Source organism: Leucobacter sp. VD1 (assembly GCF_037150695.1).
In the GTDB taxonomy this organism is placed as follows: domain Bacteria; phylum Actinomycetota; class Actinomycetes; order Actinomycetales; family Microbacteriaceae; genus Leucobacter.
This window is the reverse complement of sequence record NZ_JBBCPO010000003.1, coordinates 284,545-399,887: the sequence shown is the minus strand read 5'-3', so window position 1 is coordinate 399,887 and position 115,343 is coordinate 284,545. Positions and strand designations below refer to the sequence as shown.

Here is a 115,343-nt window from a genome sequence, read left to right as displayed (position 1 = left end):
TATCAGGCACGATCGCGTCGAGCAGTCCGCGCGTGGGGGTGCCGCCGGGAAAGGCATCCATCGACCAGCCCGCTCCGATGATCCATTCCCGCTCGGGGTTGGCTTCGGCATAGGCCTTGATCGCGGCGAGCGCAGCTTCAGCGTCGGCGCAGCCCGAGAGATCACAGCCGAGCAGCTCGGTGCCGGCGATCACGGGGTGGGCGTGAGCATCCTGAAATCCGGGCAGCAGCAGCCGACCGTCGAGGTCGATGCGCTGGGCTGCCCGGGGAGCGAGCCGGGCAATCTCCTCGGGGTCGCAGCTGAGGATCCGCCCGCCCCCGATCGCGAGACCCGCCAACCGCGGCCCGTCTTCGAGTCCAGTGTAGATCCACCCGTTCTCAAAGACCGCGTCAACACCCGGCACCGCTGCGTGACTCATGCTTGCGTTGTTCCGGTCATTGCGGATCGTGCGCCAGGCAGACCGCCCCGCCAGCCGAGCGCCGAGACGAGCCGCGATCCGAGCACCCCGTGCAGCAGCACGCTGCCGAGCACCGTGACCACCGTGACGTACAGCACGGTGTTCGCGGGGTCGTCGTCAAGATCGTTGAAGGCAAGTAGCCCGAACATGATTGTTGAGGTGCCCCGCGGTCCCAGCACCCCGAGCGTTACGCGCTCTCGTAGCCCGGTGCGGCTTCCGAGCAGGGCGATGAGCGCCGGCACGCCCCGCAGCAGTGTGAGCGCGAGCAGGCCGTACAGCACCGCGGCCCAGTCGAGCGGAGCGAGGAACACCAGCGCTGCCGCCGCACCGAACACGAACCACATGACCAGTGAGGAGAGCACCCCGATCTCGTCGAGCAACGAAACCTCCTCGCGCATCACCTCGTCGCCCGAGGGCTCACGCCTGACACGAGTGCTCTTGTAGGCGATACCCGCGAGAAACGCCGCCAAGAAGCCGTTGCCGTGCAGCGCGATGGCCCCGCCGTAGACGATGAACGGCAGCAGCGCCGTTCCCAGCCTGATGCCGTGCGTCGACGTCCAGCCGCGCGCCATCGCCGCACGCGCGAGCAGGCCTGCGAGCAACCCGGTGCCGACACCCACGAGCACCGCGAAGCCGATCTCGGGGATCGCGTGCCCCACGACATCGAGCAGCGACTGCTCCTGCGAGGGTGCCGAGGCGGCGAGCAGCGCCACAGCGAACAGCGGCGAACGGATCGCATCGGCGTACCCGCTCTCGACGGTGAGGCTGTGACGCAGACGCTGCGGAATGCGGGAATCGCGCAGCAGCTCCCCCGCCGGTGCAAAGTCGACGGGCATCACCACGAGCGCGACGATCACCACCACCAGCAGCGGCGATCCGCCCAGAAGCGGGATCCCGCACAGCACCGCGAGCACCAGCGACAGCGGGAGCGCGATTCCCAGCAAACGGGCGACAATCCCCCGCTCCCCTGCGAGGAAGCCGCCCCGCACCTCGGTGGCATCGACGAACAGGATCACGGCGAGAATCAGCTCGACTGTGCGCTCAGCGAGATCCGTGTTGAGCCCGGCGATCAACTCGCCAGAAACCACGAACCCAGCGACGAGGCCGCACGCGACCATGGAAACAGGGCCGGAAATCTGCCAGCGCCGCAGCCGAGAGCTCAGCATCGACCAGATCAGGATCGCAAGCATTGCAGCGATGATGAGGCCGGTCATGAGCCAACTCTAGAGGATGCTGTGGGCCGCAACGGCGAACGATCCCGGGGCCGCACGGAGACGCGGAAATCGCGGATCACCGGCCGCGCTCCTCCAGATACTCGTCCACGTAGCGTCGCACCAGTGCGCGCAGCTCGGGATCGTCGAAGCGCGCAGTTGTGAGCCCCGACACAGGCGCCGCACGATCTGGAGTCGCCGCCTCGCGATCCCTCCACGCTTTCCGCTGCACCAGCGCCGCGATAATCACGATCGCGGCCGCGGTGAGCGCGAGAATCAGGATGCCGAGCTGCACAGGGCTGTCGAGCCAGCTCTGCGCAATCGCTTCGATCGCCCAACTGGACGCAGCTGCGAGGCCAGCGACGAATGTTGCGATGTAGATGAGTCGCAGCAGCCGCTCATGGTGAAGATAGCGGTATCCGAGCGAAAGGAAGCCGAGCACGACGAGCGCCACCAGCATGATGTACGCGGCGGTGTTCAGATCGTTGAGCAGGCCGGATGCTGTGCGCTGCGACTGCTCGGAGTCGAGGCCAGAGGAAATATCGCACTCGACGTAGTAGGCGTCGTCAGGCCAGAAAGTGACGAGTACACCCAGCAGGAATGTGACCGCAGTGCCGACCCATATGGCGCGCCTCAGCCACACGTGCTGCGCCGCCAGTGACGCGATGAGGAACACATCGGCGATGAACACCCGCCAAGTGAGCGAGAACGCCTGCGACTCCGCCAGGCCGAACAGCACGATGAACGCCATCGCTACTCCGGAGGCCGCGAGCACGCCGACGAGTACCCAGAATCCCAGCCTGCGGCGTGAGCCACGCGCAGCTGCGACTGCCGTAGTCGTATCGGTCACTTCGCTCATATCGCTTCGCCCTCCGCGACGCGCAGGCGGCGCCGTCTGCAGCGAGCCTATCCAGTGCCAGAACCACCTGTGGGGCGTTTGGGTGTTTCCACCCAAACGCCCCACATCATGGCTGCATATCGTGCCCCCGGAGGGATTCGAACCCCCGACCTACGGTACCGGAAACCGGCGCTCTATCCCCTGAGCTACGGAGGCGAGCACTGGCAGCCGCGACTAGCCTAGCGCACTTCGCAGGGTCGCCAGCGCCACGGCCTCAGGCGAGCGACAGGAAGAGCTTCTCGAGTTCGTCCGGCTGCGGCGAGCCATCGGCGTCGGGGTTCAGCAGGCACTCCTTGAGCGACGAGGAGATCACCAGGAACCCGGCACGGTCGAGGGCTTTCGACACCGCGGCCAGCTGCTGCACCACGTCTCGGCAGTGCGCGTCGCCCTCGACGGCGTCGATCACAGCGGCGAGCTGCCCCTGCGCACGCTTGAGCCTGTTCACAACCTTTCGCTTGGCCTCGGGGTCGTGACCGAATACAGCACCCGTATCACTGTCCGCATCGTTCATTTCGGAACCTCCTTCTGGGAATCGAACTCGACAACCATGATACCCCAGGGGGTATATTTACCGACACGGATACCACCGGGGATATGTTGCGAATCGAGAGTAACCCCATGTGCCGCCCCACCCAATGCCGCGTATGCACCAAACCAACTTGAGCCGACTGCGGCCAGCACGTCGCCGCAGTGAGGGCTTCGGTGCCCAGAAACGACTGATGCGGCGGCACGCACACCGCGGCCGAAACTACCGCCACCTCCTGCTGCTGAGCGGCTCGCGCGTCGAAGCCGAGATCATGCGCGACCACCCCGTGCGCGTCGGCATCGACGCTGTGCGCGGCAGCGTCACCGCGAGTGCGCCGCGCCGCGCAGGGCAGGGCACGACGTCGTCGAATTCAACGGGGGTTCCCTCGGCTGGACGGCGATCCCGGGCAACGAACCCGTCATCGTGGAATAGCGGATCGCGACGGCAGCCTCCACAATAGAAGCTGCGATCCGCGACCGCGGAACCTGGACCGAAGGAGAACCGCCATGTGCCAGCGAGTGAGCTGCCAGAACTGCGAAAAGCCGAGCTGGGTGGGCTGCGGCGAACACGTCGAAGAAGCCCTGGCTGGTGTGCCCGCCGCCGAGCGGTGCAGCTGCCCTCGCTAACCACCGGCCTCCGCACTTCACGCACCGATCGACGTTGGTGTACCTCGATTCCCTGATTCGAGGTGCACCAACGTCGATCGGTGCTGTTGCGTGAGCGCTGACGTGGGGAGACTCGGGGTGGCAGGCGCGGCGCGCGGGGTGGCAGGCGCGGCGCGCGGGCACTCGGGTGCCTGGCGCTCTAGCGGTCGGCACGCTCGTCGCGCTCGGCACGCGGCGCACGGGGCGGGCCCTGGTGCTCTAGCGGTCGTCGAGCGCCTGGCCGCGCCGGTCTACCAGACCCCATGCGGCACCCGCCGCGACGAAGAAGAACACCGCGAACACCGCGAACGTCAGGCCCGCTCCCCCGACAACGAGCATCAGGGGCACAACGAGCGGCGCGACGATGGAAGCGATCCGCCCCACTCCGGCCGCCCAACCCGCGCCGGTGGCGCGCAGTGAGGTCGGATAGATCTCCGGGGTCACCGCGTAGAGCGCACCCCACGCCCCCAGGTTGAAGAACGACAGTGCCATACCTGAGGCAATAATCGCCGCCTCGGCGTGCACCGTGCCGAACACCACCGCTGAACCCGCAGAGCCGAGCAAGAACACCGACAGCGTGAGCCGCCGCCCCCACACCTCAATGAGCCAGGCCGCCACCGCATAGCCCGGCAGCTGAGCGAGCGTGATGATGAGGGTGAAACCGAAGGAGCGCACGAGATCGAAGCCGGCATCGACGAGAATGCTGGGGATCCAGATGAACGCGCCGTAGTAGGCGAAATTGACGCAGAACCAGACCAGCCAGATCGATGCCGTGCGCAGACGGAACTCGGGCGACCAGAGCGCCGCGACCCGCGACCGCGCCGCGACATTCGCCCCCGACAGCCCGCTGCCTGCGACGTCTGGCGCAGCACCGGCACCCACCGCAGGCACCGGTGATGTGCGGGAAGCCCCTGCGGATGCCTCGAACTGCGCGACGATCCGCTCAGCTTCTGCGGTGCACCCCCGGCCGGCGAGCCAGCGCGGAGACTCGGGCAGCCCCCAGCGCACCACGAGGGCGTACACAGCGGGGATCGCACCCAGCGCGAAAGCCCAGCGCCAGCCGTTCTCTGAGGCGGGCACCACGAAGTAGCCGATAAGCGCCGCAGCGGTCCACCCCACCGCCCAAAAGGCTTCGAGAATCACGATGAGTCGCCCACGGATACGGGCGGGTGCGAACTCGCTCACATAGGTCGAGGCGACGGGCAGCTCAGCCCCGAGCCCCAGGCCCACGAAGAAACGCAGCACGAGCAGCATCGCGATGCCGCCGACAAGCGCGCTGGCCCCCGTCGCCACACCGTAGACCAGCAACGTGATCGCGAACACCTGACGGCGGCCCAGACGGTCGGCGAGCAGGCCGCCGAGGCTCGCGCCGATCGCCATGCCAAGAAAGCCCACCGAGGCGATGAGGCCACTCTCTCCTTTCGAGATGCCCCACTGCTGCACCAGCGCGGCAATGATGAAGGAGATGAGGCCGACGTCCATTGCGTCGAGCGCCCACCCCAGCCCCGAGCCCGTCAGCACGCGCCCGTGCTTGCGGGTGAAGGGCAGTGCGTCGAGGCGCTGCGAGAGGGAGGGGCCGGATTCGCTCATGATTCACATGTTAGAGGCGACCCCCGACATTCACGCGCGCCGGTAGCTGAGATCGCGGATCTCGCGACCCTTCTCGGCGCCCTTCTGCTCGAAGGCGGTGAGCACGCGCCCGTCAAAGCGATCCGCCCACTCCCCCGTGAAGTTGCGCGTAAAGCCCGGGGCCGCGTCGAGCACCTCACGCATCTGCTCGGCGTAGTCCTCCCAGTCGGTTGCGAGGCGCAGCACGCCGCCAGGTTGCAGCGCGCGGTGCGCGATGCGCGCGAAGTCGTCGCTCACGAGGCGGCGCTTCTTGTGGCGCTCCTTCTTCCAGGGGTCGGGGAAGAACACCCAGATCTCCGACACCGAGCCCTCGGGGAGGTATTTCTCGAGCAGTTCGGGGGCGTTGACCTCGGCGAGGCGCAGATTGTCGAGCTCGGCGAGCTCGGCGCGGATCATGGTGCGCGCGAGCCCGGCGCGGAACACCTCGACCGCGAGGAAGTCGGTGTCGGGCCGCGTCTCGGCAGCGTGCAGAATCGCGTGCCCCTGGCCCGATCCGACCTCGACAACCAGCGGCGCGATCCGCCCGAAAATCTGCTGCGGATCCCCTGTCGCTCCGTCTGCGACGCTCGTGGCGGCGGCCCCGTGCGGAATATCGAGCACGTACTTCGCACGGTGCTCCTCCCAGGCCCGCACCTGCGAAGGGGTCATGCGACCGCTACGGCGCACGAAGGAGACGGGCTTATCGCGGAAGGTCGAGGGGTCAAAGCTCTTGTGTGGCAGGGGCTGCTGGTCAGTCACCCATCTACGGTAGCCCACTGCAGGCGGTCGCGGCGTGGCCCTCTGATGTGACACGAGGCGGGAGAGCGCCGCGCTCCGTCGGTGCGGAATTGGAAAAAGGGGCAGGAGTGAGAGAGCAGCACCCCGGCGGTACCATGGAGGCACACGTCGACGCGGAGGGAACGCACCATGTCCAGAAGGCTGCTCCTGGTAAACGGCCCGAACCTCAACCTGCTCGGCACGCGCGAGCCCGAGATCTACGGCGCGGACACCCTCGCAGACGTCGAGGCGCTCGTCGAGCGCACCGCCGCGGCCTTCGGCCTTGAGGTACGCGCGGTGCAGTCGAACCACGAGGGCGCGCTCATCGACGCGATCCACGCCGCACGCGAGGAGTGCGCTGCGATCATCATCAACCCCGCCGCCTTCACCCACACCTCGGTGGCGATCCGCGACGCGCTCTCGGGCGTCGGGCTGCCGATCGCGGAGGTGCACATCTCGAATGTGCACGCGCGCGAGGAGTTCCGCCACCGCTCCTTCGTGTCGGATATCGCGAGCTGCGTGATCGTCGGGTGCGGCGTGCAGGGATACGAGTTCGCGGTGCGCCGTCTCGCGGTGCTCCTCTCCGACTAGGCCGTACCGGGACGAGCCGGAAGGGGCACCTGCTGTGGTCGTCGCCGGCGTAGGGGATCTCGCGCCGCTCGAACGCGGATGCGGCGGCTCAGAAGGCGGCGTTCCTCCCGCGGTGCTCGGGATGCTCGAGATGCCATGAGTACAGGTCTCCCGGCCAGCTCGACGGCGGAGCCTTCTCCGGGCAGGCGGACGCCTGCCCGACGACGGCGTCCGCGAGCACGACTTCGATGTCCAGCCGTGGCGCGGTGAGCTCCAGCTCAGCCCGGATCGCGGCGGAGTCCGCGAGCACGTCGTCGCCGAAGTCCATGAGCACGCCGAGCCGGATCGCCCGGGTGAGGCCGCCTCGTGCTTCGGCGATATGCGGGGAAGTGTGGAGCGCGATCGCGTCCCACACTTCCTGCGCGGCGTCGCCCTGCACACCGTGCGTGCCGAGAAATCGCACCGCCTCCCGGGCCCCGACGACCTCGAATCGTTCGGGAGTCTCGGCCCCGGCGACGGTCCCGAAGTCGTGGAACAGGCTCGCAACCCAGAGGAGGTCGGGGTCGATCCGGAGCTGTTCGAACTCGGAGATGCGTGTCGCGAGCTCAGCGACGCGCACGGAATGGTGGAGCACGGGCTCCGTGAGATGCGCGGAGACGTGGGCGGCGGCGCTCTCGACGAGGCTCGAACGCGGAAGGGACACGGTGGGCTCCTGTCTCAACACGGATGACGGCACAACTGCGCTCGCCTGACCATACGAAAGACCGGGATGCTCCGGCAAGCCACGACCCGCCGTCAGCTGATCCGCCCCTTCCCGCTCTTCTGGGAATTGAGTCGGCCCGCAAGTATAGACCCGGCCCGGAATGCGCGCGAACCGTCGGCAGACTCGGTACGAATAGGCCGACTCGAAGCGGGGCGGGGCGGGGCGGGGCAGCCCCTACGGCGCCGTCACGAACACGTCGAAGAGCTGCGGGTTGTGGGCGTGCACGAGCACGGCAAACACCACCGCGTCGAAGAGCAGGTGCACGGTCACGACATAGGCAAGCGAGTGCGTGCGCAGGAAGATGATGCCCTGCACGAGCGCGAACGGGATCGTGAGCAGCGGGCCCCAGGCACGATAGCCGAGTTCCCACAGAAACGACACGAAGACGATCGCCTGCAGCACGTTCGCGAGCCAGGGAGGGAAGTGCCGCAGCAGCACCGCGAACACGGTGCAGATGAAAAACAGCTCATCCCAGATGCCGACGGCGCCGACGCCGACGAAGAGGCGGGCGATGAGGTCGCCGTCATCGACGGCGGGCCAGTTGCGGTACACGCCGGAGCCGATGAAATACCAGGGCAGGATGAGCCACCCCAGCACGAGCACCGCCGCAAGCCACGACCAGTGCAGTCGCCCCCAGCGCTGGCCCGCCCGCCACGGGAAGGCAACGGCGCGGTCGCGGTACCCCCAGCGCGAGACGGCGTAGGGCACGGCGACGGCACCGCCCAGGGCGAGGGTGAACTTCAGCATCGACCAGTTGTCGAGTTCGGCGGCGAGCGGAATGGTGCGCACGATGAGCAGGCCGATCGCGATGAGGGAAAGGTCGCGCAGCAGGCTGGGCATGCGGGGGGCGGATGCGGCTCGATCGGCGGCTGATCGCGCTCCCGCGGTGGCGGATCCCGCAGCTGCGCCGGGCTCAGCGCTCCGGGGGCGGCTCGACACCGCCCAAGCGGTGAGCATGCCGCCCGCGAGCAGCGCGATGCCGAGCAGCGGCAGCTCGGCGACGAAAAATGCCGGTGCGGCGAGCACGGTGAGCAGGGCTGCGATCACCGCTCCCGGCTGCAGCTGCGATCCCGCTGTGGTGCTCGGCATGCCTCTCAGGCTAGCGCCTGGCGGCGCTCGTCGCGGACCGAAAGTTCTCGGTACGCACCGATCAGGAATGAAGAAGTGCAATGTCGGAGGCCCGCGCTACGCTTTCCCCATGACCGAGGAACGCACCACCGCACACCCTGCTGACAGCCATGACCGCATCAGGGTGCAGGGTGCTCGCGAGCACAATTTGAAGAACGTGAGCGTCGAGCTGCCCAAGCGCCGGCTCACGGTCTTCACAGGGGTTTCGGGCTCGGGCAAGAGTTCGCTCGTGTTCAGCACCATCGCCGCTGAGTCGCAGCGCCTCATCAACGAGACCTACAGCGCCTTCGTGCAGGGCTTCATGCCTTCGCAATCGCGCCCAGACGTCGATGTGCTCGAGGGGCTGACCACGGCGATCATCGTCGATCAGGAGCGCATGGGCGCCAATCCGCGCTCGACCGTGGGCACCGCCACCGATGTGAATGCGATGCTGCGCATCGTGTTCTCGCGGCTCGGCCAACCGCGCATCGGTTCACCCAACGCGTTCTCTTTCAACGTGGCTTCGGTGAGCGGCGCCGGTGCAGTCACGCTCGAGAAGGGCGGCAAGACGGTGAAGGAGCGCCGCAGTTTCGAGATTCTGGGTGGCATGTGCGCCGTCTGCGAGGGTCGCGGCTCGGTGAGCGACTTCGCCCTCGACGAACTTTACGATGCTGACAAGTCCCTCTCGGAGGGGGCGTTGAAGGTGCCCGGCTACAGCATGGACAGCTGGTGGGGGCGGCTGTTCGCCGATCTCTTCGACATGGACAAGCCGATCCGCGACTTCACACCCGCCGAGCTCGACGACCTCCTTCGTAAAGAACCCACAAAGATCAAGGTCGAGGGCGTCAACCTCACCTATGAGGGGCTCATCCCTCGCATTCAGAAGTCGATGCTCTCCAAAGATCGCGAGGCGATGCAGCCCCATATCCGGGCGTTCGTGGATCGCGCGATCGTGTTCCACGCCTGCCCCGGCTGCGACGGCACCCGCCTCAACGAGACCGCCCGTTCCTCGAAGATCCATGGCTGTTCGATCGCCGATGTGTGCGCGATGCAGATTTCAGACCTTGCCGAGTGGGTGCGCGGCATCGACGATCCCGGCATGGCACCGCTCATCGCGAAACTCTGCGAAACTCTCGACTCCTTCGTGCAGATCGGTCTCGGCTACCTGAGTCTCGATCGCCCCACGGGCACCCTCTCCGGCGGCGAGTCGCAGCGCACGAAGATGATCCGCCACCTCGGCTCCCCCATCACCGACGCCACCTACGTCTTCGACGAGCCCTCCATCGGCCTGCACCCGCACGACATCCAGCGCATGAACCAGCTGCTGCTGAAGCTGCGCGACAAGGGCAACACGGTGCTCGTCGTCGAGCACAAGCCCGAAATGATCGCGATTGCAGACCACGTGGTCGATCTCGGGCCCCGGGCCGGCGCCGACGGCGGCGAGATCTGCTTCGAGGGCACCGTCGATGCGCTGCGCGCCTCTGGCACGCTCACCGGCCAGCACCTCGACGACCGCGCTCGTCTGAAAGACGCGGTGCGCAGCTCATCAGGAGCGATCGAGGTGCGAGGGGCGGATCGCCACAACCTGCAGGGGGTCGACGTTGACGTGCCGCTCGGCGTGCTGTGCGCGATCACCGGCGTGGCCGGCTCAGGCAAGAGCTCGCTCGTCCACGGCTACGTGTCGAATCGTGACGGTGTTGTGGCGGTCGACCAGGGCGCGATCAAGGGCTCGCGCCGCTCGAACCCTGCCACCTACACGGGCCTTCTCGATCCCGTGCGCACCGCGTTCGCGAAGGCGAACGGCGTGAAGCCGGCACTCTTCAGCGCGAACTCAGAGGGTGCCTGCCCCGAGTGCAAGGGGGCGGGCATCATCTACACCGACCTCGGCATGATGGCGACAATGGAGAGCGTGTGCCAGGTGTGTGACGGCAAACGCTATGACGCCGAGGTGCTGCAGTACACATTCGGCGGCAAGAACATCGCCGAGGTGCTCGATCTGTCGATGGCTGAGGCACTGGAGTTCTTCTCGGCACCGGAATCGAAGATTCCGAAGGCGGTGAAGATTCTCAGCAGGCTCGTCGATGTCGGCATCGGCTACATCAAGCTGGGCCAGGCACTCTCGACGCTGTCCGGCGGCGAACGGCAACGCCTCAAGCTCGCCATCCACATGCTCGAAGACGCCGAGGTCTACGTGCTCGATGAGCCCACCACGGGACTGCACCTCGCCGATGTCGAGCAGCTGCTGGGCTTGCTCGACAGGCTCGTCGACGCGGGCAAGAGCGTGATCGTGATCGAGCACCATCAGGCGGTCATGGCCCACGCCGACTGGATCATCGATATCGGGCCGGGGGCCGGGCAGCAGGGCGGCACTATCGTGTTCGAGGGCTCGCCGCGGGATCTCGTCGAGTCGCGTGCGACACTGACCGGCGAGCACCTTGCCGAGTACGTGGGTGCCGTGACCTGAGTCGCGGCGCCCCGGCACCGCACTGCAGCTTCGGCCCGCACCACCCGCGTTTAGCGCTCCGCAGGTTCCCGGCGGGTGGCCTTGTCGCGGTACATCTCGCGGTCGGCTCTCGCGATCACCAGCCCCAGCTTCTCCTCGGGCCGCCACTCGACCAAACCCCATGACCAGGGGTGGGTGCTCTGCTTGTTGAGTCGCTCCATGACCTTGCGCCCGGTGGTCTCATCGGTTTCTGGCAGCACCACCACGAACTCGTCACCGCCGAGCCGGGCGATGATGTCGCTCTCGCGCAACTGCGACTTCCACTGCATCGCGAGATCGCGCAGCACATGGTCGCCGGCGCTGTGCCCCTTCGTGTCATTGACCTGCTTGAAACGATCGAGGTCGATCATCGCCACGCTCACGGGGTGCTCAAAGCGGGTGGCGCGCGCTCGCTCGACGTAAGCGCGATCGATGAGCCCCTGCCGGTTCAGCAGACCGGTGAGGCCGTCGCGGTGCGTCTCAAGCTTGAAGCGCTTCTGGGCGTAGATGCCGGCTTCCAGGCAGAGCCACACGAAGATGAGGATCTTGAGCAGGTTGCGCCCGCCGTAGAAGACGTCGGCTCCGACATGACCGATCACCGCTGCGGAGAGCACCGCCACGAGCACAACGGCTTCGATGATTCTCGCCGCGAGCGGCTTCAGAAAAATGCCGAGGTAGAGCGCAAGCACCGGCATCTGAATGACGGAACCGACAGTGTTGTCTGGTGAGCGCAGCACCGTGAAGTCGAGCACCATCAGCACGCCGTTAGCGGCGACGATCACGGCTGCCGGCCACAGGCCGAAACGGTCGCCCAGCAGCAGAAAGCCGATCGCGCCAATCACGGAGAGGACCATCACCACGATCGTGAGGGGCACGCCGAGTCGGGGGCCGCCATCCAGCAGCATGTCAGCCAGCAGCAGCACAGCGAAGACTCCGCACAGCGTCGCGGTTGCGACGGAGTACATCGTGGCACGCTCGCGGACGTTCGCCAGTACACCCGCCCCGCTGCTCATCTGCGATTCCCCTATCTTCCACACACCTGTGTAGCATCTCTATCCTACGGTGCAAAAGACGCTTATCGCTGGGCTATGAAAGGCCTGGGATCTGGCTGGGAACAGGGAATCTTCCGATTCGGCGAGTCGACGACGCTGACTACTCGAGCTCCGCTGCCCCGGCTGCGGCCAAGCGGCGGCGCACCTCATCGATGGGGATCTCGTGCCCGATCCGCCCCTCCGGCCCGCGGCGCGTCGTAGCGCGCAACACCGAATTGATCAGTGCCTCCTCAACCGCGAGCATAGTGGCGTGAAACAGGGGCGAGAGATCTTCGTCGCGCGGCGGCGCGACCGGCTCCGCAGTCGAGAACGCGATCGCGTAGTCACCGCTGCCCTGATCAAAGTCGGCACCCACTCCGCGCATCGCGTAGACCGCGCGACGCGCGACGCGTGCAAGCTGGCGAGACTCAAGCGGCGCGTCGGTTGCAACAACGATCATGCAAGAATTGCCGATCGTCTCGGCCGAGGGCTCGGGCAACATCTCGGCCGCTGGCATCGGTACTCCCGCGATCCGCAGCATGCCAGTGAAATTGCTCTGCACGATCGCACCGACCGTGTACGGAGTCTCGCCGATCGCGGCGAGACGCGACGCAGTGCCGATGCCACCCTTGTAGCCGAGCGCGGTGGTGCCCGTGCCTGCGCCCACACACCCCTCGGCGACGGGGCCACTAGAAGCCGAAGCGAGTGCCTCGGCAACCTGCTCAGGCCCCACAGGGCGGTCGCGGATCGCCGAAAGCGCGCCGTCGTTCGTTTCGCCGACAACAGGATTGATCGTGGTCGTCTGCTCGTGACCCGGCTGCGTGAGCAGCTGTGCCACCAGTGCATCGGCGACCCGGAACGCCGACAGCGTGCTCGTCAGTAGGATCGGAGTCTCAATCGCGCCGAGCTCCTGCAGCTGCGTCGCACCCACGATCTTGCCGTAGCCATTGCCCACCGCCAGCGCGGCCGGCAGCGAACGCCGCTCGGGGGTGAGCTGCTCCGGCACAATCGCGGTGACGCCCGTGTTGTAACGCTCGTCCGAGATCGTCGCATGCCCCACCCGCACGCCTGCCACGTCGGTGATCGCATTGATCGGGCCTCGGGCATATTTGCCCGACCCGATCCCCAGCTCATCCAGCCGAGGCCTCTCCTGCGCCGTTATGCGCTCCATCGTTCGATCTCCTCATTTTGTTTGCTGCTCGAGTGGGTCAGAGCCCACTGCACTGCCGCCTGCGCCAGCACCTCGGTCGAGTCGACTACAGGGACCGCAAGACCCTCCGCAGCGGCGAGCGCGACCGGAATCTCAGTGCACCCCGCAATCACCACGCCAGCGCCACGCTCGGCAAGCTCGGCAACCGCTGCGCACAGCGTTTGCGCCGCGGCAGCGCTGACAGGGTCGCCCTTCACCTGGCGGATCGCCTCCATCACCCGAGCCTGCTGAGCAGCATCGGGCACGAGCAGCGGTTCATCACGCTGAGCGAAAGCTTCCTCGTACAGCCGTGCCCGGATCGTGCCATCGGTGGCGAGCAACCCAGCCCGTCCCCCGGGCTCCAACATCTCCCACACCCGATTCCGCGTCTCGAGCACCATGTCGAGCACCGGAATACCCACCGCTGCCCTGATCTCCGGGAGAAAGGCGTGGGCGGTGTTGCACGGCACCGCGATGACATCGGCTCCGGAGCGCTCCAGCATCCGCGCACCAGCCGCAAGCTGCGGGCCGGGGTGAGGCCCGCTCGCAAGAAGGGCCCCGGTGCGATCAGGAATCGAAGGATCCGACCAGATCAGCGTGCGGGGGTGATCCTGGTCGCGCTGCGCGGGTGTGGCCTGCACGATCTTCGCGTAGAAGTCGGCGGTCGCCGCCGGCCCCATCCCGCCCAGCACCCCGATCACCGCGCGGTCGCCCCCGCGGATCGCGCTCACCGGACCCGATCCAGGAAGCCCCGGATCCGCTGCGAGTCGCTGCCGGAAAGCACGCTCTCCGGGGTGCCATGCTCAAGCACCTTGCCCTCATCGAAGAAGCTGAGCGTGTCACCCACCTCCCGCGCGAAGCCGATCTCGTGCGTCACCACGATCATCGTCATACCGCCATCCGCGAGCTGACGCATTGTCTCCAGCACCTCATCGACAAGCTCGGGGTCAAGGGCGCTCGTCGGCTCATCGAAGAGAATCAATTCCGGGTCCATCGCCAACGCCCGCGCAATAGCGACGCGCTGCTGCTGCCCGCCCGAAAGCTGGTGCGGCTTCTTACGCATGTGATCCGCGAGCCCCACACCAGCGAGCTCCTGTTCGGCGCGGGCGTGCGCTTCTGCCTTCGACATGCGCTTCACGTGGATCAGGCTCGCCGCGACGTTTTCGATCGCGTCGTAGTGGCCGTACAGGTTGAAGCGTTGAAAGACCATGCCGATCCGCGACCTGAACTTCGCAAGCTGCGCGTCAGACCACTCGTGATACTTCCCACCGCGCAACTCATAGCCCACCTGCTCGCCCTGCACCACCAGGCTGCCGGCGTCGATGGTCTCAAGCGCGTTGATCGTGCGGAGGAACGTCGATTTGCCCGAGCCAGAGGGGCCGATGATGCAGCTCACCTCACCCGCACGCACGGTGAAGTCGACTCCCCGCAGCACCTCGTTTGGTCCGAAAGACTTGCGCACTCCGCGCGCGTCCACCAACAGTTCGCTCATCGCGCCGCCTCCTTCTCAGCCTTCTTGCTCTTGGGCAGGGTGATCGCTCCCGTCGCAGCACGGATCAGCTGCTGGCTGAAGCCCGGGCCGCGCACCAGGCGCACCCGGTCTTCGCCGAAGCGCTTTTCGAGCAGCGACTGCAGATAGGTGGCGATCGCCGTCATGAGCATGTACCAGAGGCTCGCCACAATGAGCAGCTCGATGATGAGGTTGTTCTGCTTGTAAATGCGGCTCGCATTGGTCATCAGGTCATTGCCCGCAACAACCACGATGAGTGAGGTCGTCTTCAGCATCGAGATGAACTCGTTGCCCGTGGGCGGGATGATGATGCGCAGCGCCTGCGGCAGCACGATCAGACGCATGGTCTGGCCCTGAGTCATACCGCCCGCAAGCGCCGCCTCGCGCTGACCGCGGTCGACCGCTTGAATGCCGGCGCGTACCGTCTCAGCGAAGTAGGCGGCGAGGTTGAGCCCGAGACCGAGCAGCGCCGCCACGGAGCCGCTGATGAGCTGGTTCGTGTCCCAGCGCACGCCGATCTGAGTGAACGGTACCTGCAGCGTGATGTAGGGCAGCAGGAATGCCAGGTTGAACCAGAAGATGAGCTGCACGAGCACCGGGGTGCCGCGGAAGAACCAGATGTACCCCTCTGCGATCCACCGCAGCACCGGGTTCTTCGACAGCTTCATCACCGCGAGCACCACACCGAGCACGAGGCCGAGAATCGTGGCCGCGATGCTCACCCAGATGGTGACCACGACGCCCTCGAGAATTCTCGGGGAGAAGAGGTACTCCCAGACCCGATTCCACCTGATGTTCTCGTTGAACACCACGATCGACACGGCCCAGAGCACGGCGGCGACCGCGATGGCTCCCACCACCCATCGGCTGACGTGCAGCCTGGGTGCGATCTCGATCGTCGCGCCTCCTGGCCCTCGGAAGGGTTCTGTTCGAGTGCCGCTCATCGCGGTCCTCCTCTCGGTTCCTGCGTTCTCGTGTGCGATGCCCGCGGTGCGGCTCAGGCGCCGGCGTTGATGGTGGCCTCGTCGATGGCCATGCCCTCGACGCTCCAGGCCTCGAGGATCTCGAGGTAGGTGCCGTTGTCGATGAGCTCCTGCAGCGCGGCCTGGATCGCCTCCGCCAGCTCCTGGTTCGACTTGTCGACACCGAGGCCCCACAGGCTCTCGCCGCCCTCGATCGCGATGGCGTCCATCTTGTTCTCGGGGTCGGCCGCGCGGGCAGCTGCGACGGGGTAGTCGGTGATCGTGGCGACGGCGCGGCCGCTCTGCACCGCGAGGTTGGCGGGCGAGTCGCCGTCGAAGGCGAGGATCTCGTAGGGGGCCTTGCCAGCGGCTTCGCACTCGGCCGAGTACTCCTCGGCGAGACCGGCGGAGGAGCCGGAGTCGACGACGGCGACGATCTTGCCGCAGAGATCGGCGGGAACCTTGATCGACTCGGGGTTGCCGGTGGCGACGAGGAAGGCGTTGCCGGCGCTCACGTAGTTGATGAAGGTGGTGGTCTCGCGGCGCTCGGCGTTGTCGGTCATGGAGCTCGCGAGCACGTCGTAGCGCTTCGAGATGAGACCGGGGATCATCGAGTTGAACTCCTGGTCTTCGATGGTCATCGAGACGCCGAGCGTGCGGGAGATGGCGTGGCCAAGAGCGGGATCGACGCCGATGATGCCCTCACCGTCAGAAGCCCACTCCTCCATGGGCGGGTAGCCGACGGAGGTGACCCAGCGCAGGCCGTCGTTCTTGAACTGCTCGGGCAGCAGCGCCGCAGCCTTCTCAGAGGGCTCGATGCCCTCGATGATGTCTTTGGCCTTCTCCTCGTCGGGCACGGCCATGAACTCGACCTCACCCGAGGCCTTCGCCCCGGAACCCGTATCGCTGAGAGACTGCCCGCCGCAGGCCGTCAGTCCGAGCAGGGCGACCCCCGCGACGATCGCTCCCGAGAGCTGCAGTGCTCGCGTGCTGTTCTTCATCTGGTTCTCCATTCGTGGGTGGTGGATGCGCACCTCGGTGTGCGCGGAGTGGATCCTGCTGTGCAGCGTCAGGCTGCGCAGTGGACGATGCGGCCGCCGACGACGGTGGTGCGCACCGTGATCGCGGGAATCTCGTGCGGTTCGACGGTGAAGATGTCGCGGTCGAGCACGATGAAGTCTGCGAGGAAGCCTGGGGCGAGTCTGCCGACATTGTGGGCGAGGCCCGCGGCTCTTGCGCCGCCCTCGGTGAAGGCCCGCAGCGCTTCGAGCAGGGTGAGCCGCTGCTCGGGCTCGCGGCCGCCGGGGGGCTGCCCCTCGCGGGTTTCGCGGGTGACAGCGGCGTGCACTCCGTAGAGCGGATTCGCGGGTTCGACGGGGGCGTCGGATCCGAAGGCGACGAGCGCCCCCGAGTCGAGCAGCGAGCGCCAGGGGTAGTGGGCGATGTCGCGGTCGCCGAGCAGTTCGATGCTCAGCGGGAAGTCGCTTGTGCAGTGGATGGGCTGCTGCGAGGCGACAACCCCGAGTGCGGCGAATCGTGGCACATCGTCCCAGCGCAGATGCTGTGCGTGCTCGATGCGGTTGGTGAGGCCGGCTGCAGCGGTGAGGTCGCGGTGGCGTTCGTAAGCATCGAGCACGAGGGTGTTGGCGCGGTCGCCGATGGCGTGGGTGGCGACGGCGATGCCGTTGCTGACGGCCCGTTCCACGAGCTCGCAGAGTTCGTCGAAGGGAATCACCTCAATGCCGTGGTTGCCCGGCTCGCCCGTGAAGTCGTCGTGCAGGTGCGCGGTGTGCGATCCGAGCGCGCCATCTGAGAAGAGCTTCACTGGGCCATCGGTGAGCCAGTCGTCACCGCGGCCGGTGCGCCTGCCCTCGGTGATGGCAAGGTCGAGGTCGCTCATCGCGACGCCGATGTGGACGCGGATCGCGAGGCGCCCGTCGGAGCGCAGACGTTCGAGGCCTGCGCGCACGTCTTCACCTTCGAAGTTAGTGATCTGCGTGATGCCGCAGGCGAGGAGGGTCTGCTGGGCGCGTTCGAGGAGCTCGTGCAGCTCGGCGACAAGCGCGGCCTCCGAACAGTCGCGGATGTGGTCGCCCGCGGCTTCGAGCAGGAGGCCGCTCGGTTCGTTGCTGTCGGCCTCGCGCTCGATGCGACCGCCGACGGGGTCTGGGGTTGCGGCATCGATGCCCGCGGCTCGCAGACCCGCGGTGTTCGCCCAGACGGCGTGGCCGTCGACGCTGGGGAGGGACACCGGGCGCTCGCTGAAGAGTGTATCGAGGGCCTGGCGGGTGGGCATCTGACCGGCGGGCCAGAGATTGCGATCCCAGCGGCCGCCGAGCACCCATCCTTCGCCGGGGTGGGTGTCTGCCCAGTTGCGCAGCCGGGTGAGCGTTTCGTCGAGAGAGGCGGCGCCGCGCAGATCGGGCGCTTCGAGCTCACGAGCGAGGTTCCCGATGTGGAAGTGCGCGTCGTGGAAGCCGGGCAACACTACGCCGCCGTCGAGTGCGACGATCTCGGTGTCTGCGGGGGCGAGCTGGCGCAGTTCGGCTTCAGTTCCGAGGGCGACGATGCGCCCGTCGGTGACGAGCATGGCCTCGTACACGGTGTTCTCTGACTCAAGCGAGCGGATCATCCCATGTTGGAACAGTGTGGAAACCATTAGTATCACTTACCCTCTCGCATCGCCTTCGAAGCCTGCTCAAGGCTCAGGCTAGGGCAAAACACTCTCGGTATTCCACTTCACGTCTGCGCGAATCGGCTACGCTGAGCATCAGCAGAACTGATGCTTCTCACGAGCGGAGGCCCTCATGCTCAATCCGATCCACCTGCGCACGCTGCTCGAGGTCGTGCGCCTGGGCTCCTTCGCGGGAGCCGCCAACCGCCTCGGCTACACGCCGTCTGCGGTCTCGCAGCAAATGGCCGCACTGGAGCACGACTCCGGGATCCGCCTCTTCGAACGCACGGCGCGCAGCGCGCGCCCCACCCAGGCCGCCGAGGTCATGGCGCAGCACGCCATCACGGTTCTCGCCGACCTCGACACACTGCTCGAGGCCGCGGCCGGTGCCGGGCTCGATACTCGCGCAGAACTGCGCCTCAGCATCTACGCCAGCCTCGCGCACCGCCTCTTTCCAGAATTTCTGGCCGAGCAGCTCGGCGACGAGCCGCTGCTGGGGGTGCGTCTCACGGTGCGCGATCCCTCCCCCGCCATCCAAGCCCTCCGCAATGGCGAAGAGGTCGACGTGTCGCTCGTCTACCAGGTCGGTGACAGCGGGCTATCGTGGCCCGACTCCGTGCACCCCGAATACCTCGGCGAAGACCGCTACCGCGTCGTGGTTCCCGAAAGCTGGGATCTGCACGGGCACGGCCCCGTGAGCGCCGCCCAACTGGTGGGCCGACCGTGGACCCTGCACCACCCCGGTTCCAGCGATATCGCCGAGATCGAGAGCGCATTCTCGGCCCGCGAACTGCGCCCCAGAGTCGTCGCACGCTGTGATGACTTCACGGTCGCACTGAAACTCATCGGCAGTGGCTACGCCGCGTCATTCATGCCCGAGGTGGCGCTTGGTGAGCTTCCCTCCGGCGTGCGCGTACTCGACGTGCCCGAGCTCGCACTGTCGCGGCGCGTGTGGGCGCTCGTCTCGCGGCGCGCGCCGCAACAGCCCGCGCAGCGTCTCGTGCGCCGACTCCGTGAGGCGATCAGCCGAGACGCGGTGGCACCGGCGTGAGCCCGGCCCCTTCGAGCGCAACTCCCAGTGCGAGCACCTCGCTTTCGCTGTGCGCGGTGATCTGCAGATCGCCGATCGCGAGCGCGGCCAGATCAAGCGCCGAAGCCGGCACCGCGTAGAGCCCAAGCAGATCACGATAGTCCTCTTCGCGTTCACCGACGCGGGGCAGCGGCATCCCCAGCACCGGGCTCACCACGGCGGTGACTCCGAGCCGATCCCAATCATCGAGCAGCCGCTGGCGCAGGGCCGCAAGCCGATCGCGGCTTGCACGGTACCGTTCAACGGAGACCCCCTGCGTGCCCGCCAGCTTCGCGGCCACATTCGGATCGTATTCCTCGGCCAAACGCGGATAGCTCACCTGATGCTCGCGCGCGATCTCGGCGCGAAACGCCGGCCAGAACGCCTCTTCAATTTCAGCGAGCGGCAGGGTCACGGGCACGAGCTCCACACCGAGCTCGCCCAGCAGGCGCAGCGCGGCAGGGTCGGGATCACCGCAAACGCCCACCCGCTCGGCACCCGCAGCTTTTCCCTCCACCAGCCCGGGCGCCCGACCGCCCGGCGCGCCGTCGGCGAGCACCCGCCAGGCCTCGGCGACAAGCGAGACACTCGCCGCCATCGGCCCCACGGTGTCGAATGAAGGGCACAACGGCTGCACGCCGGCAAGGTTGAGCACCCCGTTGCGCGGACGCAGCCCCACGGTTCCCGTGCACGCAGCAGGAATGCGGATCGAGCCCGCCGTGTCGGTGCCGAGCGCCAACTCCGCAAGCCCGGCAGCGACCGCCGCTGCACTGCCGCCGGAGGAACCACCCGGCACGTGCTCGGGGTACCGCGGGTTGGGCACCCTGCCGTGCCAGGGGTTGTCGCTGCTCACCCCGTAGGCAAACTCGTGCAGGTTCACCTTGGCGACGGGCCTCGCGCCAGCGCTCGCAAGCGCCGCCACAGTGGGCGCGGTCGCCAGGGCCGCTTCGTGACCGCAGATGCGGGATCCGCCCGTCGTGGGCGCACCCTCGACGTCGATATTGTCTTTCACCGCGAGACGCAGCCCGCTCAGCACACCGTTACCGGTTTCAACACCCGACAGCTCGGTGATCACGATGCCCGCAGGCGCATCCGTTCCGCTCACCCGCACCACAGTAGCGGGTGGGCGGGGCGCAGGGCGATCATCACCCCGGCAGCGTCTCCTCTTCCGCGAGCGCATTCACGGCCCTGATGAGCTGGTGCAGCTCGCCGATCGCGCGCCGCTGCGGCACCAGCGTGATACGCGGCAGATCGATACGGTCTCTGTCGGCGAGCTCCTCCGGCGAGGGCTGCGCACACTCGATACGTCCCCGCGCGAGCAGCCAGGCAAAGCGATCGCTCAGCTCGGCGAGTTGCCGCTCGCTCGGCGCACGCCTCAACCGCAGCACCAAACGGTCGTACTGCACTGGCAGGGTGAGCGCCGGGGCGGCAGGTGCGCCCGGCTCGGGCTGCGCCCCAGGAGCGAGCTCGGCAGTCACCCCGCGATCCGGAACCCACCGCAGCGAATCGTAGTTGCTCCAGAACCCGGCAATCTCGGCCACTGCAGCATCGACCGAATCAGTGATCAGCACCCGATCAAGATCGCCGGGCGCCACCATCCCATAGTCGGCGAGCTGCTCACGCACAAAGGTTTCGAAGCCTCGCCAGAACGTGCCACCGGGCCGATCGAGCAGCACAATCGGAGTCGGCACCGCCTTCCCCGTCTGCTGCAGGGTGAGCAGTTCGAAGGTTTCGTCGAGCGTGCCGAAGCCGCCCGGCAGGCAAACGAACCCGCTCGACTCTTTCACAAGCATGAGCTTGCGCGTGAAGAAATACTTCATCGCCACACGATTGCCGTCCTGGTTCACCATGTCGTTCGGCTTCTCCTCGAACGGCAGCCTGATTGACACGCCCAGAGAATGCTCCGGGCCGGCACCCCGAACCGCGGCCTCCATGATACCGGGGCCAGCCCCCGTCACCAGCATCCAGCCACGCTCGGCAAGACCCTTGGCAACAGCTTCGGCCTGCTCCCAGAGCGGGTCACCGGCCCGAATGCGCGCCGAACCGAAGATCGTGACCTTCGGCGTACCCTCGTGCGCCGCGAAAATATCGAAGGCTCGGCGCATCTCGGTGAGCGCCGCCGCCGAAAGCTTCAAATTGGCGCGGCTCGCACCATCCTGTCCCAGCCCCAGACTCGTCTCGACGAGCTGCGAAACCAGCTTGCGCTGCCCGCGCACACCGGCCTCATCGAGCAGAGCGGCGATCCGCTCCCGCAGATCATCGCGGCCCGCGATCACTCCCCCGTCGTCCATGCTTCGAGTCTACGAGGCCAAGGGTGCGACACGCACGGCCGCGGTGAGAGCCCCTGCTCAGATCGTGACGACCTCGGGCTTGCCCGTTCCCGCCGTATGGCCCATCTCGTCAGCGATACGGTTCGCCTCTTCAATGAGCGTTGCGACGATCTCACTCTCGGGCACGGTCTTGATAACCTCGCCCTTCACGAAGATCTGGCCCTTGCCGTTGCCGCTCGCAACACCCAGATCAGCCTCGCGCGCCTCGCCTGGGCCGTTTACCACGCAGCCCATCACGGCAACGCGCAACGGCACGCTCATGCCCTCGAGCCCCTGCGTCACCTGCTCGGCCAGCGTGTACACGTCAACCTGTGCGCGACCACACGACGGGCACGAAACAATCTCAAGCTTGCGCTCGCGCAGATTGAGCGACTGCAGAATCTGCAGTCCCACCTTCACCTCTTCGACCGGGGGTGCCGAAAGCGAGACGCGGATCGTGTCGCCGATGCCCTCCGAAAGCAGGATGCCAAACGCCGTGGCGCTCTTGATCGTGCCCTGGAACGCGGGGCCGGCCTCGGTCACACCGAGGTGCAGCGGCCAATCGCCCCGCTCGGCGAGCTGACGATACGCCTTCACCATCACGATCGGGTCATTGTGCTTCACCGAGATCTTGAAGTCGTGGAAGTCGTGCTCTTCGAACAGCGACGCCTCCCAGACGGCGCTCTCAACAAGCGCCTCAGGCGTGGCCTTGCCGTACTTCTGCAGCAGGCGCGGATCGAGCGATCCCGCGTTCACACCGATGCGGATCGAGACACCGGCGGCCTTCGCGCGTCGCGCGATCTCACCCACCTGATCGTCGAACTTGCGGATGTTGCCCGGATTGACGCGCACCGCAGCGCAGCCGGCATCGATTGCGGCGAACACGTAGTTCGGCTGGAAGTGGATATCGGCGATCACCGGGATCTGGCTCTTCTTCGCGATGATCGGCAGCACCTCGGCATCGTCGCGCGAGGGGCACGCGACGCGCACGATGTCACAGCCCGAGGCCGTGAGCTCGGCGATCTGCTGCAGCGTCGCGTTGATGTCCGTGGTGGGGGTCGTGGTCATCGACTGCACCGACACAGGGGCGTCGCCGCCCACCATCACCGAACCGACTTTGATCTGGCGGGTCTTGCGCCGGGGGGCGAGGACCTCGGGGATCTTCGGCATTCCTAGATTCACTGCTGCCACGCACACGAGTCTAGCGCCGACCGCTGAACGCCGCCCGATGACGCCTCAGTAAGTCGGAGCGGCGGGCAGGCCGAAGTAGTCTTCGAGGTTCGCGATCCCGCGCGCCCGCATATCGCCGGCCACCTGCGCGCCGACGTAGCGGAAGTGCCACGGTTCGTAGATGAAACCGACCACAGGCTGCTGGCCGGCGTCATAGCGCAGAATGAACCCGAAGCGGTGAGCGTTCTCACGCAGCCAGCGACCCGCCGCGGTGTCACCGAAGCAGCTGTCGAGCGAGCACCCCGAGCCGTCGTCGAGGTCGGCGGCCAGCCCCGTCTGGTGCTCCGAGTGCCCCGGGCGCGCCGAATACGTCTCGACAGCAGCGAGCCCGTCGCGCGCCGTGTAACTCTCGAACAGCGACGACTGCAGGCCGTAGCCGCGATACCCGCTGGTGATGATGAAGGGCACGCCCGCCGCCGCAGCCTCGGCGTACATCGCTTCGAGCGCGGTGGCGGCCTCTGCTCGCAGCGGCTGGCCATTGGGGTTGGGGATGCCCGCCGGCATGCGCAGATCACCGGGCTCCCACGAGATCGGCTGCAGGGGCCGCTGCTTGTTCACCACTACGGCGATCGAAGCCGGATCGTCGATGTTCGCCGCGGCGGCCGGCCCGGCGGCGGCCTCGTGCTCGGCTCGCGCAGCGTCAAGGGCGGCGGTGAGCGCCGTCGCCGACGCGGCCGCCTCCGCCACAGGCGCCGCAGCGAGCGATTCGCCCGCCGCGGCAAGCGCCTGACGGGCCTCGGCCGATGCTCCCGTCAACCCCGCCGCCTGATCCGCCACAACAGTCACAAGTGCGCCACGCGCAGTATCCACAGCGGCCACAACCGCGCGGCGCTGCTCGGTGACAGCCGCAAGCGCAGCGTCATCGCTCTGCCCTGCCCCTTCGCGTGCGGCGATCGCGGCCTCGATCCGCTGGGTCGCGGTACGCAGCTTTGCAGCATCCTCGGGTTCCGCAACGGATGCCGGCCCCCGTGTGTCGCCCGCCCCGCCGTGCTGCGCCGCCGTCTGCTGAGCCGCTGTTGCTGCACCTTCGAGCGCAGTTCTCGCGTCGACCCCCACCAGAGCCTCGGGCAGCACCGCCGCCAATTCCCGAGCGGCCGCGATCTCACCGTCGAGCCCTTGCAGTTCAGACGACAGCGAACCTGGCGCAGCGTCACCACCGATGGCCTGCCACCGCGCCACAGCGGCACGGTAGGCGTCGCGGGCATTCCGCTCCTCAGCTGAGCTCACCGCGACACACACCAGGGCTCCCGCCAGAACCGCCGCAAGAGCGGCCGCACCCCAAACAATCACGCGGCGCCTGCGGGCAGCTTCGGCGGGCTGCGCGGGCGCCTGCGGTTCGGATACCCGCGGCTCAGGCGCCTGTTGCTCGGAGAAGTGCTCGTTCACGACGCCAAGTCTAGGCGGGCACCCCGCTCCGAGATCAGCCGAGGAGCGACACCGGTTTCACAATGTCGGCGTACACGAGCAGCAGTGACATCGCACCCAGCACCACCACCACGGCAAACGTCACGGGCACCATGCGGGCGGTGTCGACAGGGCCGGGATCGGGTTTGCGGCGGATCCTGGCGATGCCCCGCTTCGCCCCCTCGTAGAGGGCGCCCGCGATGTGCCCACCATCGAGCGGCATCAGCGGCACCAGATTGAAGACGAACAGCGCCACATTGAGCGAGCCGAGCAGCCCGATCACGCTCTGAGCGCGCGCCGCAACCGGTGCCTCGTCAAGACTCACGATCTCGCCGGCCAACCGGCCGACGCCCACAACGCTCATCGGGCCTGAGGGGTCGCGCTCCTCTGCACCGAACGCCGCGTTCCAGGTGTCGACCATGCGCTGCGGCAGGCGCAGAATCACACCGGCCACCTGCTCGACGTTCTGCCCCACGAACGCGGGCACTTCGGTGATCGGCTGGGGCACGGTCTCGGTCGCGGCGACCGCCCCGATCATGCCGACGGTCTCGGTGACGGGGTCGCCAGCAGCATCGGTGACGGGTTTGCCCGCCGCGTCGACCACCGCACGCGTGTTCGCCTCCGGGGTCATCGTGAGGGTCTGCTCAGAGCCGTCGCGCTCGATGAGCACGCGCAGCGACTGCCCCGGCGCAGCCGACACGATGCCGCGGAACTGCTCCCAGCTCGTGATCTTCTCTCCGTTCACGGCAAGGATGGTGTCACCCGGCAACATGCCCGCTGCCGCCGCGGGCGCGGCAGGGTCGCCTGCGGCGCAGGCGGTCTGGGTGCTGCCGGCCGGCTGCAGGCACTCGCTCACACTGCCGAGCGTGGTGCTGCTCTGCGGCACGCCGAAGCCCACGAGCACAATGGCGAAGAACACGAAGGCGAGCACCAAGTTCATGAGCGGGCCGCCGAGCATGATCACGATCTTCTTCCACACCGGCAGCCCGTAAAAGGTGCGGTGCTCCTCGCCAGCCTGGATCGTTTCGGCGCTCGCGATGCGAGCGTCATCGACCATGCCGGCGATGCCACCGCGCACCTCGCCCGCGCCCGGGTCGATGACGCTCTGCGGGGCGGCATGGGGCGCGGTCGCTTCAGGATCACCGATCCGCTCCACCTCGGCGACGACGTCACCGGCCGAGCGATGACCCAGCGCGGGCCGCTCTTCGACCACGGTGTTGAGGAAGCCCGTGGTCGACTCGCGCGGCGCCTCCCCCGGCTTCTGCGGCGGATACATGCCGATCATCGCAACGTAACCGCCGAGCGGGATCGCCTTGATGCCGTACTCGGTCTCGCCGCGCTTGCGCGACCACAGGGTCTTGCCGAAGCCGACCATGTACTGCGTCACCTTCACGCCGAACAGCTTCGCGGGCAGCAGATGCCCGAGTTCGTGCAGGCCGATCGAGACCGCGAGCCCGACGAGCACGATCAGGATCCCCAACACGTAGAGCAGCACCTCAATCACCCGCTCAGGCTACTGTGCTGCGCTGTGGAGATGCGGGGAGGGCTCGGAGGTCGAAATCGGGGTCACTCTGTGCCGTGACGCGGCGCGACACGCGACCACATTTGGCCTCGATTGGGTAGCGAAGCGCGGGCAGCGGATCAGCGGCGGCGGCGGATCAGCGCGCAGCGCGGGCGGCGATGAGCTGCTGGGCGCGCTCGCGAGCCCAGCGCTCGGCCTCGGCGAGGGCTTCGAGCGTGAGCGTGTCCGGGGCGCTGTGGGCTTCGAGCACATCGCGCACGGTGTCGACGATGTCGAGGAAGCCGATGCGGCCGTCATGGAACGCTTCGACAGCTTCTTCATTGGCGGCGTTGTAGACGGCGGGGTAGGTGAGCCGCGCGCGCCCCACCTCCTTCGCCAGATCGACGGCCGGGAATGCCTGCGAGTCGAGCGGTTCGAAGTCCCATGAGCTCGCGGTGGTCCAGTCGAGCGGCGGCACGGCGTGCGCCACCCGGTTCGGCCAGCTCAGGCCAAGCGCGATCGGCAGCCGCATATCCGGCGGCGAAGCCTGCGCAATAGTGGAGCCATCGATGAACTCCACCATCGAGTGCACAATCGACTGCGGGTGCACTACGACGTCGATATCGCTGTAGGAGACACCGAACAGCAGGTGGGCCTCGATCACTTCGAGCCCCTTGTTGACGAGCGTGGCCGAGTTCGTGGTCACCACGCGACCCATGTTCCAGGTGGGGTGGGCGAGGGCCTGTGCCGGGGTGACATCTCGCAGCGACTCCCGGCTGCGCCCACGGAAGGGGCCGCCCGACGCGGTCAGCACGAGGCGTCGCACCTCGTCTGCGCTGCCTGAGCGCAGTGCCTGCGCGATGGCGGAGTGCTCGGAGTCGACGGGCACGATCTGTCCGGGCTTCGCGAGGCCTGTGACGAGGTCTCCGCCCACGATCAGCGACTCCTTGTTGGCGAGCGCGAGGGTGCGACCGGCTTCGAGCGCCGCGATCGTCGGGCCGAGACCGATGGATCCCGTGATCCCGTTGAGCACCACATCGGCGGGTACCTCGCGGATCAGCTTCGCGGCGTCGACCGCACCGAGTGCGGTGTGCTCCACATTGAATTCGTCGGCCTGCTCGCGCACCCGATCCGCCTGGCTGCCGGCGACAAGCCCGACGACCTGAAACTTCGACGGATTCTTGCGCACCACGTCGAGCGCCTGCTCGCCGATAGAACCCGTTGACCCGAGAATGACGATGCGCCTCATACTGTCCATTCTGTCAGCCCGTCCCCTACCGCGCTGCGGGCACGACGAAGCCCGCCCCGCAGCTGTGTCGCGGGGCGGGCTTCGGCAGGTGCGTTACTTACTCTCGGCGTCGGCGTGCACCGTGCCGAGGATGTCGAGCACGAAGACCATCACATCGTCGGCCTCGAAGCCGCGCTGGGTGAGGCCGTCGGCACCGTAGCCGCCGTCTTCCGCGGGCACCACGGAGATGATCTGCGAGCCGACCTTCTGACCCACGAGCGCCTTGGAGAAGCCGCCGATCACGCCGTCGGTGGTGAAGTTGGCGGGCTCACCACGGGTCCAGCTCGAGTCGAACTCTTCGCCGGTGCGCCAGATCACACCGCGATAGTTGACGTAGACGCGGTCGCCCGGCTCGACCTTCTCGCCGTCGCCCTCGATGAGGGTCGCGATCTCGAGCTTGGTGGGCGCTTCGACGCCCTCGGGGATGGTGATGGTGGGTTCGCCATTGTCGGCGAGCTTCACCGTCGGGAAGCCTTCAGGAGCCTTCTGAGCCTTGCCCTCGGCCTTCTTCAGCAGCTTGTCGGCGTCGAGCGTGCCGGGTTCGCCTGCGGCACCGGCGGCGTCAGACCCCTCGGTGATCTTGCCGAACTTCATGACGACCACGATGGAGTCCTTCTCGGTGAGACCCTCGACACCGCTTTCCTCGGCCTTCTGCTCACCGAAGATGTCGGCGTAGGGTGCCACGAGGGCGACCTGCTCGCCGGAGGTTGCGCAACGAATGCCCTCGTACGCCCAAGGCATGAGCTGATCCTTGACGAACGGCACTTCGCTCTCAGGGAACTGCTGCAGGCTGGTGCCGTCTGCGCCGTTGAACATCGCCATCGACACCGCGATGCTCTGACCGCTCTTGATGACATCGCCCTTGCCCTGCTCGAGCACCGAGCGCTCCATCTCCTTCGCCTTCACCGGCGTCTTCGAGGTGATCTCGAGATCGGTGCCGACGGTGCCCTTCACCGCGATGCTCTTGCTGGCGTCACCGGCCGGCACGCAGGCCTCGCCCGAGGCGTCCTTACCGGTTCCTCCTCCCGTGCAGCCTGTCAAGAGCAGAGCCCCGGCAAGGGCCGCGGGCAGGAGAACGGAGGAGATTTTCACGGTAGCTGACTTCCTGACATGTGACGGATAACTGGCAACCGCTTCAGTATTCCCTATTCGTATCTCCGTCAGCTGGGAGCAGCAGCGGATCGCGCGTCGAGTGCCGCGGCGTAGAGTTCGCGCGCCGAGAGACCGGTGGCCTCCGCAACAGAGCGGGTGGCATCTTTCAGGCGCTCGCCTTCGGCGACGCGCTGTTGCACCTCAGCGAGGGCGGTGTCTGCCGACACTACAACCTCGGGCGCACCGCCCACAACCACCACGATCTCACCGCGCACGCCCTCCGCGGCCCAGTCGGCGAGTTCGGCGAGCGTCCCACGGCGCACCTCCTCGTGCAGCTTCGTGAGCTCACGGCAGACCGCAGCCGGGCGGTCGGCCCCGAACTCGGCCGCGAGGTCTGCGAGCGATGCCGCGAGACGGGTGGGGGCTTCGAAGAACACGAGTGTGCGGCGCTCGGCGGCGAGCGCCGCGAGGGCGCGAGACCGCTCCCCCGACTTGCGCGGCAAGAAGCCCTCGAAAGCGAAGCGGTCGGTGGGAAGGCCGGCGACGGCGAGCGCGGTGATGACCGCGCTGGGGCCGGGGATCGCACTCACCGCGACGCCGCGCTCGGCGGCGAGCTGCACGACGCGGAAGCCGGGGTCGGACACCGTGGGCATCCCGGCATCGCTCACGAGCACCACGTCTTCGGCTTCGGCGCGCTCGACGAGCGCCGCAGCCTTCTCGTGTTCATTGTGGTCGTGCAGGGCCAGCAGCTCGGGGCGGTTCTCGATGCCGAGCAGGCGCAGCAGCTGCGCGGTGTGGCGCGTATCCTCCGCGGCGATCACGGTGGCGGCTTCGAAGGTTTCGCGCAGGCGGAGCGAGGCGTCCCCCAGGTTTCCGATGGGGGTGGCCGCGAGCAGGATCATGCCTCCATCGTAGGCCCTGCCTCGCGTGCGCAGCCCCGGCGGCCCCGTGCAGAGAGAGGCCGCGCTCCGCCGTGCCCGGGGAACTCTCCGGGCAGCACTGCCAGAATGTCGGCATGAGCGAAATCACCCCCGATCCGCAGACTCCCGCCGATCCGCAGCGCGCCACGCCACCCGCCAATCCCTTCGCCGCGACGCACACCGCAGCCGCGGAGCGAGGGACAAAGCGCGCCATGATCTGGATTGCCGCAGCGCTCGTCGCCCTGCTCTTCACGGGCCTCATGGTCTGGTACACCACGGTGCAGCTGCGCGGCGGCTCAGACACGACCGGTGCCGCGTCAACGGCGGAAGCCCCGGGCGGTTCGGATGAGGCGACGGCTGTGGAGTGGCCGGCGAACCTTGCGACGGGCGGCATTGTGTTCGTCGAGCGAGACGGCGCGGTAGACCTGCTCCCCTCCGACGCTCCCAGCGGCAACGCTGTGCCGGCCCCCGTCGACGCCGCCGGCATCGGCGCGCAGCACCACATCCGCGTCTACCTCGACTACCGTTGCCCCTTCTGTTCGCTGTTCGAAGAAGCCAACGCCGACACGCTCGAAGAGGCAGTGCTGCAGGGAGGCTCCGCCGTGGAGATCCACCCGCTCACCTTCCTCGACAGGGTTTCCGCGGGCAGCGCATACTCCTCGCGCGCGGCCGGTGCCATCGAATGTGTCGCCGACGCCCAGCCCGAAGCAACGTGGGAGGCGCACCAGGCGCTGCTCGCCCAGAGCTTCCAGCCCAAGGAAGGAATTGCCGGCCACGACAACGCCGCGCTCATCGCCGAGCTCGACCGCGCGACGGGCGGGCTGAACAACGACGCCCGCTCGTGCATCGAGCAGGAGCGCTTCGTACCCTTCGCGCAGGCCCTCAACGACTGGTCGTTCGCCAACCCGGTGCCGGGTGCGAAGGAAGCCGGGCTGAAGGTCACGGGCACCCCGTTCGTGCTGGTCGACGGCGTGCCTTACCCGGGTGATCCCGAAGACCCTGAGGCATTTCGGGCGTTCCTGACGCAGCAGGGCGTCTCCCTCGGCTGAATTTCCTCCGCGGCGCGGGCCGGGGTATGCCCTGGCCCGCACCGCGGCTCGCGCTGCTAGACTCGGTCGGCTATGCATGAGACCGAGCGGCGCAGCGCCGAGCAGCCCTCCCACTCCCTGATTTCGCGTACCGGGGTCGCCTATTATCCGATCGCTCTCGTAGCGCGGCTGCCGTTCGCGATGATGGTGATCGGCGTGCTCACCCTGGTGGTCTCGGCGCGGGGTTCCGTCGAACTTGGCGGCCTCAACTCGGCAATGGTGGGGCTCGGCATCGCCTGCGTCGGCCCGCTCATCGGCGCAGCCGCCGACCGCTTCGGTCAGCGGCCCACCCTGCTCATCGCGGGGGCCGTCAACAGTGCGCTGCTGGGCGCGCTCGCCTGGGTCGCGTTCAGCCCCGCTCCCACCTGGGTGCTGTTCCTCACCTCCTTCGCGGTAGGCGCCACAGTGCCTCAGATCTCACCGATGTCGCGCTCGCGCCTCGTCACGATCATTGCGAGCGAACTGCCCAGGCAGCGGCGGCCGCGCCTGCTCTCCACAGTGCTCGCGTACGAGTCGGCCGCCGACGAAGTAATCTTCGTGTTCGGTCCGGTCGCGGTGGGCGCCCTCGCGACCACGCTCGGAGCGTGGGCCCCTATCGCGGGAGCCGCGATCCTCACCCTCTGCTTCGTCACCGCGTTCGCGGTGCACCGCACCAGCGCACCCGCGAAGAGCGCCGAAGAGCGCGCCGCCACCCTCGCACCGGCTTCGCATCTGTGGCGGCCGGCGCTGCTCATCACCGTCTTCGGCATCTTCACAGTGGGGCTGTTCTTCGGTTCGATGCTCACCTCGCTCACCTCCTTCATGCAGGATCGCGGCGACGCCGAGAGTGCCGGTCTCGTCTACGGCGTGATGGGCATCGGGTCGGCGATCTTCGCGATCGGGGTGGCGCTGTTGCCCGCGCGTTTCACGCTGCGGGCCCGCTGGCTGGTGTTCGCGCTCATGATTCTCGCAGGCACGGCGCTGCTGCAGACCGCCGACGATCTGCCGCGCATGCTGCTGAGCCTCGCGATAATGGGGATCGGGATCGGCCCGATGCTCGTGACGCTCTACAGTTTCGGGGCGCGGCGCAGCCCCGAGGGGCGCTCGGCGACCGTGATGACGATGCTCGGTTCGGGTCTCATGGTGGGCCAGTCGCTCGCGGCGGCCGTCACCGGGGTGGTTTCGGCCGATCTGGGCACGCGCGCGGCGATGGTGCTGCCGCTCGTCTCGGCGGTGCTCGCGGTGGTTGCGGGGGTGGCCAACTGGGTGCTCACCCCGGCAGGCCGCGAACCGGGGATCAGCACGGGGCCGATCGAGCTCGACTAAAGCCGGCTGGGACGCCGCCTCAGCTCTCTGAGGGTTCGGGTTCGCGCCCGATGCGCGGCTTCGGCAGGTGCCAGCCGCGAGCCACCGAGGTGAGGCGCAGCACGATCGCCGCCGCACCGCCCACGAGCGATGCCAGGCCATCACCGCCCCCGAGCGCCATGATCGCAACGGCGAGCCCGGCACCTACGAGAGCAGACACCGCATAGAGCTCGCGTGTCAGCACCCCCGGCACCGTGTTGACGAGCACGTCGCGGATCACGCCGCCACCGATCGCGGTGATCGTGCCCACAAGGATCGCGGTGAGCGGGGTTTGGCCTGCGAGAAGCGCCGTCGCGGCACCGTTCGCAGAGAACAACCCCAGACCGAAGGCGTCGAACACCACTTCGAAGTGTCGGATCCGCGTGATGCCCGGGTGAATGAAGAAGACCGCGAGCGAGCCCACGAGCGCGACCGCCAGGTTCGGCCAGTGCAAGAAGGAGACGGGCGGGTGCACGCCGAGCAGCATGTCGCGCACGATGCCACCGCCGACACCCGTGAACGAGCCGACGACCACCACCCCGAGAATGTCGAGTCGGCGGCGCACACCCACGAGCGCTCCTGAGATCGCGAAGGCGAGAATGCCAGACAGCTGCAGGATCTCGTAGACGACAGTGCTCACCACGGGTCAGATTCTATCCGGGTGCGGGTTTCAGCGATCTCCCTCCGGAATAGGGGCCCGCTCGCAGGCGTTGTACCGAGAGGTTCCACGGGCACAAGCCCGGGTGGAAGAATGGAGACCATGTCTGCTCTCACCCCAGCGGAGGTTGCCGAACTGCGCGCGGCCTTCCCCTACTTCGCGCTGCAGGCCGGTCTCCCGACGCCTCCGGCCTATCTCGATGCTGCGGCGACCTCGCAGCGGCCCGCCGCGGTGCTCGACGCCGAACGGCGATTCCTCGAAACCGCCAACGCCGCCGTGCACCGCGGCACGAGCGGAGCCGTGGGGGCGGCCACAGAAGCCTTCGAGGGTGCCCGCGCCGCGGTCGCCCGCTTCGTGGGCGCGGCTGCGCCCGAGCAGATCGTGTGGGCCGAGAACGCCACCGATGCCCTGAACATCGTGGCCCTCGGCATCGGAGAGGCGAGTGCGAACCCGGCGCTCGGTGTGCCTGGCAGCGAACGCTTCGCGGTGGGGCCGGGTGATGAGATCCTCGTCACCGAGGCCGAGCACCACGCCAATCTCATCCCGTGGCAGCGGCTCGCAGCCCGAACCGGTGCGACCTTCCGCTACATTCCCGTGCGCGAAGACGGCACCTGGACCATCGACGACGCCAGAGCAGCGCTCACCGAACGCACCCGCGTGTTCGCCTTCGCCCACATTTCCAACGTCACCGGCTACGTCGCGCCCGTTGCCGAACTCGCCGCACTCGCGCGCAGCGTCGGCGCGCTCACCGTGCTCGATGCCTGCCAGTCGGTGCCGCACATTCCCGTCGACCTCGACGCCCTCGGTGTCGACTTCGCCGCGTTCTCAGGTCACAAGATGCTCGGCCCCAACGGTGTCGGCGTGCTCTACGGTCGCCCCGAGCTGCTGGCCGCGCTGCCGCCGTCACGCACCGGCGGATCCGCGATCACCCGCGTCACCATGGAGTCGGCCGAGTTCATGCCGCCGCCCATGCGCTTCGAGCCCGGAACCCAGCCCGTCTCGCAGGCTGTCGGCCTGGGCGCGGCCGTCGAGTTTCTCTCGGCCGTCGGCATGGAGCGTGCTGCCGCCCGCGAGCACGAGCTCGTGGAGCGGCTGGTCGCAGGCATCGAGGAGACCCCCGGTGTGCGCTTGCTCGGCCCCGCCGACCCCGCGCAGCGAGTGGCACTCGCAGCGGTGTCGGTCGAGGGCCTGCACGCCCACGATGTGGGCCAGTTTCTCGACGAGCAAGGGGTGCTGGTGCGGGTGGGCCACCACTGCGCACAGCCGCTGCATCGGGCCTTCGGCATTGCCTCGTCGACGCGTGCGAGCGTGCACCTCACCACCACCGAGGACGAGATCGATCGTTTTCTCGACGCGCTCCGCGGCGCTCAGCGGTACTTCGGAGTGGAGGTGTCGGCGTGAGCGCGCTCGACGGACTGTACCAGGAACTGATCCTCGATCACTCGAAGCGCCCGGTGGGCAAGGGAGCGCTTGAGGCGCCCGATGGCGCCCTGACCGCGTCGCATCACGAGTTCAACCCGAGCTGCGGCGATGAGATCGACCTCTCAATTGCCGTCGACGCCGAGAGCGGGCGCATCGAGCGGCTGGCGTGGGAGGGGCAGGGCTGTTCGATCTCGATGGCGTCTGCTTCGATCCTGTCTCAGCTGGTGCGCGATGAACAGCTCACCATCGAGGAGGCGCAGCTGCGGATCGCAGCGTTCCGCGAGATGATTCAGGCGCGCGGCGCTGGGGAACCCGACGAAGAGCTGCTGGGCGATGCCGTCGCCCTGCAGGGCGTCGCGAAGTTCGTGATGCGGGTGAAGTGCGCGATGCTCGGCTGGGTCGCACTCGAGGCGGATCTGCGCCAGGTCGAGGGGCAGCGCGCGTGAGCGCCGCAATCACCTTCGACAGCACGGTCGCCGAGATCGTCGCGGCGCTCGAAGCGCTGGAGGATCCGAAGGTGCGTGCGGTCAACGAGCGCCACGGCGACGATCACGGGGTCAACCTCACGCGGCTGCGGGAGATCGCGAAGCCGCTGAAGAAGAATCAGGATCTTGCACTGCAATTGTGGGCTACCGGCTACACGCCGGCCCGGCTCGTAGCCACTCTCATTGCCAAGCCTCGCGACTTCACCCAGGCCCAGCTCGATTCCATGCTGCGGGAAGCGGTCATCCCCAAGGTGCACGGCTGGCTCGTCAACTACATCGTGAAGAAGAGCCCCCACGCCGAGCAGCTGCGCCTGATCTGGCTCATGGACGACGACCCCGTGGTGGCGAGCGCCGGCTGGGAGCTCACTTCGGAGCGAGTGGCGAAGCAACCCGAGGGTGTTGACGCCGGGATGCTGCTCGATGTGATCGAGCTGGGCATGCAGGATGCGCCGGATCGCCTGCAGTGGTCGATGAACTGGTGCCTCACCCAGATCGGAGTCTGCAACCCGGAGTATCGCGACCGAGCTATCGCGATCGGCGAGCGCCTCGGAGTGCTCAAGGATTACCCGACGCCCCCGAACTGCACCTCGCCCTACGCGCCGATCGCCATCGCCGAGCTGGTTTCACGCCGCGAGGGCTGAGCGCGCGGGTGCCCGCGAAGCGCGCACTCACCGGGGCATGCCCGCTCACGATGCCGGCGCGCTGCCACACACACACACACACACACATCAGCCCTCACACCAGCCCTCACGCCCGCGCGACGAGGCCGTGCTCAGTCGCGGCAAGCCTGTCGGCGATCTCCCTGATGATGGCCTGCATTGCCGCGCCGGCGTGGGTGGGTGCCATGTCTGAGCGGCGGGCCACGCTGATCGTGCGGGTGAGACCATCGCCCGCGAGCGGTGTGACGCGCAGCTTGGATCGATCCGCTGCCACCATGGCCGGCACCACCGCAACACCGATGCCCCGCTCGGCGAAGCTCAGCGCCGCATCCATCTCGGCGCCCTCGACGGCGACAAGCGGCGCGATGCCAGCCCTGCGCAGAGCCGCATCCATCGCGACTCGCAGATCGTAGTTCTCGGGGAACATCACCTGGGGCACCTGAGCGAGCTCGGCAAGCCCGACGGCTGCTGCCCCGGCGAAAGGGTCTCGCTCCTCCGCGGCGGAGACTGCGACCAAACGCTCGCTCAGGATGGGCTCGCGTTCGAGCACCGCACGCGCCGCATCTGACGACACGCTCGTCACGATGAGGGCGAGGTCGAGCGACCCCTCCATGAGCGCTGCGATGAGGCTGCGCGATCCTCGTTCGAGGATCTCGATGTCGATGCCGGGGTACCGGCCACGAAACTCGGCGAGCACATCGGCCACGAGGCTCGTGCAGAGGGTGGGTGTGGCACCCAGCCTGATGCGCCCGCGCCGCAGACCCGCAAGCTCGGCCATTTCGCCGCGTGCGGTCTCGGCGTCGGTGAGCATGCGCCGCGCGAACGGTAGCAGGCGTTCCCCCGCCGCGGTGAGTGTCACATTGCCGCGGGCCCTGTGGAACAGCTCGACGCCGAGCTCGCCTTCGAGGCTCGCGATCTGTCGGCTGAGGGAGGGCTGCGCAAGGTGTAGGTGCTCAGCGGCTCTGGTGAAGTGACCGGTGCGGGCGACCTCGGCAAAGCCGCGCAGCTGTTCGAGATTCATGTCCATAGCCTATTCGCATCGTCATGATCCAATCTATTCATTGGAGTAATCGTCGCTGGGTGCCTAGCGTGGTCCGCATGAACACCATCGCAGCAACCACTGACATTCACGGATCCGCTCCCCACGAGCGGATCCTCTCGACCTCCGTGCTCGTCATCGGCACAGGCGGTGCCGGCCTGCGGGCCTCCATTGAACTCGCCGAACGCGGTGTGCAGGTGCTCGCCGTTGGCAAGCGCCGCGCCCACGACGCGCACACCACCCTCGCCGCCGGCGGCATCAACGCGGCCCTCGGCACCGTCGACCCCGAAGACAGCTGGCAGCAGCACGCAGCAGACACGCTGCGCGAGTCCTACTTCCTGGCCGATCCCGCCATTGTCGAGGTCGTCGCTCGCGGCGCCACCCAGGGCATCGAAGAACTCGAACGCTGGGGGATGCCCTTCGCCCGCGAGGCCGACGGCCGGATCAGCCAGCGCTTCTTCGGCGCACACAAGTACCGTCGCACCTGCTACGCCGGCGACTACACGGGCCTGGAGATCCAGCGCACCCTCATGCGCCGCGCCGCCGAACTGCGCGTGCCGATCATCGACACGATCTACATCACCCGCCTGCTGGTGAGCGACGGTCGCATCTTCGGCGCCTACGGCTTCGACATCGTCGACGGCACCCCCGTCGTGATCCACGCTGACGCCGTGATCCTCGCCGCAGGCGGCCACACCCGCATCTGGCGCAACACCTCCTCGCGTCGCGACGAGAACACGGGCGACTCGTTCCGACTCGCGGTGCTCGCGGGAGCCCGCATCCGCGACGCCGAACTCGTGCAGTTCCACCCCTCGGGCATTCTCGAACCCGCTGATGCCGCAGGCACCCTTGTCTCCGAGGCCGCGCGCGGTGAGGGCGGCATCCTGCGCAATGCGCTCGGCGAGCGGTTCATGGAGAAGTACGATCCCGAACGCATGGAGCTGTCTACCCGTGACAGGGTCGCGCTTGCGAGCTACACCGAGATCATCGAGGGCCGTGGCACCACGAATGGTGGCGTCTTCCTCGATGTCTCACATCTGCCTCGTGAGCAGATCCTCGCGAAGCTGCCGCGGGTCTATCGCACCCTGATCGATCTGCAGATGCTCGATATCACCGAGGCACCCATCGAGATCGCCCCGACAGCCCACTATTCAATGGGCGGCGTGTGGGTGCGTCCGGAGGATCACGGCACCGGAGTGGATGGGCTCTATGCCATCGGCGAGGCGTCGAGCGGGCTGCACGGCGCCAATCGACTGGGTGGCAACTCCCTCATCGAGTTGCTGGTGTACGGGCGGATCACCGGTTCCGATGCCGCGAACTATGTCTCTGGGCTGACCGAGATCAAGCGCGATCCGGCGGCTGTTGCCGAGGCACGCGCCGAGATGCAGGGGCTGCTCACGGGCGGCGGCACCGAAAGCCCACGTCGCCTGCAGCGGGCGCTGCGCGACCTCATGACGGAGCACGCCGGTGTGGTGCGCTCTGAGGCTGGCCTGCGCGCAGGCCTCGCGAAGCTCGACGCGCTTGAGGAACGAGTTTCGCAGCTCACCGCGCACCCGGATATCGCGGGTTTCGATGATCTCGCCCACGCCTTCGATCTCTACGGTTCGATGCTTGCCGCGCGCGCCACCCTGGAGTGCGCGCTTGAGCGCCGCGAGACGCGAGGGTGCCACAACCGCTCTGATTTCCCTGATCAGAATGATGAGCTGCGCGGCAATTTCGTGTGGTCGCCGTCTGCGGGTGTGGTGTTCGAACCGCTGCCGGAGGCCCCTGAGGCGTTCCGGGCGCTGGCATACGCCGACGCCGACGACTCTGTAGCTGGCAAGTTGGTCGAGTAGCTGGGTTCTTCGGTTTTTTCGGGCAGGGGCGGATCACCGCACTTCGCCCACAGGCGGCCGATTCGGGTGGAGATCACTCGAATCGGCCGTTGGCCTGTGGATAGGCCCCATGCGTGTGCTCGCCCAGCGCAGGATAGGACCATGACTCATGACACCGCTTCCGATACCTCGCTCCGCGTTCTGAAATGCCACGGCACCGCAGATTTCCTCGCGGCTCTGCCCCATCTCGTCGGCTACACCGCCGCCGACAGCATCTTCATCGTGTTCTTCTCCGGCTCTCGCACGAACCGGGCAATGCGCCTCGATCTCCCTCCTGACGAATCACCCCGACATGTCGCACCTCTGCTCGACTTCATCAGCGCAACCCTGCGCGGGCTCGGGGAAGGGGTCAGCTCCTCGCCGGCCGTGGCGATGACCTGCAGCCGAACCTTCGCCGAGGCCGACGGGCCACCGTGGCGGGCGCTTGCACGGCGCCTCGAGCGCCGCTTGCGACGCGAAGGCATCTTCCTGCGCGAGCTGTGCTGCCAAGCACCAGACGGCTGGATCAGTTTTCTCGATCCGAGTGCTCCCACGGGCGGGCACCCCCTCAGCGAAATTGCGGAGAGCCCGCTCGCGCTCGATGCGGAGCCGGGCGCCTCCGCCCCCAAAGACATCAACGAACTCGGCGCAATCCCCGAAGCCGACCCCGAGACTCGTGATGCGGTGCTCGCCGCACTCGCAGAAGTGCCCCCGTATGCAGCCGCGCATTTCCGGCGGCGCACCGCAGGCGGCACCCCTGTGCCCGGGCGCGCACCGGTGCCTGTGCGGCGGGAGTTCACCGCGGTGGAGGCCGAACAGCACACACATCCTGCTCCCCCGGAGGCCTACGCCTGGATGCGCGACACCGCAGAGGTGACCGCGGCACTGCTCGACCTGAACGAACCCCTTTCTCCCACGATGTCGGCGCGTCTGATCCGCTGCGCACAACTGCCCGACAGGTGGCTGTTGCTCGCTCTCGGGGTGCTCACCCGGCCGCTCTTCCCCGTCGAACTCGCCGAAGACATCGGGCCGGCCCAGTTCGTGGCGGTGCCGGTCGATCTCGACAGCGGGCCTTCGCCTTCCCGCACACCGGGCTGGTCGCTGCGCCGCCTGCTCGCAGATCTCTCGCTCGAGTTCACCGAGATGCAGCGTGTGCCGCCGCTGCGCACACGGCTCGTCGAGGCAGCGTCGGTGGCACCCGATGAGCTGCGGCCGGCATTGCTCGCCTTCAGCGCCTGGTTGTGGTGGCTGAGCGGATCCCAATCCGTCGCCGCAAGTCAACTCGACGCGGCGTTCGCCATCGATCCGCAGCATGAACTCGCGCGCATGGTTGAGCGGCTTACCGCAGCGCCGCCATCGATGCACGTGCTCCCACGGCCGTTGTCGAGGGCGGCGTGAGCGCCCTCGCGCCGCGCCCGTGCGGGTGTCGGCGCAGCTCAGCGCGAGCGGATCTCCGATCGCAGCACCTCCACCACGCGCTCGATTTCGGCACTTTTGAGCGAGCTCGCGAGAGTGAAGCGCACCGCCGTCTGCGCGAGCTCTGGCGGGATGCCCATCGCGAGCAACGTCGGCGAGGGTTCGTCTTTGCCTGCAGCGCAGGCCGATCCGGAAGAGACCGCGAAGCCTGCCGCGTCGAGCGCGATAAGCAGCGATTCACCGCTCGCGGAGGTCATCACGAAGGAGGCATGCCCAGGCAGGCGCTCGATCGGATGCCCGGTGAGCTGGGCGCCAGGCACTTCGGCAAGCACACGCTCGACAAGTTCGTCGCGGCTGCGCATGAGGGCGAGGGCGCGGCTGCCGATGTCGTGCGAGGAAGCGGTGACGGCTGCCGCGAAACCCGCGATCGCCGCCACGTTCTCAGTGCCGGAGCGTCGACCGCCCTCCTGCCCTCCGCCGTGCAGCAGAGCTTCGATCGGCAGTTGCGCGCGTACGAGCAGCGCACCGGCTCCCTGCGGGCCGCCAAATTTATGCGAGGCCACAGTCATGGCGTCAATTTCGGGTCCGGGCCAGACGGCCGCCCCAGGCCCGGAACCACCGCTCCCGCCAGCACCGAACGAGACTGGCAACGAAGCCGCCGCCTGCACCGCGTCGGTGTGCATGAGGGCTCCGCGAGCGCGAGCCTCCGCGGCGATTTCGGGCACAGCCTGCACGGAGCCGATCTCGGCGTTCGCGAGCCCCACCGAGACGAGCGTCGTGTCGTCGCGCAGCACCGCCCGGATCGCAGCAGGATCGACGCTGCCTTGTGCATCAACGGGCACTACGCTCAGCTCGAATCCGTGCACGCGCTCAAGGAAGCGGCAGCTCTCAAGCACCGAGGGATGCTCGATCGGTGTGGTGACGATGTGGCGCCCGCGCGGCGCGGCGAGGGCCAGCCCGATGATCGCAAGATTGTTGGCTTCGGTGCCACCAGAAGTGAGCACTACTTCACTCTCCCTGGCGCCGAGCGCGGAGGCGATGGCCGCTCGCGCGGCCTGCAGTGTCTGCTGCGCGCGATGTCCGGCCTGGTGCACGCTCGACGGGTTGGCAGGCCCAGCATCGAGCACCGCGAGCATCGCCGCGCGCGCTTCCGGCCGCAGCGGCGCCGTCGCGGCGGCATCGAGATAGCGGCGATCTCTTCGAACTTCGGTGGCGTGCGTGCGGTCCGCAGCAACTCCGGCCGCGCGCACGCTCATCGCGCGTCCAGTCCCAGGTCGAGCGCTCGTGCGCCGTGGGTGAGTCGGCCGACAGAGATCACGTCCACACCTGTTTCCGCAATGCTCGCGACAGTGCTGAGATCGACCCCGCCGCTCGCTTCCACCACAGCGCGGCCGTCGATGAGGCGCACGCCCTCCACCAGCTCGGGGATCGAGAAGTTGTCGAGCAGGATGCCGGTCGGCGCTGCGGCGAGCACGGGTGCGATCTGCTCGAGTCTGTCGACCTCCACAATGATCGCGGTGGTGTGTCCGGCGCGATCTCGCAGGCCGCGCAGCGCAGCCGTGATGGAGGCATCGTCGACGGCACCGAGAGCGGCGAGGTGGTTGTCCTTCACCATGATCGCGTCGGAAAGACTGAAGCGGTGGTTCGTTCCTCCGCCCGCGCGCACCGCATGCTTTTCGAGCGCGCGCAGGCCCGGCGTGGTTTTGCGGGTGTCGGCGATGCGGGCGCGGGTGTGGGCGACGGCAGCAGCGTACTCGGCGGTGAGGGTTGCGATCCCGCTGAGGCGCTGGCAGAGGTTGAGCGCCACCCGCTCCCCCGTCAGCACACCGCGGGCCGGGCCTGTGATGCGGGCGAGCGAGGCCCCCGCCTCGAAGGCAGCTCCGTCCTCGGCGAGCTCGGTCACCTCGATGCGCGGGTCGAGTTGGCGGAAGGTCTCTACGAGCAGCGCTCCTCCGGCGAACACCCCTGTCTCCCGTGCGACAAGGCTGGTGTCGATGGCGGCGCCCGCAGGAATGGCGAGCTCTACGGTCAGGTCACCCCAGGGGGTGTCCTCGGCGAGGGCTGCGCGCACGACGGATTCGATGAGGTGGGGGGTTAGCACTGCGCGAGGCTCCTCTGCTGTGGGTGGTTGGGCCCGAGCACGGGCTCGGCTGGCGCGTGCCTGGGGGATGATGCAGGAGGCACTGATCCGGGTTGGGGTGCCACAGAGGCGAGCCGCTCGGGAAGACGTGGCGGCGCGGAACGGCGAGCACACGTCGGGGCCGGCGGATCTGCGATTTCGAATACAAAGCCGCGGCGCCGCGCCTGGGCCGGATCGGTGGCGGGCGCATCGATGCGCTGGTGGGCGCCGCGGGACTCGCAGCGGGCCTCGGCGGCGAGCGCGATCATCGCGCGCAGATTCGCCGCGGAACACTCACTGTGCTCGGGCTGCTGCGCCACGGGTGTTCCTGCATCGGAGCTGGCGGCAGCCGCAGCACCAGTTGCAGCATCAGCATCAGCATCAGCATCAGTACGAGCATCGGCACCAGCGCCAGCACCAACACCAGCACCAGCACCAGCACCAGCACCAGCTCCCAGATTGCCCTCGACCCCTGCCCCGAGCCCGACCGTCTCAGGCACGGCCTCGGCAACGAGCGCGCGCATCCCTGTCCCTTCCAAGCTCCAGGATGCGCGCGAAGCTACGAAGTCGGCGGCGGCGAGGCCCGCCCGCTCACCGAACACGAGGCCTTCGAGCAGCGAGTTCGAGGCGAGCCGGTTCGCCCCGTGCACCCCCGTGGCGGCGGTCTCGCCGGCTACGAAGAGCCCGGGGACCGAGCTGCGACCCCGCAGATCCGACGCCACACCGCCCATCGTGTAGTGGGCGGCAGGTGACACCGGCACCGGCTCGCGGCGCCAGTCAAACCCGCTTGCGGTTGTGGCCGAGGTGATCGCCGGGAAGCGGCGCGCCAGGGTGCCTGGGCCGCCCCCACGTTCGATCCCCGTCGCGTCGAGCCACAACCTCGGCTCCCCTCGCTCCTGCATCACTCGCCGCATCTCCCGCGACACCACATCGCGCGGTGCGAGTTCGGCGAGCGGGTGTCTGCCCACCATGAATCGCTCCCCCGACCCGTCACGCAGCACGGCTCCGGCACCGCGCACGGCTTCTGAGACGAGCACACCCGAACCGTCGAGCACCGTGGGATGGAACTGCACGAACTCCAGGTCGGCGACCACCGCACCGGCACGGGCGGCGAGCATCACTCCCTCACCCCGCGATGATGCCGGATTGGTTGAGCGCGCATACAGCCCGGCGTAGCCACCAGTGGCGAGCACCACCGCATCGGCTCGGCAGGTCTCGCGCGATCCGTCCACCAAGTTCTGCAGCACAGCACCGTTCACCGCGCCGGCATCGCTCAGCAGCTGGACAGCGACCCGCTCCTCAATCAGCTCGATCCGCCCGGCCGCCACCTCGGCACGCAAGAGCGCCACCAGATGCCTGTGCAGCACCGCACCCGTGCGGTCGCCGCCGGCGTGCACAATGCGGGCGTAGCCGTGGGCCCCCTCCAGCCCCAGACGCGGGGCGCCGGACGCCGCGCGATCCGCCGCGAAGCCCTGTCGCAGCAGCTGCCGCACCGCCGCAGCCCCGTCACGGGTCAGCACAGCCGCGGCTTCGAGATCGACGAGCCCCACCCCAGCAGCCACCGTATCGGCAAGGTGCGCCTCGGGTGTATCTCCGTAGCCGATCGCCGCCGCGATGCCGCCCTGCGCCAGCGCAGTGCTGCCGCCCACCGCGCCGCGAGCGTCACCGCTCGCACCGCCCGCTTCCAGCCGACCTGGCACGACAAGCGCCGTCGCCGCACCCGCCCGAGCCGCTGCGAGCGCGCAGGAGAGCCCCGCAACCCCCGAGCCGACGACGAGCATCATGGTCGTGCCGCGAGCATCCGCTCGAGGGCGACGCGGGAGTCGCCGGCCACCTCATCCGACACCACGATGCGGTTCGGCACCGAGCCCGCAACGAGCGATTCCAACGTCCAAGCGAGATACGCGGGGTGGATGCGATACATGGTGGAGCAGGGGCACACCACCGGGTCGAGGCAGAACACCGTCAGCTCGGGATGCTGCTCCTGCAGCCTGTTGACGAGGTTGATCTCGGTGCCCACCGCAATCACATCGCCGGGCGACGCCGCCTCGATCTCCTTGCGAATGTACTCCGTCGATCCCGCGCCGTCTGCGGCTTCGACCACCGCGGCAGGGCACTCGGGGTGCACGATCACGCGCACTCCCGGGTGCTCTGCCCGCGCCTGCTCGATCTGCTGCACGGTAAACCGCTTGTGCACCGAGCAGAAGCCGTTCCAGAGAATCACGCGCGCCTCGCTCAGCTGCTCGACGGTGTTGCCACCGAGCGCGAGATGGGGCCGCCATAGCGGCATCAGCTCTTCGGAGATGCCCATCGCCTTCGCGGTGTTGCGTCCGAGGTGCTGGTCGGGGAAGAACACTACGCGCTGGCCGCGCTCGAAGGCCCACTCGAGCACCGTGCGGGCGTTCGACGAGGTACAGACGATGCCGCCGTTGCGCCCGCAGAAGGCTTTGATCGCGGCCGATGAGTTCATATAGGTCACCGGGATCACAGGCTGCAGACCGTTCTCGGTTTCGGCGCCCAGTGCCCCGGTCAGCTCCTCCCAGCAGCGCTCCACCTGCTCGATCGTCGCCATATCGGCCATGGAGCATCCGGCTGCGAGGTTGGGCAGCACCACTGCCTGCGAAGGCCCGGAGAGGATGTCGGCGGTCTCGGCCATGAAGTGCACGCCGCAGAACACGAAGGCTTCGGCTTCGGGGTGCGCCTTTGCAGCCTGCGCCAGCATGAAGGAGTCGCCCACGAAGTCGGCGTGCTGCACGATCTCGTCGCGCTGGTAGAAGTGGCCGAGGATTCGCACCCGTTCGCCGAGCTGCTGCTTGGCTGCGACGATCCACTCGTGCAGCTGCGCATCGCTGGCGTCGGTGTAGCGCTGGGGCAGCGGCCCCTGGCGGGGTGCGTCGCCGGGGATCGGGTCAGGTGCCGACGCTCCGGGCCCGTAGCCGGGGGCGCGGTCGATGGCCCAGGGGTCTCTGGCGAGGCCGGAGTCGCAGCTGGAGACGCCCGTAGCCCGCAGGGCGATAGGTCGACGGTGCGAGGCCTGGCCGCCAGCGGGTTGCTGCGGGGGGCGGGCGGTGCGTTCGCGCTCGGCGGCGGCTCGGATGAGTTCGTGCACGCTCGTCATGCTGTGCTCCTCGGTGCGGGGTTGTGGGGCGCGGCTGGCCGGCCCGGGTGGCCGGGGGGCCGCTGCGGATCCTCCCGGAAGCGGTAGAGGCGTGCGGGGCGGTGCCGCGTGCCGGTTTCGGTTTCGCCGGTGTCGACGAGGTGGCCCTGTGCGAGCGCCTGGCGTCTGAAATTCGCGGGGTCGACGGCCTCACCGAGCACGGCCTCGGTCACGGCGCGCAGCCGCCCGAGGGTGAATACCGGCCCCAGGAAGCGGTGCGCCACGGCCTCGTACTCGGTTTTCGAGCGCAACCGTGCGAGGGCGTAGGCCACAATATCGGCGTGGTCAAAGGCCAGGTCGGGCAAGTTGTCGGCTGAGAACCAGGCCACATTGGGGTCCGGATCGCGGGTTGCCTGAGTGCTCCGCGTTTCGCGGCCTGGTCGGCCGTCTGCTCGCGCCCCGCTGTCGAAGGGCTCGGGGTCGTCCCAGCGTCGCGGGTGTTGGCGGGTGCGCGCGTGCTCTGCTGTGTCGGCGGCCGCGACGGGCGACGCGAGCAGTTCGCGTTCTCCATAGAGTGCCCAGTAAGCGATGGTGACCAGGCGCTGCGCCTCGGCTGAGCGTTCGACACCGCCGAAGGAGTAGAGCTGTTCCAGGTAGCCGGGATCGCGCCGCACTGCATCGCGGAGTGTGCGCAGCGCCGTGTCGGAAAGAGTCTCATCCCAGCGGGTAGGACCGCCAGGCAATGCCCAGCACCCATGAAAGGGTGCGCGTGTGCGGCGCACCAGCGGCAGCCAGAGCGTGATCCCAGCACCCGCGGCTGCGCTTGTTTCAGCGACTGCTCCCGTGATCGTGTCACCGATGAGCGCGTCCTCAGGTGGCACGAGCGCGAAGGCGACTGTCGAGACCGCCACTGCCGGGGGCATGGTTCGGCGCTCGCTCACGCTCGCGGTCTCGTAGGGCACGATACTCCCTGTTCGGTGCTCATCTGATGGCGGCGGGCATCCTGTGCACCACCATCAGCAGCTTATAGTCAAACTGACTATAAGTGAATTACGCCGAGAGCGCACCTTCGCCAAGGACACAAGAAGGTCACGAGACTGTCGCATTTGCGGCATCTGGGATAGGCTCGCCGCAAGACCAGTAATGCCGAACGTTGGAGCAGTCCAGACACGTTTTATCGCTGCGGCCCGCCGCAGCACGCACCACCAGTCTCCACGTCGGCGCCGTCGCCGTGGCACCCCGGTCGCTCTTTGCGACCAGCAACACACGAAGGAAACACACTATGGCCATCGGCACCGTGAAATGGTTCAACTCCGAAAAGGGCTTCGGCTTCATCACCCCCGACGACGGAGCTTCCGACGTCTTCGCGCACTTCAGCGCTATCCAGGGCAACGGCCGTCGCGACCTCTTCGAGAACCAGCGCGTCGAGTTTGACGTCGAGCAGGGCCCCAAGGGTCTGCAGGCGAGCAACATCCGCGCTCTCTAAGCACAGCGCGACACCGGCGGGGGTGCGGGGCTTCGGCTCCGCACCCCCGCTTTTCGTTTCAGTGCCTCATCCTCCAACGCTCACCCCCGCAGCCGGTAGTGCAGATACACGATCCCGTTCTCAAGGCTGCGCTGTTCAAGCAGTTCGAGTTCGCAGCGCAGATCATCCGGAAAGAACCGCGTGCCGCCGCCCACCACCACCGGCGCGAGGTAGATCTGCAACTCGTCGACGAGCCCGGCGCGCAGGGCGTGGCCCGCGAGCTCGGGCCCCTCGATCGTGAGGTCGTGCTCGAGTGTGCGCTTCAACTCACGGATCTCGTCAGGGTCGAAGGCGCGGCGCAGCGTCGTGCGGGCGCTGCGTGGCTCGTCGAGCGTGGTCGAGTACACGATCTTGTCGCAAGCTCGCCAAAGTCTCGCGAACTCCGCGATCCCTGGCGGCATCTCGGCGTCCTGATCGGCGGTCTCCCAGTAGACCATCATCTCGTACATGCGGCGCCCGTAGAGGTAGGTGCCGACGGATCGGGTAGCCTCCGCGACAACGGCGTGCAGCTCCTCGCTCGCCATGCCCCAGTCGAAGCCACCCGCCGCATCCTTCGTGTAGCCGTCGGCCGAAACGACCATCGAATAGATCAACAGGCCCATCAGCGTCTCCTTTGCTCGCCGCGCGCGATCCGCTTCCAGTATCGCCCGGCCGGGTCGTTCGCGCACCCCGTGTTTCGATCAGCCGCGATCCGAGCATCCCGCATCACACTGGCAGCCGAGCTACGCACGCACCCCCTCACTCCACCCTGTTTTGTACACTCGCCACACCCGGTTCGACAGCGCTTCGCCGCTCGCACTACATTCGGGGCACCGCCTCCGAACTGAAACGGGGATCCATGTCAGAGCCGACGTACCCACACCTCCTCACGCCCCTCGATTTAGGCTTCGTCACGCTGCCCAATCGCGTGCTCATGGGCTCGATGCACCTCGGGCTCGAAGAGGCCCCCGACGGCGCCGAGCGTCTCGCCGCGTTCTACCGCGAACGCGCCCGCGGCGGTGCCGCGCTGATCGTGACGGGTGGCATCTCGCCCAACGACGAGGGGCGACTCACCCCGGGCGCCGCCACCCTCGAATCCGAGGAGCAACTGCCCCACCATCGCGTCATCACCGACGCCGTGCATGAGGAGGGTGGGCGGATCGCGCTGCAGATTCTGCACGCCGGCCGCTACGGCGCGCACCCCAACATTGTGGCCCCGAGCCCTATCCAAGCTCCCATCTCGCCGCTCACCCCACGCGAGCTAACCGACGCCGAGGTCGAGCGCACCATCGACGACTTCGCCCGCACGGCCCGCCTCGCCCAACTCGCCGGCTACGACGGTGTAGAGATCATGGGCTCCGAGGGCTACCTCATCAACCAGTTCACGGCGCGCCGCACCAATCACCGCGACGACCGTTGGGGCGGCAGCCTCGATGGCCGGCTGCGCTTCCCCGTCGAGATCGTGCGCCGCGTGCGCGAGGCCGTCGGCGAGCGCTGCATCGTAATTTACCGGCTCTCGATGCTCGAACTCGTGCCCGACGGCGCAACCTTCGACGAGGCGCTGCAGCTCGCGCGTCTCGTCGAAGCCGCGGGTGCCACCATGATCAACTCGGGCATCGGCTGGCACGAGGCCCGCGTGCCCACCATCGCAAGCTCGGTGCCGCGCGGCGCGTTCTCGTGGGCGACCCGGCGCTTCGCCGACGCCGTATCGATCCCGCTCATCACCACCAACCGCATCAACACCCCCGCCACAGCCGAGCGGCTGCTCGCTGAGGGCTGCGGCGATATGGTGTCGCTCGCGCGGCCGTTCCTCGCCGATCCCGAGTTCGTGCGCAAGGCCGCCGCGGGCACCCCCGAGCGCATCAACACCTGCATCGGCTGCAATCAGGCCTGCCTCGACCACACCTTCTCCGGTCGCCCGGCTTCCTGCCTGGTGAACCCGCGCGCGGGGCACGAAACCGATCTCGTCATCGGCCCGACGGTTACGAAGAAGCGGATCGCGGTTGTCGGTGCAGGCCCGGCAGGGCTCGCCTGCGCCACCACGGCGGCCTCGCGCGGTCACGCGGTGACCCTGTTCGAAGCCTCGGATCGCATCGGCGGGCAACTGAACGTGGCGTTGCAGGTGCCGGGTAAGAGCGAGTTCCGCGAGACGCTGCGCTACTTCGGGGTGCGGATCGTGGAAACGGGCGTCGAGCTGCGGTTGGGCCATCGGGCCACAGCCGAGGCCCTAGCCGCTGAAGGCTTCGACGAGATTGTGGTGGCGACGGGCGTGGTGCCGCGCCGACCCGACATTCCCGGCGTCGATCACCCCAGCGTGCTCGGGTATCTCGATGTGCTGCGCGAACAGGCCCCGGTGGGCGATCGCGTCGCGATCCTCGGTGCCGGCGGTATCGGCTTCGACGTCGCCGAGTATTTAACGGCACCCGCCGACGATCCCGGATGGAGCGACGCGGCGGCTGAGGATCCGGCGGCACTCGACGCGTTTCTCGCGCACTGGGGCGTCGACCGCGACTTCACTGGTGCCGGCGGCCTCCGCCCGCCCGTCGAGGAACGGCCCACACGCAGTGTCGTGATGCTGCAGCGCAAGGCAGGCAAGCTGGGGGCAGGGCTCGGCAAGACGACGGGCTGGATCCACCGCACCGAACTCGCGCGGCGCGGAGTGCGCATGGTGGCCGGCGCCGAGTATCTCGGCATCGACGACGACGGTCTACGGGTGCGGTTGCAGGCGGGCGAGACGGCTGCAGGCAGCAAGCCGCCCGGGGCAGCCGGATCCACCGCTTTGCATACCGAGGAGCGCGGGAGCACCGCTGAGACCGTTGCCATTGAAACCATCGCCGTCGACACTGTCGTGCTCTGCACCGGCCAGGAACCCTCGCGCGAACTGCACGACCGACTCGCGGCCCTCGGGATCGTGACGCACCTCATCGGCGGCGCCGACGTGGCCGGCGAGCTCGACGCGAAGCGCGCGATCGCGCAGGGCACGCGGCTCGCGGCGGAGCTGTAGCGGGTCAGGCGGCTCCTGCGCCACTTGCGCCACCTGCGCCAGCATTAGTTCGAGGGAGCTGAAAGCACCTCTCGGGCAACCGCGATTGCGTCATCCAGCGCGCGATCGAGGGGGTGCCGGCCGGCGCCGCGATCCGCCCACTCCCACACCGCAGTTACGAGTGCCGCCGCATAGCCGGCCCCGATCACGGCGGCGCGCACCGACTCGGTGCCGTCGCGTTCGAGCCTGTGTGCGATGGCGGTGCCGATCCGCAGCTGGCGCGCTGCCCGCCCCGCAGCAAGCTCCTGCTCGACCCCCATCGTGCGGGCATCGACGATCGCGAGCGCAAGCGTATCGGGTGCCTCACCCGCAGCGAACACGGCGAGCGCGTCGGCGAGTGGCTGCGCCGGATCGTCAAGCGCGCCGAGCAGCGCGTCGATCCGCCCATCGAACACGAACCACAAGATCTCTGATTTGCCGGCGAAATAGTTGAAGAAACTGGAGCGGCTCACCCCGGCGCGACGCGCGATCTCGGTGATCGAGGTGGCCTCGTAGCCCTGTTCAAGAAACAGCTCGCAGGCCGCGTCGGCAAGCACCTCGCGGGAGGAAGCGGGCGGCCGCCCACGCGAAGCTCTCATACCCACCACACTACCCCGCACCCTTGTCTCTCCCTCCTATCTCACCCCGGTCTGAGCTGTGGCGCCCAGGGGCGAAGCGCGGGGGGGCAACAACACCAACCCGCATGTAAGATAGCTTTGTTGAACCGGATCTAACAAATAGTTTCGGGTCGTTGCACCCTGAGGAGTTTCGCACCGCCATGTCCCCGCACCATCGCCGCCAGCTCACGCCTCTTGCACTCGCCGCGGTCGCCGCTCTCGCACTCAGCGCTTGTAGCTCTGCCGGCACCAACCACCAGCAGAGCGACACCCTCGTCTACGCGACCGGCGACGCCGAACCGAGCTGCCTCGATCCGCATGTGGGCGGCAACTACCCACAGGCGCTCATCTCGACGCAGTATCTCGAGCCCCTGGTCGGACGCGACTCAAGCGGCAAGATCCAGCCGTGGCTCGCGACCGAGTGGCAGGCAAGCGACGACGGCCTGACCTGGGATTTCACCCTGCAGGACGGCGTCACTTTCACCGACGGCACACCGCTCGACGCCGCAGCAGTCAAGGCGAACATCGAGCACCTGCAAGATCCCAATACGCAGTCCTCCACCGGTTACCTTGCGGTGCAGAAGATCGCCGAGATCGAGACCATCGACGATACGCACGTGCGCTTCCACCTCTCGGCCCCTGACTCGGCGCTGCTCGAGTCACTGAGCCAGCAGTGGACCGCGATCCAGTCGCCCGCCGGCATCGCACGCGGCATGGAGCAGAACTGCCAGGCCCCCATCGGCACCGGCCCCTTCATTGTCGAGTCGTGGACCCCGCAGCAGCAGGTCGACCTGGTGCGCAACGACGACTACCGCACCCCCGGCCCCGAGGCCGACCATGAGGGCCCGGCCCACATCGAACGCATTGAGTGGCGGTTTATCCCCGACGCGGCCACCCGCAACGCGGCGCTTGCTGCTGGCGAGGTGCAGGTCATCGACAACCCGCTGCCTGCAGACATCGTCGCTGCTGAGCAGAGCGGATCGGGCATCGAGCACATCGACGCCCCTCGCCCCGGCGCGGTCAACCGTATCGAGCTCAATTCGGGTCAGGCTCCCTTCGACGATGTGCGCGTGCGCGAGGCGTTCATTCGCGTCGCCGACCCAAACCCGGGCATCTCCTCGCTCTTCAAGGGTGTAGCCTCCCGTTCCTACTCGCCGCTCGCGAGCGTCGAACCCACTGCGGTTGCCGACAAGTCGTTGTTCGGCACGGATCCGGCGGCTGCGGCGAAGCTGCTCGACGAGGCGGGCTGGGAGATGGGATCCGACGGGGTGCGCGAGAAGAACGGCGCGAAGCTGACCGTGCGCTTCCCCGTCAGCACCAATCAGTCGACGGCTGCCGAGCAGTCGTTGTTCGAACAAATCCAGGCGAACGCCGCGGCCGTCGGTTTCGATGTGGTGATTGAACCTGTCGATCTGAGCAGCTGGTACGGCGCTCTCGCGGCGCACGAGTACGAGGCAGTGAGCGCCCCTTACACAAAAGTCGGCCCCGACGTGCTGCGCATCCTCTACCACTCCGACGGCACCATCCCGGCGCCCTCGGGCTACTTCGCGAACAACGCGCAGCTCAAGGATCCCGAGCTCGATGCGATCCTCGATCAGGCCTCGGCCACGCTCGATGAGGCTGAGCGCACCAAGCTCTACGCCGACGCACAACAGCGCATTCTCGAGAGTTTCACGGTGCTGCCACTCTACGATCAGCAGAACCACTTCCTGGTGAAGGGCGTCGAGGGTGTGACTACGCTCGGCACCGTGGCGACGCCCACCTTCGTCAACGCGCGTCTCGGCTGAAGCGGAGAGACGAGGAAGCCGAGGGGCAGTACACGTGACAGCCAGACGGATCGCGCGCGCGGTCGCGAGGCGGCTCGGGTCTGCGCTACTGGTGGTCTGGTTGACGGCCACCGTGGTGTTCTTCGCGCTGCGGCTCTCCGGTGACCCGCTCGAGGCGATCATGGGCGGCCCTGGTTCGCAGGCGGGCGCCGAGGCGACGGAGCGGGCCCGGGAGGCCTACGGGCTCGACCGCCCGCTCGTCGTGCAGTATCTCGCGCAACTCTGGAACACCGTCACCCTGCAGTTCGGCGATTCCTACTCCCGGAAGCAGCCGGTGACCGAACTGCTCGCCGCGAACCTACCGCCGACGCTGCTCATCGCGACGCTCGCGCTGCTGCTCGCCTGGGTGCTTGTGGTGTGCGGCGCGCTCGTCGTGGCGCTCGCCGGTCACGGCCGCGCCGGCCGCGCAATCCGCTCAGCGATGGCCGGCGTCGAAACAGTGGCGTCGGTGGCGCCGCAGTTCTTCCTGGGTGCGGTGCTGATCCTCGTCTTCGTGAGCGGATTCGGCCTGCTGCCCGCCACCAGCGGATCGACGCCCGCGGGGCTCGTGCTGCCCGTGGTGACGCTCGCGGTGCCGATCGCGGGGTACCTCGCGCATGTGCTGCAGGGCTCGCTCATCGAGGCCGACGACGCCCCCTTTGCCGTCACGTCGCGCTCGCGGGGCGCGTCGGAGGCCCGGGTGCTGCTGCGCCACACGCTGCGCCACGCCGCACTGCCGGCGCTCGCTCTGTCGGGTTGGGCATACGGATCATTGCTGAGCGGCGCGGTGGTGGTTGAGGCGCTGTTCGCACGGCAGGGCATCGGGAGGATGCTGCTCGAGGCGGCGACTGTGCGCGATGTACCGGTGGTGATCGGAGCGGTCGTGGTGATCGCGCTGCTCTACGTGGGGATCATGCTGCTCTCGGATGTACTTGAGCAGTGGGTGGATCCGCGGCTGCGCCGCCGGGACGGGGTGCGTATATGAGAGCGATGCGGATCGGCGGGAGCCAGGTCGGCACCGCGTTCTGGCGCGGTGCCGGGTTCGATGCCGCCCGGAGTTTCGGATGGTCGGGATGGATCAGCACGGCGATCCTCGTGGTCGCGCTGATCGCGGTCTGCGCACCGCAGCTGCTGGCCCCCGGTGATCCGCTCGCCGTGCACCCGGCCGATGGTTTCCAGCCGCCCTCGTTGGCACACCTCTTCGGCACCGACGAATCGGGCCGCGACCTCTTCACCCGCGTCGTGCACGGAGCCGCCGCCTCGGTGGGCATCGGCCTCGCGGCGACCGGTATCGGGATCGGTTTTGGGGCGGTGCTCGGCTTCGCGGCGGGGCTCGGCCCGCGCTGGCTCGACAGCTCGCTCGGCCGCGTCTTCGAGGTGCTGTTCGCGTTGCCCACGCTCGTGATGGCGCTGCTGTTCATCTCGGTGATGGGGTCCGGCCCCACCGCGTCGATCCTCGCGATCGGCCTCGCCACGATCCCCGGCTACGCACGAATGCTGCGCGCCCGCGTGCGCGGCATCGCCGCGAGCGGCTATGTGGAGTGGGCGCGTCTCGACGAGGTGGGGCCGGTACAGGTGTTCGTGCGACACATCGCCCCGAACTCGCTGTGGCCGTTGGCTTCGGCTGCGACGCTCGGGATTGGCCAGGCCATTGTGTGGGTGTCGGCGCTCGGTTTTCTCGGTCTCGGCGCGCTGCCACCTTCGCCGGAGTGGGGGGCGATGTTGAATGCGGGGCGCGTGTATCTGACGACGGCCTGGTGGATGACGGTGTGCCCGGGTCTCGCGATCGTGCTGGTCGCGGGGGCGCTCACGGTGCTGGGGCGACGATTGGGGGCTGCTCGTGGCTAGCTCGACTCAGGCAGGAGCGGGTGCGACGGTCGTGCTCGACGTCGAGGGGCTCAGCGTGACGCTGCGCGGCGGTGCGCCGGTGCTCGACGGCATCGATCTGCGGGTGCACGCCGGCGAGTGCGTTGCGGTGGTGGGCGAGTCGGGGGCTGGGAAGTCGGTGCTCGCGCGCACGCTGCTCGGTCTTATTCAGGCGGATCCGCGGTGGACCGTGGCGGCCCACTCCTTCGAGGCGGTCGGGCACGACGTGCGCCCCTTCACGCCGCGTCGGTGGCGGGGGCTGCGTGGGCGCGAGGTAGCGCTCGTGCTGCAGGATGCACTGCAGTCGCTCGATCCGCTGCGCACCATCGAAGCCGAGGTCGGCGAGGCACTGGCGGTGCGCGGGATCGGCCGCCGTGAGCGGCGGGCCGCCGTGATCCGCGCATTGGAGGCGGCGGGCCTCCCCGACGCCGCATCGCGCCTGCGGCAGCGGTCGGGAGAATTGTCTGGCGGGATGCGACAGCGTGCGCTGATCGCCTCGGCGCTGGTGCACGAGCCGGCGCTGCTGGTCGCCGATGAGCCGACCACCGCGCTCGACGCCACCACGGCGAGCCGCGTGCTGCAGCTCTTCAAAGAGGTGACACAGCGGGGCACGGCGGTCTTGCTCATCAGTCACGATCTCGCAAGCGTCGCCCGTGTGGCTGACCGCATCGTCGTGCTCGATCGGGGTCGCGTGGTCGAGCAGGGTGCTACAGAGCAGGTGCTGCACCGGCCCGCCCACGCCGTCACCCGCGCGCTCGTCGCGGCGATCCCGCGCGGCCCGAAACCGGGGGCGGCGAGCCGTGCCGTCTCCCCGCCCCTCGATTCCCCCGTGCTGCTCGCACTGCGCGGTGCCGCCCGTCGCTTCCCGGCTCCCACCGGTGCCAGCGCTGGCCTCCACGAGACCGACCTAGTGCTGCGACGGGGCGAGGCTGTGGGCGTGGTTGGTGAGTCTGGCGCGGGCAAGAGCACGCTCGCACGCCTCCTCGTGGGTGCCGAGCAACCGGATGCGGGTACGGTCGAGCGCGTCGACCCGGGGTGCCGCGTGCGGCTCATCCCGCAGGATCCGCTCGCCACTTTCGATCCGCGCTGGCGGGTCGAGCGGATCCTGTCGGCCTCGCTGCGCGATCCCGCTCGCTCCCCCGAGGCGCTCCTCGCGCTAGTGGGGCTCGGCCCCGAGTATCTGCGTCGCAGGCCAGCGACGCTCTCGGGCGGTCAGCGCCAGCGCGTCGCGATCGCGAGGGCGCTCGCCGCCGACCCCGATGTGCTGGTGTGCGACGAGCCGGTGTCGGCGCTCGACGTAACCACACAGGCGGGCATCTTGCAACTGTTGCGGGAGTTGCAGGAGAGGCAAGGCGTCTCGCTCGTGTTCGTATCGCACGATCTCGCCGTGGTGCGCAGCGTGTGCGATCGCGTGCTCATCATGCGCGACGGTCGCGTCGTCGAGTCAGGTGAGACGGAGCGGGTGTTCGCCGATCCCACCGACCCCTTCACCCGTGAGCTCGTCGCCAGCGCCACCGCCTGAGGCCCCGCCAGGCGTCCAGCTGTCGCCCGCGGCTGAGCGCCACCTGGGCTCGTTTCCCCGAGCAGCATACTGCGCCGGGCGTGTGGAATCTCGCGCTCAGAAAAGGAGCACGCAGAAGAACAGCCTTCGAGCGAATCGGGCCGTGTATCCTCGGCCCGGCCTTCGATCACCCTGATATCGGTTCGGGGTCTGCCGGGCAGTCCGAAGGAACGGGCCCAGGGTCGGCCGAACAACGTTCCACTTCTCCCCCGCGTGCGTTCGGTGCAGGATCGGCTCCGCACCCACTTTCGGTGACGGCGAAGCGTCGGTCCGGATCGAGCTGGGTGAGAATCCCGTAAGAGACCTCTGCGATCCGAGCGGCGCCCTCTTCTCCGAGGCCGGCAAACACGAGCGACTTCACCGCATCACTGTAGAGCGGCAAAGCGCGCCGATAGGCCGCGACCCCGTCCATCGACAGTGTCGCGTTCGTCGCCCGCCGGTCTGCCGCGCAGACCGATCGAACCACGAGCCCTTTTCGTTCAAGACTGTCAACCACGCGAGACAGACGCGGAAGGGTTGCGTTCGTACGCGCGGCAAGGGCGCTGAGCCGCAACGTATGGGATTCAGCCTCGTAGAGCGCTTCGAGGAGCGTGAACTCGAACGATGTGACCCCCGCACCTGCGATTCGGCGGTCCAGCTCTGTGGGCAGCAGTTCGAGCATCGCTCGCAAACGCGCAATGGCAACACGCTCCTGCTGATTCAGTCGGCTCATATCATCCATCCTAACTTTAGTTGTAGACGCAAGCAATTTGTGTTAGTTTCATCTACAAGTAATCTCTCGGCGTTACCGGACACCACTAACCGGAAGGAACGAATCATGACCAGCTACACGATCATCGGCACAGGAAACATGGGATCCGCGATCGGCGGTGTCCTGACCGCCGGTGGCGCCAGAGTGTCGCACCTCTCGCGCGAGCAGTTGCAGAGCGAGAGCATCTCGGGTGACGTGGTCGTGCTCGCCGTGCCGTATCCAGCGGTCGAGGGCATCCTCGCGGCGCACGGTGACCAGCTCGCAGGAAAAACGGTGGTAGACATCACCAATCCACTGAACTTCGAGACCTTCGACTCTCTGGTAGTGCCGGAAGGCAGCTCGGCGACGGCAGCGATCCAGGCACGGCTTCCCCAGAGCAAGGTGCTCAAGGCCTTCAACACCAACTTCGCCGCGACCCTTGTGAGCAAGCAGGTCGGCGGCGAGACCACTACGGTCCTGATCGCGGGCGATGACGCGCAGGCGAAGGCTCAGCTTGCCGGGGCGATCATCGCGGGCGGGCTGGCCGCCCTCGACGCCGGTTCGCTCAGCCGTGCACATGAATTGGAAGCACTCGGCTTCCTCCAGCTCACACTCGCCGCGAGCGAGAAGATCTCCTGGACCGGTGGCTTCGCTATCGCGAAGTAGCATCCCCACGTTGATGTCGAGGTGCCGCATGGCACCTCGACAAGATAGGAAACATCATGAGCACCTCGACTCACGACGAGATACTGAACGCGCAGACGACCATGGGTCCGGTCACACTCCGCGTCGGTGACATGCAGGTCATGTCCGACTACTATTCGGGCGCCTTCGCGCTCGAGCCCCTCGAAGAGGAAGCCCAGGGCAACGAGACGCATCGTGTACTCGGTCGCGGGCAGACCCCGTTCGTTCGCTTGATCCACACACCGAACCTTCCCGCGGTCGATCCGCGTCAGGCAGGCTTGTTCCATACGGCCTTCCTCTTCGACGACGCCGCGGGTCTCGCGGCGACGGTCTACCGCGCAGCGCAAGACCGCCGCGGCACCTTCACCGGCTCGAGCGATCACCTCGTAAGCGAGGCGTTCTACTTCACCGATCCGGAGGGCAATGGGGTGGAGCTCTACACGGATCGACCCCGAGAGCAATGGACACGGGTCGACGGCGAGATCCAGATGGACACCATCTTTCTCGACCCCAATGCCTTTCTTCGCGAGCACCTCAGCCCGGAGGCAGTCACTGCCGCACCCACCCAGGCGGGCACCGTCGGACACGTCCACCTTCAGGTCGGAGATCTCGCAACCGCGCGAGCGTTCTACATCGACACCCTCGGGTTCGAGATCACCCAGAGTCGATATCCTGGAGCGCTCTTCGCCTCAGCCGGCGGATACCACCACCACATCGCTATGAACACCTGGAACAGTCGCGGTGCCGGGCCCCGCGCGGCACAGCTCGGCCTGGCCGATGTCTCGATCACTGTGCCCGACCGGTCGGAACTCGATGCCGTTGCAGAACGTCTCCGCCGTCATAACATCGATTTCGCCTCAGACGGCAGAACGCTCGCGCTCGATGATCCATGGGGCACCCGTGTCACCCTCGCGATGCCCGGAGTCGCGACAGACGAGCTGATGGCCCGCTAGGGTCAGCCCACGCCGGAGCTCTCGCGGTAGAGGCCGACCAGCCCTTCGAGACCGCCCGCTTCGAATCGTTCGAGCTGGCGGCGGGCGGGGCCGCCGGTGCCGCGGAGGCGCTCGACGTAGCCGTGCACGCGGTCATGATCGCCGGTGCGGCGCAGTTCGGCCTCGACCGAATCGACCATGCGGTCGAGGGTGTCGAAGGCCGGCTCTGGGCGCGCGGTGAGCGGATCGATGAGCTCGGCTCCGAGACCGTCTCGGGCCGCCATCCAGATCGCACCGTTCACGAGGCCGGCCGCCGCTCGCGGCCTCGCCTTCCCCGCCTCAGCGTCGCGCAGCGCCCGATCCACAAGCGCCCGCACCAGCACGGCGAAGCAGACCGCATCCTCAGCCTCCAATTGCGCATCAGCGATCCGCAATTCCATCGTGGGGAAGTTCTGCGACAGCCGCGCAAGCCACGTCACCACACCGGCATCGAGCAGCACCCCGCTCTCGACAAGCTGCTCCACAGCGTGCGTGTACTCATCGCCGCTCGCGAACTCCGGCGGGAACCCCGCCACCGGCCACGACATGTTCATGACATGTCGCCAGCTCGCGAACCCTGTCGGTTCACCGCACCACAGCGGCGAGTTCGCGGTCATTGCGAGCAGTGCCGGCGCCCACGGAGCGAGCCTCGACAGCACCTCCACGCCCGCATCGGGCGACGGAATCTCCACATGCACATGTGTGCCAGTCACATACTGGTGCGTTGCCGCGTTGCGCAGCTGCGCGCCCAGCTCGCGATAACGCGACCTCGGCGTGACCGTGCCAGCTTCGTCGCCGCCCACAGGCGGAAGACCGCTGCCCGCCAGCACGATGCCGCGATCCGCCGCCTCCCGCGACAGTGCGCTGCGAAACTCCGTGAGCGTGCTGAGCGCCTCTTCGGCGGTGCGGCACACGGGAGTAGCGGTCTCGAGCTGGCTTGAGAAAAACTCGCGCTCGGCGGGAGCAACCGAGCGCGGCGCCGAACGCACAAGCTCAGCGGCCAGATCACTCGGCGTGCCGTTCCCGGCGTCGAGCAGCAGGTATTCCTCCTCGACCCCAAAACTGCGGAACTCGTCAGCTGCCATGTCGCCCTCCTTTAACCTCTGCCGGGCAGCGCGGTGCGCCCGGCTCAGATTCGAGCGTAAAGGTCAGAGGAGAACCGTGTCAGAGGGGTTGATTTCGCAGGGGCGCAGACGCTAGGCACGGCAACGGGCACCGCGATCCGCCCCAAAGCTACTCCGAACCGATCACGACGCCGGTGCGCAGCTCCGCGAGCAAGGCCAACACCGCCGTGGCGGTCTCAGGGTCGGGCACCCGCTCCACCGCCGCGGTGGCCCCATCACCCACCTTGATGCCGAGATCGTCGGGGCCGAGCGAGGTGAACACATCTTCGTCGGTGACGTCGTCGCCGAGAAACAACACCGGAGCCGCGGGCAGCGCCTCGCGAATGCTGCGCAGCACCGACCCCTTATTCGAGTCCCGCACCGAGAACTCACGCACCTGCTTGCCCTCGCGCACATGCATCTCCGCAGCGAGCCCCAGCTCCACCGCCGCAGCCAGCAGCTCCTCCGCCTGTTGCGCATCGGGCACCTGCCGCGTGTGCACCGCGATCCCGAACGGTTTGCGCTCCAGACGCACCCCAGCTTCACCGCCGAGCACCCGCTCGAAACGTCGCACCACCCGCTGCAGCCGTTCATCTTCTTCCTCAGTGAGCGGGCTGCCCAGCAGCGGGGCATCCCCCGTCGCAATGCTCACGTCAAGCCCGGTCAGCTCAGAGCCGTGCGAACCCGACACGATCCAGCCCTCGCTCTGCAGCCCCGTCTCGGCGAGGCCTGCCAGCGAGCGTCCCGTCAGCACGGCCACGTAGGTGTCCGGCGCGCTGCGCAGCACTTCGAGCGCCTGCCGTGCGCGGGGCAGCATTCGCGCATCTTGTGGCCGGGGCACGATGGGCGCGAGTGTGCCGTCGAAGTCGCTCGCCACGATGAGTTGCGGCAGCGCCGCGAGGCGGCGCACCCGGTCGTCGATGCTGCGCGGCACGAACGCCGTGCTGACCTGAATCGGCTCCGTGCGCTCGCCCGTGTGGCTCGGGCGCTGCGCCTCGGCGGCGGCGCGCACCGCTCCGAGATATCCCGTTGCCCAGTGGGCCACATCATTGTCGTAGACAGTGCGCCGCAAGGAGCGCATACGGCGGCGCTGCTCTTCGCGGGGCATGTGCACGGCACGCACCACGGCCGCTTTCAGCCCCTCAATGTCGTGCGGGTTGACGAGCAGCGCGTCACGCAGTTCGTCGGCGGCACCCGCGAACTCGCTCAGCACCAGCACGCCCTGCTCGTCGGTGCGGCAGGCCACATACTCTTTGGCGACGAGGTTCATGCCGTCGCGCAAGGGGGTGACGAGCAGCACGTCGGCGGCGAGGTAGAGCGCCACCATCTCGTCGCGGGTGTAGCCGCGGTGCAGGTAGACGAGGGGGGCGTGGCCGAGCGATCCATGCTCGCCGTTGATGCGGCCCGCCGTGAGTTCGACCTCGTCGCGCAGCTGCCGGTAAGCGTCGACTCGCTCTCGGCTCGGGCTCGCCACCTGCACCAGCACAACGTCGCCGGCGTCGATCTCGCCATCGCTGAGCAGCTCGTCAAAAGCTTTCAGCCGGTGGCGAATGCCCTTCGTGTAGTCGAGCCTGTCGACGCCGAGCATCACCGTCTTCGGGTTGCCGAGTTCTGCGCGGATCTGGCGAGCGCGCTCCTGCACCTCGGGCCGCGCGGCGACCTCAGCGAAGGCTGCGGCGTCGATGGAGATGGGGAACTCCTGCGCGAGCACCGTGCGGGAATGGTGCTCTGCGGTGCCGGGCACGACGATGGTGTTGCCGAGGGCGGGCACGCGGGTGAAGCGCTCGGCAGTCGTGCGGAAGGCCACCGCGTCGGTGACCTGCTGGAAGCCGATCACGTCAGCACCGAGCAACCCCTCGACGACGCGTTTGCGCCAGGGCAGCTGGGCGAAGAGGCGGCTGGGCGGGAAGGGGATGTGCAGGAAGAACGCGATGGTGAGGTCGGGGCGCAGCTCGCGCAGCATCTCGGGCACGAGCTGCAGCTGATAGTCGTGCACCCACACGATGGCGCCCTGCGCAGCGTGCTGCGCGACGCGCTCGGCGAAACGCTGGTTCACCCGCTGATAGCGGTCCCACCACACGCGGTGGAAGTCGGGGCGGGCGATCACGTCGTGGTAGAGCGGCCACAGCGTGCCGTTCGAGAAGCCCTCGTAGTAGAGCTCGACGTCGTCTTCGCTGAGTTCGACGGGTGCGAGCCGCATCGAGCCGATCTCGAAGGGTTCAAGGGTTTCATCGGCGGCGCCGACCCACCCCACCCAGAGGCAGCCGAGCTGCTCCACGATGGGTGCGACGGCGGTGACAAGGCCTCCTGGCGAGGTGCGCCACGAGGTTGATCCGTCGGGCTCGACTACCCGGTCTACCGGCAGCCGGTTCGACACCATAACGAGCTCGCGCCCGCCCGTCATGTCCTGCATCTCGGTCATGGCACCCCCTGCACTCTCTGCCCGCAGTCTACCGAGCGCGAGGCCCTGGCCGCTGCCCATTGCGGGCGGGGAGCGCGCGGTGCTATGCCACCCACCAGCACCCACCTTGCGCGGCGTTTGCCATCAGCGAACTATCTGGCACTCTCAATGCTCGAGTGCTAATCTCAAGACAAGTTGAGTCGCATTAGCTCAACTTCAACACACAAGTCAGTCGATGAGAGAAAGGTGCGAATATGGCCAGCTACAACCCCTTCCGCGACGTTGAACGCATTGCGGATGCACTCCTCTCCGATCCGCTTCGCGGGCCTCGGCAAATGCCGATGGATCTCTATCGAGACGGTGACCACTATTTGCTGACGGCAGACCTGCCCGGGATGGATCCCGGTTCAGTCGACATCGATGTCGACGGGCAGCTTCTCACTATCCGCGCCGAGCGCACGTTGCCGGAGGCCGAACACGTGAAGTGGATCACCCGCGAACGAACCGCAGGGAGCTTCTTGCGCCAGCTGAGCCTGGGGCAGGGGATTGACACTGAGCGCATCAGCGCCAGCTACGACAACGGCGTTCTCTGCGTCACGATCCCGGTGAGCGAGCGAGCAAAGCCGCGCAAGGTAGAAGTTCGGTCGACCAGCACCGCAGGCGCGACCTCGACAATTCAGGCTTCGGGGTCGTCTCCCGCCCAGCTGGAGAACTCTTCCTCATAGCCTCACAAGACGCTGCGTCACGAACCCGGTTTAGCACGAGGGCTCCGTGCCTGCTCTCTCGAGCAAGCACGGAGCCCTCATCATTTCAACCTCTTGAGGAGCAGAAACGTCAGGGGTGGCGTGACTGGCCCCAATCATTTACTCTGCGAGTGCGCGGTCACGCCCGCTCAGCCGAGCGGGGGCCGGCCCCGCCCGATCCGCTGGAGGCATCATGACTCGCACGCGCGTGCACAATCAGTTCGTGTCGCTCGACGGGTTCTCCGCCGGGGAGTACGTCACCTTCGATGAGCCGATCGGCGGCGCCCGTCACCTCTTCGACTGGTTCGACGGACGAGTCATCGAGGGTGTGCACCGGGTTGCGGAGCCGGTGACGCTGGACCGGGCACTGTTCAGCATGTGGGGCCAGGGCATCGGTGCCGAGATCATGGGGCGACGCAAGTTCGGCCCACAGCAGGGGCCGTGGCCCGACGACGGCTGGCGCGGCTGGTGGGGCGACGAGCCGCCTTTCAAGACGCCCTGCTTCATCCTCACCCATCACCCGCGAGAACCGATGGTGTTCGAGAACGGCACGAGCTTCCACTTCATGGACTCCGGGCCGGAGGAGGCGCTGCGGCAGGCACAGCAGGCTGCGGGTGATCAGGATGTGCGGATCGGCGGCGGCCCGACAACGATCCGCCAGTTTTTGAGCGCCGATCTCGTCGACTTCATGCACGTCATCGTCGTGCCCATCACGCTGGGCCGAGGGGTGAGCCTGTGGGAGGGCGTGACCGGATTCGAGGATCGCTTCACGCTCGAAACGGTCGCCAGCGCGAGCGGCCTCACGCATCAGCTGTGGAACCGCCGGGCGGAGGCCTGAAGGGCCGCCGCTCGACGGGCGTGAATACGTACAGCCGCGGCGCGAACCGCCCGATCCGCCCCTCTCATCTACGGCGTACGACGGCGCAGGGTGAGCGCGGCGAGCCCGAGCGCCACCAGCGTCACCGCGGCGATCACGATGAGCGGCCGGCCGAGATCCCAGCCCTCGTCGCCCCGCGTCACAGCGTTCACCGCGTCGATCGCGTAGCTGAGGGGCAGCCAGTCGGAGATCGTGTGCAGCGCGTCGGGCATCTGATCGCGCGGCATCAGCAGGCCGCCGAGAAGGATCTGCGGGAACACGAGCACCGGCATGAACTGCACGGCCTGAAACTCGGTGCGCGCGAAGGCGCTGGCGAGCAGCCCGAGCCCGGTGCCGAGCAGCGCGTCGACCACGGCGACGAGCCCGAGCTGCCAGAGCGGGCCGGAAACCTCGAGCCCGCAGACGATTACCGCGAAGCCGACAGTGATCACCGCCTGCACCGTGGCGGCGAGCCCGAAGGCGAGCGCGTACCCCACGATGAAATCGCCCTTGCCGAGCGGGGTGGTCATCAGCCGTTCAAGGGTGCCCGAGCGCCGCTCCCGCAGTGTGGTCACCGAGGTGATGATGAACATCAGAATGAAGGGGAACAGCGCGAGCATCGGCCCGCCGAGCCGCGAGAACGCGCCCGGCTGCGCGTCGAACAGCCATGCGAAGAGGCCCACGAGCAGACTCGGCATGAGCAGCAGCAGGGCGATGGAGCGCGGATCGTGGCTGAGCTGCCGCAGCACGCGGCCAGCGGTGGAGCAGCTGCGGGAGAGGTTCATCGCGCCTCCCCTGAAGCAGCGGCACTGTCGGCGCTGTGGCGCCCGTGGTGAGGCGGATCGGTGGGATTCGGGGGCGAGACCGGGTAGGTGCCGTCGCCCGGCTGCGATGCGATGATCGCGAGGAATGCCGCCTCGGGGTCGTCGGTGTCGGTCTGCGCAAGCAGGGCCCCAGGTGAGGTGTCGGCGATGATGCGCCCCTCGCGCATCAGCAGCAGGCGGTCGCAGCGCAGCGCCTCGTCCATGACATGGCTGCTGACGAGCAGCGTGGTGCCCGTGCCCGCGAGCTCCCGGAAGAGCCCCCACAGTTCCACCCGCAGCACCGGATCCAAGCCCACAGTGGGCTCGTCCAGCACCACGAGCTCGGGATCCCCGAGCAGTGCGGCCGCCAATGAGACACGATTGCGCTGCCCACCGCTCAGCGCTTCGACACGATGTCCGGCGTACTCGCCGAGACCCACCTGCTCGATCGCCCGATCCGCATCGCCCTTGGAAACCCCGAGCACGCGGGCGAAATAGCGCAGATTCTGCGCAACCGTGAGATCGTCATACACCGACGCGGCCTGTGTGGCGTAGGCGACGCGGCGACGCAACCGCGCCGACCCCGCCCGCTCACCGAGCACGCTCAGCTCGCCGGCGACCCCGGCCTGCACGCCCACGATCGAACGCATCAGCGTACTCTTGCCGCACCCCGACGGGCCGAGCAGCCCGGTGACCTGCCCGCGCGGGATCTCAAAGCCGATGCCGTCGAGCACCGTGCGCCGGCCGCGCCGAACCGACAGACCCGCGGCTCGAACCACGGGCAGAGCGTCGTTGCGATCCACCATATGCTCAGCGTACTCGCGTGGAGGGGCTGTGGGAGCCGCAGCCGTGCCACATCAGGGGCGCAGTCCTCGCCCCTGCTCACGTGAGTTGGAGTAGTCTCCCCGTGGCCGGGTCGAGTTCACCCACCGAAAAAGCCGCGGAAACCATGAGGTTTCCGCGGCTTTCGTGGTCGGGATGACAGGATTTGAACCTGCGACCCCGTCGTCCCGAACGACGTGCGCTACCAAGCTGCGCCACATCCCGATTGCGTTTTCACGCGAGCTTTACTCTAGCGCGTTTCAGGCCAGGGCAAAAATCGGAGGTCCCCTCGGGCACCCCGGCAAGCCGATACCCTATATGGAAACCGGGAAGGACCTATGTCGCACTCACTCACCCACTACCGCGGCGGGCGCATCTTCACCGCCGACGACGCACAACCCTGGGCAGAGTCCCTGCTGGTGCGCGACGGGGCGATCCGCTTCGCCGGTTCCGTCGCCGCCGCCGACCAGCTGGCCGCGCACCACCCCGGCACGACCCGCGTCATCGAACTGAACGGCGCGCTCGTCACCCCCGGCTTCATCGAGGCCCACAGCCACCTCGTCAACCTCGGCCGCTCGCTCTCGCAGGTCGACCTGCTCGACGCGCAAGACCTCCCCGAGATGCAACGCAGAATCGCGGAAGCCGCCGCCGCGAAGCCCGGCGCCCCGCGCGTGCTCGGCCGCAGCTGGCTGCTGCAACCGCTCGCAGGTGCGCAGCCGGATCGCAGCATGATCGACGCCGTCGTCACCGACCGCCCCGTCTACCTCGTATCGAACGATCTGCACTCCGGCTGGGTCAACACCGCAGCGCTACGCGAGCTCGGCATCGACCGCGACACCCCCGACCCCGAAGGCGGCACCATCGTGCGCGACGCCGCCGGAGACGCGACAGGCCTGCTGCTCGAAACCGCGGCCCTCGTGCTCATGCGCGGCGGTATCGAACAGCTCGAAGACGACACCGTGCGCGACGATGCCTTGCTGCGCGCCCTCGAAAGCTACCGCGCGGCAGGCACCACCGCGGTCGCCGACCTCGGCCTGCGTCGCGCGGAGTTCGAGGCGCTCGAACGAGCCTGGGAGGGCGGCGCGCTGCCGATCCCCGTCGCCGGCTACCTCCGCGTCGAAACCTCCGCCGACCCCGAGACGCTGGAACAGCAGCTGCAAGATGCCATCCGGATCCGCGACCGCGTCGCCGCCCGAGCCTCCGAACGCGGCGACACCGATCCATTGCTGCGCATCGCCGGCATCAAGGTGTGGATCGACGGCGTCATCGACAGCGGCACCGCCGCAATGTCGGCGCCCTTCGCCGACGGCGCACACCCCGACCCGCTGTGGAGCCGGGCACTGCTCGAACCCATCGTCATCGCCGCCGACGCCGCAGGCCTGCAGGTCGCTATGCATGCGATCGGCGACGCAGCAGTTGATCTCGCGCTCGACATGATCGAGTCGGCCCGCCGCACCAACGGTGCCGATGGGCCGCTGCACCGCATCGAGCACCTCGAATACGTCGACCGCCGCGCCGCCGAACGCATCGCGCAATCCGGCACCGTCGCCTCCGTGCAGCCCGTGCACTCCGACCCCGCGGTGCAGGGCGCCTGGCGCAGCCAACTTGGCGACGAGCGTGTCGAGCGCGGTTACCCCTGGGCCGAGTTCGCCGCCGCAGGTGCCAGGATCGCGCTTGGCACCGATGCCCCCACCGCACCCTATGCGCCGCTGCCGAACCTCTTCATCGCGGTGACGCGGCGCTCTCCCCACCGCCCCGAACTGCCCGCCAACCACCCTGAGCTGCACCTCGACCTCGAACGCGCCCTCATCTCCGCAACCCGCGGTGCCGCAGAAGCGTGCGGCTGGGGCACCACCCGCGGCGTTCTGGCGGCTGGCCGCCGGGCCGACTTCGCAGTGCTCGACGTCGACCCCTTTGCCGACGGCGCCGAGATGCTGCGCAACGCCGGTCCACGCCTCACCGTGGTCGCAGGCGAAGAGTTCCCGCAGCGCTGAACACACCCAAGCGGATTGTGCGCCGGGTCATAGAGCCCGGCGCACCTCCCCCACGATCGCCTCGGATCCGAACCCGAGCTCCCGCATCCCCTCTACGTACGCCGCCACCAGCTCCGCCGCCCGCAACTGCGCAGCCTCATCGACAGGCGCAATAGCTGCCACAGTCGTGCCGTTGCGCCCCCGCGTCACAAGGTACCCTTCGGCTTCGAGCTCGCGGTAGGCGCGTGCAACCGTGTTCGGCGCCAGCGCAAGATCCGCCGCGAACTGCCGCACCGATGGCAGCCTCGTGCCCTCTGGCAACTGCCGCGTCATGATCCGCTCAATGAGCTGCGCGCGCAACTGCTCGAACGGCGGGCGCGGATCCGCAGGGTCGATACGCACACCGATCACGATCGATCCGCCCCACAGGGCCGCAGCGCGGCGATCCCGATCACAAGCTCCATGGCCGCTCCCTCCGTCGCGCTGTCACCCCACACGGTAGCGACGCCACCCTGCGGCGTCAATCCCACGCAGAGCGCTCAGCGGAGCGCCCCTGCACTGCATCGAGGTCACCCGTGTGGTCGTTTCAGCTCACCGCAAACGACCACACGGGTGACCTCGATGAGGGGAAGGTGAGGGAGGGAGGGAGGGAGGGAGGGAGGGAAGGAGGGAGGGAGAGGGAGAGAGCGAGCGAGAAGAACAGGAGAAGGAAGCCCCAGAAACACCAAGGGCCGCCGCCAGCCCCGAACAAACGGATCTGGCGGCGGCCCTCAGCAGCGCGCTGCTACTTCTGGTTCTTGATGCGCGACGCGGCGCGGGCGCGCAGCGAGGCTTCAAGCTCGACCTTGCGGATGCGCACGTTCTCGGGGGTGACCTCGACGCACTCGTCTTCGCGAGCGAACTCGAGGCACTCTTCGAGAGTGAGCTTGCGCGGCGGGGTCATCGACTCGAAGCTGTCGGCCGTGGAGGAGCGCATGTTGGTGAGCTTCTTCTCCTTGGTGATGTTCACGTCCATGTCTTCGGAACGCGAGTTCTCACCGATAACCATGCCCTCGTAGACCTCTTCGGTGGGCTGCACGAAGAAGCTCATGCGCTCCTGGAGGTTGATGATCGAGAACGGCGTTGCCACGCCCGCACGGTCGGCCACGATCGAGCCGTTGTTGCGGGTGTTGATGACGCCGGCCCACTCGTCGTAGCCGTGAGCGATCGCGTTCGCGATGCCGGTGCCGCGGGTGATCGTCATGAACTCCGAGCGGAATCCGATGAGACCGCGCGACGGCACGATGAACTCCATGCGCACCCAGCCGGTGCCGTTGTTCACCATGTTCTCCATGCGGCCCTTGCGCGCCGCGAGCAGCTGGGTGATCGCGCCGAGGTGCTCCTCGGGGGTGTCGATCGTGAGGTGCTCGTAGGGCTCGTGCTTCTTGCCGTCGATCTCGCGGGTGACCACCTGCGGCTTGCCGACGGTGAGCTCGAAGCCTTCGCGGCGCATGTTCTCGACGAGGATTGCGAGCGCGAGCTCGCCGCGCCCCTGCACCTCCCAGGCATCGGGGCGGCCGGTGTCGACGACGCGCAGCGACACGTTGCCGATGAGCTCTCGGTCGAGGCGATCCTTGATCATGCGGGCGGTGAGCTTGTGACCCTTGACCTTGCCCACGAGCGGCGAGGTGTTGGCGCCGATGGTCATCGAGATGGCGGGCTCGTCGACCGTGATGGTCGGCAGCGGGCGCACGTCATCTGCGTCGGCGATGGTCTCACCGATGGTGATGTCCTCGATGCCTGCGATGGCGACGATGTCGCCGGGGCCGGCCTGCTCGGCGGGGTAGCGGGTGAGCGCCTTGGTGAGCATGAGCTCGGTGATGCGCACGTTCTGCACAGTGCCGTCGTGCTTCACCCAGGCCACGTTCTGGCCCTTCTTGATCCAGCCGTGGTGGATGCGCAGCAGCGCGATACGACCGAGGAACGGCGAGGAGTCGAGGTTGGTGACGTGGGCCTGCAGCGGGTGCTCGTCGTCGAAGACGGGGGCGGGCACGCGCTCGAGGATGGTCTCGAAGAGGGGCTCGAGGTCGGGGTTGTCGGGCAGCGCACCGTCTGCGGGACGGTTGTGGCTTGCCGCACCGGCACGGCCGGAGAGGTAGACGGTGGGCACGTCGAGCACGGCGTCAACGTCGATATCGGGGTGATCCTCGGAGAGGTCGGATGCGAGACCGAGCAGCAGATCCTGCGCTTCGCTCTCGACCTCTTCGATGCGCGCGTCGGGGCGGTCGGTCTTGTTGACCGCGAGGATCACGGGCAGGTGCGCTTCGAGCGCCTTGCGCAGCACGAAGCGGGTCTGCGGCAGCGGGCCCTCGGATGCGTCGACGAGCAGCACAACGCCGTCAACCATCGAGAGCGCGCGCTCGACCTCGCCACCGAAGTCGGCGTGACCGGGGGTGTCGACCACGTTGATGACGATGGGGCCATTCTTCGCGTGAGCGCCCTCATAGGTGATCGCGGTGTTCTTCGCGAGAATGGTGATGCCCTTCTCGCGCTCGAGGTCATTGGAGTCCATGACTCGGTCGTCGACCTCGGCGTGGGCGTCGAACGAGTTGGTCTGACGCAGCATGGCGTCGACGAGGGTGGTCTTGCCGTGGTCGACGTGTGCGACGATGGCGACGTTACGGAGGTCTTCGCGAGTGGCGAGAGCCATAGATGGTTCCTAACGAACGTGAAACAGCGAACGTTCTATGTTACATGGCGAGACTGCGAACCGCACGGGTGACTTACTCGCCCGCACGCGAACGCCGCGCACCCCGGCGGTCTGCGACCTCAATCGGCAGGGTGGTGTCGAGCAGCGGGTAGGCTTTGCGCCCTTCGCCGCGCACGAAGAGCAGGTAGCAGGCGCCGAGGAGCGCCACCCAGACGAGCCCTACCACCAGCGCGGGCCGCGACTCAGGCACAATGCCCACCATCACGATGACGAGGACGATGAACCCCACGGTGAGCCAGGAGGCCACGGGCCACAGCGGCACAGGGAACTCGCTCGGCAGGCGGTGGTCGCGGCGCATCTCGTCCTTCATGCGAATGTGGGCGATGAGGATCACCAGCCACACCAGCACTGTCGCAAAGGTGGCGAGCGCGCCGAGCAGAAAGAGCACCTGGTCGGGGTAGAGGAAGTTGAGCACCACCCCGATGAGCAGGCCGACGATCATCGTAACGACGGTCAGGATCGGCACCCCGGCTCGCGTCGTTCGGGTGAAGGCGCGCGGCGCCTGACCTTGCTCGGCAAGCCCGTGAAGCATGCGCCCCGCTCCGAAGATGTCGGCGTTCATCGCGGAGAGTGCGGCGGTGATGAGCACGATGTTGAAGACTGCGGCGGCGGATCGGAATCCGAGCGATTCGAAGAGGGAGACGAACGGGCTCGTCTCCCCCGTGATCTCGGTCCACGGTTGAATGCACATGATCACGCCGAGGGTGAGCACGTAGAAGAGCAGAATGCGGATCGGCACCGAGTTGATCGCTTTCGGCAGCACCCGCTTCGGGTTTTGCGCCTCACCCGCCGTGACGCCGATGATCTCGATCCCTCCGAAGGCGAACATCACAATGGTGAAGGAGGCGAGCAGACCCCAGGCGCCGTGGGGCATGAAGCCCCCGTGATCCACCAGGTTGTGCACGCCCATGAGATCGTGATCCGCCACCCCGAAGCCGAAGAGAATCACACAGACACCCACCGCAATGAGCACGATGATGGCCGCGATCTTGATGAGCGCGAACCAGAATTCCAGTTCGCCAAACACTTTCACGCCGACGAGGTTGATCGCCGCGATGCAGCAGACCACCGCGAGCACCCACACCCACTGCGACACCTCGGGAAACCAGAAGCGCATGTAGAGGCCGATCGCGGTCGCGTCGAACACGGCCACCAGAAACATTTCGAAGGCGAAGCTCCAGCCCACGAGGAAGCCGGCGAAGGGGTGGATGTAGCGCGACGCGTACTGGCCGAAGGAGCCGGACACGGGGTGCCGCACCACCATTTCGCCGAGCGCGCGCATCACCATGAACACTGCCGCGCCGCCGATCACATAGGCGAGCAGCACCGCCGGCCCCGCGGTTTGGATGGCTCCGGATGAGCCCATGAAGAGGCCTGTGCCGATCGCCGAGCCGAGCGCCATGAAGCGGATGTGACGGGCGGTGAGGCCACGGCGGAGGCCACCGGCACCGGCTGCGGGGCCCGCGACCGAGTCACCGAGGCTGGTGTTCGCGTTCATCACCGTGTCCCTTCGTGGCCTGCCGTGGCCGCGGGGTGCGGCCTCCGAGGGTCGAGACTACCGGCCAAGCCGTTCGGCGAGCCCAGCGGCGGCTTCGAGCACGAGCAGCGCCGCAAGCCGCACCGTGCGCCCGTCGGGGGCGTCGGCCGTCGCATCTACCTCGGCGATGTCGATGCCGCGAACCCGGGGGTCGGCGGCGAGCAGCCTCGTTGCGAGCCGCAGCTCGTCGGCGGTGATACCGCCGGGAATGGAAGCGGGGCAGCCCGGTGCCACGGAACGGTCGCACACATCAACATCGAGGTCGACGTGGATCGGCCCGCCTGCGGCACCCGCGACGGCGAGCGCCTCACCCACGATCTCAGCGAGGCTGCGGGTGCGCAGTTCGCTGCGGTGGATCACCGTGATGCCAAGCTCCTTCGCGCGCTGGCGGTAGGCGCGGGAGTTCGCGAAGTCGGCGATGCCGATCTGCACGATGCGGCTGGGGTCGAGGCCGAGCTCGACGAGGCGCCGCACCGGTGAGCCGTTGCTGCGACCGTCGCGCAGGTCGTGATGGGCGTCGAGTGTGATGAGACCGGCTGTTGCCAGATCGGCCCCCGCGACGCCGAGCGCGGCCGGCACGGTGAGGGCGTTGTCGCCGCCGAGGGCGACGAGCAGCTGCGCGGTTTCTGAGAGCTGTCGCACTCGCTCGGCTGCCAGCCGCTCGCCTTCTTCGGTGTCGGGGTCTGCGAGGTCGCCGGCGTCGATGATGCGCAGCGCTTCGTCGAGCACCAGTTCGGCTTCGTCGCCGCGTGCGTCGGGTGCACTCTCGGCGACGACGTGGCTGGAGTAGCGTCGCAGGGCGTCGCGCACCGCGGCGGGTGTCTCGTAGGCGTTCGTCGGGGAGAGCGAGGTCTGCGAGGTGGGGATGCCAACGAGCACAAGGTCGGCGGGGGTGCCGTCGGGTGCCGACCAGCCGCCTGTGCGGGGCCAGGAAGGGTCGTGCGAGAGGGCTGGAGGGGCGGGCGTTGCGTGGCTCATGCCTGCGAAGCTAACAGCTGCGGGTGCCGAAGTCTCCTCCCCGACATACTGCTGCTGTCTGTGATTCCAGATCTGAGATGATGAGCGGATCGAGTGTCTGGGGTTTCAGACAGGCGAATGGGGAAAGCTCTGGACCCGAGCCGCCGCGTGCGATGAGATCGAATCCATGAACGCGAACGCACCAGCAGCCACCTCCGTCATCCTCGGCGACGCTCCCCTCTCCGTCGGCGATGTCGTCTCGGTCGCCCGCCACAACGCACGGGTCGAGATCCCCGCCGCCGTCCTGGCCCGCGTCGCCGAAAGCCGCCGCATTATCGAAGACCTCGCCGGTGACACCCGCCCGCACTACGGCGTCTCAACAGGCTTTGGAGCCCTCGCGAAGGTGCAGATCCCCGTCGAGAAGCGGCAGCAGCTGCAGCGCAGCCTCATCCGTTCACACGCCGCAGGAACCGGCCCCGAAGTCGAGCGCGAAGTGGTGCGCGCTCTCATGCTGCTGCGCATCAACACACTCGCGTCGGGTCGCACGGGCGTGCGGCCCGAGGTCGTCGAGAGCTACGTCGCGATCCTCAACGCCGGCATCACCCCGGTGGTGCACGAGTACGGCTCGCTCGGTTGCTCGGGCGACCTCAGCCCCCTCGCCCACTGCGCACTCACCCTCATGGGTGAAGGATTCGTGCGGATCGGGCAAGATCCGCACCAGGCCCCGATCCCCGCCGCAGAGGCCCTCGCCACCGCCGGTATCGCACCGCTCGTGCTCGCCGAGAAAGAGGGCCTCGCCCTTATCAACGGCACCGACGGCATGCTCGGCATGCTCTGCCTCGCACTCCACGATCTCACCACGCTGCTGCACACCGCCGACGTCGCCGCCGCCGCGAGCGTCGAAGCACTCACCGGCACCGATGCTGTGTTCGCAGCAGACCTGCAGACCCTGCGTCCGCACCCTGGCCAGGCCGCAGCCGCAGCAAACATGCGCGCAGTGCTCGCCGGTTCGAATCTGATCCAGCGCCCCCGCGAGGGCGAGTTCACCCGCGTGCAAGACGCCTACTCGCTGCGCTGCTCCCCGCAGGTTCACGGCGCGGCGCGCGACACCGCCGACCACGCTGCCCGCGTAGCGGCCATCGAGCTGCGATCCGCTGTCGACAACCCAGTCGTCACGCTCGACGGCCGCGTCGAATCGAACGGCAACTTCCACGGGGCACCCGTCGCCTACGTGCTCGACTTCCTCGCCATCGCGGTCGCCGACCTGGCATCCATCAGCGAGCGACGCACCGACCGCTTCCTCGACGTGTCCCGGAATCACGGGCTGCCGCCCTTCCTCGCCGCCGACGCCGGCCTCGACTCGGGCCTGATGATCGCGCAGTACACCGCCGCCGGCATCGTCTCAGAATTGAAGCGCCTCGCCGCGCCGGCCTCGGTCGACTCGATTCCGTCGTCGGCGATGCAGGAGGACCACGTCTCGATGGGCTGGCATGCCGGCCGCAAGCTGCGTCGCGCGATCGATGGTCTGTCGCGGGTGCTCGCCATCGAACTGCTCGCATCCACCCGGGCACTCGACTTCCGCGCGCAAGATCACGAGGCGGGCTCCCCCGCAGCATCGACGGCTGCCGTGCACGCGCTCTTCCGCACGCGCATCCCGGCCCCCGACACCGACGAGTTCCTGTCGCCGAGCATCGCCGCAGCTCATGAGCTGGTGGCAACGGGAAGCGTGCTCGACGTCGTCGAAGCGCAGCTGGGCGCACCGCTCGCCTGAGCGTCTCTCGCTGCAGCGTCGCGGCACCCGCGCGAGACCGGAAAGGTAGGCTGCGAAGCATGGCCACTCCGAAGGTTCCCGCGGCGGATCACACGCTGCGCATCCTGAGCCTGCTGGCGGCATCGCGCGGGCCCCTGCCCGCCACCATGATCGCCGCCCAGCTCGGCATTCCGCGGTCGACCGTCTACCACCTGCTCTCGACGCTGCAAGAGCACGACTTCGTCATGCACCTGCCCGAGGAGAAGCGCTACGGGCTCGGGCTCGCCGCCGTGGCGCTCAGCTCGGCCTACGAGCGCCAGGAACCGCTCGCACGCATCGGTCGCCCGCTCATCGCCGCCCTCGTCGACAGGGTTCGGATGAGCGGGCACCTTGCGGTGCCTCATGGGCGAGACGTGCTCTACGTGATCGAGGAGCGCGCGCCTGGCGCTCCCCCGCTCATCACCGACGTCGACGTGCGTCTCCCGATGCATCTGACGGCCAGCGGCCGCGCCGTGCTGGCGGCGCTGCCGAAAGCACAGGCCCGCGCCCTCTTTCCCGATCAGCGCGCCTTCGTGCATCGGCACGAGTCCGGCGACGGCATCGACCGCTATTCTCGCCTGCGCGCGGTGCTCGATGAGACGGTGACGCGGGGCTTCGCCCTGGAGCGCGGATCGGTCACCTCGGGCCTCACTTCCGTGGGCGTGCCCGTGCTCGACCACCGGGGCTGGCCTGTCGCAGCCATCGCGGTGACGTTCCCCGACGAGCGCGTGCCCGAAGACCGCCTCCCCGAACTCGCAGCCGAGGTGCGGGGCGCTGCCGAGGTGCTTTCGACCCGCATCTACGGTCGACGCACCGCGAAGTAGCGGGCACCCGGGGCGCGAATCGCCCTAAACCTCGCGCACGCCCGCGCGCCAGACTGAGGCGGTGAGGGGCATGCCCGGCCGGTAGGCGAGGTGCGTCACCGAGGGCGCGTCGAGCAGCTGTAGGTCGGCGCGGGCGCCGGGTGCGATGGTGCCGACGCGGGCCTGGGCTGTGCCTCGCGGATCACGCCAGCCGTCTTCGTGCATGCCGAGCGCGATGGCACCGCCGAGGGTGGCCGCACGCACGGCCTCCTGGATCGTGAGACCCATCTGCAGCACTGCGGTCGCCACGCAGAAGCCCATCGAGCTCGTGTACGAAGTGCCGGGGTTGCAGTTCGACGCGATCGCGAGCACGGCGCCGGCGTCGAGCAGCGCACGGGCGGGGGCGAGCGGCATGCGCGTCGAGAGATCGCAGGCGGGCAGCACGGTCGCCACGGTGCCGCGACCATCGGCCCATGAGCTTGCGAGCGCTGAGATGTCGTCGTCGCTCAGGAAGCCGAGATGGTCGACGCTGAGCGAACGGTACTCCACAGCAAGCTGCGCACCGGGGCCGTGCCCCAGCTGGTTGCCGTGCACGCGGGTGGCGAGGCCCGCCTCGCGGGCGCTGTCGAGCACGCGCCGCGTGGCGGCTTCGTCGAAGGCGCCGGTCTCGCAGAACACGTCGACGGCGCTCACATACGGGGCGACGGCCTCGAGCATCGGCCCGGTGACGAGATCGAGATAGGAGAGCGGATCCTGCCCGGCCGGCACCACATGCGCCCCCAGGAATGTGACGGCTTCGACCTGCTCGCCGGCGACCCGTGCGGCACGTACCTCGTCTGCGACGGTGAGACCGTAGCCGGTTTTCGTCTCCAGGACGGTGGTGCCGCCGCGGCGCGCCTCGGCCACGAGACGGGCAAGATTCTGGGCGAGCGCTGCCTCGCTTGCGGCGCGGGTCGCTTCGACCGTCACGTTGATGCCGCCCGCGGCATACGCTTCACCGGCCATGCGCGCCTCGAACTCGGCGGTGCGATCCCCCGCGAAGACCATGTGGCTGTGCGAGTCGACCCAACCCGGAAGCACCGCCCGCCCGGCAGCGTCGACGCGCTCGTCAGCGGCGGGCGCCGCCGCAGCCGGGCCGAGCCACGCGATCCGCCCGCCCTCGACAACCACGGCGGCGTCGCGCACACGCCCACCCACCCCGTCGCCGAGGCCGGGGTCGTTGGTGGTCAGCTCGCCGATGTTGTCGATCAGCAGGGTCGGCGCGGCCGATGCGTGTGCTTCGCTCATGGCTTCACTCTCTCATTGTTGGTGGCGGATCGCCCCGCCCGGCCCCCTGCTACCAGGCCCGCTCGGTGTTGCGCACGGTCGGCGCGACGGGGATCCGCACCCCGCGCTCCTCCGCAACCTCGGCCGCTCGCTCGTAGCCTGCGTCGACGTGGCGGATCACGCCCATCCCTGGATCGTTGGTGAGCAGGCGCTCCAGCTTCTCGGCCGCGAGTTCGGTGCCGTCGGCCACCGAGACCTGACCGGTGTGGATGGAGCGGCCGATGCCGACTCCGCCGCCGTGGTGAATTGACACCCAGGTCGCGCCGGATGAGGTCGCGGTGAGCGCGTTGAGCAGAGGCCAGTCGGCGATCGCGTCTGAGCCATCGGCCATGGCCTCGGTCTCGCGGTAGGGCGATGCAACCGATCCCGAGTCGAGGTGGTCGCGGCCGATCACGATCGGGGCGCTCACTTTGCCCTCGGCGACGAGCCTGTTGAAGAGCAGGCCGGCCTGGTGCCGCTCGCCGTAGCCGAGCCAGCAGATGCGGGCGGGCAGCCCCTCGAACTCGACACGCTCAGCTGCGGCGTCGAGCCAGTGGTGCAGGTGCGTGTTTTCGGGGAAGAGCTCTTTGAGCGCCGCGTCGGTGACGCGAATGTCTTCAGGGTCGCCCGAGAGTGCCGCCCAGCGGAATGGGCCGAGCCCTTCGCAGAAGAGCGGTCGGATGTAGGCCGGCACGAAGCCGGGGAACTCGAAGGCGCGGTCGTAGCCGCCCTTGCGCGCCTCGTCGCGAATCGAGTTGCCGTAGTCGAACACCTCGGCGCCGGCATCCTGGAACTCGACCATGGCCTGCACGTGCGCGGCCATTGACGCCTGCGCGTCCTTCGTGAACTGCTCGGGGTCGGCCTCGGCGCGCTGCAGGCGTTCCTCGACCCGGTAGCCGATGGGCAGGTACGACAGCGGATCGTGGGCGCTGGTCTGGTCGGTGACGAGGTCAATGGAGACCTCGCCGGCCTGGTGGCGGCGCAGAATCTCGGGGAACACCTCTGCGGCGTTGCCGACGAGGCCGACCGACCAGCCGCGCTGCTCGTCTTTCGCCTGCTGCACCTTGGCGAGCGCCTCGTCGAGGTCTTCGACGACCTCGTCGAGGTAGCGCTTGCCGGCGCGGCGGTCGAGGCGGGTCTTGTCGACGTCGACGATGAGGCAGGCGCCGTCGTTCAGGGTGACGGCGAGGGGCTGCGCGCCGCCCATGCCGCCGCAGCCGCCGGTGAGGGTGATGGTGCCGGCGAGCGAGCCCTTACCCTCGACGGTCTCGATGCGCCCCTGGCCCTGCAGTTTGCGGCCGGCGGCGGCGAAGGTCTCGTAGGTGCCCTGCAGGATGCCCTGGGTGCCGATGTAGATCCACGAGCCCGCGGTCATCTGGCCGTACATCATGAGGCCCTCGGCCTCGAGCTTGCGGAACTCGGGCCACGTCGCCCAGTCGCCCACGAGGTTCGAGTTGGCGATGAGCACGCGGGGCGCCCACTTGTTCGTGCGGAACACTCCGACGGGCTTGCCCGATTGCACGAGCAGCGTCTCGTCCTCTTCGAGGTCGCGCAGAGTGTCGACGATTGCGTCGTAGGCCGCCCAGCTGCGGGCGGCGCGGCCGGTGCCGCCGTAGACGACGAGATCGTCAGGGCGCTCGGCAACCTCGGGGTCGAGGTTGTTCATGAGCATGCGGAGCGGGGCCTCGGTCTGCCAGCTCTTCGTGGAGATCTCAGAGCCGCGAGGGGCACGGACGGGGCGGGCGCCGGGAAGAGCCATGAGTGGTCCTTTCGTGGGGGTCGCGGAGCGATCCGCTGGTCTTCCCCTATTCCAGCGCGCTGCGCGGCCCGCGACAACGCGGTTCACAGTGCCTCTGTCTGGTATTACGGACATGGCGGATCGGGCGCTTCGCCCCTCCGCGCGCGCGAGCGCCCTGCCCAGTCGCGCTCACGCCCCGCAGCCCGAGCCGCAGATCGTATATGATCGGGAGATGTTCGCGCGCGATCGTCTCTCCCCCGGACTGCTCGCCGTACTGTCGTTCCTCGCCGCCGTCGGCCCCTTCGCGACCGACATGTACCTCGCGTCGTTCACGTCAATCGCTGCCGACCTCGGCGCTGCCCCGTCGTCTGTGCAGCTCACCCTCACCGCGTTCCTCATCGGCATGGGCCTCGGCCAGCTCCTGCTCGGCCCGCTCTCCGACCAGTGCGGCCGCCGCCCCGTGCTCGTGATCGCACTCGCCGTCTTCGCCGCATCGAGCATCGCGATGGTGTTCGCTCCCAACATCGCCGTCTTCGTCGCGCTCCGCGCCGTGCAGGGCATCTCGGGCTCTGCCGGGGTCGTCGTCTCCCGCGCGATCGCCGTCGATCTCACCCAGGGCGCCGACGCGATCCGCGCCATCAGCCTCATCGCGATGTTCGTCGGGCTTGGCCCGCTGCTCGCCCCTCCTGTGGGCGGTGCGATCCTCACCCTCGGCGACTGGCGCGCCGTGCTCGCAACGCTCGCAGCCATCGCCACCGCCATGTTCGCACTCGCGCTGATTCTCGTGCCCGAGTCGCTCCCCCGCGAGCACCGCACATCTTCAGGTGTGCGCACCGCGCTGCGAGGCTTCGGCAAGCTGCTCGCAAACCGCCGCTTTCTGCTGCTCAGCTGCGTCTTCGGCCTGGGCTTCGGCAGCATGATGGCCTACATTTCCGCCTCGCCCTTCGTGGGTCAAGCGGTGCTCGGCATGCCGCCCCTGCTGTACTCACTCGCCTTCGCAGCTGGCGCCTTCGCGATGATCCTCGCGAACCTCACCAACGCCAGACTCGCAGGAACCGTGCCCGCCACACGCATGCTGCTCATCGGCAGCGGCCTCTCCCTCGCCGCCGGCGCAACGCTCACCACCGCCGCACTCACCGACGCGCTCTCACCCCCGCTCTTCATCGTCTGCGCCTTTGCCCTCACCGGCGGCACCGGGCTCATCATGTCGAACGCGAGCGCTCTCGCCCTCAGCCTCGCCGAGACCTCGCGAGGAGCGGGATCCGCGCTGCTCGGGGCCAGCCAGTTCGCCGTCGGCGGCCTCGCGTCGCCCCTCGTCGGCGCTTGGGGCGAGCACACCGCCCTGCCGATGTCGTTGTTCGTGCTCACCGCCACGACCCTCGGGGGCATCGGCGCGCTCCTCTACCGTCGCGGCGCCTGAGCGCGCACCCAATCCGCACGCCCACACTCCTGCTGCGCGGGGCAGAAACGCCGGAGGGGCGGATCAGCATCAGCTGATCCGCCCCTCCCGTCTGCGCCGCGCAGCGCGCCTGCGCAGACTCAGCTCAACCCGAGCTCGATCTTCGCGCCGGGAATCGCAGCGAGCAGGTTCTTCGTGTACTCCTGCTGCGGGTTCTCGAACACCTCAGCAGTCGTTGCCTGCTCCACGATGCGGCCCTGCTGCATCACGCACACCCTGTCGGCGATGAGTCGCACCACCGCGAGATCGTGAGTGATAAACAGATACGTCAGCCCCAGCTCTTGCTGCAGCTCGGCGAGCAGATCGAGGATCTGCGCCTGCACCAGCACGTCGAGCGCCGAGACAGCCTCGTCGAGCACGAGAATGTCGGGCTTCAGCGCGAGACCACGTGCGACGGCGACGCGCTGCCGCTGCCCGCCCGAGAGCTCGTTCGGATAGCGGGTGGCGAGCTCGCGCGGCAACGCGACCTGGTCGAGCAGTTCGAACATGCGCGCCTTCCGGCTCGCAGTATCGCCAACGTTGTGGATTTTCAGCGGCTCCATGATCGTGTTGCCGATGTTGTGCAGCGGATCAAGCGAACCGTAGGGATCCTGGAAGACGGGCTGCAGGGTGCGCCGCAGATCGAACAACTTGCGCCCTGACAGCGTCGCAGTCTCTTCACCGCCGATGCGGATCGAACCCGTCGTGGGCTTCTCCAGCTGCAGCACCATCTTCGCGATCGTAGATTTGCCCGACCCCGACTCGCCCACGAGCGCCATCGTCTCACCGCGGTTCACGGTGAAGGAGGCGTCGGAGACGGCGTGGAAATCTTCAGAACCGAAGTTGCCCTTTCGGATCTTGTAGACCTTGCCGAGCCCCTGCACCTCGATCATGGGTTCGCCGTGCTTCACCGTGGGCTTCTCGCTCTCGGCCAGGGCCGCAAGATCGAAACTCTCGGTGGGTGCCGCCGGCACCACAGCGTCGGAGCCGATTCGCCGCGAGGCGAGGCTCGGCGCAGCCGAAACGAGGCGTTTGGTGTAGGGATGCTGCGGATGCTGCAGAATCTCACGGCTCGGACCCGACTCGACGATGTTGCCCTTGTACATGACAATCAGCTTCTCGGCGCGCTCGGCAGCAAGGCCGAGGTCGTGCGTGATGAACACGACGGCGGTGCCGAGCTGCTCGGTCATCGAGGAGAGGTGATCGAGCACCACGCGCTGCACGGTGACATCGAGCGCCGAAGTGGGCTCGTCGGCGATCAGCAGTTGCGGATTCGCGGCAAGACCGATGCCGATGAGCGCGCGCTGCTTCATACCGCCCGAGAACTGGTGAGGGTACTGCTTCATGCGCTGCTCGGCGTTCTGCAGACCTGCCTGTTCGAGCACCTCGACGGCGCGCTGCTTGACCTCCTTGCGACCCTTCGCCAGCCCGTTGGCGCGGATCGCCTCTTCCACCTGGAAGCCGACCGACCACACCGGGTTGAGGTTCGACATGGGATCCTGCGGCACGAGGCCGATCTCACGCCCGCGGATCGACTCCATATCGCGTCGACCGATGCCCACGAGCTCGCGCCCGTTCCACTGCACCGAGCCGCCGGTAGTGCGGCCGGTGCCCGGCAGCAGGTTGATGACGGCGTGCATGGTCGTCGACTTGCCGGATCCCGACTCGCCCACGATCGCAACGGTCTCGCCCGGGTACACGTCGAAGGAGATGCCGTGCAGCACCTCGTTCGGCTGCTTCTTCGTGCCGAACGCGACCCGCAGATCGCGCACGCTCAGCAGCGGCTTGGCGGCCTGCTCGTATTGATTGGCTGCGCTCATCGACGGGCCCTCGCCTTCGGGTCAAGCGCATCGCGCACAACTTCGCCGAGCAGGATGAACCCCAGCACGGTGACCGTGAGCGCGAGCGACGGATAGATGAGGGGCATGGGGTCGGTGCGCAACGAAAGCTGCGCGGCGCTGATGTCGTTGCCCCAGCTGATGAACTGCCCGGGTGGCAGGCCGACCCCGAGGAACGAAAGCGTCGCCTCGGCCACGATGGCCGAAGACAGCGAGAGCGTGGTCACCACGATGGCCGGTGCGAGTGCGTTCGGCAGAACGTGCCGCACGAGCGTTGCGAAGCGCGACAGGCCGAGCGACTCGGCAGCCATCACGAAGTCGGCGTTCTTCACCCTCAGAATCTCACTGCGCACGATGCGCGCGGTGATCGGCCACGAGAAGCCGCCGATCGCGAAGGCGATCACGAGCGGGTTGCGGTACTCCTGCATGACGCTCATCACGACGACAGCGGCGAGGATGTAGGGGATCGAGAAGAAGATGTCGCCGATCCGCGAGAGCACGGTGTCGAGCGCTCCGCCGAAGAACCCGGCGAGCGCGCCCATAACGGTGCCCACCACGAAGGTGATGGTGATCACGATGAGACCCACCGAGACGGAGGTCGATGCGCCGTAGATGATGCGCGCATAGACGTCGTACCCCTGCTTCGTGAAGCCGAGCGGGTGCCCTGCGGTGGGGGCGCCGTTGGAGTTCGCGAGGGAACTGGCTCGCGGATCCACCTGGGTGAACATGCCAGGGAAGAGCGCGACCAGCGCGACCACCAGGATGATCACCACCGAGATCCAGAACATGGGTCGGCGCCGCATATCGCGCCAGGCGTCGAGCCAGAGGTTCGACTTCTTCTCCTTGATGCGCACCGCATCGACGGGAACAACAGGGGTTTCGTCGACCGGAGCGACGAAGTGCTCGATCGGAGGGCGCACGCTGCGCCCGGGCTGGGACTGGTTCTGCGAATCAGGCATAGCGGATCCTCGGATCGAGCACGGCGTAGAGCAGGTCGACGACCAGGTTCACGCCGAGGTAGATGAGCACCATCACGGTGACGAAGGAGACGACCGTGGCGTTCTCGCCCTTCAGAATGGCCTGGAAGAGCACGTTGCCAACGCCGGGCACGTTGAAGATGCCCTCGGTGACCGTCGCGCCGACCATGAGCACGCCGAAGTCTGTTGCGGTGTTGGTGATCGTCGGAATGAGGGAGTTGCGCAGCACGTGCACGGGGATGACCCGGCGGCGGCTGAGCCCTTTCGCGTAGGCCGTGCGCACGAAGTCCTGGTTGAGCGTGTCGATCACGGAGGCGCGCGTGAGGCGCATGCTCGTGGCGTACAGGCTCACGCCCAGCACAATTGCGGGCAGCAGCAAATCTTGCACCGGAGCGCCCGAACTCACCGTGGGCTTGAACCACCCCAGTTTGAGGCCGAGGCCGAACTGCGCGATGAATGCGATCACGAAGATCGGGATGCTCATAAACAGCAGGCCGATGATGAGGTTGACGTTGTCAAACAGCTTGCCCTTGCGCAGCCCCGAGAAGAGGCCGATGACCACGGCGAGCACGAGCTCGATGGCAATCGCCATCGCGGCGAGCTTGATCGTCACCGGGAAGGTGCGGGCGAGGATCTGCGAGACCGGCTCCCCCGAGAAGCTGACGCCGAAGTCGCCGACGAAAATGCCCTTGAGGTAGAGCAGGTACTGCACGATGAACGGCTGATCGAGATGGTACTGCGCGCGCACGCGCTCAAGCACCGCTTCGCTCGGCTGCTTGTCGCCGAACATTGCGGCGATGGGATCGCCCGGCATCGCAAAGACCATGAAGTAGATGAGGAAGGTGGTTCCCAGCAGCACCGGGATCACCTGCAGCAGACGGAAGAGGATGTATCTCAGCACGAGCTGGTTCCTCCCCGTTCGGTGTGGGTTGACATGTTGCGTATTCTCTCGCAATTAGGCGGAAACACGAAGCCGAGAACTGCAGCGTTCTCGGTTCGGAAGAAAAGGGCCGCTCGGCGCACCGCGCCGAGACGAGGCGAGGGCCCCGGGTCTGAGACCCGGGGCCCTCGCTAAGGGTTACTTCTTGGTGATCTCGTTGAAGATCGGCACCGAGTTCCAACCGAACGCGACGTTGTCGACGTTCTCCGAGAACCCACCGGTGGTGCCCTGATACCAGAGCGGGATGGAGGGCATGTCCTCGAGGAGCATCTCCTGCGCCTCGTTCAGCATCTTGTTGCGGGCCTCGTGGTCGCTCTGCTGCACGGCCTCATCGAGCTTCGCGTCGAACGCGGGGTTCGAGTAGAAGCCGTGGTTCGAGCTGGCACCCGTGTAGTAGAGGGGCTGCAGGTAGTTGTAGGCACCCGGGTAGTCGCCCTGCCAGCCGGCACGGAACGGACCGCCGACGACGTCGGCCTCACGGTCGTCGAGGAAGGCTGCGAAGGTCGGGTAGAGCTTCGGAGCGGCCGAGACGCCGAGGTTGGTGGCCCACTGGTTGGCCACAGCCTCAACCCACACCTGGTGGGGGCCGTCGGAGTTCGTGGCGACCTCGATGGTGCCCTCGTAGGGGCTGATGGCGTCTGCCTGAGCCCACAGCTTCTTGGCCTCGTCGAGGTTGAACTCGAGCTTCTCCTTACCGGCGAGGTCGTCGGCGTAGCCGTCGACCACGGGCGAGGTGAAGTCGACCGCGGGAACGTTGGTGCCCTCGAAGATCACGTCGATGATCTCCTCGCGGTCCACAGCCATCGAGAGCGCGGCGCGGCGCAGCTTGCCCTCTTCGTCCATGCCGAAGTGCGGCAGGCTGGTCGAGATGGCGAGGGTGGTGGTGAGAGCGCCGGCCTGGTTGATGGCGCGGTCACCCAGCTCGTCCTGGAACACCGCGAAGGAGGTGTCGGGGATCTGGTCGAGCACGTCGAGGTTGCCGGCGAGCAGATCGGTGTAGGCGGCGTCGAGCGAGGCGTAGACCTTGAACTCGATGCCGTCGTTCGCGACCTCACGCGGGCCGACGTAGGTGTCGTTCTTCACGAGGCTGATCGACTCGTCGTGCTTCCAGGCGCCTTCGCCGTCGAGCTTGTAGAGGCCGTTGCCGATCGGGTTCTGGCCGAAGGCCTCCATGTCCTCGAATGCGACGTCGGGCAGCGGGTAATACGCCGAGTAACCGAGACGGTCCGGGAAATCGGGCGAAGCCTCAATGGTGAAGGTGTGGTCGTCGACGACCTTCAGGCCCTCCATGGCCTCGACCGGATCGGTCTCGCTAAAGCCCTTGATAGCGCTGAAGAAGTACTGGTTGCCCAGCGCGTTGTCGACGTTCGCAGCGTAGTTCCAGGCGTCCACGAAGTTGTGGGCGAGCACGGGGGTACCGTCGGAGAAGACCGCGTCGTCGCGGAGCTTCACCTCCCACAGGGTGTTGGTGTCGTTCATGGGCTCGATCGACTCGGCAACGCCCATCTGGGTCACGCCGTCGGCATCGTAGTAAACGAGGCCTTCCCAGAGCGAATCGACGACCTTGCCGCCGCCGACCTCGGTGGTGTCCGCCGGGATCAGGCCCTTCTGGGGCTCGGTGTTATTGACGGTGATGATGCCGCCGGCTGCGGCCTCGCCGCCGCCGTTCGAGCCGCCGCCGGTGCAACCGGAGAGCGCAAGCGCGCCCGCCGCCGCCAGAGCGATGAACCCGAAGCCAATCTTGGATCGCTTCACGAGGTTTCCTCCTTGAAATGTTCCATCCGGTCAGGGCACGCCGATGTGGCTTCCGCCCCGGATGAATTCGAAATGACCTCCCCAGCCTAACGACAGCCGGGGAGGCGTCTGCGCAAAACAGTGTCTGTAACGGCATCGTGATGGAGGTCTGTAGGAGTCCGAGAATCTTCTTCCATACTTCGCGGGCAGAACTGTACGAAATCGACATGTTCCTGGGAGATTGCGCCGCGAACAGAGCCATTGCCGCACCTACACCGTCTCCGGGCCTTCGCTCTCTATACGCTGGTGCGGTGACGCAACCTCAATCTCCGGCGCGGCTGCGCTGGGAACTCGGCATCGTGCTCGCGCTCTCCTTCGGGGCCTCGGGTGTGTATGCGGTGGTGACTATCATCGAGCGCCTAACGCGCGAGGCCGCGCTCAGCGCGCAGACGGCCACGATCAACCGGCCTCTCGCCGAGAGCCCCGTCTTCGATCTGATCTACCAACTGCTCGGCTTCACCTTCGGGCTCGCGCCGGTTGCGCTCGTGGTCTTCTTGCTCTGGCGCGACCGACGCCCCCATCTCGGGAGGCTCGGGCTGGGCACCCCCACCCGCCCGGGCGGCCCGCGGCGCGGCTGGTGGCTGCGCGAGAGCGGCGCTGGTGTTGCGCTGGCAGCGCTGATCGGCGTGCCCGGGCTGGGGTTCTATCTGTTTGCGAGGTGGATCGGCATCAACACGACGGTGGTGCCGACAGCCCTCGATGCCTTCTGGTGGACGGTACCGGTGCTCGTGCTGCAAGCACTCAGGGCCGCCCTCGGCGAGGAGCTGATCGTGGTCGCCTACTTCTTCGACAGGATGCGCAGTCTGGGCGTCGGGCCAGTCGCGACGGTAATCGCGAGCGCGCTGCTGCGCGGCAGCTACCACCTGTACCAGGGCTTTGGCGGCTTCATCGGCAACGTGGTGATGGGCCTCGTCTTCGGCTGGGCGTACCAGCGATGGGGCCGGTCCCTCCCGTTGATCGTGGCCCACTGGATCCTCGACATCGTCAGCTTCGTGGGCTACCCGCTCGCCGTAGCACTCTGGCCGGCACTGTTCGCCGGATAGCGCGAAACGATGCTCAGCGGATCGTGCGCACCCAGGCGTCCGTGAGCCCCCACACCTCGTCGTAGAGTTCGGGAGCCGCAGCACAGCGCGTGGCGGGCTTGCGCACGACATAGCCTGCGTCGGTCTTCGTGGCACCCCAGCCCTCGCGCATCGCGGCGCACGAGTCCGGGAACGACGACAGCAGGTCCGAGGTGAGCACGAGATTCACGCCGTCAGGGATATTGAAGTTGACGGGACCGAAGCGCTGCGAGATCTGCGAGGTCGCGTTCCAGGGTCCGATCGCCATGTCGTAGGTCGGCCCGACGTCGACGGTGGGCGGGCCGCTGGGCTGCGACGTCGACGTGTCATCGTCATCGTTTGTGGTCTTGGGCTTCGCCGGGGAGGTCGTCTTCGGCGTCTGCGTGGGAGTCGCGTCGGTCGCGGGCTGCGGCGTTTCCTGGGGGCCCCGAGCGAGGTTCAGAATCATGATCGATGCGATGAGCGCCAGCACGGCGACGATACCGACGACGATCCAGGGCTTCGCGCGAGCGGCGCGATCGCCGGATCCGTCGCCCGGATCAGCCGGGGAGGTGCGCTTGCTCGCGGGGAGCTGGGAGGTGCGTACCCGCTCTGCCTGCTCGTACGCCAGACGCTCGCGGGCGGGGACCGGCGCCGGTGCAGACTCGTGAGCGTCGTTCTTCGACGACGCTCCGAACAGCTCCTCGAATGGGTCTCTATTCACGACACCAGCCTAGCCACAACCACCCTCGGCCCAATAACCGGCGAGGCCGATTCAGAGCACCCCCTAGGGAAGCAAAGCAGCGAGCGCCGCGATATGCGGGGTGTCCGTGCCGCAGCAGCCGCCGAAGACGCTCGCGTTCGGCGCGAGTTCGCGCAGGCCGGCCTCGAGCGCGGCGAACGACTCGGGGCCGTCACCGGGGCCGTCGTCGCCGACGTGCGCCGCGTTCAGACGGAAGCCGATGAGGCGCTCCAGCTCCGGGCTCGCACCGCAGGCGGCCAGGCCCTCTGCCACGGCGGAGGGGTGCGCGCAGTTCACCAGAAAACCAATCGCGGCGGATCCCGTCGCGCCGTCAACCGCGCCGATGGCGGCGGCGAGCGTGCTGCCATCGGCGAGCAGCCCATCCTCGCCCACCACGAACGACACCGCCACAGGCATCCGGGCGGCCTGCGCAGCACGCACCACGCCGATGCCCTCGGCCGCGTCGAGCGTGGTTACCGCGGTGATCCGATCCGCTCCGGCCTCGGCGAGTGCGTTCACCTGAGGCGCGTGATATGCCTCGGCCTCGGCCTCGGTCATGCGCCGCCCCTCGATGTAGTGGTCATCGAAGCGCGGGCCGACACAGCCGTTCACCACCACCTCGATCGACTCGTCGCCCTCGTCCTCGTCGAGTTCGCGCAGCAGCGCTACGGCGTCGGCGTTCAGGGCGTCGAGGGCCCGCTGTTCGTAGCCCAGGCGCTCACCTCAGTCGGTGTTGGCGCGCCAGGTGGGGGTGTCGAGCACGAGCGGGCGCCCGTGTTCGATCGCGAGCCGCAGAAACGGGCGGTAGTACTCGCGGAGCGCTTCGCGCCCCTCCACAGTGTCGAGCAGCGTGAATGCCGCGAACTCGGGCAGTCGTTGCCCCAGCCTGTCAGTCAGTGCCGTCTCGATCCCGCCGTCGGCCAGGCCGAGCTGCATTGCTCCGCTCGTCGTGGTGGTGCTCGTCATGCTGGTACTCCTCACGGGGCCGTTCCGAACGACCCTCTCCGGTAGTCTCGGCTCCAGTCTGGCATAAGCTCACCGCGGTTTAGTGCTCGCTACAGCAGTCGGCGGATCCCCTCCCGGCGGGCGTCGAAGCCGCGCACCCGCTCCAGGTGGCGATCCATTACACCCGAATCCCGCAGCGCGAGCGTGCCGGGGTCGCCACGCTCGATACCGGCACGCCAGCGCTGCGCGATGAGCTCCATGCGCGCATCGACAGCGTCGAGCAGCTCGCCCGGCGCGATCCCGCCATAGGCCTCTGCGGCGAGCGCAACCCTGCGTGCCGCTTCGGCGACGGGGATTTCGCGCAGCAGCGGCACCCCTGACCAGCAGAGAAAGGCGAGGTCGTCGATGGGGCGACCTGGGCCGGCGCGATCCCAGTCGATCATGCCCGCGAAGGTGCCGCCCGCAACCACCCAGTTGTAGAGGCCGGGATCGTTGTGGCAGATCAGCTCGTCGGGGCGCAGATCTTGCGTGCCTTGCCGCCACTCCAGCGGACCTGGGCGAAAGTCGCTCACAGCGTCGTGGAAACGTCGCATCCAGGCGGCGGCCCCGGTGAGCGCCTGCTCGCCTGGCTGCTCGGTTTCGGGGTTGAGTGTCTCCCCTGGCAGGTAGTCGAGCACTTCGAGCCCATCGGCGTCGAAGCCGTGCACCTGGGGCACGCCGTCGAGGTCGCGTGCGTGCAGGTGTGCGATCAGGGCGTGCACGGCAGGGGTCCAAGGGCCCGTGGGACGGTGCACACGGATCTCGCCGCTGGGCGTGCTCCGACGCCAGACGCCACCGGATCCGCCGGGAAGATGTTCGTTTTCCACGCCCCGACTCTACTGCCGCAGACCGCGCAGTTCGATTGGTGCCGTGTGCAACGGCGGTTCTCCGTGCACCTGCACGTGCAGGCGCTGCATGCGGGTGTCGAGTTCGGCTGCGGTGTCGGCGGCGTGTTTGAGCTCTGCAAGCAGGGCGTCGGGCACGCGGCGAGCGTACTTGTAGTAGATCTTGTGCTCGAGGCTCGCCCAGAAATCCATGGCGACGGTGCGGAACTGCACTTCGACGGGAACGTCCACCCTGCCCGTCGAGAGGTAAACAGGCACTGAGATAATCGCGTGCAGGCTCTTATAGCCGTTGGGCTTGGGGTGCTTGATGAAGTCTTCAACTTCGAGCACGGTGATGTCGTCCTGCTGGGTGAGCAGGTCGAAGAGCCGGTATACGTCGCGGATGAAGGCGCAGGTGACGCGCACGCCGGCGATGTCGTGGATTTCGCGACGGATCTCGTCGAAGTCGCTGCCGAGGCCGCGGCGCTGCAGTTTGTCGACGAGGCTGTCGACAGACTTCACCCGGCTCGAGACGTGCTCGATGGGGTTGTACTCGTGCATGTGCAGGAATTCCTCGCGCAGGATCGCGAGCTTGGTCTCGACCTCCTGCATGGCGAAGCGGTATTCGAGGAGGAAGCGCTGCATCTGATCGCCGAGGGCTCGCAGTGCGCTGGCGGAGATGGTGATCTCGTCGTCGGAGCCGTCCGATCCTGTCTCGAAACTGTCGACTGCGGCTGTGCTCATGTCGCCAGCGTAGTCGCCTCCGTTCGGATGGGGCTGAGATTGCGTCGGCGGGCCTTCCTCACCGGCGTGACCCCGCCTCGCTGATCGGGCAACACGACACCGGCACCGTCGGTCTGGGATCTGCCCAATATATGTCGTTTCCCGCGGGATCGGGCATATCTTCGGCAGATCCCATATCGACAGCCGCGGCCGGGTCGCCTCAGCCGCCCAGGAAGGTGCGCAGCGCCGTGACGACCTCGTCGGGCTTCTCCGAGTGCACCCAGTGGCCGGCGCCACGCACCGTCATTCTGACCGTGCGCGGGAAGAGCGCGCGCATCGCCGGCGCATCCTCGTCGGAGACGTAGCTGGAGCGCTCCCCCGCGATCCACAGCACAGGCCCGGTGAATGTCAGCCCCGGCAGATCAGGGAAGCCCATCACTGCCGGAAGCTGCTCGCGCAGCAGCCGCAGGTTCGGCTCCCACTCGAAACCGTGCTCTCCGCGGCGTAGGTTCTGCAGCAGGAAGCCGCGCACGCCGCTCTCGGGAATCGCAGCCTTGAGGGCCTCATCCGCGTCCGAGCGCCGCGTCACCGATCCGAGGTCGAGGCCGGCGAGGGCCTCGAGCAGGTGACGAAACTCGCCGCGCGAGGATCCTGAGGCGACCGGCGAGATGTCGATCACCACGAGTCGGCGCACCAACTCGGGGTGGCGCAGCGCGAGCACCATCGCCACTTTGCCGCCCATCGAGTGCCCCACGACATCGACCTGCCCGTCGGCGGCGAACCCTGCACGCAAATGCTCTGCAACGAGATCGGCGATCTCGACGTAGTCGAAGGCCTCGGTCCAGGCCGAGCGGCCGTGGTTGGGCAGGTCGACGAGCAGGCTCTGCGCCTCCGGTTCGAGCCCCGTCGCGATGCGCATGAGGTTCTTGCCACGCCCGAAGAGGCCGTGCAGGAACACCACGCGGTGCGGCGCGGCCTCACCCACCACGACGGAGTGCACGGAGGGGCTGGTCTGGTCGATCACCCCTCCACGCTACCGCTCAGGCGGCGTCGCAGGAGAACGACCACATCACGCCGTAACGGTCGAACACTTGACCGTACCAATCGCCCCAGGGAGCCTGCTCGAACGGCATGCCCACGGTGCCGCCGCCGTCGAGGAACTTCTGGATGAAGGCACGCGCCTCATCGGGGGTGTCGGTGGTGTAGAGCATCGAGTAGGCGGATCCGCGCACGGGATAGTCGGTGCCGTCGTCCATGGAGTCACCGCCGGCGATCACTCCGGCACCATCGGGCAGCACGAGCGTCGAGTGGGCGACCGACTTGGGATCGGGCGTGAACGGCATCCCCTCCATCGGGGGCATGTCACCGTACCTCATGATCTGCAGCTCACCGCCCAAGATCTCGTGCCAGTGCTGCATCGCCTCACCTGTGGTGCCGGGCAGTGCGATGTACGTTGCGAGGGTGTGCGGCATGGTCTGCTCCTTTGCGCGGGGTGACGATCACCCCAGTATGCGCCTACCTGGCGCGACGCAAAAGCCCCTGGCAGCTATGCCCCGTCGTGCTCGGCGCGAAAGACGTGCACGAGGGCGTTCGCGTGCCCGTGGCCCATGCCCTGCTCTTTCAGAAACGCGACCTGCTCCATGTGCTTTTCGCCCGCATGGGGTCGCAGCAGAGCGATCCACTCGTCGATCGATCGACCGTACTTCGCTTCGATCGACGGAAAGTACGACTTCGGTCCCTGTGTTGGCTCCGCCATCTGGTGCTCCTTCTGTTGTGGCTCCACACTAGGAGGATGCAGCACGACACGCTAGACACCGCGAGATCCGCCGTCGCCGACTTCAGCGCCTCAGCAGAGTGGGTGAGCACCGTCGTAGCGGGCATCGTCGCACCCGACTGGGCCGCTCCGGGCCTGGGCACCTGGGATCTGCGCGCCCTCGTGGGGCACACGAGTCGCGCGCTCCTCACCGTTGAGCAGTACCTCGACAGGCCGGCGCAGCGGGCGGAGATCACCAGCCCGGCCGATTACTTCAGGCGCGCCGGTATCGCGACTGGTGCAGATCCGAACCAGGTGCACGCGCGCGGCGTGGCCGCGGGCGACGCGCTCGGCGATGATCCAGTCGCGGCATTCTCGCGGATCGCGGATCGGGTGACCGGCCTGGTGCGCGAGGCCGGAAACCCCGTGATCACCTGCATCGTTGGCGGGATCCGCCTCAGCGACTACCTCCCCACGCGCACCTTTGAGCTGGTGGTGCACGGGATGGATATCGCAACGGCAACGGGGGTGCACTCCGGCCCTCCCACCCGTGTGCTGGAGCGCACGGTCGCGCTTGCCGCTGAACTCGCCGTGGCAGCCGGCGACGGGCCGCAGCTGCTTGCTGCCCTCACGGGACGGGGCACCCTCTCCCCCGGATTCTCAGTGCTCGGCTAGCGAGGTCAGCCCTCTGACATGCCGTCCACAATGATGTGCAGATTCGACTCGCTCAGAGCCAGCACGTGCTCCCCCGGCAACAGCGTGTCGAGACTGTCGAGGAACTCGCGGATCTCGCGGTTGTCCTCCGCGTCGGCGACCTCGATCACCACCCCACCGGCATCGGAGTTGACGGGGATGTAGGCGTACACGTAGCCGCCCTGCTCCTCCATCCGCACATTGCTGGTGTATTCAACACCACCGAGCGTCACAGGCTCCGCACCAGACTTCGGCCAGTTCGTCCACAGCAGCGCAGCGACCACCACTGCCGCGAGCACCGCCGCAGCGGCGATCCACACCGCCCTGCGCCTGGGTCGGGAAGACCGTCTCGGCCGGAGGGACCGCCGAGTGCGCGGCCCCTCCGCCTCCGGCTGCGTAGAGCTGGGCTGACCCGACTGACCCGGCTGATCCGGCTGCTCCTTCACCGCGTTCCCCTCCATCAGGCCGCCTCGCTTCCGCGCTTGCTTCGCTGACGCCGCACACCAATGAGCACCACGAGCCCGCCGAGCGCAAGCACCAGCGCGCCGAAGGCGAGGATCGACTGAGAACCCGTCAGCGCCAGAGCCGGCTTCGGCACCGCCGCAAACGGGAACTCGAGCGTGAGGTCGTCGCGGCTGGCCGAAAGATCGACCTTGCCGTCCTCATCGAGTTCGGAGATCTGCGCGCTCGCGGAGACCACACGCCCCTCTTCCAGGCCGGCCACGAGACTGCCACGGCTCAGCCGGTAGCCCTGGGGCTCGCCGACAGTAGTGCGGTACTCCCTCGGCTGCAGGAAGGCGTCCGACTCCTCGTCATAGCTCGTCGGGTACACCTCGAACTCGTAGCGGCCGGCGTCGTCGGTGAGCTGGGTCGCATGCCCGCGGGCATCCTCCGCAACCCGCCACTCGCCGTCGATCCGCTCCCACAGCGTCACCAGCTGGCCGGGCAACGGGGGCTCGGAAGACCGCTGGCGGCCGTCCTCATCGGTGTCATCCCAAACCGTTCCACCGATGAGCACCTCGTGATCGTAAACCTTCAGACCGACATCCATAGCGCGATCATCACGCACACTCGCAACATCGACCACACCGCCGTTCTGATCCGCAATCGCGAAGGAACGAGTGACGCCGGTGTAACGCGTGCCGAAATCAGGCTCAGCGGGGCTGATATCGCTGTCGATCGCCGGGTCATCGCCAACGTTCATCGGCGACCACACGTGGTACCCCTCACGCTCAACGGTGACGCGGTACTCGCGCGGTGCGAGGAATCCGGGCTCGTGCTCCTCATAGTGAGTCGGACTCACCTCGAAGGCGTACACCCCGTCGGCGCCCGTCTGCACGCTGCTGTTCCCGGCAAGATCCGCAATCTCCTGCCACTCGCCATCGATCAGCTCCCACAGCACCGCCGTGCGGCCCGCAACACCTGCTTCGCCGGCATCCTGCAGACCGTTGAGATCAGCATCGTCCCACACCCGGCCGCCGATGACCACCGAGGTGGGGTACACCGCGAAGCCAGCATCAGCGGTCAGCACATCATGCGCAGTCGCGAGATCAACGCCGTCAACGCCGAACTCGACCAGGCTGATCGGATCGGTCAGCACGTAGCTGAAGGGCTTGTCGATCGCAATGCCATCGACATCCGCGGCGCCCGCGTAGAAGAAGGCATTGCCGATCTCCACGAGACGCATATTCGCAGGAGCCTCGACGAGCACACGGTACTCCTCGGCCTCACGATAGTGCGGAGAAGCCTTGTCGAGATCCGCCACCTCAACCGCGAAGCGGTACTCGCCGTTGGCGTCCGTGACCGTTGACGACGATGTGCCAGCCCCCTGCGAGGCCTCCCAGAGGCCGGTGTCGCGGTTCAGCTTGAAGAGCTTCACGGTGAGCCCGCCGAGGCCCGGCTCACCGGCCGACTGCACACCGTCGCGATCACGGTCATCGAAGACGGTGTCGCCGATCACCCGAACCGAATCATGCACCACGACGCCGCCGTCGACAAGCTCGGTGCTCGCCGCCGTGTCGTAAAGCGCATAGCCGTTCGCGTCGGCCGCAACGAGCGTGACCTCCTCGGAAACCGCGGTGTGGCGGGGATCCTGCACAGCGTGGCTGTATCGAGGAGCACCCGCAAGCTCCAGGTTCGCGAACTTCGACTCCGTCACCACGCCGTCGACGACCGTCGGCGAAAGCGTCTGCCGCGAGCTCAGATTGAACTCAACCGCGTACACGTACGGCGTCTGATAGCCGGGGCTTGCGGGGTCAGTGTCTGCAACCTTCGCGGTGAACTCGTAGGCACCGTCGGCGCCGGTGCGCGTGCGCTCGACGGGCACCAACGCACCCGCGACCACCCGATTCAGCACCACGTCGACACCCTTGAGACCGGGTTCACCGGTATCCTGCACGCCGTCGCCGTCGCGATCATGCCAGATGCGATCGCCGATCGTCACCTCGGTCTCGAACTCGGTGAGGCCGAGATCGACGTGCTCAGCCGGCACCCCGGTGAAGGTATCGATCGGCAGCAGCTGACCCTGCTGCAGCTTTCCGAGGATACGCGTATCCGAGACCGCCGAGTTGGCGATGGTTCGCGCATCGTGCACGAAGTCGTTGTCGCGCGCCGGATCAGCACCGACATGCAGCTTCGTCACAGCCTGCCACAGCGGGATCTCGGAAACCCGCACCCGATACTCGTAGGGCACCCGCTGCACCGAATCAATGATGTGCAGCTTGTCGAAGGAATACGAGGAAACCGCGGTACTGCGGATCGGGCGATCCGTGCTCTGCGCCGCTGCCGGCTCGATCATGAACCCCTGCGCGTCCTGCTTGGCTTCCACCCAGGCACCCTGGTGCAGCACCTCGAGCGTCGCCGTGTAGCGCTTCTCGGCCTTCGCGGCGTCGTTCTTCACGCCGTCCCCGTCGGTGTCGATGAACACCTCCCCAGACAGCGTCGAGCGCGCGTGCGCGACCAGGCCGAGATCGACGGTGTTGTCGTTGACGCCGTACATCACGCCCGTCGCCTCATCGAAGTCGCCGATGCTGACGAGGTAGTCGCCCACCTTCGCGTTGCGGTGCATCGTGCCATTCGGGAAGAAGTCCGAGTCGAACTCAGCGGCATCGGCCGCCGAACCCTGATGGGCGAGCGCGAAGGTGTAGCCGTCGACGAGCCGATCGACCACCACCTGGTACTTCGTCTCGACAGGCTCGCCAGCCTCGAAGATCGAGCTCGGCACCTTCGTGAAGTAGTAATAGCCGTCGGCGTTCGACACCGTGGACTGCGTGAAGCCGGTGCGGGTCCACTCCCCTCCGCTGGGACGCACGTACTGCTGCAGGGAGAGCGCCTGGCCCGCAATGCCCGGCTCGCCGTCATCCTGCACGCCATCACGGTTGAGATCGTCCCAAACCCGGTTGCCGATCACACCTGAGGTCGACTTCTCGTAGAAACCGATACTCACCGACTCGCGATCGGCGAAGCCCGAGGCGAAGAGCCCTTCGAGATCGAACCGCAGCGTGTTGGTCTTGACGACCTTCGTCCCCTTCTCGGTCAAGCCGTCATTGTCGTTCGCTTCGGTGAAGGGGTCGATGTGATGCACGAACGGCGAAACCACCCACTCGGGGTTGAAGCCGTCGTTACGGTCGGTCACCTCGATGTAGTACTCGCGGTCGACAGGCAATACGTCAAAGGCGTACTTGCCCTGCGCGTCGGTCACAGCGACCATCGGCTTCCCGTAGGCGTCGACGGCGGTCTCACCGTTCATGCGCTTCAGGTACACGTGGTAGCCGGCGATGCCGGGCTCGGCCGGTCCCGCCTGGTAGCCATCGAGGGAGTCGATGCCTTCCTGGAACACCATGCCGCCGACGCGCAGTGTCTCGGCGACGCCGAAATCGAAGCTCATGCGCTCGGCATCACTGGTGGAGCTGTCTACCCTGGCCGCCTCGCTGATCGTCCTCAGTGCTGAGTTGTCGACCGGAGCCGGCACATCGAGTGTCTTGCCCGGCGCGTAAACCTGCACGCCCGCGCGCTTGAACACCTCCGTCGTCGTGGCCGAGAACGAGTCGTAGGCCTTCGGGAACTCGAGCATCACACGATAGTCGCCCGGCTGAATGTTCGAGAAGGTGTAATAGCCGTGATTGCCGTTGTAGTCGGTCTCCGTGAGCGTTGTCAGCGGGCCCGCCGAGCGGATCGGCTGCAGGAAGACCTCGTCGAGCACCGACTTGCCCGTGGCCTCGTCGACGACCTCCCACTGGTTCCCCACCTGATGAATGGGGTTGCCCAGCGCGTCGACGTTGTAGCCCTTCGGGGTCAGCAGGCTGACGCGAACACCGTTGATGCCCGGGTCGTCGATCTTGCCGTCGAAATTGAGATCCTTCGACGGTTTGAGCAGCGTGCGGCCGTTGCCGTCAACGAAGGGGTCGCCCTCGTCTTGGACGCCGTTGTAGTTCACGTCGTGCCACACGTAGTTGCCGAGGTAGACGTGATCCCGCTTCTCGGTAACGAAGGAGCCGGCAAGGTTCGATTCCTGCGGGATGAAGCGGCTCACGCGCTGCGTCGCCATGAAGGAGTTCCAGAGCGCCGCGTTCGGCTTGCGCTCGGCATCGTCGAACTGTTCGAGGTAGGCCGGGGCGTTGAGCGGAGCCTTCATCTGGTAGGTGAACTTGAGCTTGCTCTGACCGGGCAGCTGCTCGGTCGGGTTGTTGAAGAGCACGAGGAGGGTCTTGGCCCGCTTCAGCAGCTCGGGATCGGCCTTGAGCTCATCAAGCTTCACGAAGTGGCGGTCGCGCACCGTGGAGGCCGCACCCGGGGTGCCGAGGGAGTCGTAGAACGACTCGGTTACGGCATCGGCGTGCGGCACCATCGCGGCGTCGACGATCTTGCCGCCCTGCTTCGTGAAGGGACCGACGTAGACCGTGTACTCGTTGGGTTGGTACGTCTTCTTCTCGGCACCCTCGCGCTCCAACTTCATCCCGTCGCTGCGCAGCCACGCCGAATACTGCGAGCCTCGCTGCAGAGTTGCGTTGCCGATGGAGGTGTCGCCGGAGAATGGCAGCACGTCGTACAGGATCGGATAGGGGTAGGCCCGGTCTCCCGATTCCTTCGAGTTGTCAACGGACACCTCGAAGGAGAAGTCGCCGCCCTCGCGCACCGGGGTCATCTCCGGCGCCACGGTGCCTGCCCGGTTCAGATCGGAGTAGGCGATCTTGCGCTTACCGAAGTTGTCGTAGGTCTCGTACTGGAACAGGGTGCGCTCCGAGAACACGAGCCTGTCGTTCATCAGGCTGTTCTTGTTGAAGTCGGTGAAGTCGGTCGAGTAGCCCAAGCGGTTGCCCGAGTTCTGCTGCGAGTTCAGCGGGTAGAGCAGACCGGTGCTGTTGGTGACCACCGCACGCGATTTCAGGTCTTCTGCTTCGGCTCCCGGCGAGTAGGCGTCGACAGCCCCGATGAACTCGACCACGATCTTGTCACCGGGGTAGACATTGCCCTCGAACCAGATCGACACGACGTTGCGGTCGAAGCCAGGCCACGGTCCCGCGTAGAGATCGGTGTACTTCAAGTGCGAATCAGGGCTCGCCTCGCTGCCGTCTGCGCGCACCAGCTTCCAGGTCCAGAGGTTCTTCTCCTTACCCGTCAGCGAGTAGCGCGAACGGTGCTCGTTGCTGAGCGGGTGCTCGGGAGTGATCTGGTCAGCGGGCACATAGGTGAACGCGCCTCCCGACTCCATCACCGTCGGCAACTGGAACGTCACGAAGGGGTCGACGAGGGTGTCTTCGGAGTAGGTGTTGTCCTCATCGCGCGACCACATGGTGTCGTCGGCGTTGATGAACTCGCCCGTGAACTTCAGGTGCGGCGACGATTTCGGCGCGATGGCCATGATGTCGGACCAGCCGAAACGCTCGGTCGCGGGGCGGGACGAATCGCTGCGGTAGTAGAGCGCGTCGTACTTCACATTGACGACGGGGCGCGACGGTGTGAGGTAGGAGCGGGTCTGGCTCTGGGCGAGCTTCGACACACTCGTGCTCACATAGTTGCCCCACGCCTGTGCGGTACCGAAGATGAACAGCGTCGATTTCGCCGTCGACGAAGCGCGCAGCCCCACCCGCACGGCATTGTCGGTCACCGAGGCGGGGTACTGGGTGATGCTCTGGTTGGTGGGATCAGTGTCGAGCACCGACTGCTTGCCCGCGGCAACGGGGTCGGCGTCGATGTCAAGACGCAGGCCCTGCGGCACCAGGTAGCGTTCCGGCTGAAGCGCCTTCACCACCACGCGGAACTTCTTGACATCGGTGCGCTCAGCACTGGTGTTCAAGGTCAGCTTCTCATTGCTGAGAATCGAGCTGCCACCGGGGTTGAGCAGTTTCCAGTCGCCGCCCTCGTAGCCGTTCTCTGCGAGTTCATGAGACACGTAGACGTAGCTGCGGAAGGCATCATCGACGTCGGTGCCGTCGGCGGCGAGGTGATCCAGCGTCGCCTGTGGCAGCTCCCACGCACCCGAGGTCAGGTACATCGTTGTCGTCGTCAGCGGCAGTCCGCTGACGGAGACGGTGGTGTCGTTGGTCTTGTGCGTGGGAAGTATGTTCTCCACGACAAACTCCTTCAGACCCGAACCCGAGTTCTTCGCGTGGGTCACGAGGTACTCGACCGTGTCTGAGGAGTTGAAGTAGTTGTCGCCGGACATGCCGTTGGAGTAGGCGATGCGGGGGCGCGTCGTGTTCACACGCACCTCTGCGCGAGGCTTCATGATCTCAACCTGCGCCGCATCGGTAGCGTAGCGTCCGGCCATGTCGCCATTGCCGTCGATGTCGACGGCAGCGCCCGTATCGGAGGCGTAGCTGTGGTAGCCCATCGATGCCGCGGACTGCACGATGAAGTCTTCGGGTCGCTGCGTCGAGGAGCCGTCGGTCGGGATCAGGCTCGTGTCGTCGGTAATGAGCGACACGTATGAGTCGACGATGAGATCCGGGGTCTTCCAGGTGGGATCCTCGGACACTTCGTTGTCTTCGTAGCCGGCCACGAGCTGCACCTGGGTGAACAGCTTGAAGCTCTGGCCCGACTGCAATTCGCCGCGGGTGCCGCGCTCGTTCGCGGGAGGGGTCACTAGCCACTGGATGCGATTGCGGTGCTCGCCCACCTTCACCACGGCGGGAGTCACCCGTTCAACGGTGTAGCCCATCGCTTCGAAGGCAGCGCGGTCGTAGATTTCGTTGCCGATCTGCAGACGCACCTCCCCCGTCGCCTCAGCGAACTCGATGACGTGCTGCGTGACCACGAAGCGGGAGTTGTGCACATCGCCGGCGGTCTTGATCATCTCGTAGGGATTGACGTTCGGGTCGGGAGCGTTCGTCACCTGGGTCGTGTACCAGTACTTGCCTGCGGCGTCGACCTTGATACTCTCCGCCTCAGAAGCACCTGGATAGGCGACGACCTTGGTCACATTCGTGATGGAGGGCTTCCGCAGGTTCAGAAGGGTGCCGCCGTAGGCACCGAACTTGGCGTGCTTGTCGTTCGGCAGTTCGGGGCTGAAGGTGTCGCCTGGTTCCGTCCACGGGACATTACTGTTGAGCGAAATCGCAGTGGATCCCTGGTAGCTCTTCGTCGCAGCAATGAGGCGTTCCGTCACCTTCAGCACACCCATGTTGGTGTTCCAGGTGCTCGTCGTGTCTCGTCTGTTGCGATCGTTCGCGGTGATGGTCAGGCCGTTCGACGACTTTACATAGGGGTAGCCGGTGGCCTGGTCTCGCTCCGTGAGCGAGGTTGGGGAGCCTGTGGTGTACCTGCCCGAAACGACCGGGTTGAACACCGGGCGCTCGGTGTTTGCGAAGGTGAGCACCTCCTGGTACCGGCTGTCGTCCGTGTCGGGGCCAAAGGTCGGGGTGTCGATGGTCACCACGCGCGGCGAGATCACGAGCGACTGGCCGTAGGCCACGTCGGCTGCGCGATCCTGATTGACGGTGAAGTGCAGCACGAATCGCTTGCCGACAGTGCTCTCCACGATCTCCACGCGCACATCGAAGAACTCGGTGACGGGCTTTCGCAATGTTGATGAGCGGTAGCTGATGTCGTTCACAGTGGCCGTGAACTTGACGTTTTGCTGCTCGTCGAGGTCGCGATAGTAGCGGCCATAGGAGCCGTCCTCGAGTACCGGTGCCACGCCGTAGGGCAGGGCGATGGTGACGGTCGGCTCGAACCATGAGCCGCGAGCGCCACCGATGGTCTGCGGCGCATACCGCCAGATGTCGTCATTGAGGTTGTCACCCGAGTAGTAGTTGTAACCACTGTTCACCCGGTTGTACTCTCCCAGCCCCTCCAGCTGCTGGTTCTCCACGGTCGAGTGGAGCGTGAACTCCTCGTAGAGATCGACGCTGAAATCCTGAATCGTTGGATCGATGCCGCTGGCGTACTGATCCTTCTCCGGCTTGCTCCATACGCGAAGCGTCGGCTTGCGCATCGCGATCTGGTCACCGGTGACGATGGCGGGCTTGCCACCCGAGGTCGTCGTGGTGCCTTGCGCGTTGATGCCGCGAATGTAGGCACCCCACGGCTCAACGGCAAAGTAGGAGGTGTAGCTACCGAAGTAGTACGCGAGATCGTTGACCTCGATGCCCTGTGCCATGCCGTCATTGGGGTAGCGCCAGGTGTTGTTCTGGTTGATGCCGGCGCTGAAGCCCCCGTAGGTGGCGCCGTAGATCTCGAGGTACTCCTCCTCCTTGATCGAGGTGAGCGTGAACTGGTCGTGCCAGTACGAGACACCGGAAAGGCGTGTGGCGTCAGCGACTGTGGCCGGCGGGCGCTCCTCGTACACGCGCACCCCGATCTCGACGCGCTGGTACTTGTCGTTGGTGCTCGAACTGGGCGCGTTGAACATGCCTGTGAGCGGCGTCGCGACCTTCACCCGCACCACATACGGCACACCGTCATCGAGCGTCGCGGCGGAATACGATCCGGCCTCCTGCGACTGTGCCGGTGCACGATATCCCTGGTCGTTCTCGGGGGTCTGGATCACCTCGAAGGTGCTCGGAATCGAGTTCCCGTTTCCGTCGGCCGCGGTGATGCCAATCGGGGTGGTGCCGTCCTCCTCGTATGGTGTGATGCCCAGCGGGAGGATCTCGGTGTACTCGAGGCCGCTCTCGACAGCACGGTCGCCGAGGTTCGCGGCGTGGAGCCGCACCGTGAAACGCTCGTGGAGTTCCACGGCGTAGGTGTACGGGTCGTCGACGTAGGGAGTGTAGCCGAGCCGTTCGCGGTTGTACGAGTTGAGGGTGCCGTCGTGCTCGTAGAAGTTCGCGGGATCGGTGCCGTACGCTTTTCGTTTCACAGCAGGAACCATCTCGCTCGCGCCATACAGCCAGGCGCGGCTCAACTGCATGCCGTCTTGCGCCCACAGAATGCGCTCGTCAGCTTGCACCGCCCCGTCGTTGACGCGCCCCTTCGCGGCGTATCGGAAGTTGTCTTCCAGATCGGCTGCCGCGAAGGTGAGGTAGAGGTCGTTCTTGTATGTGTCGTTGCCTGAGGCATACCCCTCACGCAGGTAGGCGGGGTGCGACTTCTGCTTGTTCGCGGTCTCGTCGTAGAAGGTGCTTTGCAGGTTCGAACCGGAGGAGTTGTTCGGGTGGCGGCGCTGCCCATTCGAGCCGGGCTGCCACGAGAAGGAGTTCGACAGGAACTCGAGTTCGGTCAGCTCTGCGGGGCGCTCGCCAGTGATACCGGCGTCGTGCAGCAGCGACGCCATATCCATGGAGGTGTTCATCGCGGAGTTCGCGACGGGCACGTTGCTCGCGTACCAGCCGAAGAGCGGCGCAAACACGGGGGTGCCATCGGCGTAGTCGGCTCGGGGCAGCGGGATGTCGGTGCGCACCCGCGAGGGGTAGATAATCTCGATCTGCTCGCCGCGGCCCAGGGTTTCGTCCTGGAACTCGTAGCTGAACACCTGGAAGTCGATCTGGTCGGCGGGGTTCGCGGTGGTGTTCAGCGGTTCGGCGTTCGAGAGCAATCCCCAGCCGTTGTTGTGTCCCGCTTTGTTGAAGGTCTGGGAGCCGGCGATGTCAAGCCCCTTGGCCGATCGCACGGTGACCTTCGGCGGGGTGAACGCCCGCGACTGGCCGGCTTCGGTGCGCACCACGATCTGCAGCGCACCGGCGTCGATCGCCGCCTGCACGTCGAGTTCGCCGCCGCTCACGTACTGCGAGAGCCCGGTTTGCAGGTACTGCGGCAGCTTGTCGTAGATGACGGGGCGCCGCAGCGGCGCCTTGCCGTACGGAGTGTCCGTAGCCGTGCCCTGCCTGGTCGTGTGGTTCTTCGCGGTCAGCTTGTAGAACACCGCGTCTCCCGCGACGTACTCGCTCTTGCCGATCTTCGAACCGACATAGCTGGCTTCCGCCTCAGCGGCGGTGCCGAAGGATTGGATGTTGAACTCGACACCGGGGATCGCCTTGTATACCCGCTGATTCGCCGAGGCGAGGTAGGTGTACGAGCCGACGGGCTGCCACTGGTCATCCTGGTGGGTGAGCGTGGTGCGCGCCTGTGAGGTGATGACATATGACTTCGTGGTCGCCGCTCCCGCGGTGCGCCAGTGGCCGATGCCGGGGATCGTGAAGGGCACTGCCTCGAAGACGGTGCCGGTGGCCGGGTTCATGGCTGGCACGGTGCCGTAGGAGACGCGCAGTTCGTTGATCGCAGCCATCGAGTGCACGGCAGAATCGAAGTCGGCCACGGGCACCCAGGCATTGCCGTGTTTGAAGAACACCTTTGGCTCCGCGACGCCAGTCTCGCTCGCGCCGAAGGTTCCGGTGAAGCCCGCGGGGTACTGCGGCTTCGGGAACGCGGTGAGCTCGAATGCGCCGAGCGCACCTGCGTCGAGCGTGATGTTCAGATCGAGGTCGGTGTTGTTGTGCAGGATCTCGTTGCGGATGTTCTTGACGGTGAGCGTCATCGTCTCACCCGAGACGTTCTCCTGGTCGAATCGGCTCTCGATGACGAGCTGGTTCGGGTCGGAATAGCGGTAGAGGTGGTTCTGCACCTGACCCAGGGACTCCGCAAAGCTGTCGCCGTCGTAGTTCTTCGTGGTGGTGGTGCCGGTGATGCGGGTGCCGTTCACGCCGGTGCTGTCGTAGCTCATGAAGTGGTGCGTGTAGGCGGGGCGCGCATAGGCATTCCACTGCGGGGTTTTCGCCTGCGTGGCGCCGAGCCCGGGCCCGAAGTCGTTCACCGCGGTGAACTCCACGTAGAAGAACACCGATTCGCGATCGTTGAGGGTGACGTCGAACGACACGTCGGCGCGCTTGGTGTTGGGCGTGGCGATCGTCACAGCACCCGGGGCCACCTCTACTGCGGCGTTGGGGCTTTCCAGGAGGCGGGCCGCACGGTTGGGGTCGCCTCGCATGAAGTCGGAGCTCGCCTGCACATCCGAGATCTTGAGCCCTGCGGGTGCTTCGATGTGCGCGATGGGGCGGAAGACGGGAAGCGCGCCCGGCGCATCATCGCCTGCGGCCGCCTTTCCGACGTTTCGCAGCTCGTAGAGCACTTTCGTGGTGTCGCCGACTGCCATATTGCGGTAGTCGATCTGCGCGCCCGTGTCGGCGTCGTAGAAGAGTGCGGGATCCGCTGCTCGTTCGAAGTTCTGCTGCAAATGCACAGCGTGCGTTTCCATGCTCGCAACGCGGGTGAAGAGGCGCGGTGCCGCCTGCCCCGACGCGCTCGAGAGCGTGTATGTGGGCTTGTCGCTGTTGTTCGTGCCGCCCGCTGAGACGGAGATCGTGTTGTACGAGGTCACCACGGCGTTCGTGTTGAACGTGGTGTGGTACATGAGAGTTTCGGTGGCACCCTTGGTGCGGTCGGTAGCGAACGATGGCTTCGACTGCCAGCTCGCGCCGCCGGCCTCCTCGTCAACCCAGACGCCGGCGAGGAAGACATCGCCGCCCTCTCGCATCTTCGTGGGCAGCGGATCAGCGGAGGCCGCCCGGGTGATCGATCCCCACAGCCCTACTGATGCGTCCCTCGGCACGAACTTCACCGCGATGTTGTCGAGGTGCTGCTTGCGCAGCGTGGCGGTGCCGCCGAGCACCACGGGCACGTCTTGTGTGGTGAGCGTGCCGTCGTCGAACAGCGGTTGCAGTTTGAAGACGTGGAATCCGTCGCCCCGGTCAGTGAAGTCAGCCAGGTCGAGAGTGACGTGCTTCGTGCCCTGCGAAACCACCACCGACTGCACAGACCAGTCCCCCGCGAAGATGTCGGAGGGGATCTCGATGGCGCGCGTGCGGAACGCGGCATCGGGGCGCACGTTGATGACGGCGTCCTTGATGTCGGCTTCGGAGCTGTTCTCAATGCCGACAGCAACCCGCGTGGTGTTGGGGTCGACACCGTTGGCTGCGTAGTCGTAGACCTTGGTGGCACCGTCGTTGAACACCATGCTGAGCTTTGCGCCGAGCTTCGGCGTGTAGCCGGTGAGGGTTGCGCTCGTGGTGCTCATGAGGGTCTTCGTGCCCGTATCGCCGGGCACGCGGTACAACTTGGTGGTGCCGCGCAGCGCCTTGTTGCCGTTCACGACGCCGCCGACGCGCACATCGACCTCGGCGAGCGATGCACCCAGGGTGTCAGGGGTGGCGCCCGCGATTTCCGCGGTGCGCTCGCCGAATCCTGCCACCTTCGAGAAGATCGCCTCGAAGCGTTTCGGGTGGCCGCCTTCTGCGCCGAAGGAGACCGTGAAGGTGCCGTCTCCGTCGTCGTGGATCCCGCGCGGCTGGGTGTTGTCGTAGTCGAAGCGCGCTGCCGCAGACAGCGGTGCGTCGAAGCGGATCTCGACAGCGTTGCCCTGCGCGTCGAATGCGCGCACCCCTGTCAGGTACTGAAGCGTCGTTGAGGCGGCAACGGTGAAGTACTTCGCTTCGAGGTTGTAGACGGGGTCTTCTTTCGGGTTCGCCGGATAGGTGAACTCGTAGATCATCTCGTCGTGGAAGGAGGCCGGATCATAGCTGCAGAGCCATTCGTCGGCTTCGGTAGCGGCAGGAACGTGCACATCGGGACCGTGCCCGAGGCAGTAGGACCTGCTGGGCTGATACGTGTTCACATTGCGGATGCTCGCGAGATACTCGCCGATCCGCCCCATCGGAATCACTTTGTCAGGCAGCGAGGTGTTGTCGTTGGCACCCGTGCTCGTCTCGGCCATGGGGTAGGCGACAAGGGAGTTCACTGAGTGCGTGGCTGTGCGGGTGAGCACTGTTTTCAGGCCCATACGGTCGGTGGAGGTGAGCACCGTGGGCTTCTTGCCCGTGACTGAAGAGGAGTGGAAACGACCCATGTACTCGACGACGTCGTTGTTGACGCCTGCCATCTGCGGCGCGGCGCTGTTGCTGTCGCGTGTGAACTGCAGATTCACTTCTACTCGCGACACCGGGGCCTCGGGTCGCACGTCTGCGTCCCAGGCTTCCTTGTAGTAGGGGTGCTCCGCAACACCCTGCCACTGTCCGTAGCTCGCGAAGAGCTGGTCGTCGGCCATGTCGGGGCGCGCGGTGTTGATTCGCCAGAATCGTGACCCCTCCTGGCTGTTTTCCACCCACGCGCTGCCGGGAACCGTCTTCCAGAGCTGTTCCTTTCCACCCACCATGCGGTAGATCTTCACGGTGTCGATGTAGGGGCGCATCTCATCGCGGATCTTGAGGTAGTACAGGTCGAAGTGCTCGAAGGGCATGTTGACGTCGAGGCTGACGCGCTGGTTGTTGTTGTCGTAGGTGGCGGTGGGCCTGGTGATCGTCGAGGTGAATCCGCCCAGCGACTTGTACCCCTGATCGAGCGTGTAGTCGTGGATCACGCAGGTGTAGCTGTCGCAGCTCCAGGGGCGGTAGATCTCCATCGAATAGGTATTGCCGGCGCCGAGCCCGCGGGTGACCTGGTTGACGCCCTCGATCTGCACCCCGGTCTTGGTCTCGCGCACCGTGATCTGGTTGTTCTTCGTGGCGGTCTTCTCAACGGAGTAGGGAGGTTCCTGCGTGCCGGTGAACGTGGCGCGAACTGTCTGCGAGGAGCCCATCTCGATGTCGGCGTCGTAGTCGACGATGGCTATGGTTTGCAGCCCCTTCAGGCTGAGATTCTTTCCCGAGATGATGATCTTGGCGATGTTGCTGAGCGTCACCTCGCCCGAGGCGACCTCGGCCTGGGTGAAGGACTGCTTGGTGCCGGCAGCATCCACGAAGATGATGCGAACATCGGAGGCATTGTCGAGGTAGGCACTCTGCAGTGCGATTTTCGAGAAGACGAGTGAGCCTGTCTTCGTCGCCTTCAGCATGTCGATGACGTACTCCGAGGAAGGAGAGTTCACTCCCAGCGTGTCGAGCTTGTACTCGACCCCGAAGCGAGACTCGTAGCCCACGTGGGTGGTGTTCTGAGTTTTGCTCGCACCGTACACGCCCACCACGTCAACAGCCGGGATGAGCTCGTTAGGCAGCTGAATATCGATTGTGCCGGTGGCCTGTCGCTTCGTGTTCTTGTCGTAGGGCTTCGGCTGGTAGGTGCGGATCTCGGCCGTCACGAGGTGCTGCTTGTCGAGCTTCTCACCGACCCGTGCCTCGACTGACGCGAAGTTCACCGCCCCGTTCGAACCGAGCTTGTCGGTCTCGATGAGCACCTTCGCCACTCCTGCCGGCAGAGCGACGCGCAAATCTCCGCTTCCGGTGTACTGGCTCAGATCGAGCACCCCGGTTTTGCCGTCGAGGGTTTCGTAGCTGGCCCTGACGTTCTCTGCCTGGGCGAAGAGCGCCTCCTTGAGGATCAGTTCGGCGTCTTTGAGTCGTTCCGCTCCGCTGTTGAGCACCAGCGTGGTGGTGGAGTTCGCTGCGACAGTGTCGTTCACGCCAAACAGGAAATCGATCGTGCTCTTCGCGTTCCAAGGCACCGTCGCACGGGGCCCCTTTCCGTCGATGCTGATCTGAATGCTGGGCACTACCTCTTTCGGGTAGATCACGTTGAAACTCACGTCGCGCTTCGCCGTGTGCTCGACCTCGGTGTAGGTGGTGTTCTCGCCGAAGTCGTCGTTGCTCGCGATCTTCTCGATGTAGACGACGGTGGCCTCTGAGTTCATAGGGCCGACGCGATACGGCTCACCGAAGATTTTGATGGTGACGGGCAGGCTGGCGCCCGGGTTCACGCGGCCGGTGAGGCTGAACGACAGTTTGCGGTCCCAGTCGAGGCTGTTCAGCTCGGACAGGTCGAAGGTGAGGGTGACGATGCCGGTGTCGGCCTCGTCGCGCAGTGTCGGCTGCAGGGTCTTGGTGACCTTCTCGCCGGTCTTCTTGTCGGTGTAGGAGTAGACGATTTTGGCGTTCTCGAAGCGTTTCTCGGCCTTGTCAAACTCGTAGCTGACCCTGTCGATAGCGAAGTCGGGGTCGACGCCGTAGGTGATCCGCGGATCGAACACCGGGGCGTTCGAAGCGCTCTTGAGATCCGCGATCTCGTTGTAGGTCTCGTATCCGTACACGACGTCGTTCTGCTTCGTCGTGTGCGAGAAGGTGAAGTCGTAGCTGGGCGCGACGATCTCTCGCTCGACAAGCCGAGTCTTTGCCCAGTTTGCGGTCTTCGCGAACAGCACGTTCGTGATGGCGGTGACCTTGAACTTCGTTGGCGGGCTCGGGAAGCCCTGCCGGCTCAGCGGCAGCGAGATGAGGTACTTCCGCGCGCTGGGCCCCTGTGCCCCGTCGGGGGTGATCGGCTGCTTGTTCGCGCCGTGCTCGCGGTCGATGGAGATCATGCCCGTGCCCGAGTAGGTGTAGGGGATCTCTTCGGTGAGCTCACTCTCGCCATCCCAGTCGGTGACATCGTAGATGAGGATGCCGCCCTCGCCCGGCACACCGATGAACTGCCCCGAGGTGTAGTTGCGGTCGGGGTTGGGCGTCGGCGCTCCACCCTCGTTGTGCACCCACCTGTTGATATCGAAGGGGATGATGCCGTTGACACTGCTGGCGGTGGAGTCAATGTCGAAGGTGACCGAATAGCCGTCGATGTTCGCGGCGGGATTGGTCGAGGTGTTCGAAAGCGAGTACATGTACTCGATGTACTGGTAGCGATCCCAGATCGGCACCAGGTCGGGTCCGCCGCCGGGCACATACGACTCGATGGCGGTCTCCCACTTCAGGTCAGAGGAGATCACCGACACCCGCGACTCGTCGTCGAGATCGTGCGGGGTGCTCCACGACGAGCCCTCGACACGGTTGAACATGTCGTAGGAGACTGATCCGTTCACCTCGAAGGTCGTGCCCTCCGGCACGCCTCCGTAGGGGCCTTCGGTGCCGTCGTTGTAGGTGGTGAGGAAGATATCGAAGGCGGGGTTCGTGCCGGCACCGAGGTCGCCGTCGTACTCCATGATGAGGGTACCGCCGCGCATCGTCGTGTCGGAGATGACGTTCCAGCCACCACCGGCGCTCACGCGGCCCTGCACGCCGAGCTTGCTGGGCTCGCGATCCCGAGGCAGCACCCGGTACTCGCCGGTGGCCTCGTCGTATTCGAGCGACGGCAGGTGGATCATCACCCGGACGCCGCTGGCAGCGCCCGATGCCCATCCAGGCACGAGGCGGTAGTTCAGTCGCGTCTCCGTACCCGTCGAGAGCACGCTGGCCTTCGGGTTGAGATACCCCGGCTCGCCGGCGCTCACGGTGCCGTTGAGCGTAATGCTGGGCAGTTCGTCGGCGACGGCAGCGGGGATCGAGCTGGCCCCACCCAGCACATCCGTGAACGCCAACAGCACAGCGAGTACGCCGGTCACAGCCACTGAGAAGAGCTTCTTCAATGTATCCCCCAGCTGCGCGCGCGCAGCCTTCCCCTTTGTTCGGCCGCGCCAGCAGGCGCGCCCGAAACCCCGATCAGCGCCGCCATGCCCGGGACGCCTAGGAAATCAACGATGTCATCCCAACTGTCATCGCGATTTCGCCGCACTCATCCTATGAGAGATTTGAGCACTCCACCAACTGATTCATCGGCGCCGGCTCTGATCCTCGAATCCCGCCCCTGTAGGCCGCTTCACCGCGAGCGCGGAGCACGATCCGAAGGCCCTGGGCGAGCTGTCATTTTCCCGCCACGGCCTCTTTCGGGCGTTGCAGCCACCGAGCCGAACAAGGACGCCATGCAACATATTCGCCGACCGTCAGGTGGGAAATCTCCCAGCTCATCGTGAGCGCCCGTGATCCCATCTGAACGTCTGTCTGCCCATGCACTCCGAGCTCTGGAGCGTCGGCATCGACGTAACGTGAGCCGACAATCGACTGGCGCCACAGCGTCTCGTTTGAAACGTCTGCCAGGAACGAGTAAACGCTCGCGGCCGATTGGTTCACCTGCAGCCGGCTTGAGGCCCTCATCGTCGCTGAGGTCTCCTAAACGTTGAACCGCCATTCGCAGACGTCGCCGTCCTGCATGACGTAGTCCTTGCCTTCCATGCGCGCCTTGCCCTTGGCGCGGGCCTCAGCCACCGATCCGCACTCCACGAGGTCTTCGAAGGAGATGATCTCGCCCTTGATGAAGCCCTTCTCGAAGTCGGTGTGGATCGCACCTGCGGCCTGCGGCGCAGTGGCACCCTTCTTGATGGTCCAGGCGCGGGCCTCCTTGGGGCCGGCGGTGAGGTAGGTCTGCAGGCCGAGGGTGTCGAAGCCGACGCGAGCGAGCTGATCCAGTCCGCTCTCTTCCTGGCCGATGGAGGCCAGCAGTTCGGCGGCGTCCTCAGCGTCGAGCTCGATGAGCTCGCTCTCAATCTTGGCGTCGAGGAAGATCGCCTTCGCGGGCGCGACGAGCGCTGCGAGTTCGTCGAGGCGGGCGCGATCCTGCAGCACGGTCTCGTCGACGTTGAAGACGTAGAGAAACGGCTTCGCGGTGAGCAGGCCGAGTTCCTTGATCGGCTCAAGATCGATGCCTGCGTGTGAGAGCACCTGGCCCTCGTCGAGCGCGGCGCGGGCGGCCTTTGCGGTTTCAACGACGGAGGCGTCGATCTTCTTGTTCTTGAGCTCCTTTTCAAGGCGCACGATGGCCTTGTCGAGGGTCTGCATATCGGCGATGATCAGCTCGGTGTTGATCGTCTCCATGTCGCTTGCCGGATCGACAGCGCCGTCGACGTGCACCACGTCGGGGTCGCTGAAGCCGCGCACCACCTGTGCGATTGCGTCGGCCTCGCGGATATTCGCGAGGAACTGGTTGCCGAGGCCTTCGCCCTCGCTCGCGCCGCGCACGATACCGGCGATGTCGACGAAGCTGACGGGGGCGGGCAGGATCCGCTCACTGCCGAAGATCTCGGCGAGCTTGTCGAGGCGCGCGTCGGGCAGGTTCACTACACCCACGTTCGGCTCGATCGTGGCGAACGGGTAGTTCGCGGCGAGCGCGTCGTTCTGGGTGAGTGCGTTGAAGAGGGTGGACTTGCCCACGTTGGGGAGTCCTACGATGCCGATTGTCAGAGCCACAAGGGTTTATCCTACCCGTCGCCCGGGCGGCTCGCCGCTGGTGCGGCCGCCATGGACTGAGCGCCGCACCAGGGTCGGCGCATGGGTGGGGCCCGAGTGGGGGCGCGGGCCGGCCGGGCAGAGGGCACGGATCGCGCTGCGTCCGCCGATCCTCACCCCTCCGCGAGCATGCGATCGAGCGCCGACTCGCACGAGGCCCGCGCCTGTTCGGGCGTCAGATGCCCGGCGGCGGCGAGCATTCCAAGGCCGTGTACAAGCCCCCAAACGGCGTTGGCATCGGCTTCGGTGTCGAGGCCAACGCCCGACGCGACGGTGAAGAGCGCCGTTTCAAGCGCGTCAATGAGCGGAGCCATCGTCTCGGTGGGGGCACCGGGAATGCACACCGTCGGGTCGTAGACGGCGTCGAATGCGTGGGGGTGTTCGATCGCGAAGGAGATGTAGGCGTTGGTGCCCGCGCGCAGCGCTAGGGATGGGGTGCCCGCACTTTCGATTGCGGTCTCGACCCGGGCGATCAGGTCCCGCATGCTGCGCTCGGCAATCGCTCTCAGCAGGCCGAGCCTGTCCGTGAAGTGGTGGTAGGGGGCGTTGTGGCTCACATTCGCGGCCCGGGCCACTTCGCGCAGGCTGATCTCGTGTGCGGATCGGGTCGCGAGCAGCTGCATCGCCGCGTCTTCGAGCGCTCTGGCGAGACTGCCGTGGTGGTACCCATCGCGAGAACTTGACATGCGCAACATCTTCCCCTAACTTGACGATGTCCAGATGAGTTGACGCTGTCAAGATAGGAGCTTTGTGTTCACCACCCTCGTCATCGACGGCCACCCGAACCCCGACTCGCTCAGCGCGGCGATCGCCCGCAGCTACGCCGCAGCCCACGGCAATGCACGTCTCATCGCCCTGCGAGAGCTCGATTTCGACCCGCACCTGCGCTTCGGGTATCGCAAGCGCATGGAGATCGAGCCTGATTTGCAGGATGCCCGAGCGGCGATGCATCTCGCGAAGCGCATCGTGGTGGTCAGCCCGATGTGGTGGGGGTCCGTGCCGGCCCTCCTCAAGGGCTTCTTCGACCGCGCGCTGCTCCCGAAGCAGGAGTACCTCTATCCTGCCCGGGGGCTCCCGAAGGGCCTCCTCCGCGGACGCAGCGGTCGCCTCTTCCTGCTCGCCGACACCCCGGCGATCGCGGTGCCTTTCACTGGCACTCACGCCGTGGCGCAAGTGACTCGCCACACCCTGAAGTTCTGCGGGGTGCGACCCTTTCGCGTGCACCGTCTACTCGGCGTCAAGTACCGCGCCCCGGAGCGCATCGAGCGTTGGATCGCTCGAGCCGGGCAGATCGGGGCAGCGGACCGCCGACGCGACGATGCGGCGCAGGGTTCACAGACCCCCGCGCCCGTGAATGTCAGACGGGTGTGACACCCTAGACGCGTGCCCGTCGACTTCACCGCCATCGATTTCGAGACCGCCAACAGCCACCCTTCGTCGGCCTGCGCGGTCGGCTTGGTGCGCGTGCGCGAGGGGCGTGTGGTGGATCGCGTGGAGTGGCTGATCCGCCCGCCGGAGTCGCACGCCGCGTTTCTGCCGTTCAACGTCAAGATTCACGGTATTACGGCTGCGATGGTGGCGGAGGCGCGTGACTGGGCGGGGCAGTTGGCCGAGCTGCGCGACTTCATCGGCGATGACGTGGCTGTGGCCCACAACGCGAGCTTCGACATGGGGGTGATCCGTGCGGCGTGCGCTGAGAGCATCACCCCGGTGCCCCGACTGCGCTACTTATGCAGTGTGCAGGTGTCGCGCAAGACCTACGAAATCCCCTCGCATCGCCTGCCCCTCGCGGCCGAGGCTGCCGGGTTCGGCGAGTTCGCGCACCACGATGCCCTCGCCGACGCCGAAGCCTGCGCCGCGATCATTTCCGACGCGGCGAAGCGCCACGATGTTGACGATGTGGCTGCGCTCGCTAAGAAGACGGGGCTGCGCATCCAGCAGTTGAAGGCGATTCCCCTCAAGCTGTAGCCGGGCCACTGAACAAGAATGTCAGTGGTCCCTGACACGATGTGACCATGACCATTCTCACTGTTCTCCTGATCGTCGTCGCGGCGCTCGTCTTCGGCGTCGCCGGTTTCGTAGCGGGGCGCCGGGGTGCCGCGTCCGCCGCCGCGCAGCGCGTCGCAGAGCTCGAAGCGCGGGCCGCTCACGAGCGCGCGTTGGCGGTGCAGCAGGCCAGGCTCGACGCAGAATCGGGGGCGCGGCTGCTGCGTGAAGAGCTCGCGGCCGCCGAAACCAGGGTGCAGGGGCTTGAAGATCGGCTGCGCGACGCGCACGAGCACGCGAGGCAGCGCTCCGAGCTCGATCGCGATGAGCAGCGGGTGCTGCAGCAGCTCGCTCCGCTGCGCGACAGTCTCGGCAAACTGGAGACCACGGTTACGGCTCTGGAGCAGCAGCGTGCCTCTCAGCACGGTGAGCTGACCGAGCAGTTGCGACAGGCCGCGCGAGCCGAGGAGAAGCTGCGCGGCACCGCAGAGCATCTAGCTGCTGCGCTGCGCTCGAACAACACGCGGGGGCTGTGGGGCGAGACTCAGTTGCGGCGCATCATCGAGGCTGCTGGCATGGTCGAGCACGTCGATTTCGAAGTGCAGCAGCATCTCTCTTCGGAAAATGGGGCGGCCCGTCCCGACCTCGTGGTGCGCCTGCCCGGCCGCAAGAGCATCGCCATCGACGCGAAAGTGCCCTTCGATGCGTATCTCGAAGCGCAGCACGTCACCGATGAGACGCGACGAGCCACCCTACTCGGTCGGCACGCGAAGGCTCTGCGCGAGCACATCGTGGCCCTGGGCAATCGCAGCTACTGGTCAGCGCTCGCCGACTCCCCCGAGCTCGTCGTCGCATTCGTGCCGAGCGAATCGCTGTTGTCGAGTGCCCTCGACACCGACCCCCTGCTGCTCGAGTATGCCTTCGAGCGTCGCGTGGCCCTGGCCTCACCGGTAAGCCTGTGGGCCATTCTCAAGTCGATCGCCCACAGCTGGCGGCAGGAGTCGCTCACCGCCGAGGCGCGCACTCTGTTCGACCTCAGCCGGCAGCTGCACACCAGGCTCGGTCGCACCGCAACCCACCTCGACAAGCTCGGCCGCACCCTCTCGCGGGGCGTGCAAGACTACAACGCCTACGTCGGCTCGCTCGAACGCCAGGTGCTGCCCACAGCCCGCAAGATCGGCGCCCTCAACGGCGAGAAGATCGGCACCGAGCCCGTACAGCTCGAAGATGCGGTGCGCCCGCTCATCGCCCCCGAACTGCGCCCCGGCGGGAGTGACGAAAGCGATAACGCCGACGCCCACAACTGATTGAAGCCCCAGGCGCAAACGCCTGGGGCTTCAATCATCAACCCCGCGAACTCCGAGGTCGGGCACTGAGCGGGATCAGCTCCAGCGATCCGGGTCCATGTCGCTGATGACGTGGCGGATCGTGCCCGAGTGAGCGCGCATCACGATGCTCTCAGCCCGCACGAAGGGGCCGCGACGCTGCACACCGTCGACGAACTCGGCGGATGTGATGCCCGTTGCCACGAAGTAGCAGTTGTCGCTCGAGACCAGGTCGTTCGCTTCCAGCACGCGGTCAAGGTCGTGGCCGGCGTCGATCGCCTTCTGGCGCTCTTCGTCGTCCTTCGGCCACAGGCGCCCCTGGATCACGCCGCCCAGCGCCTTCACTGCGCAAGCCGTGATGATGCCCTCGGGGGTGCCGCCGATACCCACGCACATGTCGATGCGCGAATCCCAGCGCGCGGCATTAACGCCGCCGGCGACGTCGCCGTCCATGATGAGTCGCGTGCCAGCGCCGGCCTCGCGAATATCTGCGATGAGCTGCGCGTGACGCGGGCGGTCGAGCACGGCCACGCGAATGTCAGACACGTCGACGCCCTTAGCGCGGGCAAGCGCACGCACGTTTTCGCCGATCGGGCGGCGAATGTCGACAACGCCCACACCGGCCGGGCCGCACACGAGCTTGTCCATGTAGAAGACCGCTGACGGGTCGTACATGCTGCCGCGGTCGGCGACCGCGATCACCGAAAGCGCGCCGGGGCGACCCTCGGCGGTGAGACGGGTGCCGTCGATCGGATCGACAGCCACATCACACTCGGCACCCTCACCATTGCCAACCTGCTCGCCGTTGTACAACCACGGGGCGTCGTCCTTCTCGCCCTCGCCGATCACCACGGTGCCGTTCATGTTGACGGTCGACAGAAAGCGCCGCATCGCATCGACCGCAGCGCCGTCGGCGGCGTTCTTGTCGCCGCGCCCGATCCACGGAGTGGCGCGCATCGCAGCGGCCTCCGTGGCGCGCACGAGTTCCATTGCGAGGTTGCGATCGGGCTGCCAATCGCCCAGCGAAACAGGTTCAGTCATACCGACAACCCTACCGCGTAGACTGGATCCTTGGAGCGGCAGGGAGCCGATCCTTCACGACGCCAAGGAGCACAGATGCCAGTTGCAACTCCGGAACAGTACGCAGCCATGCTCGACGCCGCGAAGACGGGCGGCTTCGCCTTCCCCGCCGTCAACGTCTCGAGCTCGCAGACTCTCAACGCAGCCCTGCAGGGCTTTGCCGAGGCCGGTTCCGACGGCATCATCCAGGTCAGCTTCGGCGGTGCCGACTACTTCGCCGGTCACACCGTGCAGAACCGCGTGGGCGGTGCGATCGCCTTCGCGAAGTACGCAGAAGAGGTCGCCAAGGCCTACGACGTGACCGTCGCCCTGCACACCGACCACTGCCCGAAGCAGCACCTCGACAACTTCGTGCTGCCGCTCGTCGCGGCAAGCGAGGAGCGCGTCGCGCAGGGCGGCCTGCCTTACTTCCAGTCGCACATGTGGGACGGCTCGGCCGTGCCACTCACTGAGAACCTCGATATCGCGAAGGAGCTGCTGCCCCGCATGGCCGCAATCGGGGTCATTCTCGAGGTCGAGATCGGTGTGGTCGGCGGCGAAGAAGACGGCATCACCCACGAGATCAACGACCAGCTCTACACCACGCTCGACGACGCAGTGGCGACGGTCGAGGCGCTCGGGCTCGGCGAGCAGGGCCGCTACCTCACCGCTCTCACCTTCGGCAACGTTCACGGCGTCTACAAGCCGGGCGGCGTGAAGCTGCGCCCCGAGCTCCTCGCCGAGATCCAGGAGGGTCTCCAAGCGAAGTACGGCACCGGAGCGAAGCCCCTCGATCTTGTCTTCCACGGCGGATCGGGTTCGAGCGCCGAGGAGATCGCCGAGGCGGTGCGCAACGGTGTCATCAAGATGAACATCGACACTGACACCCAGTACGCCTTCACCAGGCCAGCGGCCGACTTCATCCTGAAGAACTACGACGGTGTGCTGAAAATCGACGGCGAGGTCGGCAACAAGAAGCAGTACGATCCGCGCGCGTGGGGCAAGCTCGCCGAGAGCGGCATGGCGGCTCGAATCGCACTCGCCGCTGAGCAGCTCGGTTCCGCCGGCAAGTCGGTGAGCGCCTAGTGGCGGATCCGCGGGAAGAACGCCCCACTCCCGCTTACGGCGAGTACGCGCCAGAGGGATGGAGTTGGAAGCCTGAGGGCGCCGAGGCCGCGCAGGCCGAAGCGCCCGACCCGGGCACCCTCTCCGGCGTGCCCCACAATCTCGGCGTGGCGCCGCAGGCGCCTCAGCCGGCACCGGCACCGCAGTCGGCACCCGCATCGCACTCCGCTCCGTCTCAGCACGCGCAGCCGGATCGCCCTGCGGCTCCCGCCTCGGAGCGCGCGCAGCAGCCCAACGCAGGCGATCCGCCACCCTACCGGGCAGATGAGGCACCTGCGGCCCGCGGCACCCAGCAGCCCCGTTTTGTGCCGGGGCCGCAGACGAAGCCACGACGCACCGGCGATATCGCGTTCACCATCGCACTGCTCGCGCTCGGAGCTTTCGGAGCGCTCTATTCGGCGCTGGTGCTGTTCTCGTTGCCGCCCACGGTGGCGCTGGTGGGGGATGCGCTGGAGATCGCCGATTTTGCTGCGCCGTCGTGGCTGGGCACCTTCAGCACGGTGAGCGCGCTCTCGATGTTCGCGCTGTATGCGGTCGCCCTCGTCTTCTCGATTCAGCGTATGCGCGGCGGCAAACTCGCGTTCTGGGTGCCGCTGTCGGCGGGCGTGCTCGCGATGATCCTCACTTTCGTGCTCACGCTCATCGCTATGACGAGCGTTCCCGAGCTCATGCAGGCCGCGGAGGATCCCGCATCCATGCAGAAGCTGCTCGACTACCTCAATTCGACGCAGCCGTAGGGTCTCACGGGCTCGCCGCTCGCGAGCTCGCGAGCCCGCGTCGCTCCCTGGGGAACGCGTCGAGGTCACCCGTGTGGACCTTTCGCTTACGCGCAAAGGGCCACACGGGTGACCTCGTTTCACAGCAGCCGGGCGGCGGAACCGGACGCGGGCCATGCAGGCAGTGGCGGATCCCGCTCCCCCGCCCGGGTCACGC

At 67.1% G+C, this 115,343-nt stretch carries 91 protein-coding genes and 2 tRNA genes (1 of these 93 running past the window's edge); 31 read left to right on the top strand and 62 right to left on the bottom strand.

Annotation, left to right across the window (positions count from 1 at the left end; genetic code table 11):
- The 7 genes from WFL22_RS10840 to trmB form a co-directional block, all read right to left on the bottom strand.
- Positions 1-418 carry the start of an amidohydrolase gene (locus WFL22_RS10840; RefSeq protein WP_336992783.1) on the bottom strand. 1,253 nt of this gene lie to the left of the window's left edge, so the window shows 418 of its 1,671 coding nt (coding positions 1-418); the start codon lies at positions 416-418; the stop codon falls past the left edge of the window.
- Positions 415-1,671, bottom strand: coding sequence for a cation:proton antiporter domain-containing protein (locus WFL22_RS10835; protein WP_336651878.1), 1,257 nt, complete (start codon positions 1,669-1,671; stop codon positions 415-417). Before WFL22_RS10835 ends, WFL22_RS10840 begins: the two co-directional genes overlap by 4 nt.
- 76 nt (positions 1,672-1,747) lie before the next feature.
- On the bottom strand, positions 1,748-2,527 hold the full coding sequence (locus WFL22_RS10830; protein ID WP_336992782.1) for a hypothetical protein: 780 nt from the start codon (positions 2,525-2,527) through the stop codon (positions 1,748-1,750).
- Between the two features lie 122 nt (positions 2,528-2,649).
- Positions 2,650-2,722, bottom strand: a tRNA-Arg gene (locus WFL22_RS10825).
- Positions 2,723-2,780: 58 nt separating this feature from the next.
- The gene (locus WFL22_RS10820; protein WP_336651880.1) at positions 2,781-3,077 is read right to left on the bottom strand and encodes a metal-sensitive transcriptional regulator; all 297 of its coding nucleotides are present in this window, start codon (positions 3,075-3,077) and stop codon (positions 2,781-2,783) included.
- Between the two features lie 878 nt (positions 3,078-3,955).
- Positions 3,956-5,326, bottom strand: coding sequence for an MFS transporter (locus tag WFL22_RS10815; protein WP_336992781.1), 1,371 nt, complete (start codon positions 5,324-5,326; stop codon positions 3,956-3,958).
- 30 nt (positions 5,327-5,356) lie between these two features.
- Complete coding sequence (gene trmB / locus WFL22_RS10810) at positions 5,357-6,103, bottom strand: tRNA (guanosine(46)-N7)-methyltransferase TrmB (protein WP_336651882.1); 747 nt, start codon at positions 6,101-6,103, stop codon at positions 5,357-5,359.
- A gap of 168 nt (positions 6,104-6,271) precedes the next feature.
- Between trmB and aroQ the strand changes: the two genes are divergently transcribed.
- Positions 6,272-6,712 carry a type II 3-dehydroquinate dehydratase gene (gene aroQ, locus WFL22_RS10805; RefSeq protein WP_336992780.1) on the top strand — a complete coding sequence of 147 codons (441 nt, stop codon included), beginning with the start codon at positions 6,272-6,274 and terminating at the stop codon, positions 6,710-6,712.
- Between the two features lie 88 nt (positions 6,713-6,800).
- Here the strand turns inward: aroQ and WFL22_RS10800 are convergent, their stop codons facing one another.
- Both WFL22_RS10800 and WFL22_RS10795 read right to left on the bottom strand, forming a co-directional pair.
- Positions 6,801-7,394, bottom strand: coding sequence for an HD domain-containing protein (locus WFL22_RS10800; protein ID WP_336992779.1), 594 nt, complete (start codon positions 7,392-7,394; stop codon positions 6,801-6,803).
- Between the two features lie 234 nt (positions 7,395-7,628).
- The gene (locus WFL22_RS10795) at positions 7,629-8,543 is read right to left on the bottom strand and encodes a CPBP family intramembrane glutamic endopeptidase (RefSeq protein WP_336992778.1); all 915 of its coding nucleotides are present in this window, start codon (positions 8,541-8,543) and stop codon (positions 7,629-7,631) included.
- 109 nt (positions 8,544-8,652) lie between these two features.
- Between WFL22_RS10795 and WFL22_RS10790 the strand changes: the two genes are divergently transcribed.
- A complete protein-coding gene (locus WFL22_RS10790; protein ID WP_336992777.1) occupies positions 8,653-11,025 on the top strand; it encodes an excinuclease ABC subunit UvrA in 2,373 nt (790 codons plus the stop codon).
- A gap of 50 nt (positions 11,026-11,075) precedes the next feature.
- On the opposite strand, the gene WFL22_RS10785 is transcribed toward WFL22_RS10790, so the two are convergent.
- The 7 genes from WFL22_RS10785 to WFL22_RS10755 form a co-directional block, all read right to left on the bottom strand.
- Positions 11,076-12,056: a GGDEF domain-containing protein gene (locus WFL22_RS10785; RefSeq protein ID WP_336651887.1), complete on the bottom strand. Its 981-nt coding sequence runs from the start codon at positions 12,054-12,056 to the stop codon at positions 11,076-11,078.
- Between the two features lie 139 nt (positions 12,057-12,195).
- The gene (locus WFL22_RS10780; protein WP_336992775.1) at positions 12,196-13,245 is read right to left on the bottom strand and encodes a P1 family peptidase; all 1,050 of its coding nucleotides are present in this window, start codon (positions 13,243-13,245) and stop codon (positions 12,196-12,198) included.
- On the bottom strand, positions 13,233-13,994 hold the full coding sequence (locus WFL22_RS10775; RefSeq protein ID WP_336992774.1) for an aspartate/glutamate racemase family protein: 762 nt from the start codon (positions 13,992-13,994) through the stop codon (positions 13,233-13,235). Before WFL22_RS10775 ends, WFL22_RS10780 begins: the two co-directional genes overlap by 13 nt.
- Entirely contained in the window at positions 13,991-14,755 is a 765-nt protein-coding gene (locus tag WFL22_RS10770; RefSeq protein ID WP_336651890.1) for an amino acid ABC transporter ATP-binding protein, read from the bottom strand. Before WFL22_RS10770 ends, WFL22_RS10775 begins: the two co-directional genes overlap by 4 nt.
- A complete protein-coding gene (locus tag WFL22_RS10765; RefSeq protein ID WP_336651891.1) occupies positions 14,752-15,717 on the bottom strand; it encodes an amino acid ABC transporter permease in 966 nt (321 codons plus the stop codon). The genes WFL22_RS10770 and WFL22_RS10765 overlap by 4 nt, the downstream gene beginning before the upstream one ends.
- A gap of 53 nt (positions 15,718-15,770) precedes the next feature.
- A complete protein-coding gene (locus WFL22_RS10760) occupies positions 15,771-16,736 on the bottom strand; it encodes an ABC transporter substrate-binding protein (RefSeq protein ID WP_336992773.1) in 966 nt (321 codons plus the stop codon).
- Positions 16,737-16,804: 68 nt separating this feature from the next.
- Positions 16,805-18,394, bottom strand: a complete 1,590-nt coding sequence (locus WFL22_RS10755; RefSeq protein ID WP_336992772.1) for an amidohydrolase — start codon at positions 18,392-18,394, stop codon at positions 16,805-16,807.
- Positions 18,395-18,542: 148 nt separating this feature from the next.
- Here WFL22_RS10755 and WFL22_RS10750 point away from each other — a divergent pair, with 148 nt between their 5' ends.
- Positions 18,543-19,460, top strand: a complete 918-nt coding sequence (locus WFL22_RS10750) for a LysR family transcriptional regulator (RefSeq protein WP_336992771.1) — start codon at positions 18,543-18,545, stop codon at positions 19,458-19,460.
- Here WFL22_RS10750 and WFL22_RS10745 read toward each other — a convergent pair.
- The 8 genes from WFL22_RS10745 to rsmI all read right to left on the bottom strand — a co-directional run bounded on the left by WFL22_RS10745 (position 19,432) and on the right by rsmI (position 29,204).
- A complete protein-coding gene (locus tag WFL22_RS10745; RefSeq protein ID WP_336992769.1) occupies positions 19,432-20,583 on the bottom strand; it encodes an amidase in 1,152 nt (383 codons plus the stop codon). The genes WFL22_RS10750 and WFL22_RS10745 overlap by 29 nt on opposite strands.
- 40 nt (positions 20,584-20,623) lie before the next feature.
- Entirely contained in the window at positions 20,624-21,769 is a 1,146-nt protein-coding gene (locus WFL22_RS10740) for a TIGR00730 family Rossman fold protein (protein ID WP_336992767.1), read from the bottom strand.
- A 57-nt stretch (positions 21,770-21,826) separates the two neighbouring features.
- Positions 21,827-22,957 (bottom strand): flavodoxin-dependent (E)-4-hydroxy-3-methylbut-2-enyl-diphosphate synthase, encoded by a 1,131-nt coding sequence (gene ispG, locus WFL22_RS10735; protein ID WP_336652199.1) that lies wholly within the window; start codon positions 22,955-22,957, stop codon positions 21,827-21,829.
- Positions 22,958-23,023: 66 nt separating this feature from the next.
- Complete coding sequence (locus WFL22_RS10730) at positions 23,024-24,403, bottom strand: M15 family metallopeptidase (RefSeq protein WP_336992766.1); 1,380 nt, start codon at positions 24,401-24,403, stop codon at positions 23,024-23,026.
- A 34-nt stretch (positions 24,404-24,437) separates the two neighbouring features.
- The gene (locus WFL22_RS10725; RefSeq protein ID WP_336992765.1) at positions 24,438-25,925 is read right to left on the bottom strand and encodes a M50 family metallopeptidase; all 1,488 of its coding nucleotides are present in this window, start codon (positions 25,923-25,925) and stop codon (positions 24,438-24,440) included.
- 154 nt (positions 25,926-26,079) lie between these two features.
- Positions 26,080-27,171 (bottom strand): 1-deoxy-D-xylulose-5-phosphate reductoisomerase, encoded by a 1,092-nt coding sequence (gene dxr, locus WFL22_RS10720; RefSeq protein WP_336651899.1) that lies wholly within the window; start codon positions 27,169-27,171, stop codon positions 26,080-26,082.
- Between the two features lie 93 nt (positions 27,172-27,264).
- The gene (locus tag WFL22_RS10715) at positions 27,265-28,251 is read right to left on the bottom strand and encodes an FKBP-type peptidyl-prolyl cis-trans isomerase (RefSeq protein ID WP_336651900.1); all 987 of its coding nucleotides are present in this window, start codon (positions 28,249-28,251) and stop codon (positions 27,265-27,267) included.
- 119 nt (positions 28,252-28,370) lie between these two features.
- Positions 28,371-29,204: a 16S rRNA (cytidine(1402)-2'-O)-methyltransferase gene (gene rsmI / locus WFL22_RS10710; protein ID WP_336992764.1), complete on the bottom strand. Its 834-nt coding sequence runs from the start codon at positions 29,202-29,204 to the stop codon at positions 28,371-28,373.
- A 113-nt stretch (positions 29,205-29,317) separates the two neighbouring features.
- Here rsmI and WFL22_RS10705 point away from each other — a divergent pair, with 113 nt between their 5' ends.
- Complete coding sequence (locus WFL22_RS10705; RefSeq protein ID WP_336992763.1) at positions 29,318-30,271, top strand: DsbA family protein; 954 nt, start codon at positions 29,318-29,320, stop codon at positions 30,269-30,271.
- A 72-nt stretch (positions 30,272-30,343) separates the two neighbouring features.
- The gene (locus WFL22_RS10700) at positions 30,344-31,615 is read left to right on the top strand and encodes an MFS transporter (RefSeq protein WP_336992762.1); all 1,272 of its coding nucleotides are present in this window, start codon (positions 30,344-30,346) and stop codon (positions 31,613-31,615) included.
- A 19-nt stretch (positions 31,616-31,634) separates the two neighbouring features.
- Here WFL22_RS10700 and WFL22_RS10695 read toward each other — a convergent pair whose 3' ends face one another.
- Positions 31,635-32,276, bottom strand: a complete 642-nt coding sequence (locus tag WFL22_RS10695; RefSeq protein ID WP_336651904.1) for a trimeric intracellular cation channel family protein — start codon at positions 32,274-32,276, stop codon at positions 31,635-31,637.
- 108 nt (positions 32,277-32,384) lie between these two features.
- Between WFL22_RS10695 and WFL22_RS10690 the strand changes: the two genes are divergently transcribed.
- Genes WFL22_RS10690 through WFL22_RS10680 form a run of 3 tightly spaced genes read left to right on the top strand, consistent with a single transcriptional unit; the run spans position 32,385 to position 34,839 of the window.
- Positions 32,385-33,692, top strand: coding sequence for an aminotransferase class V-fold PLP-dependent enzyme (locus WFL22_RS10690; protein WP_442918484.1), 1,308 nt, complete (start codon positions 32,385-32,387; stop codon positions 33,690-33,692).
- Complete coding sequence (gene sufU, locus WFL22_RS10685) at positions 33,689-34,159, top strand: Fe-S cluster assembly sulfur transfer protein SufU (RefSeq protein ID WP_336651906.1); 471 nt, start codon at positions 33,689-33,691, stop codon at positions 34,157-34,159. The genes WFL22_RS10690 and sufU overlap by 4 nt, the downstream gene beginning before the upstream one ends.
- Positions 34,156-34,839 carry a DNA alkylation repair protein gene (locus tag WFL22_RS10680; protein ID WP_336651907.1) on the top strand — a complete coding sequence of 228 codons (684 nt, stop codon included), beginning with the start codon at positions 34,156-34,158 and terminating at the stop codon, positions 34,837-34,839. Before sufU ends, WFL22_RS10680 begins: the two co-directional genes overlap by 4 nt.
- 106 nt (positions 34,840-34,945) lie before the next feature.
- Here WFL22_RS10680 and WFL22_RS10675 read toward each other — a convergent pair whose 3' ends face one another.
- A complete protein-coding gene (locus WFL22_RS10675) occupies positions 34,946-35,878 on the bottom strand; it encodes a LysR family transcriptional regulator (RefSeq protein ID WP_336651908.1) in 933 nt (310 codons plus the stop codon).
- A 77-nt stretch (positions 35,879-35,955) separates the two neighbouring features.
- On the opposite strand from WFL22_RS10675, the gene WFL22_RS10670 reads away from it, so the two are divergent.
- Together WFL22_RS10670 and WFL22_RS10665 are read left to right on the top strand one after the other, a co-directional pair.
- On the top strand, positions 35,956-37,731 hold the full coding sequence (locus WFL22_RS10670; protein ID WP_336992760.1) for an FAD-binding protein: 1,776 nt from the start codon (positions 35,956-35,958) through the stop codon (positions 37,729-37,731).
- 141 nt (positions 37,732-37,872) lie between these two features.
- Entirely contained in the window at positions 37,873-39,147 is a 1,275-nt protein-coding gene (locus WFL22_RS10665; protein ID WP_336992759.1) for a DUF4192 family protein, read from the top strand.
- A gap of 38 nt (positions 39,148-39,185) precedes the next feature.
- On the opposite strand, the gene WFL22_RS10660 is transcribed toward WFL22_RS10665, so the two are convergent.
- Genes WFL22_RS10660 through WFL22_RS10640 form a run of 5 tightly spaced genes read right to left on the bottom strand, consistent with a single transcriptional unit; the run spans position 39,186 to position 45,343 of the window.
- Positions 39,186-40,421 (bottom strand): cysteine desulfurase family protein, encoded by a 1,236-nt coding sequence (locus WFL22_RS10660; RefSeq protein ID WP_336992758.1) that lies wholly within the window; start codon positions 40,419-40,421, stop codon positions 39,186-39,188.
- Positions 40,418-41,266: a carboxylating nicotinate-nucleotide diphosphorylase gene (gene nadC / locus WFL22_RS10655; RefSeq protein WP_336992757.1), complete on the bottom strand. Its 849-nt coding sequence runs from the start codon at positions 41,264-41,266 to the stop codon at positions 40,418-40,420. The genes WFL22_RS10660 and nadC overlap by 4 nt, the downstream gene beginning before the upstream one ends.
- Positions 41,260-43,068, bottom strand: a complete 1,809-nt coding sequence (locus WFL22_RS10650; RefSeq protein ID WP_336992756.1) for an L-aspartate oxidase — start codon at positions 43,066-43,068, stop codon at positions 41,260-41,262. The genes nadC and WFL22_RS10650 overlap by 7 nt, the downstream gene beginning before the upstream one ends.
- Positions 43,065-44,402, bottom strand: a complete 1,338-nt coding sequence (gene nadA / locus WFL22_RS10645; RefSeq protein ID WP_336992755.1) for a quinolinate synthase NadA — start codon at positions 44,400-44,402, stop codon at positions 43,065-43,067. Before nadA ends, WFL22_RS10650 begins: the two co-directional genes overlap by 4 nt.
- The gene (locus tag WFL22_RS10640) at positions 44,399-45,343 is read right to left on the bottom strand and encodes an NUDIX hydrolase (RefSeq protein WP_336992754.1); all 945 of its coding nucleotides are present in this window, start codon (positions 45,341-45,343) and stop codon (positions 44,399-44,401) included. Before WFL22_RS10640 ends, nadA begins: the two co-directional genes overlap by 4 nt.
- A 320-nt stretch (positions 45,344-45,663) precedes the next feature.
- On the opposite strand from WFL22_RS10640, the gene WFL22_RS10635 reads away from it, so the two are divergent.
- A complete protein-coding gene (locus WFL22_RS10635) occupies positions 45,664-45,867 on the top strand; it encodes a cold-shock protein (protein WP_017883062.1) in 204 nt (67 codons plus the stop codon).
- 80 nt (positions 45,868-45,947) lie between these two features.
- Here the strand turns inward: WFL22_RS10635 and WFL22_RS10630 are convergent, their stop codons facing one another.
- Positions 45,948-46,508, bottom strand: a complete 561-nt coding sequence (locus tag WFL22_RS10630) for a dihydrofolate reductase family protein (protein ID WP_336992753.1) — start codon at positions 46,506-46,508, stop codon at positions 45,948-45,950.
- Between the two features lie 236 nt (positions 46,509-46,744).
- Between WFL22_RS10630 and WFL22_RS10625 the strand changes: the two genes are divergently transcribed.
- Positions 46,745-48,889 (top strand): NADPH-dependent 2,4-dienoyl-CoA reductase, encoded by a 2,145-nt coding sequence (locus WFL22_RS10625; protein WP_336992751.1) that lies wholly within the window; start codon positions 46,745-46,747, stop codon positions 48,887-48,889.
- 44 nt (positions 48,890-48,933) lie between these two features.
- Here WFL22_RS10625 and WFL22_RS10620 read toward each other — a convergent pair whose 3' ends face one another.
- Complete coding sequence (locus WFL22_RS10620) at positions 48,934-49,506, bottom strand: TetR/AcrR family transcriptional regulator (protein WP_336992750.1); 573 nt, start codon at positions 49,504-49,506, stop codon at positions 48,934-48,936.
- A gap of 179 nt (positions 49,507-49,685) precedes the next feature.
- Between WFL22_RS10620 and WFL22_RS10615 the strand changes: the two genes are divergently transcribed.
- From WFL22_RS10615 to WFL22_RS10600, 4 genes are read left to right on the top strand one after another with little or no spacing between them, the layout of a single operon-like run.
- Complete coding sequence (locus tag WFL22_RS10615; protein WP_336992749.1) at positions 49,686-51,311, top strand: ABC transporter substrate-binding protein; 1,626 nt, start codon at positions 49,686-49,688, stop codon at positions 51,309-51,311.
- A gap of 34 nt (positions 51,312-51,345) precedes the next feature.
- Positions 51,346-52,314, top strand: coding sequence for an ABC transporter permease (locus WFL22_RS10610; RefSeq protein WP_336992748.1), 969 nt, complete (start codon positions 51,346-51,348; stop codon positions 52,312-52,314).
- Complete coding sequence (locus WFL22_RS10605; RefSeq protein ID WP_336992747.1) at positions 52,311-53,177, top strand: ABC transporter permease; 867 nt, start codon at positions 52,311-52,313, stop codon at positions 53,175-53,177. Before WFL22_RS10610 ends, WFL22_RS10605 begins: the two co-directional genes overlap by 4 nt.
- Positions 53,170-54,717 carry an ABC transporter ATP-binding protein gene (locus WFL22_RS10600; RefSeq protein WP_336992746.1) on the top strand — a complete coding sequence of 516 codons (1,548 nt, stop codon included), beginning with the start codon at positions 53,170-53,172 and terminating at the stop codon, positions 54,715-54,717. The genes WFL22_RS10605 and WFL22_RS10600 overlap by 8 nt, the downstream gene beginning before the upstream one ends.
- Before the next feature lie 166 nt (positions 54,718-54,883).
- Here the strand turns inward: WFL22_RS10600 and WFL22_RS10595 are convergent, their stop codons facing one another.
- Positions 54,884-55,468, bottom strand: a complete 585-nt coding sequence (locus WFL22_RS10595) for a MarR family winged helix-turn-helix transcriptional regulator (RefSeq protein WP_336992745.1) — start codon at positions 55,466-55,468, stop codon at positions 54,884-54,886.
- A 105-nt stretch (positions 55,469-55,573) separates the two neighbouring features.
- On the opposite strand from WFL22_RS10595, the gene WFL22_RS10590 reads away from it, so the two are divergent.
- Complete coding sequence (locus tag WFL22_RS10590; protein WP_336992744.1) at positions 55,574-56,152, top strand: NADPH-dependent F420 reductase; 579 nt, start codon at positions 55,574-55,576, stop codon at positions 56,150-56,152.
- Between the two features lie 56 nt (positions 56,153-56,208).
- The gene (locus tag WFL22_RS10585) at positions 56,209-57,123 is read left to right on the top strand and encodes a VOC family protein (protein ID WP_336992742.1); all 915 of its coding nucleotides are present in this window, start codon (positions 56,209-56,211) and stop codon (positions 57,121-57,123) included.
- Positions 57,124-57,125: 2 nt separating this feature from the next.
- Here WFL22_RS10585 and WFL22_RS10580 read toward each other — a convergent pair whose 3' ends face one another.
- Entirely contained in the window at positions 57,126-58,226 is a 1,101-nt protein-coding gene (locus tag WFL22_RS10580; RefSeq protein ID WP_336992740.1) for a carboxylate-amine ligase, read from the bottom strand.
- Positions 58,227-58,374: 148 nt separating this feature from the next.
- The gene (locus WFL22_RS10575) at positions 58,375-60,666 is read right to left on the bottom strand and encodes a bifunctional alpha,alpha-trehalose-phosphate synthase (UDP-forming)/trehalose-phosphatase (RefSeq protein ID WP_336992738.1); all 2,292 of its coding nucleotides are present in this window, start codon (positions 60,664-60,666) and stop codon (positions 58,375-58,377) included.
- 233 nt (positions 60,667-60,899) lie between these two features.
- On the opposite strand from WFL22_RS10575, the gene WFL22_RS10570 reads away from it, so the two are divergent.
- Both WFL22_RS10570 and WFL22_RS10565 read left to right on the top strand, forming a co-directional pair.
- On the top strand, positions 60,900-61,370 hold the full coding sequence (locus WFL22_RS10570) for an Hsp20/alpha crystallin family protein (RefSeq protein ID WP_336992737.1): 471 nt from the start codon (positions 60,900-60,902) through the stop codon (positions 61,368-61,370).
- 211 nt (positions 61,371-61,581) lie between these two features.
- Positions 61,582-62,226, top strand: a complete 645-nt coding sequence (locus tag WFL22_RS10565) for a dihydrofolate reductase family protein (protein WP_336651929.1) — start codon at positions 61,582-61,584, stop codon at positions 62,224-62,226.
- A 68-nt stretch (positions 62,227-62,294) separates the two neighbouring features.
- On the opposite strand, the gene WFL22_RS10560 is transcribed toward WFL22_RS10565, so the two are convergent.
- From WFL22_RS10560 to WFL22_RS10550, 3 genes are all read right to left on the bottom strand, one after another.
- Complete coding sequence (locus WFL22_RS10560) at positions 62,295-63,029, bottom strand: ABC transporter permease (protein ID WP_336992735.1); 735 nt, start codon at positions 63,027-63,029, stop codon at positions 62,295-62,297.
- Positions 63,026-63,853, bottom strand: coding sequence for an ABC transporter ATP-binding protein (locus WFL22_RS10555; RefSeq protein ID WP_336992733.1), 828 nt, complete (start codon positions 63,851-63,853; stop codon positions 63,026-63,028). Before WFL22_RS10555 ends, WFL22_RS10560 begins: the two co-directional genes overlap by 4 nt.
- Before the next feature lie 164 nt (positions 63,854-64,017).
- Positions 64,018-64,094 (bottom strand) — tRNA-Pro (locus WFL22_RS10550).
- Between the two features lie 113 nt (positions 64,095-64,207).
- Between WFL22_RS10550 and WFL22_RS10545 the strand changes: the two genes are divergently transcribed.
- Entirely contained in the window at positions 64,208-65,863 is a 1,656-nt protein-coding gene (locus WFL22_RS10545) for an amidohydrolase (protein ID WP_336992732.1), read from the top strand.
- Positions 65,864-65,890: 27 nt separating this feature from the next.
- On the opposite strand, the gene WFL22_RS10540 is transcribed toward WFL22_RS10545, so the two are convergent.
- From WFL22_RS10540 to WFL22_RS10525, 4 genes are all read right to left on the bottom strand, one after another.
- Positions 65,891-66,253, bottom strand: coding sequence for a GntR family transcriptional regulator (locus WFL22_RS10540; RefSeq protein WP_336992731.1), 363 nt, complete (start codon positions 66,251-66,253; stop codon positions 65,891-65,893).
- A gap of 373 nt (positions 66,254-66,626) precedes the next feature.
- Positions 66,627-68,531, bottom strand: coding sequence for a translational GTPase TypA (gene typA / locus WFL22_RS10535; RefSeq protein WP_336651934.1), 1,905 nt, complete (start codon positions 68,529-68,531; stop codon positions 66,627-66,629).
- Positions 68,532-68,604: 73 nt separating this feature from the next.
- Complete coding sequence (locus WFL22_RS10530; RefSeq protein WP_336992730.1) at positions 68,605-70,089, bottom strand: amino acid permease; 1,485 nt, start codon at positions 70,087-70,089, stop codon at positions 68,605-68,607.
- Between the two features lie 57 nt (positions 70,090-70,146).
- The gene (locus WFL22_RS10525) at positions 70,147-71,106 is read right to left on the bottom strand and encodes an arginase family protein (protein WP_336992728.1); all 960 of its coding nucleotides are present in this window, start codon (positions 71,104-71,106) and stop codon (positions 70,147-70,149) included.
- A 166-nt stretch (positions 71,107-71,272) separates the two neighbouring features.
- Between WFL22_RS10525 and hutH the strand changes: the two genes are divergently transcribed.
- Both hutH and WFL22_RS10515 read left to right on the top strand, forming a co-directional pair.
- Complete coding sequence (gene hutH / locus WFL22_RS10520) at positions 71,273-72,856, top strand: histidine ammonia-lyase (protein ID WP_336992727.1); 1,584 nt, start codon at positions 71,273-71,275, stop codon at positions 72,854-72,856.
- Positions 72,857-72,915: 59 nt separating this feature from the next.
- Positions 72,916-73,698, top strand: coding sequence for an IclR family transcriptional regulator (locus tag WFL22_RS10515; protein ID WP_336992725.1), 783 nt, complete (start codon positions 72,916-72,918; stop codon positions 73,696-73,698).
- Between the two features lie 24 nt (positions 73,699-73,722).
- Here the strand turns inward: WFL22_RS10515 and hutI are convergent, their stop codons facing one another.
- Both hutI and WFL22_RS10505 read right to left on the bottom strand, forming a co-directional pair.
- Positions 73,723-74,964, bottom strand: coding sequence for an imidazolonepropionase (gene hutI, locus WFL22_RS10510; protein WP_336992724.1), 1,242 nt, complete (start codon positions 74,962-74,964; stop codon positions 73,723-73,725).
- A 49-nt stretch (positions 74,965-75,013) separates the two neighbouring features.
- Entirely contained in the window at positions 75,014-76,741 is a 1,728-nt protein-coding gene (locus WFL22_RS10505; RefSeq protein WP_336992723.1) for a urocanate hydratase, read from the bottom strand.
- A 211-nt stretch (positions 76,742-76,952) separates the two neighbouring features.
- Here WFL22_RS10505 and WFL22_RS10500 point away from each other — a divergent pair, with 211 nt between their 5' ends.
- On the top strand, positions 76,953-78,140 hold the full coding sequence (locus WFL22_RS10500) for a multidrug effflux MFS transporter (protein ID WP_336992721.1): 1,188 nt from the start codon (positions 76,953-76,955) through the stop codon (positions 78,138-78,140).
- A 119-nt stretch (positions 78,141-78,259) separates the two neighbouring features.
- On the opposite strand, the gene WFL22_RS10495 is transcribed toward WFL22_RS10500, so the two are convergent.
- From WFL22_RS10495 to WFL22_RS10480, 4 genes are all read right to left on the bottom strand, one after another.
- Positions 78,260-79,978 (bottom strand): ABC transporter ATP-binding protein, encoded by a 1,719-nt coding sequence (locus tag WFL22_RS10495; RefSeq protein ID WP_336992719.1) that lies wholly within the window; start codon positions 79,976-79,978, stop codon positions 78,260-78,262.
- Positions 79,975-80,955 (bottom strand): ABC transporter permease, encoded by a 981-nt coding sequence (locus tag WFL22_RS10490; protein ID WP_336651943.1) that lies wholly within the window; start codon positions 80,953-80,955, stop codon positions 79,975-79,977. Before WFL22_RS10490 ends, WFL22_RS10495 begins: the two co-directional genes overlap by 4 nt.
- A complete protein-coding gene (locus WFL22_RS10485) occupies positions 80,948-81,874 on the bottom strand; it encodes an ABC transporter permease (RefSeq protein WP_336651944.1) in 927 nt (308 codons plus the stop codon). The genes WFL22_RS10490 and WFL22_RS10485 overlap by 8 nt, the downstream gene beginning before the upstream one ends.
- A 177-nt stretch (positions 81,875-82,051) precedes the next feature.
- Positions 82,052-83,668 carry a peptide ABC transporter substrate-binding protein gene (locus WFL22_RS10480; protein WP_336992718.1) on the bottom strand — a complete coding sequence of 539 codons (1,617 nt, stop codon included), beginning with the start codon at positions 83,666-83,668 and terminating at the stop codon, positions 82,052-82,054.
- 290 nt (positions 83,669-83,958) lie between these two features.
- Here WFL22_RS10480 and WFL22_RS10475 point away from each other — a divergent pair, with 290 nt between their 5' ends.
- Positions 83,959-84,750 carry a CPBP family intramembrane glutamic endopeptidase gene (locus tag WFL22_RS10475; RefSeq protein ID WP_336992717.1) on the top strand — a complete coding sequence of 264 codons (792 nt, stop codon included), beginning with the start codon at positions 83,959-83,961 and terminating at the stop codon, positions 84,748-84,750.
- Positions 84,751-84,763: 13 nt separating this feature from the next.
- Here WFL22_RS10475 and WFL22_RS10470 read toward each other — a convergent pair whose 3' ends face one another.
- From WFL22_RS10470 to WFL22_RS10435, 8 genes are all read right to left on the bottom strand, one after another.
- On the bottom strand, positions 84,764-85,471 hold the full coding sequence (locus WFL22_RS10470) for a hypothetical protein (RefSeq protein ID WP_336992716.1): 708 nt from the start codon (positions 85,469-85,471) through the stop codon (positions 84,764-84,766).
- A gap of 63 nt (positions 85,472-85,534) precedes the next feature.
- Positions 85,535-86,203, bottom strand: coding sequence for a homocysteine S-methyltransferase family protein (locus tag WFL22_RS10465; protein WP_336993001.1), 669 nt, complete (start codon positions 86,201-86,203; stop codon positions 85,535-85,537).
- A gap of 9 nt (positions 86,204-86,212) precedes the next feature.
- A complete protein-coding gene (locus WFL22_RS10460) occupies positions 86,213-86,455 on the bottom strand; it encodes a hypothetical protein (RefSeq protein ID WP_336992715.1) in 243 nt (80 codons plus the stop codon).
- An 89-nt stretch (positions 86,456-86,544) separates the two neighbouring features.
- Entirely contained in the window at positions 86,545-87,300 is a 756-nt protein-coding gene (locus tag WFL22_RS10455; RefSeq protein WP_336992714.1) for a phosphotransferase, read from the bottom strand.
- A gap of 9 nt (positions 87,301-87,309) precedes the next feature.
- Positions 87,310-88,041 (bottom strand): GTP pyrophosphokinase, encoded by a 732-nt coding sequence (locus tag WFL22_RS10450; protein WP_336651950.1) that lies wholly within the window; start codon positions 88,039-88,041, stop codon positions 87,310-87,312.
- Between the two features lie 199 nt (positions 88,042-88,240).
- Positions 88,241-89,044, bottom strand: coding sequence for an alpha/beta fold hydrolase (locus WFL22_RS10445; protein ID WP_336992713.1), 804 nt, complete (start codon positions 89,042-89,044; stop codon positions 88,241-88,243).
- Positions 89,045-89,060: 16 nt separating this feature from the next.
- Positions 89,061-89,492, bottom strand: a complete 432-nt coding sequence (locus WFL22_RS10440; RefSeq protein WP_336992712.1) for a VOC family protein — start codon at positions 89,490-89,492, stop codon at positions 89,061-89,063.
- Positions 89,493-89,566: 74 nt separating this feature from the next.
- Positions 89,567-89,776: a DUF4287 domain-containing protein gene (locus tag WFL22_RS10435; protein WP_336651952.1), complete on the bottom strand. Its 210-nt coding sequence runs from the start codon at positions 89,774-89,776 to the stop codon at positions 89,567-89,569.
- Between the two features lie 36 nt (positions 89,777-89,812).
- On the opposite strand from WFL22_RS10435, the gene WFL22_RS10430 reads away from it, so the two are divergent.
- Positions 89,813-90,448: a maleylpyruvate isomerase N-terminal domain-containing protein gene (locus WFL22_RS10430; protein WP_336651953.1), complete on the top strand. Its 636-nt coding sequence runs from the start codon at positions 89,813-89,815 to the stop codon at positions 90,446-90,448.
- Between the two features lie 5 nt (positions 90,449-90,453).
- On the opposite strand, the gene WFL22_RS10425 is transcribed toward WFL22_RS10430, so the two are convergent.
- The 4 genes from WFL22_RS10425 to WFL22_RS10410 all read right to left on the bottom strand — a co-directional run bounded on the left by WFL22_RS10425 (position 90,454) and on the right by WFL22_RS10410 (position 109,601).
- Positions 90,454-90,786: a hypothetical protein gene (locus tag WFL22_RS10425; RefSeq protein WP_336651954.1), complete on the bottom strand. Its 333-nt coding sequence runs from the start codon at positions 90,784-90,786 to the stop codon at positions 90,454-90,456.
- Positions 90,787-90,926: 140 nt separating this feature from the next.
- Positions 90,927-107,204 carry an SdrD B-like domain-containing protein gene (locus WFL22_RS10420; protein WP_336992709.1) on the bottom strand — a complete coding sequence of 5,426 codons (16,278 nt, stop codon included), beginning with the start codon at positions 107,202-107,204 and terminating at the stop codon, positions 90,927-90,929.
- A 598-nt stretch (positions 107,205-107,802) separates the two neighbouring features.
- Positions 107,803-108,876, bottom strand: a complete 1,074-nt coding sequence (gene ychF / locus WFL22_RS10415; RefSeq protein ID WP_336651957.1) for a redox-regulated ATPase YchF — start codon at positions 108,874-108,876, stop codon at positions 107,803-107,805.
- A gap of 152 nt (positions 108,877-109,028) precedes the next feature.
- Positions 109,029-109,601 (bottom strand): TetR/AcrR family transcriptional regulator, encoded by a 573-nt coding sequence (locus WFL22_RS10410; RefSeq protein WP_336992706.1) that lies wholly within the window; start codon positions 109,599-109,601, stop codon positions 109,029-109,031.
- Between the two features lie 64 nt (positions 109,602-109,665).
- On the opposite strand from WFL22_RS10410, the gene WFL22_RS10405 reads away from it, so the two are divergent.
- The 3 genes from WFL22_RS10405 to rmuC are packed head-to-tail and all read left to right on the top strand — an operon-like array spanning position 109,666 to position 112,208.
- Entirely contained in the window at positions 109,666-110,286 is a 621-nt protein-coding gene (locus WFL22_RS10405) for an NAD(P)H-dependent oxidoreductase (protein ID WP_336651959.1), read from the top strand.
- 12 nt (positions 110,287-110,298) lie between these two features.
- Complete coding sequence (locus WFL22_RS10400; protein WP_336992704.1) at positions 110,299-110,883, top strand: 3'-5' exonuclease; 585 nt, start codon at positions 110,299-110,301, stop codon at positions 110,881-110,883.
- A gap of 47 nt (positions 110,884-110,930) precedes the next feature.
- Positions 110,931-112,208 (top strand): DNA recombination protein RmuC, encoded by a 1,278-nt coding sequence (gene rmuC / locus WFL22_RS10395; protein WP_336992703.1) that lies wholly within the window; start codon positions 110,931-110,933, stop codon positions 112,206-112,208.
- Positions 112,209-112,283: 75 nt separating this feature from the next.
- On the opposite strand, the gene glpX is transcribed toward rmuC, so the two are convergent.
- The gene (gene glpX, locus WFL22_RS10390) at positions 112,284-113,267 is read right to left on the bottom strand and encodes a class II fructose-bisphosphatase (protein WP_336651962.1); all 984 of its coding nucleotides are present in this window, start codon (positions 113,265-113,267) and stop codon (positions 112,284-112,286) included.
- 75 nt (positions 113,268-113,342) lie between these two features.
- Between glpX and fbaA the strand changes: the two genes are divergently transcribed.
- Together fbaA and WFL22_RS10380 are read left to right on the top strand one after the other, a co-directional pair.
- Positions 113,343-114,371, top strand: a complete 1,029-nt coding sequence (gene fbaA, locus WFL22_RS10385; RefSeq protein ID WP_336651963.1) for a class II fructose-bisphosphate aldolase — start codon at positions 113,343-113,345, stop codon at positions 114,369-114,371.
- Positions 114,371-115,147, top strand: a complete 777-nt coding sequence (locus WFL22_RS10380) for a DUF6264 family protein (protein WP_336992701.1) — start codon at positions 114,371-114,373, stop codon at positions 115,145-115,147. Before fbaA ends, WFL22_RS10380 begins: the two co-directional genes overlap by 1 nt.
- Positions 115,148-115,343 lie beyond the last annotated feature (196 nt).

Excerpts from the sequence above, each read along its gene's own strand:
- WFL22_RS10660 (WP_336992758.1), bottom strand. The coding sequence starts at position 40,421 with ATGAGCGTGCGCGCGGCCGGAGTTGCTGCGGACCGCACGCACGCCACC.
- hutI (WP_336992724.1), bottom strand. The coding sequence starts at position 74,964 with ATGAGCGAAGCACACGCATCGGCCGCGCCGACCCTGCTGATCGACAAC.
- WFL22_RS10790 (WP_336992777.1), top strand. The coding sequence starts at position 8,653 with ATGACCGAGGAACGCACCACCGCACACCCTGCTGACAGCCATGACCGC.
- hutH (WP_336992727.1), top strand. The coding sequence starts at position 71,273 with ATGAACGCGAACGCACCAGCAGCCACCTCCGTCATCCTCGGCGACGCT.
- WFL22_RS10530 (WP_336992730.1), bottom strand. The coding sequence starts at position 70,089 with ATGAACGCGAACACCAGCCTCGGTGACTCGGTCGCGGGCCCCGCAGCC.
- WFL22_RS10555 (WP_336992733.1), bottom strand. The coding sequence starts at position 63,853 with ATGGTGGATCGCAACGACGCTCTGCCCGTGGTTCGAGCCGCGGGTCTG.
- WFL22_RS10595 (WP_336992745.1), bottom strand. The coding sequence starts at position 55,468 with ATGAGCCGACTGAATCAGCAGGAGCGTGTTGCCATTGCGCGTTTGCGA.
- WFL22_RS10625 (WP_336992751.1), top strand. The coding sequence starts at position 46,745 with ATGTCAGAGCCGACGTACCCACACCTCCTCACGCCCCTCGATTTAGGC.
- WFL22_RS10795 (WP_336992778.1), bottom strand. The coding sequence starts at position 8,543 with ATGCCGAGCACCACAGCGGGATCGCAGCTGCAGCCGGGAGCGGTGATC.
- WFL22_RS10590 (WP_336992744.1), top strand. The coding sequence starts at position 55,574 with ATGACCAGCTACACGATCATCGGCACAGGAAACATGGGATCCGCGATC.
- fbaA (WP_336651963.1), top strand. The coding sequence starts at position 113,343 with ATGCCAGTTGCAACTCCGGAACAGTACGCAGCCATGCTCGACGCCGCG.
- typA (WP_336651934.1), bottom strand. The coding sequence starts at position 68,531 with ATGGCTCTCGCCACTCGCGAAGACCTCCGTAACGTCGCCATCGTCGCA.
- WFL22_RS10515 (WP_336992725.1), top strand. The coding sequence starts at position 72,916 with ATGGCCACTCCGAAGGTTCCCGCGGCGGATCACACGCTGCGCATCCTG.
- WFL22_RS10605 (WP_336992747.1), top strand. The coding sequence starts at position 52,311 with ATGAGAGCGATGCGGATCGGCGGGAGCCAGGTCGGCACCGCGTTCTGG.
- WFL22_RS10615 (WP_336992749.1), top strand. The coding sequence starts at position 49,686 with ATGTCCCCGCACCATCGCCGCCAGCTCACGCCTCTTGCACTCGCCGCG.
- glpX (WP_336651962.1), bottom strand. The coding sequence starts at position 113,267 with ATGACTGAACCTGTTTCGCTGGGCGATTGGCAGCCCGATCGCAACCTC.
- WFL22_RS10575 (WP_336992738.1), bottom strand. The coding sequence starts at position 60,666 with ATGACCGAGATGCAGGACATGACGGGCGGGCGCGAGCTCGTTATGGTG.
- WFL22_RS10560 (WP_336992735.1), bottom strand. The coding sequence starts at position 63,029 with ATGAACCTCTCCCGCAGCTGCTCCACCGCTGGCCGCGTGCTGCGGCAG.
- WFL22_RS10635 (WP_017883062.1), top strand. The coding sequence starts at position 45,664 with ATGGCCATCGGCACCGTGAAATGGTTCAACTCCGAAAAGGGCTTCGGC.
- WFL22_RS10565 (WP_336651929.1), top strand. The coding sequence starts at position 61,582 with ATGACTCGCACGCGCGTGCACAATCAGTTCGTGTCGCTCGACGGGTTC.
- WFL22_RS10500 (WP_336992721.1), top strand. The coding sequence starts at position 76,953 with ATGTTCGCGCGCGATCGTCTCTCCCCCGGACTGCTCGCCGTACTGTCG.
- rmuC (WP_336992703.1), top strand. The coding sequence starts at position 110,931 with ATGACCATTCTCACTGTTCTCCTGATCGTCGTCGCGGCGCTCGTCTTC.
- WFL22_RS10765 (WP_336651891.1), bottom strand. The coding sequence starts at position 15,717 with ATGAGCGGCACTCGAACAGAACCCTTCCGAGGGCCAGGAGGCGCGACG.
- WFL22_RS10620 (WP_336992750.1), bottom strand. The coding sequence starts at position 49,506 with ATGAGAGCTTCGCGTGGGCGGCCGCCCGCTTCCTCCCGCGAGGTGCTT.
- WFL22_RS10760 (WP_336992773.1), bottom strand. The coding sequence starts at position 16,736 with ATGAAGAACAGCACGCGAGCACTGCAGCTCTCGGGAGCGATCGTCGCG.
- WFL22_RS10410 (WP_336992706.1), bottom strand. The coding sequence starts at position 109,601 with ATGTCAAGTTCTCGCGATGGGTACCACCACGGCAGTCTCGCCAGAGCG.
- WFL22_RS10495 (WP_336992719.1), bottom strand. The coding sequence starts at position 79,978 with ATGAGCGCAGCCAATCAATACGAGCAGGCCGCCAAGCCGCTGCTGAGC.
- WFL22_RS10835 (WP_336651878.1), bottom strand. The coding sequence starts at position 1,671 with ATGACCGGCCTCATCATCGCTGCAATGCTTGCGATCCTGATCTGGTCG.
- WFL22_RS10690 (WP_442918484.1), top strand. The coding sequence starts at position 32,385 with ATGGAGACCATGTCTGCTCTCACCCCAGCGGAGGTTGCCGAACTGCGC.
- dxr (WP_336651899.1), bottom strand. The coding sequence starts at position 27,171 with ATGAGGCGCATCGTCATTCTCGGGTCAACGGGTTCTATCGGCGAGCAG.
- WFL22_RS10820 (WP_336651880.1), bottom strand. The coding sequence starts at position 3,077 with ATGAACGATGCGGACAGTGATACGGGTGCTGTATTCGGTCACGACCCC.
- WFL22_RS10460 (WP_336992715.1), bottom strand. The coding sequence starts at position 86,455 with ATGACGAGCACCACCACGACGAGCGGAGCAATGCAGCTCGGCCTGGCC.
- WFL22_RS10570 (WP_336992737.1), top strand. The coding sequence starts at position 60,900 with ATGGCCAGCTACAACCCCTTCCGCGACGTTGAACGCATTGCGGATGCA.
- nadA (WP_336992755.1), bottom strand. The coding sequence starts at position 44,402 with ATGACGAGCGTGCACGAACTCATCCGAGCCGCCGCCGAGCGCGAACGC.
- WFL22_RS10665 (WP_336992759.1), top strand. The coding sequence starts at position 37,873 with ATGACTCATGACACCGCTTCCGATACCTCGCTCCGCGTTCTGAAATGC.
- WFL22_RS10740 (WP_336992767.1), bottom strand. The coding sequence starts at position 21,769 with ATGGACGACGGGGGAGTGATCGCGGGCCGCGATGATCTGCGGGAGCGG.
- WFL22_RS10815 (WP_336992781.1), bottom strand. The coding sequence starts at position 5,326 with ATGAGCGAATCCGGCCCCTCCCTCTCGCAGCGCCTCGACGCACTGCCC.
- WFL22_RS10630 (WP_336992753.1), bottom strand. The coding sequence starts at position 46,508 with ATGGGCCTGTTGATCTATTCGATGGTCGTTTCGGCCGACGGCTACACG.
- WFL22_RS10545 (WP_336992732.1), top strand. The coding sequence starts at position 64,208 with ATGTCGCACTCACTCACCCACTACCGCGGCGGGCGCATCTTCACCGCC.
- WFL22_RS10490 (WP_336651943.1), bottom strand. The coding sequence starts at position 80,955 with ATGCCTGATTCGCAGAACCAGTCCCAGCCCGGGCGCAGCGTGCGCCCT.
- WFL22_RS10705 (WP_336992763.1), top strand. The coding sequence starts at position 29,318 with ATGAGCGAAATCACCCCCGATCCGCAGACTCCCGCCGATCCGCAGCGC.
- WFL22_RS10525 (WP_336992728.1), bottom strand. The coding sequence starts at position 71,106 with ATGAGCCACGCAACGCCCGCCCCTCCAGCCCTCTCGCACGACCCTTCC.
- aroQ (WP_336992780.1), top strand. The coding sequence starts at position 6,272 with ATGTCCAGAAGGCTGCTCCTGGTAAACGGCCCGAACCTCAACCTGCTC.
- WFL22_RS10830 (WP_336992782.1), bottom strand. The coding sequence starts at position 2,527 with ATGAGCGAAGTGACCGATACGACTACGGCAGTCGCAGCTGCGCGTGGC.
- rsmI (WP_336992764.1), bottom strand. The coding sequence starts at position 29,204 with ATGATCCTGCTCGCGGCCACCCCCATCGGAAACCTGGGGGACGCCTCG.
- WFL22_RS10585 (WP_336992742.1), top strand. The coding sequence starts at position 56,209 with ATGAGCACCTCGACTCACGACGAGATACTGAACGCGCAGACGACCATG.
- WFL22_RS10755 (WP_336992772.1), bottom strand. The coding sequence starts at position 18,394 with ATGGTTTCCACACTGTTCCAACATGGGATGATCCGCTCGCTTGAGTCA.
- WFL22_RS10780 (WP_336992775.1), bottom strand. The coding sequence starts at position 13,245 with ATGGAGCGCATAACGGCGCAGGAGAGGCCTCGGCTGGATGAGCTGGGG.
- WFL22_RS10670 (WP_336992760.1), top strand. The coding sequence starts at position 35,956 with ATGAACACCATCGCAGCAACCACTGACATTCACGGATCCGCTCCCCAC.
- WFL22_RS10650 (WP_336992756.1), bottom strand. The coding sequence starts at position 43,068 with ATGATGCTCGTCGTCGGCTCGGGGGTTGCGGGGCTCTCCTGCGCGCTC.
- WFL22_RS10435 (WP_336651952.1), bottom strand. The coding sequence starts at position 89,776 with ATGGCGGAGCCAACACAGGGACCGAAGTCGTACTTTCCGTCGATCGAA.
- WFL22_RS10580 (WP_336992740.1), bottom strand. The coding sequence starts at position 58,226 with ATGGCAGCTGACGAGTTCCGCAGTTTTGGGGTCGAGGAGGAATACCTG.
- WFL22_RS10770 (WP_336651890.1), bottom strand. The coding sequence starts at position 14,755 with ATGAGCGAACTGTTGGTGGACGCGCGCGGAGTGCGCAAGTCTTTCGGA.
- WFL22_RS10675 (WP_336651908.1), bottom strand. The coding sequence starts at position 35,878 with ATGAATCTCGAACAGCTGCGCGGCTTTGCCGAGGTCGCCCGCACCGGT.
- WFL22_RS10700 (WP_336992762.1), top strand. The coding sequence starts at position 30,344 with ATGCATGAGACCGAGCGGCGCAGCGCCGAGCAGCCCTCCCACTCCCTG.
- WFL22_RS10450 (WP_336651950.1), bottom strand. The coding sequence starts at position 88,041 with ATGAGCACAGCCGCAGTCGACAGTTTCGAGACAGGATCGGACGGCTCC.
- ispG (WP_336652199.1), bottom strand. The coding sequence starts at position 22,957 with ATGCCGAAGATCCCCGAGGTCCTCGCCCCCCGGCGCAAGACCCGCCAG.
- WFL22_RS10440 (WP_336992712.1), bottom strand. The coding sequence starts at position 89,492 with ATGCCGCACACCCTCGCAACGTACATCGCACTGCCCGGCACCACAGGT.
- WFL22_RS10505 (WP_336992723.1), bottom strand. The coding sequence starts at position 76,741 with ATGGCTCTTCCCGGCGCCCGCCCCGTCCGTGCCCCTCGCGGCTCTGAG.
- WFL22_RS10785 (WP_336651887.1), bottom strand. The coding sequence starts at position 12,056 with ATGAGCAGCGGGGCGGGTGTACTGGCGAACGTCCGCGAGCGTGCCACG.
- WFL22_RS10430 (WP_336651953.1), top strand. The coding sequence starts at position 89,813 with ATGCAGCACGACACGCTAGACACCGCGAGATCCGCCGTCGCCGACTTC.
- WFL22_RS10750 (WP_336992771.1), top strand. The coding sequence starts at position 18,543 with ATGCTCAATCCGATCCACCTGCGCACGCTGCTCGAGGTCGTGCGCCTG.